Genomic DNA, 115,343 nt, shown 5'->3' on the forward strand with positions numbered 1-115,343 from the left:
TCGATTTGAAGCAGATGAAGTAAAGCACCATTCCGGCAATCGCCAGCACAATTGTCCAGAAATGATATACCGACACCATCTCTTCCGGGCTGGAGTTCTTAATGCTCGGTCCTATCAGAAATGCCAGGCAGACAAAGGTCAATGAAGCGGCAATCCCGCGAGCCGCGCCCAGACGGGCGCGGGATTGTGGTTGTTGGGTCATCGCGGTAGCAAGTGAACCATAAGGAATATTCACCAGGCTGTAGCAAAGCCCGAGTCCCATGTAGGTCAAATATGCATACACAACTTTGCTGCTATGGCTCCAGTCGGTCGGCACCCAGAATACCAGCACGCTGAAGATCATTAACGGCGCAGTACCGAAGAGTAAAAACGGGCGGAATTTTCCCCATCGGGTATTCACACTGTCCACCACTCGTCCGGCAAAGACATCGGCGAAGGCATCGAATACCCGCACCAGTAACAGCATGGTGCCCGCCGCAGCGGCACCGACGCCAGCGACGTCGGTGTAGTAACTCAACAGGAAGAGCGCCCCCATTGCGAAGGCGAAGTTATTGGCGACGTCACCGAGGCTGTAGCCGACGATGGTGCGCCAGGAGAGTTGTTGATTCATTGTTTGCCTCCCTGCTGCGGTTTTTCACCGAAGTTCATGCCGGTCCAGCGTTTTTGCAGCAGAAAAGCCGCCGACTTCGGTTTGCGGTCGCGGGTGAAGATCCCTTTCTTGTTACCGCCAACGCGCAATATGCCTTGCGAGGTCGCAAAATCGGCGAAATTCCATACCTGCTCACCGACGACAGCGCTGACGCGATCAAAGACGCGGTGATACATATCCAGCCAGGCGCACTGATACTCTTCACTCCACATGTCGGTGTACATTGAGTGCAGGCCGGCTAACGTATCCACGCCGTATTCGGTGATGATAATCGGCTGATGCAGTTTCTCCTGCCAGGCCAGAAGTTCTTTTTCCAGTACCTTCTCTGCCGTTTCCAAATCGCCGCTTTGGACATACCAACCGTAATAACGGTTCAGGCACAGCACATCAAAGAGATCGCTGATGGTATCGGTGTGAGCGTCGCAGAACATTACATTGACGCAGGTGATCGGACGCGTCGGATCGAGTTTACGCGTTGCTTCCGCCAGTGGCGCGAAATATTCCCGTGCACCTTGCGGACGGGTATCCGGTTCGTTGGCAATACTCCACATCACCACGCTTGGGTGGTTTTTGTCACGCGCAATCAGCTCTTTAATCGCCTGTAAGTGCGCCTGCTGGGTTTCCCCGTTGACTGCCTCTTCGCTGTACAGTTCTTTCGGCTTGTTGCCCGCTTCGAAACCAATGCCTAAAGAGAGGTTAAAGCCGACAGCTGCAGTTTCATCAATCACCACGATGCCATGTTCATCTGCCCAGTCGAGCATCTCTTCAGCGTAAGGGTAATGCGAGGTACGGTAGGAGTTGGCCCCAATCCAGTCCATTAGTGCGTGATCGTGCACCATCAGCACGTTATCGAATCCTTTGCCGCGCAAATCCGCATCTTCATGACGACCAAAGCCAGTAAAGTAGAACGGTTTGTGGTTGATCAGGAACTGTTCGCCCTTCACTGCCACTGACCGGATGCCGACGCGCAGCAGGTAGATATCACACTCTGTCTGGCTTTTGGCTGTGACGCACAGTTCATAGAGATAACCTTCACCCGGTTGCCAGAGGTGCGGATTCACCACTTGCAAAGTCCCGCTGGTACCTTGTCCAGTTGCAACCACCTGCTGATCCGCATCACGCAGTTCAACGCTGACATCACCATTTGCTACCACCTGCCAGTCAACAGACGCGTGGTTACAGTCTTGCGCGACATGCGTCACCACGGTGATATCGTCCACCCAGGTGTTCGGCGTGGTGTAGAGCATTACGCTGCGATGGATCCCGGCATAGTTAAAGAAATCATGGAAGTAAGACTGCTTTTTCTTGCCGTTTTCATCGGTAATCACCATTCCCGGCGGGATAGTCTGCCAGTTCAGTTCATTGTTCACACAAACGGTGATACGTACACTTTTCCCGGCAATAACATACGGCGTGACATCGGCTTCAAATGGCGTATAGCCGCCCTGATGCTCCATCACTTCCTGATTATTTACCCACACTTTGCCGTAATGAGTGACCGCATCGAAACGCAGCACGATACGCTGGCCTGCCCAACCTTTCGGTATAAAGACTTCGCGCTGATACCAGACGTTGCCCACATAATTACGAATATCTGCATCGGCGAACTGATCGTTAAAACTGCCCGGCACAGCAATTGCCCGGCTTTCTTGTAACGCGCTTTCCCACCAACGCTGATCAATTCCACAGTTTTCGCGATCCAGACTGAATGCCCACAGGCCGTCGAGTTTTTTGATTTCACGGGTTGGGGTTTCTACAGGACGTAACATAAGGGACTCCTCATTAAGATAAAAATACTGGTCAACCTTTAATCTGATTAGTTAACCAATTCTGCGTTGCACACAGTTATCTGTGAGAACCCCATGGAAGAGAAATGGAAATAAAAAGAACTGACACCGGGATCAAAAAACCAAAAACTGCAATACCCACAGCGTGATATAGATCGCATTAATCTTTAAAACAGCGTTGACATAAGCCATAAAATAAGCAATCGAACGTTCGTTCGAACGTATTGGGAACGATAAACTCTCATGACATATGACTACGGTGAATATTTTGGGGGGGGGAATTCTCCGCTCCCGGGGAGGATGATTTTTGCACAGAGAAATTACGATATGAAACGCGGGCTCAGTTGTCATCAGCCCGCGGAAAGAGAGAGAGAGGATCAGGATGCGGTTAAGATACCGCCAATCATCGCGCGTAATCCCTGAGCAAACGACGCTTCACGTGCCAGATCTTCCGCTTCGATATCGGCCAGTACACCGTAGGTCAGATCCAGCAGTAAACGTGAAGTCATTGCCGTGTTGATGTCTGGGCTTATCTCGCCTTTTTGCTGGGCATCACGCATCCGCTGGGCAACAAATTCCGTGATCGTCATATGCTTATTTTTAAGCATGGCGGCGACCTGTGGGTTACGCATCCCTTCCGCCATAATTTCGACCACCAGCGCCCGTTGTCCAAAGGCTTCATGGGTGAGAGATACAATAGACTCGACCATATAGTCAACGAAATGAATCCCTTCAATCGGTTCCCGGAAACGGGCCAGCGCCCTCTCCTGGTCCTGTAAGATAATCGCCTGAATCAAGGCTTCTTTGGAGATGAAATGGTGATAGAGCGTCCCTGGACTAATGGCGCAAGATTTACAGATGGCTTTCATCGAGGCACTGTGAAATCCATTTTCTGAAAAAATCTCTCTGGCAGCATTGAGGATCCGGGTCCGTGTCGGTTGTGCTTCAGTCTGCATGTTATCCATCATAAAACCATTATAGTTAGCGTGAATAACTAGTTTACCGCGTTGTCAGGTGAGCGCCTATCATTGCTGTTGAATAGTGCGAAGGCACACTCTATTCGTATACTTTTCATCCAGATATTGGTTAACCAATAGCAGTGATTTGGCTGCCAGTTGTTTAGCAGAAACGTTGATGAGTTTATCCCGGTAAACAACACGCACGGTTGTTTACCGGTCCGTTAGTGTATTAATTGAGCTCCTGTACCCCACCACCGGAGACGGTGAGAATTTGTCCGCTTACCCAGCTCGCAGCTGGCGAGCAAAGGAACAGCGCCGCGTTAGCAATATCTTGCGGTTGGCCCAGACGTCTGATCGGCGTGTGCTGTAACATTTTTTGTTCAATTTCTGGTGTAATAACGGATTTCAGGGCATCGGTTAATATTGCCCCCGGCGCAATGCCATTTACCCGAATATTTTTTTCCCCCAGGTCAAACGCCATATTTCTGACCAGATGACTGGCCGCAGCTTTAGATGATGCATAAGAAGTCATGTTTATATTTTTATTTTCTGCCGCCATAGAAGTGATGGTCAGAATAACGCCACCGCCATTTTTTTCCATTTCTGGCGCAACAAGTTGTGACAGATGGAAAAAAGAAAACACATTCAGTTCATAAGCACGGCGAAAATCTGCCATTGGCATATCAAACGGTTTAGGACCACCGCCACCGGCGTTGTTAACCAGGATATCAACTTTACCCAGCTTACTGACGGCAAAGTCTGCCAGTGCAGAGAGTTCCTGTTCGGAAGTAATATCACAACGCCAGGCAAATGCCTGACCACCCAGTTGTTGAATTTCATCTACAACATGGTTAGCTGCGTCGGCGTTAATATCACTGACCACCACAGATGCGCCAGCTGTCGCGAATGTAATGGCAATTTCTTTACCAATACCTGCACCGGCACCTGTGATGATGGCACATTTTCCGTCGAGTCTCAGGTTGTCAGAATTAAACACATAAACCTCCTGTGAACTTCAGTAAAAATAAAAGGCACCGCCTGTGTGCCACATTTTTTATCATTAACCTTGAGGAAAGGACACTACCAGGTATAGCAGATAAAGAGAGGATTATTTCGCCGCAATGAGCCGGGCGGGAATAATAAGATTGCGTGAATGCGTCTCTTCATGGGTGATTTTTTGCATCATGCGATCCGCAAGTGTGGTACCAAGTTCCCGCGCAGGCGTGCTGGCCCAGGTAACAGGTATATCATCAAGTGTGGTTGGCGTTGCATCGGTAAATGCCGCCAACGAAACCTGTTGTTCAAAGTAACGATCGACTCCGCTTTCCCCGCTTTGCCGCCCTGCTTTCAGCAAACCAAACCATGCCCCCATCGCAATAGTTTCGTTATAGCAAACCACAGCACTGATGGTCGGGTTATGACGTAAAAGCGCCGTGATAGCTTCCGCGGCTTGCTTCTGGCTGGAAGAGCACTCCAACACCCAATCGCTGTGAAACGGCAGGCCAAATTTTAGTAGAGTTGCACAATAGCCCCCCACCCGTTCTGCCCGGGTTAATGAGGAACTTTGCCCTCCCAGCCAGGCGATACGCTGATGCCCATTGCGAATGAGATGCTCCGTCAACAACTGTGCAGCCTGCATGTTATCCGGGCGAACCGTATCAACATCATCAAGATAACTGGCACGGGAAGCGAAAATCACCGGGATAGCTTTTTCTTCTGCCATCCGTCGCAGGTCATCGCTGCTTCCTGCAGCCCCGGCAATGACCACACCATCGACCCCCTGATTCAGTAACAGTGAAAACCGCTGTGCCAGCTGCTCGCCGTCTTTACCGCCGTGAAGCAAAAAAACCATCCGTCCCTGCGCTTCCAGAGCTTCCGTCAATCCGGCCGTTAATTCGGCGTAAAACGGCGCAGATAAATCACGGACGATCAAACCAATGACGCCGCTTTGCCCGCCGCGCAGCGCCGACGCCTGACGATTGCGCACAAATCCCAGCTCTTCAATGGCGGCGTTAACGCGTTCTCCTGTGGCGGTAGAGATTCGCCCTTTGCCACTTAGCACCAGCGAAACGGTACTTACCGACACGCCCGCAGCCAGCGCAACATCATGAATGGTTATTTTTTTGGCGGTAGCCATGCAGATGACCTACTCCCTGATTATGTGACAGATAAAACGTTTTACCTTTTATTTATCTTATACCCGCTATTATCGTTGCGTAATGTGATTTATGCCTCACTAAAATTTGATAAAACGTTTTATCTTCTCGCGCAATTTACTGAATCCAGATTGTTCTCTACGAGGAGTCGTTTTATGACGGCGAAAACAGCACCGAAAGTCACGCTGTGGGAGTTCTTCCAGCAGTTAGGCAAAACCTTCATGTTACCCGTGGCATTATTGTCGTTCTGCGGCATTATGCTCGGCATTGGTAGTTCCCTTAGTAGCCACGATGTCATCACCCTAATCCCGGTCCTGGGCAACCCCGTGTTGCAGGCTATCTTTACCTGGATGAGTAAGATTGGCTCGTTTGCTTTTAGTTTCCTGCCAGTCATGTTCTGTATCGCCATCCCGCTGGGCCTGGCACGCGAAAACAAAGGCGTAGCGGCGTTCGCTGGCTTCGTCGGTTATGCGGTAATGAACCTCGCGGTAAACTTCTGGTTAACCAATAAAGGCATTCTGCCAACCACAGACGCCGCCGTTCTGAAAGCCAATAACATACAGAGCATTCTTGGGATCCAGTCGATCGATACCGGGATCCTCGGTGCGGTGATCGCCGGTATTATCGTCTGGATGCTGCATGAGCGATTCCATAATATCCGCCTGCCGGATGCGCTGGCATTCTTCGGCGGTACGCGCTTCGTACCAATCATCTCCTCGCTGGTGATGGGCCTTGTCGGTCTGGTGATTCCATTAGTCTGGCCGATTTTCGCCATGGGTATTAGCGGCTTAGGCCATATGATCAACAGCGCGGGTGATTTCGGACCGATGCTGTTTGGTACCGGTGAACGTCTGCTGTTGCCGTTTGGTCTGCATCACATTCTGGTGGCATTAATTCGCTTTACCGACGCAGGCGGCACGCAGGAAGTCTGCGGTCAAACCGTCAGCGGCGCACTGACCATCTTCCAGGCGCAATTGAGTTGCCCGACCACTCACGGTTTTTCTGAAAGCGCCACGCGTTTCCTTTCGCAAGGTAAAATGCCTGCGTTTCTCGGCGGCCTGCCAGGTGCAGCGTTAGCTATGTATCACTGCGCGCGCCCGGAAAATCGCCATAAAATTAAAGGTCTGCTTATTTCTGGCCTGATCGCCTGTGTCGTTGGCGGCACGACCGAACCGCTGGAATTCCTGTTCCTTTTCGTAGCGCCAGTTCTGTATGTCATCCACGCGCTGTTAACCGGCCTCGGCTTCACCGTCATGTCTGTGCTCGGCGTCACCATCGGTAATACCGACGGCAATATCATCGACTTCGTGGTGTTCGGTATTTTGCATGGTCTGTCAACCAAGTGGTACATGGTGCCAGTGGTGGCGGCAATCTGGTTTGTGGTTTACTACGTCATCTTCCGTTTCGCTATCACCCGCTTCAATCTGAAAACCCCGGGGCGCGATAGCGAAGTTGCCAGCTCAATCGAAAAAGCCGTTGCCGGTGCGCCGGGTAAATCAGGTTACAACGTTCCGGCAATCCTCGAAGCCTTAGGCGGTGCCGACAATATTGTCAGCCTCGATAACTGCATTACCCGTCTGCGTTTGTCTGTGAAAGATATGTCGCTTGTTAATGTGCAGGCACTGAAGGACAATCGGGCAATTGGCGTAGTACAACTTAATCAACATAACCTGCAGGTTGTTATCGGGCCACAAGTTCAGTCAGTAAAAGATGAAATGGCCGGTCTGATGCATACTGTTCAGGCATAAGGATAAGATATGTTCGATTTTTCAAAGGTCGTGGATCGTCATGGCACATGGTGTACGCAGTGGGATTATGTCGCTGACCGTTTCGGCACTGCTGACCTGTTACCGTTCACGATTTCAGACATGGATTTTGCCACTGCCCCCTGCATTATCGAGGCGCTGAATCAGCGCCTGATGCACGGCGTGTTTGGCTACAGCCGCTGGAAAAACGATGAGTTTCTCGCGGCTATTGCCCACTGGTTTTCCACCCAGCATTACACCGCCATTGATACGCAGTCGGTGGTGTATGGCCCTTCTGTTATCTATATGGTTTCAGAACTGATTCGTCAGTGGTCTGAAACAGGTGAAGGCGTGGTGATCCACACACCCGCCTATGACGCATTTTACAAGGCCATTGAAGGTAACCAGCGCACAGTAATGCCCGTTGCTTTAGAGAAGCAGGCTGACGGCTGGTTTTGCGATATGGGCAAGCTGGAAGCCGTGTTGGCGAAACCAGAATGTAAAATTATGCTCCTGTGTAGCCCACAGAATCCTACCGGGAAAGTGTGGACGTGCGATGAGCTGGAGATCATGGCTGACCTGTGCGAGCGTCATGGTGTGCGGGTTATTTCCGATGAAATCCATATGGATATGGTTTGGGGCAAGCAGCCGCATATTCCCTGGAGTAATGTGGCGCGCGGAGACTGGGCATTGCTAACGTCGGGATCGAAAAGTTTCAATATTCCCGCCCTGACCGGTGCTTACGGGATTATAGAAAATAGCAGCAGCCGTGATTCCTATTTATCGGCACTGAAAGGACGTGATGGCCTTTCTTCCCCTTCAGTACTGGCGTTAACTGCCCATATCGCCGCCTATCAGCAAGGCGCGCCGTGGCTGGATGCCTTACGCGTCTATCTGAAAGATAACCTGACGTATATCGCAGATAAAATGAACTCCGCGCTCCCTGAACTCAACTGGCAGATCCCGCAATCCACTTATCTGGCCTGGATTGATCTACGTCCGTTGAATATTGACGACAACGCGTTGCAAAAAGCGCTTATCGAGCAAGAGAAGGTCGCGATCATGCCGGGGTATACCTACGGTGAAGAAGGTCGTGGTTTTGTCCGTCTCAATGCCGGGTGCCCGCGTTCGAAACTGGAAAAAGGTGTTGCTGGATTAATTAACGCCATCCGCGCTGTTCGTTAACCCCAATTGCGCAACGTAAAAAATCGTTGCGCAATCGTGGATTTTTACCCTGCTTTGTTTTTATAATGGTGCGCACTTTTATATCCAGAAAAAGAGTGCGACCATGATTGATACCACCCTGCCATTAACTGATATCCATCGCCACCTTGATGGCAACATTCGTCCCCAGACCATTCTTGAACTTGGCCGCCAGTATAATATCTCGCTTCCTGCACAATCCCTGGAAACACTGATTCCCCACGTTCAGGTCATTGCCAACGAACCCGATCTTGTGAGCTTTCTGACCAAACTTGACTGGGGCGTTAAAGTTCTCGCCTCTCTTGATGCCTGTCGCCGCGTGGCATTTGAAAACATTGAAGATGCAGCCCGTAACGGCCTGCACTATGTCGAGCTGCGTTTTTCACCGGGCTACATGGCAATGGCACATCAGCTGCCTGTAGCGGGTGTTGTCGAAGCGGTGATCGATGGCGTACGTGAGGGTTGCCGCACCTTTGGTGTGCAGGCGAAGCTTATCGGCATTATGAGCCGGACCTTCGGCGAAGCCGCCTGTCAGCAAGAGCTGGAGGCCTTTTTAGCCCACCGTGACCAGATTACCGCACTTGATTTAGCCGGTGATGAACTTGGTTTCCCGGGAAGTCTGTTCCTTTCTCACTTCAACCGCGCGCGTGATGCGGGCTGGCATATTACCGTCCATGCAGGCGAAGCTGCCGGGCCGGAAAGCATCTGGCAGGCGATTCGTGAACTGGGTGCGGAGCGTATTGGACATGGCGTAAAAGCCATTGAAGATCGGGCGCTGATGGATTTTCTCGCCGAGCAACAAATTGGTATTGAATCCTGTCTGACCTCCAATATTCAGACCAGCACCGTGGCAGAGCTGGCGGCACATCCGCTGAAAACGTTCCTTGAGCATGGCATTCGTGCCAGCATTAACACTGACGATCCCGGCGTACAGGGAGTGGATATCATTCACGAATATACCGTTGCCGCGCCGGCTGCTGGGTTATCCCGCGAGCAAATCCGCCAGGCGCAGATTAATGGTCTGGAAATGGCTTTCCTCAGCGCAGAGGAAAAACGCGCACTGCGAGAAAAAGTCGCTGCGAAGTAACAAAAATGGATGGTGCTAATTGCACCATCCTCTTTTCACGCAAGGCACAGCGTCGCGCGATGTTTGGCGGATTCGATGCCCAGCTCAATCAACTCCATTACCTGGATTGCCTGACTTGCCGGAACCGGATTTTCACCATCGCCATTTAACGCATCACGAATAGCCGCATAGTAAGCCGGATAATTCCCTGGTACTGTCAACAGCGTTTCTTCGACACGTTCCTCACCTTCCACGCGGGTAAGTACGCCATCACGCATATCGTAGCCCCAGTCTTCCTGCGGCAGACGCTCGCCATTTTTCAGACGTTCTTCCTGTGGATCGAGGCCATATTTCACATAACTGCCTCGGGATCCATGCACGATATAACGTGCTGACTCAGCGGCTGCCAGCATGGTGCCGTGTAAAATGACTCGCCGCTGCGGATAGGACAAGATGGCGTGGAAATAATCGGTCGACTGCGCTCCGGGCCGTAACTGTGCCAAATCTACCGTCATGCTAACCGGTAAACCAAATAGCGTAATGGCCTGATCAAGAAGGTGCGGTGCTAAATCGTACCAGATACCGCTGCCAGGGCCGCCCTGTTCACGCCAACGATCGCGCACCTGCGGACGGAAGCGGTCAAAATGAGACTCAAAGTAAGCAACTTCACCCAGTACGCCTTCCGCGAGCAAACCTTTTAGCGTCAGGAAATCGCTATCCCAGCGACGGTTATGGAATACAGACAGCACACGCCCCAGGCTTTTTGCCAGCGCTTCCAGCTCTCGCGCTTGTGACAGTGTCACGGTAAAGGGTTTATCAACGACCACATGTTTACCCGCCTCAAGCGCCGCTTTGGCTAACGGGAAATGGGTATCGTTGGGTGTAGGGATGACAATCAGGTCTATGTTGGGATCGTTAAACAGATGCTTCGGCTCAGAGACAACCGTAACCGTTGGCCAGTCGGCTTTTACTTTTGTTTCATCGCTGCTGGAGATTACCGCCAGTTCCAGCCCGGGCGTGCCCGCAATCAGGGGCGCATGGAAGGTTTTGCTCGCATAACCATACCCAATCACCCCAACACGGATGTTGTCGCTCATGTCATTGCCTCTCATTGAAGTATGATGGCTATTTGACACTATCCTTTACCCTCGCTCAACAGTTTAATAACCTGCCAGCAATAAGGGATGTTGTTTAACTTAAGTCAAAAAAATAGCGAATTTTCCAACGACAAAAGCTAAATATCGCAAAAACCTCAGTAAAAATCTTGCTGGAGCTATTATTGCTAAGTAACATTTACCCCCTGAAGTTAATGGATCAATCAACAGAGATGTGGGCTGTAATGAATCGTCTTATTGAATTAACAGGTTGGATCGTTCTTGTCGTTTCAGTCATTCTTCTTGGCGTGGCGAGTCACATTGACAACTATCAGCCACCTGAACAGAGTACTACGGTACAACACAAGTAAGCTCTGCGCTTGTAGAGCGACATGCTGCCCGTCCGGGTGCATCTTTTCACTTGTCGGATATTAAACCAGGAATTTATTATCTTGTTCGATGTTGTTGGTGATTGTCAGAGATAGTAAAGCGCGTTACTCTTTTCAGAGCAGTTTTTCATCCCTGAATATTTGCCATCAGCGCATTCTTATTATTGTAATAACACACGCGTTCACTTTTGGTGAAATTTTATCATCACTAATAATACCTACCCCTTTGGTATTAATTATTTTATGGACCTTTTATGACTGTTCAGGACTACTTATTAAAATTTCGCAAAATCAGTTCACTCGAAAGTTTGGAAAAACTCTACGACCATCTTAATTACACCCTGACGGACGATCAGGAACTGATCAATATGTATCGTGCTGCCGATCACCGTCGCGCAGAGCTGGTTTCTGGCGGGCGTTTGTTTGACCTCGGCCAGGTACCGAAGTCCGTCTGGCACTATGTCCAATAAAGAAAGTAGCGATCGGTTATAAAAGCCTTATAATAACGCCCCTAAAATTAGATTTGCCTGTTTGCGTCGCTATTCTGGAGAACCTATGACCACCACAACGCCACAACGTATTGGAGGCTGGTTGCTTGGCCCATTGGCCTGGCTTTTAGTCGCTCTGTTAAGTACGACGCTGGCGTTGTTGCTGTATACCGCTGCGTTATCTTCTCCGCAAACATTTCAAACGCTCGGCGAACAAGCACTGACGACACAAATCTTATGGGGCGTTTCTTTTATTACCGCTATCGCCATGTGGTATTACACACTGTGGTTGACCATCGCTTTCTTTAAACGTCGGCGTTGTGTTCCTAAACACTATATTATCTGGCTGCTTATTTCCGTCTTACTGGCAGTAAAAGCGTTCGCTTTTTCACCCGTGGAAGATGGCATAGCCGTTCGCCAGTTACTGTTTACTTTGTTGGCAACCGCATTGATCGTCCCCTATTTTAAACGCTCGTCGCGGGTGAAAGCGACGTTTGTGAATCCGTAATAACCTTACAGTTAACCTGTTGTCGCCTGCTCTGGATTAACGGATAATAGGCGGCTTTTTTATTTCAGGCCGAAAAATGACTGACTACCTGTTACTGTTTGTCGGAACTGTACTGGTCAATAACTTTGTACTGGTCAAGTTTCTCGGTCTCTGTCCGTTTATGGGAGTTTCCAAAAAGCTGGAAACCGCGATGGGCATGGGGCTGGCAACAACGTTTGTGATGACGCTGGCGTCTATTTGCGCCTGGCTTATCGATACGTGGATTTTGATCCCGCTTAATCTGATTTACCTGCGCACCCTGGCGTTTATTCTGGTGATTGCTGTGGTTGTGCAGTTCACCGAGATGGTGGTGCGCAAAACCAGCCCGGTGCTTTACCGTCTGCTGGGGATTTTTTTGCCGCTTATCACCACCAACTGTGCAGTGCTCGGCGTGGCGTTGCTGAATATCAATCTCGGGCACAATTTCTTGCAGTCGGCGCTGTACGGTTTTTCCGCCGCTGTCGGTTTCTCGCTGGTGATGGTGCTCTTCGCCGCCATCCGCGAACGCCTTGCTGTGGCTGATGTCCCGGCACCTTTTCGCGGTAATGCCATTGCGTTAATTACCGCAGGTCTTATGTCTCTGGCCTTTATGGGCTTTAGTGGTTTGGTGAAGTTGTAATGAATGCTATCTGGATTGCCGTTGCCGCCGTGAGCCTGCTGGGCCTGGCGTTTGGCGCCATTCTGGGTTATGCCTCCCGCCGTTTTGCGGTGGAAGACGATCCGGTCGTTGAGAAAATTGACGAAATCTTACCGCAGAGCCAGTGTGGTCAGTGCGGTTATCCCGGCTGTCGCCCCTACGCGGAAGCTATCAGCTGTAACGGTGAAAAAATTAACCGCTGCGCCCCAGGGGGCGAAGCTGTGATGCTAAAAATTGCCGAGTTGCTTAATGTCGAGCCACAGCCGCTGGATGGCGAAGCGCAAGAGCTAACACCTGCGCGGATGGTGGCGGTTATTGATGAAAATAACTGTATTGGCTGCACTAAATGTATTCAGGCGTGTCCGGTAGACGCCATCGTTGGCGCTACCCGCGCCATGCATACGGTAATGAGTGATCTCTGTACGGGCTGCAATTTATGCGTTGATCCGTGCCCGACGCACTGCATCTCGTTGCAACCGGTTGCAGAAACACCTGACTCCTGGAAATGGGATCTGAACACCATTCCCGTGCGTATCATTCCCGTGGAACACCATGCTTAAGTTATTCTCTGCATTCAGAAAAAATAAAATCTGGGATTTCAACGGCGGCATCCATCCACCGGAGATGAAAACCCAGTCCAACGGTACACCCCTGCGCCAGATACCCCTGGCGCAGCGTTTTGTCATTCCACTGAAACAGCATATTGGTGCTGAAGGTGAGTTGTGCGTTAGCGTCGGCGATAAAGTATTGCGCGGCCAGCCGCTTACCCGTGGTCGCGGCAAAATGCTGCCTGTTCACGCGCCCACCTCGGGTACCGTTACGGCTATTGCGCCCCACTCTACGGCTCATCCTTCAGCGTTAGCTGAATTAAGCGTGATTATTGATGCCGATGGTGAAGACTGCTGGATCCCGCGAGACGGCTGGGCCGATTATCGCTCTCGCAGTCGCGAAGAGTTAATCGAGCGCATTCATCAGTTTGGTGTTGCCGGGCTGGGCGGTGCGGGATTCCCGACAGGCGTTAAATTGCAGGGTGGCGGAGATAAGATTGAAACGTTGATTATCAACGCTGCTGAGTGCGAGCCGTACATTACCGCCGATGACCGTTTGATGCAGGATTGCGCGGCTCAGGTCGTAGAGGGTATTCGCATTCTTGCGCATATTCTGCAGCCACGCGAAATTCTTATCGGCATTGAAGATAACAAACCGCAGGCGATTTCCATGCTGCGCGCGGTGCTGGCGGACTCTCACGATATTTCTCTGCGGGTGATTCCAACCAAATATCCTTCTGGCGGCGCTAAACAATTAACCTACATTCTGACCGGGAAGCAGGTTCCACATGGCGGGCGTTCATCCGATATCGGCGTATTAATGCAAAACGTCGGCACTGCTTATGCAGTGAAACGTGCCGTTATTGATGGCGAGCCGATTACCGAGCGTGTCGTAACCCTGACTGGCGAAGCAATCGCACGCCCGGGCAACGTCTGGGCACGGCTGGGTACGCCAGTGCGTCATTTATTGAATGATGCCGGATTCTGCCCCTCTGCCGATCAAATGGTGATTATGGGCGGCCCGCTAATGGGCTTTACCTTGCCATGGCTGGATGTCCCGGTCGTAAAGATTACCAACTGTCTGTTGGCTCCCTCTGCCAATGAGCTTGGCGAACCACAGGAAGAACAAAATTGCATCCGTTGTAGTGCCTGTGCTGACGCCTGCCCTGCGGATCTTTTGCCGCAACAGTTGTACTGGTTCAGCAAAGGTCAGCAACACGATAAAGCCACCACGCATAACATTGCCGACTGCATTGAATGTGGGGCTTGCGCGTGGGTTTGCCCGAGCAATATTCCCCTGGTGCAATATTTCCGTCAGGAAAAAGCTGAAATTGCGGCTATTCGTCAGGAAGAAAAGCGCGCCGCAGAAGCCAAAGCGCGTTTCGAAGCGCGCCAGGCTCGTCTGGAACGCGAAAAAGCGGCTCGCCTTGAACGACATAAGAGCGCAGCCGTTCAACCTGCAGCCAAAGATAAAGATGCGATTGCTGCCGCTCTGGCGCGGGTGAAAGAGAAACAGGCCCAGGCTACACAGCCGATTGTGATTAAAGCGGGCGAACGCCCGGATAACAGTGCAATTATTGCAGCACGTGAAGCCCGTAAAGCGCAAGCCAGAGCGAAACAGGCAGAACTGCAGCAAACTAACGACGCAGCAACCGTTGCTGATCCACGTAAAACCGCAGTCGAAGCCGCTATCGCCCGCGCCAAAGCGCGCAAGCTGGAGCAGCAACAGGCTAATGCGGAGCCAGAAGAACAGGTTGACCCGCGCAAAGCCGCCGTCGAAGCCGCTATTGCCCGAGCCAAAGCGCGCAAGCTGGAGCAGCAACAGGCTAATGCCGAGCCAGAACAACAGGTCGATCCGCGCAAAGCCGCCGTCGAAGCCGCTATTGCCCGTGCCAAAGCACGCAAGCTGGAACAGCAACAGGCTAATGCGGAACCAGAAGAACAGGTCGATCCGCGCAAAGCTGCCGTCGAAGCCGCTATTGCCCGCGCCAAAGCACGCAAGCTGGAACAGCAACAGGCTAATGCGGAACCAGAAGAACAGGTCGATCCGCGCAAAGCTGCCGTCGAAGCTGCTATTGCCCGTGCCAAAGCACGCAAGCTGGAACAGCAACAGGCTAATGCGGTACCAGAAGAACAGGTTGATCCGCGCAAAGTCGCCGTCGAAGCGGCTATTGCACGCGCCAAAGCACGCAAGCTGGAACAGCAACAGGCTAACGCAGAACCAGAAGAACAGGTTGATCCGCGCAAAGCGGCAGTTGCCGCGGCTATTGCCCGCGTTCAGGCCAAAAAAGCCGCCCAGCAAAAGGTTGTAAACGAGGACTAAATGGTATTCAGAATAGCTAGCTCCCCTTATACCCATAACCAGCGCCAGACATCGCGCATTATGCTGTTGGTGTTGCTCGCAGCCGTGCCAGGAATCGCAGCGCAACTGTGGTTTTTTGGTTGGGGTACTCTCGTTCAGATCCTGTTGGCGTCGGTCAGTGCTCTGTTAGCCGAAGCTCTCGTACTCAAACTACGCAAGCAGTCGGTAGCCGCAACGTTGAAAGATAACTCAGCATTGCTGACAGGCTTATTGCTGGCGGTAAGTATTCCCCCCCTCGCGCCATGGTGGATGGTCGTGCTGGGTACGGTGTTTGCGGTGATCATCGCTAAACAGTTGTATGGCGGTCTGGGGCAAAACCCGTTTAATCCGGCAATGATTGGTTATGTGGTCTTACTGATCTCCTTCCCGGTGCAGATGACCAGCTGGTTACCGCCACATGGAATTGCGGTCAACATCCCTGGTTTTATCGACGCCATACAGGTTATTTTCAGCGGACATACCGCCAGTGGTGGTGATATGAACACACTACGCTTAGGTATTGATGGCATTAGTCAGGCGACACCGCTGGATACATTTAAAACCTCTGTTCGTGCCGGTCATTCGGTTGAACAGATTATGCAATATCCGATCTACAGCGGTATTCTGGCGGGCGCTGGTTGGCAATGGGTAAATCTCGCCTGGCTGGCTGGCGGCGTGTGGTTGCTATGGCAGAAAGCGATTCGCTGGCATATTCCCCTCAGCTTCTTAGTAACGCTGGCGTTATGCGCAACGTTGGGCTGGTTGTTCTCACCAGAAACACTGGCAGCACCGCAAATTCATCTGCTGTCTGGAGCGACCATGCTCGGCGCATTCTTTATTTTGACTGACCCGGTTACCGCTTCTACGACCAATCGTGGTCGTCTTATTTTCGGCGCGCTGGCGGGCTTATTAGTCTGGTTGATCCGCAGTTTCGGCGGCTATCCTGACGGCGTGGCTTTTGCCGTCCTGCTGGCGAACATCACGGTTCCTCTGATCGATTACTACACGCGTCCGCGCGTCTACGGCCATCGCAAAGGGTAAACCATGCTGAAAACTATCCGAAAACACGGCATTACACTGGCACTATTTGCAGCGGGTTCTACAGGGTTAACTGCGGCCATCAACCAGATGACCAAAACGACAATTGCTGAACAGGCCAGTCTGCAACAAAAGGCGTTATTTGATCAAGTGCTGCCAGCCGAACGCTATAACAATGCGCTGGCACAGAGTTGCTATCTGGTCACTGCGCCAGAGTTAGGTAAAGGTGAGCATCGGGTTTACATCGCCAAACAGGATGACAAACCGGTAGCCGCCGTTCTGGAAACAACCGCGCCAGATGGCTATTCTGGTGCGATTCAGCTGCTGGTGGGAGCCGATTTTAACGGCACGGTACTAGGCACGCGCGTGACAGAGCACCACGAAACGCCAGGGCTTGGCGATAAAATCGAACTGCGCCTTTCTGACTGGATCACCCATTTTGCGGGTAAAAAAATCAGTGGTGCGGATGATGTGCACTGGGCGGTGAAGAAAGATGGTGGTGATTTCGACCAGTTCACCGGCGCGACGATTACTCCGCGCGCGGTGGTAAATGCGGTAAAACGCGCCGGATTGTACGCTCAGACGTTACCGGCACAACTTTCTCAACTTCCTGCCTGTGGAGAATAAAGCGTGAGCGAAATTAAAGACGTTATTGTTCAGGGGTTGTGGAAAAACAACTCTGCGCTGGTCCAGTTGCTCGGCCTTTGTCCGCTACTGGCGGTCACGTCCACTGCCACCAACGCCCTGGGTTTAGGACTTGCGACTACGCTGGTACTGACGCTGACCAACTTGACCATTTCGACGCTGCGTCACTGGACGCCAGCCGAGATCCGCATTCCCATTTACGTGATGATCATCGCCTCGGTGGTCAGCGCTGTACAGATGCTGATCAACGCCTACGCCTTTGGCCTGTATCAATCATTAGGGATTTTTATTCCGCTGATTGTCACTAACTGTATCGTTGTGGGCCGCGCTGAAGCCTTCGCCGCCAAAAAAGGTCCGGCGCTTTCGGCACTGGACGGCTTTTCAATTGGTATGGGCGCAACCTGCGCCATGTTCGTGCTGGGTTCACTACGCGAAATAATAGGCAATGGCACGTTGTTTGACGGTGCAGATGCGCTGTTAGGTAGCTGGGCAAAAGTATTACGCGTGGAGATTTTCCACACCGACTCCCCTTTCCTGCTGGCGATGCTGCCACCAGGTGCATTTATTGGCCTGGGACTGATGCTGGCAGGGAAATACCTGATTGATGAAAGAATGAAAAAGCGCCGTACTGAAGCAGCTGCCGAACGTGCATTGCCAAACGGTGAAACAGGGAATGTCTGATGAACAAAGCAAAACGTCTGGAGATCCTCACTCGCCTGCGTGAGAACAATCCTCATCCCACCACTGAGCTTAATTTCAGTTCACCTTTTGAATTGCTGATTGCCGTACTGCTTTCCGCTCAGGCGACCGATGTCAGTGTTAATAAGGCGACGGCGAAACTCTACCCGGTGGCTAATACACCTCCAGCGATGCTTGAACTGGGCGTCGAAGGGGTGAAAACCTATATCAAAACCATTGGGCTTTATAACAGCAAAGCAGAAAATATCATCAAAACCTGCCGTATCTTACTGGAACAACATAATGGCGAGGTTCCGGAAGATCGTGCTGCGCTTGAAGCCCTGCCTGGCGTAGGTCGTAAAACAGCCAACGTCGTATTAAACACTGCATTCGGCTGGCCGACTATTGCTGTCGATACGCACATTTTCCGCGTTTGTAATCGTACTCAATTTGCGCCGGGGAAAAACGTCGAACAGGTAGAAGAAAAGCTACTGAAAGTGGTTCCGGCAGAGTTTAAAGTCGACTGCCACCATTGGTTGATCCTGCACGGGCGTTATACCTGCATTGCCCGCAAGCCCCGCTGTGGCTCTTGTATTATTGAAGATCTTTGTGAATACAAAGAGAAAGTTGACATCTAATGATAAGGGGTAACACCGATTACCCCATTGATAACCTTTCTTTATCCTCTTTTAAAACATCTTTTTAACGTCAATGATGCCATTGCTTAGCGTTATCATCAGGTAATCCGTTTGCGGATAACCAAAAATGCAGGTTAATTGTTTTTTTAATAGCGAAATTTTCTATTCATTCGTGATCAAAATCACGATGCTGTGGCAATGTAAAAACATTGCAAGAACTAGGTTAAAATCATTTAAATTTACACACGCAACAAATATTGACCTACAAAACATTACACTGGCTATTTTTCAGAAACTGGACTATCTCACTAGGAAAAACGCTAAATAGCAGAACATATCGCCGTTAAGCCATCATCCCCCTCTCAGGGTAGTGAAAAAATCTGCCGTTACGTTTTTTGAAAAATTTAACGCTGGATAACATTTCCCGGAATGGTTGAATTCCCCGCCTCAGTTATATGTAACAGATTATTACAAAGGACTTGTCTGAAAGTGCAAGATAGTGAACATTACCTGCCGTTTCCCCTCCCACTATAACAATTGCGCGTATGTTTTTTAGGCATAACGCGAGAAAGCACCCCCGTTAATATGGGATGTAAAAAAAGAGGTAAAAGTGTCCACTGCAAACCAAAAACCAACTGAAAGCGTCAGTTTGAACGCTTTCAAACAACCGAAGGCGTTCTATCTCATCTTCTCGATTGAGTTATGGGAACGTTTTGGTTATTACGGCCTACAAGGAATTATGGCTGTTTACCTGGTTAAACAACTGGGTATGTCTGAAGCGGATTCAATCACCCTTTTCTCTTCCTTTAGTGCCCTGGTTTATGGTCTGGTCGCTATCGGCGGCTGGTTAGGTGACAAGGTACTGGGTACTAAACGCGTAATTATGCTCGGCGCTATTGTGCTGGCGATTGGTTATGCTCTGGTTGCCTGGTCTGGTCACGACGCCGGTATCGTTTATATGGGTATGGCGGCTATTGCGGTCGGTAACGGCCTGTTTAAAGCTAACCCGTCTTCTCTGCTTTCTACATGCTATGAGAAAAACGACCCGCGTCTGGACGGTGCATTCACCATGTACTACATGTCCGTCAACATCGGCTCTTTCTTCTCTATGATTGCTACGCCGTGGCTGGCCGCGAAATACGGCTGGAGTGTTGCGTTTGCGTTGAGCGTTGTAGGCCTGCTGATCACTATCGTTAACTTCGCCTTCTGCCAACGCTGGGTTAAACAGTACGGTTCAAAACCAGACTTCGAGCCTATCAACTACCGTAACCTGCTGCTGACCATTATTGGTGTTGTGGCACTGATCGCTATCGCCACCTGGCTGCTGCACAATCAGGAAGTTGCGCGTATGGCGCTGGGCGTTGTTGCCTTCGGTATTGTGGTTATCTTCGGTAAAGAAGCTTTCGCGATGAAAGGTGCTGCGCGTCGTAAAATGATCGTTGCCTTCATCCTGATGCTCGAAGCAATCATCTTCTTCGTGCTGTACAGCCAGATGCCAACGTCACTGAACTTCTTTGCGATTCGTAACGTTGAGCACTCCATTCTGGGTCTGGCCGTAGAACCTGAGCAGTATCAGGCACTGAACCCGTTCTGGATCATCATCGGTAGTCCGATTCTGGCCGCTATCTATAACAAGATGGGCGATACCCTGCCGATGCCAACCAAGTTTGCAATCGGCATGGTGATGTGTTCTGGTGCGTTCCTGATTCTGCCGCTGGGTGCGAAATTCGCGTCTGACGCTGGTATCGTGTCTGTAAGCTGGCTGGTCGCGAGCTATGGCCTGCAGAGTATCGGGGAACTGATGATCTCTGGTCTGGGTCTGGCAATGGTCGCACAACTCGTTCCGCAGCGTCTGATGGGCTTCATTATGGGTAGCTGGTTCCTGACCACTGCCGGTGCAAACCTGATTGGTGGTTATGTTGCGGGTATGATGGCTGTGCCGGATAACGTTACCGATCCGCTGATGTCACTGGAAGTCTATGGTCGCGTATTCTTGCAGATTGGTGTCGCTACTGCCGTTATTGCAGTACTGATGCTGCTGACCGCGCCGAAACTGCACCGCATGACGCAGGATGACGCTGCAGACAAAGCGGCGAAAGCTGCTGTAGCGTAAAATTCAGGGAAACTCTTTTACAAGCCGCTAACTTTTCGTTAGCGGCTTTTTTTTTGTTCAGCAACGCACTACCATACTTTAAACCACAGACAAAAGGAGTTACCGATGAAATTGTTCTACAAACCGGGTGCCTGCTCTCTCGCTTCCCATATCACCCTGCGTGAGAGCGGAAAGGATTTTACGCTCGTCAGTGTGGATTTAATGAAAAAACGTCTCGAAAACGGTGACGATTACTTTGCCGTTAACCCTAAGGGACAGGTACCTGCATTGCTGCTGGACGATGGTACTTTGCTGACGGAAGGCGTAGCGATTATGCAGTATCTTGCCGACAGCGTCCCCGACCGCCAGTTGCTGGCACCGGTAAACAGTATTTCCCGCTATAAAACCATCGAATGGCTGAATTACATCGCCACCGAGCTGCATAAAGGTTTCACACCTCTGTTTCGCCCTGATACACCGGAAGAGTACAAATCGACAGTTCGCGCGCAGCTGGAGAAGAAGCTGCAATATGTGAACGAGGCACTGAAGGATGAGCACTGGATCTGCGGGCAACGATTTACAATTGCTGATGCCTATCTGTTTACGGTTCTGCGCTGGGCATACGCGGTGAAACTGAATCTGGAAGGGTTAGAGCACATTGCGGCATTTATGCAACGTATGGCTGAACGTCCGGAAGTACAAGACGCGCTGTCAGCGGAAGGCTTAAAGTAATAGCCATCGGCCCACAGGTCGTTGTGGGCCGAAATGAGATATTTCAGAGCTTTGTTGCGCTGAAATAATGTTCTGGTTTGGCAATACGATCCTGAGCAGCAACCACTTGCAGCTCATATTCCTGCATTGCTTTGGTGGTCACCATGATTTCGTATACTGCAGCGGTCACATGTTCCAGAGCCTCCTGCAGCGTTGCCCCCTGAAGCAGTTTCACCAGCAGTAAACCGCTCGTCACATCACCAACACCTACCGGCTGGCGCATACCAAAATCCACCAGCGGACGGCTGATATGCCAGGCTTCATCGGCGGTAACCAGCAGCATTTCAAAACGGTCACGGCTGTAGCCAGCCCGCGCCAGGTGTTTAACCAACACAATTTGTGGCCCTTGCGCAATGAGTTCACGCGCTGCCAGAACCGCTTCTTCGACGTTATTTACCGCATGCTCACAGAGTATTTCCAGCTCAACCAGATTCGGCGCAATGATATCGCTGGCAGGCAAACCGTGCCGCACATGAAACTCTGCGACACCCGGTGCAACGATACAGCCTTTTTCCGGATGACCCATTACCGGATCGCAAAAATATTTCGCCTGCGGATTCGCTGCTTTCACCTGACGAACGATACCGAGAATATGTTCACCCTGCTCCGCCGAACCCAGATAGCCACTTAATACGGCATCACAGGTGTGTAATTTATCAATGGCGGCAATGCCTTGCACAATTTCGGTTAAATGGCTGGGCGGCATCACGCAGCCAGTCCATTTGCCGTATTGAGTGTGATTAGAAAATTGAACGGTGTTCAGCGGCCAGACGTTCGCGCCCAGGCGGCGCATCGGAAACTCTGCCGCACTGTTACCCGCATGACCATAAACAACGTGAGACTGGATAGCGAGAATATTTTTCATCATGTTCCCTGTATAAAAACCAGGGGGAGTGATTTCTCACTCCCCCTTTCCACTTAATGCATTATTTCCAGCAAATCAGACAGTAATTCTTTTTGCCGCGACGCAATAAGGTAAAACGACCAAACAGACGATCTTCTTCTTTAAAGAAGTATTCAGGATCGGACTGTTTTTCACCGTTAATGGTGATGGCATTGGAGGCGATAGTTTTACGCGCCTGACCACGGGAAGGTTGCAGTTCAGAATCGACCAGCGCCTGCATCAGGTCTGCGCCCTTCTCCATCTCAACCATCGGTACGCCGTCCTGCGCCAGCTGTTCGAAGTCCGCTTCACTCAGCGCACTCAAGGAACCGCTGAACAGGCATTCGGTAATACGTTTTGCCGCCTGCAAACCTTCTTCACCATGCACCAGACGTGTCACCTGTTCTGCAAGCACATACTGGGCGCGCGGTGCTTTACCGCTGTTTTTATCTTCTTCTTCCAGGGCGTTGATCTCTTCAATGCTCATGAAGGTGAAGAACTTCAGGAAGCGGTAAACGTCGGCATCCGCAGTGTTGATCCAGAACTGGTAGAATTTGTACGGGCTGGTTTTCTTCGGATCCAACCAGACTGCGCCGCCTTCAGTTTTACCAAATTTGGTGCCGTCTGCTTTGGTGATCAGCGGAACGGTCAGGCCAAACACCTGATTCTGATGCAGACGACGGGTCAGGTCGATACCAGAAGTGATGTTACCCCACTGGTCAGAACCACCAATTTGCAGCACCACACCGTACTGTTTGTTCAGACAGGCGAAGTCATAACCCTGCAACAGGTTGTAGGAAAACTCAGTGAACGAAATCCCCTGATCTTCACGGTTGAGACGCTGCTTAACCGCTTCTTTGTTGATCATCTGGTTAACAGAGAAGTGTTTGCCAATATCGCGCAGGAAGGTCAGCACATTCATATTGCCGAACCAGTCATAGTTGTTCGCCGCGATAGCAGAGTTTTCTCCACAGTCGAAATCGAGGAACGGGGCAACCTGCTTGCGGATTTTGTCCACCCACTCCTGAACAGTTTCTTCGGTGTTCAGCTTACGCTCAGCAGCTTTGAAGCTCGGGTCGCCAATCAGACCCGTCGCGCCGCCTACCAGCGCAACCGGCTTGTGGCCCGCCTGCTGGAAGCGTTTCAGGCATAACAATGGAACAAGATGCCCCAAATGCAAGCTGTCAGCGGTAGGATCGAAGCCGCAATAGAGCGCGATCGGGCCTTGCGCCAGTCGCTCTGCTAACGCTTCCTCGTCCGTCACCTGGGCTACCAGCCCCCGCTCTTGCAATTGTTTAATCAAGTTACTGCTTGCCATCAAAATCTCCATGTATATAACGACTGCACCTTTGCCGGTACACGACTTTTCGCCAGATGCGAAAGAGACATAGAATAAAGTGCCAGAATCAGGAGTACCAGCGATTAAAGCAAGATTTTTGCATCTTTTCAGGGTGCAAGACGATCAATCTTCCACGCATCATTTTCACGCTGGTACAAAAAGCGGTCATGCAGGCGATGCTCACCGCCCTGCCAGAACTCAATCTGTTCAAGGCTGACGCGAAAACCGCCCCAAAAGCTCGGCAATGGCACTTCGCCCTGTTGAAACTTCTGCTTCAGCTCCAGGAATTTACTTTCAAGGATACCGCGGGCAGAAATGCGACTGGACTGCTTCGAAACCCATGCACCAATCTGGCTATCACGTGGGCGACTATGAAAATATTTCATCACTTCGAGAGTCGAAAGTCGTTCCGCTTTACCGATCACCATCACCTGGCGCTCAAGGGTATGCCACGGGAACAGCAGGCTAACGCGCGGATTATTTTCGATTTGATGTGCTTTACGGCTGCCGAGGTTGGTGTAAAACACCATGCCTTTTTCGTCGTAATGTTTGAGTAAAACGATGCGCTGATAAGGCTGACCATGTTCATCCACGGTAGCGACCACCATCGCGGTAGGGTCCGCCAGTTTGGCGTCACAAGCCTGAGAGAGCCAGCGTTCAAAAAGGGTTAATGGCTCGGCAGGAAGATCGCGGCGGCGTAACCCGCCTTTGGTGTATTCACGGCGCAGATGCGCGATTTGCTGCAATTCGTCGTTATCAGACATGGTTTTCTTTACGGATTGTCAGTGGGTGACGCTATTGTGCGCCGCCCCTGGAAAAATCTCAACGCTGTGGATTTTGTAACTGACAGTTATTCAAGACGATGCGGTCGCGTTTATAGACAGTCGCTTCATCGCCTTTCGACCAGAAAACATAGATTCCGTCAGTGTAACGCGCGCCAGAGGCTGAAATGCCCTGTTTGAGATGCAGTAGTTGATTATCGTAAACAAAACTGACTTCCTGGCGCGGATTATTCAGTTTGACCGTCAACGGTTTTTCATCACACTGGTATTCCAGCGTATCGGTTTGCATGCGCTCAAACAGTTGATTGAACGCGCTACAGCCGGTGAGAAGGACCGGCAAACAGATCAGTAACAGTTTTTTCATAGACATATCCCGAAGACTTTCCTGGTCTGGAGGGCAATACGCCCTCCCTAACGTTCCAAGTGTAACGGCAGACGCGGTAAGAAAAATTCAGTTAACTCTGATATCACGGGTTAGCGGGGAAAATAGCCCCCAGTACCGTCTCCTGGCTTGCGCCAGTGACGGAAGGCAGATTTCCTGGTAATCCCGCCAGCGTTCGCCAGGCAAGCCAGGCGAACGCCAATGCTTCCATGTCATCGCCACTAATGCCAACGGCATCGGTGGTGGTGACTTCTGTGCCTGGCAGTAATGCCGCCAGACGCGCCATGAGTAGCGGATTACGACCACCTCCACCACATACCATCAATCGTTCGCAGCCACCGCTCAACAAAACTTGTTCAGAAATGGTCACGGCGGTGAGTTCTGCCAGTGTGGCCTGCACATCACGGGGATCAACCCCCGGAAAATGGCGCAAATGGCGCTCCAGCCAGCCGTAGTTAAAGTATTCGCGTCCGGTGCTTTTCGGTGCGGGTTGCGAGAAATATGGGTCGCTGAGCATATTTTGCAGCAGTGGGAGAATAACTTTACCCGCCCGTGCCCACTCGGCATCTTTATCGTAAGGTTTACCGGCCTGACGCCAGATCCAGGCATCCATCAGCATGTTACCAGGACCGGTATCGTAGCCCCCAACCGGCTGGCCAGGAATGAGCAGTGACAGATTGGCGATGCCGCCAATATTGAGCACCATTCGTCGCTCGGTTGGGTGAGCCAGCAGCGCATGATGGAACGCAGGTACCAGCGGTGCACCTTGTCCTCCCAAGGCAATATCGCGACGGCGAAAATCACCGACAACCGTAATTCCGGTGCGCGCCACAATTTGATTGTTATCGCCAATCTGTAAAGTGTGTGGTGCCACGCCCGTCGGTTCATGCCAGACGGTTTGACCGTGACAGCCGATCGCAACGATATCTCTCGCCTGCAGGTTTTGTTCCTTAAGCAAGGCATTGACCGCATCAGCAAAAAGTCGCCCGAGTTGAGTATCAAGCTGTCCAAACTGCGAAAGTGTAAGCTGCTGGCCCTGGCAAATATCCAGTACAGCCTGTTTCAGAGACACCGGGATCGGCCAGCTCAAACTTGCCAGCTGTGCGACCCGGTGTTCATCAATTGTCGCCAACACAACATCAACACCATCAAGGCTGGTGCCTGACATAACGCCAATAAAGCGGCCCGATTTCATAGTTCATCCTTTTTCAATCTGACGTTTGCGCACCACTCAAACATAAACTTTTCGTGAATACCATGCGGAATGACCAATTTTTACCGTTGGTAGTAAAACATTATCTTCAAATCAATAATCATCATGAATATTTTGTTTATAATTGGTTGATCCTACTTTCATTATGATTTGCTCATATTTGGTAGAACATGTAACCATGGATTCACATATGCCATATACTTTGACCATGAGGGATGCTTGCGTGGCGTTTCATGGTGAACAGGAGATTTTTCAATGATTAAACGCGTATTGGTTGTTTCAATGGTAGGTCTGTCTCTTGTCGGTTGTGTTAATAACGACACCCTGTCAGGGGATGTTTATACCGCTTCTGAAGCGAAACAAGTACAGAATGTCAGCTATGGCACCATCGTTAATGTACGTCAGGTACAGATTCAGGGCGGTGATGATTCCAACGTTATCGGCGCAATTGGCGGTGCTGTACTTGGTGGTTTCCTGGGAAATACTATTGGTGGCGGAACCGGGCGTTCTCTGGCTACTGCAGCAGGGGCTGTTGCAGGTGGTGTAGCCGGTCAGGGCGTACAGAGTGCAATGAACAAAACGCAGGGTGTCGAGCTGGAAATTCGTAAAGATGATGGCAACACCATCATGGTGGTACAGAAACAAGGGAACACTCATTTCTCTCCAGGCCAACGTGTCGTACTGGCCAGCAATGGCAGTCAGGTGACCGTTTCCCCGCGCTAAATAAGTTTGCGTGTGGTCAGGTTACTGACCACACGCCCCCTTCATTTCACCCTTTGGCCTGTAACTCAATGATATTATGCTCAAGTTTTGCGATGAGCTTAATCAGTTGTTCCAGTTCCTCTGCGGAGATGCCATGTAAAATTTCCGCGCGGGTTTTGTTAATAACAGCTTCCATTTCGCTGATCAGCGGCTCTGCCTTTTCCGTCAGTTTAATACGTTTAGCCCGACGATCGCTGGCACAAGTTTGACGCGAAATTAACCCTTTTTCTTCCAGTTGGTCCAGCGTACGGACCAGTGATGGCTGCTCGATGCCAATCGCTTTTGCCAGTTGAATTTGCGACTGGTCTGGAGGTAACTGATGGATATTGTGTAACGTAACCCAATGGGTTTGTGTTAACTCCAGCGGTTTCAGGCGATGGTCTATCAGAGCACGCCATATGCGCACCAACCGTGCCAGATCAGAACCTAGTGGCGATTCCAATTTCATCTCCTTATAATTAGCTTGCTAAGATATTATGCGGCTTTTAGAATAGTGTGCAGCAATTGTATTGCTAAAACAAATGTATTGCTGCATTTGGTTACCGTCAGACATATTTTTCAGAAATTGCGCGTAAATTTTTCGCACTTAAAGAATATTTATTAATCTAACGCAATATATTCTGTCGTAAAGGAATCTACTTTGTGAAGTTTATGCTCAATGCAACAGGATTGCCCTTACAAGATCTGGTGTTCGGTGCGTCCGTCTACTTTCCTCCGTTTTTCAAAGCCTTCGCATTTGGATTCGTCATCTGGCTTGTCATACACCGCCTGCTTCGAGGCTGGATCTACGCCGGTGACATCTGGCATCCCTTGTTAATGGATTTATCGCTGTTTGCGATTTGCGTTTGCCTTGCTCTGGCAATACTGATTGCGTGGTAACTATGTCAATTAAAACAATTAAGTATTTCTCAACAATCATTGTAGCGGTAGTTGCGGTTCTTGCCGGATGGTGGCTGTGGAATTTTTACATGCAATCTCCGTGGACACGCGACGGGAAAATACGCGCAGAACAGGTTTCTATCACCCCACAGGTGTCGGGACGTATTGTTGAGCTGAATATAAAAGACAACCAGCTGGTTAACGCGGGGGATCTTCTGCTCACGATCGATAAAACGCCCTTTCAGATCGCCGAGCTGAACGCACAGGCTCAGCTGGCGAAAGCGCAATCTGACCTCGCAAAAGCCAATAACGAAGCGAATCGTCGTCGTCATCTCTCACAAAATTTTATTTCTGCCGAAGAACTCGATACCGCTAACCTCAATGTTAAAGCGATGCAGGCCAGCGTTGATGCCGCACAGGCGACGCTAAAACAGGCACAATGGCAACTGGCGCAAACGGAAATTCGCGCCCCGGTGAGTGGATGGGTGACTAATCTCACTACCCGCATCGGCGACTACGCTGACACCGGGAAACCGCTGTTTGCCCTTGTTGACAGCCACTCGTTTTACGTCATTGGTTATTTTGAAGAAACCAAATTGCGCCATATCCGCGAAGGTGCACCAGCACAAATTACCCTCTATAGTGATAACAAAACGTTACAGGGTCACGCGTCCAGTATCGGTCGGGCGATTTATGATCAGAGCGTTGAAAGTGACTCAAGCCTTATTCCGGATGTGAAACCTAACGTCCCCTGGGTTCGCCTCGCCCAACGCGTTCCCGTCCGCTTTACGCTGGATAAAGTCCCAGGCGATGTCACGCTGGTGTCGGGCACCACCTGTAGCATTGCCGTAGGTCAATAATGAACGCATCGTCATGGTCCTTGCGCAATTTGCCCTGGTTCAGGGCCACGCTGGCGCAATGGCGTTATGCGTTACGCAATACCATTGCCATGTGTCTGGCGCTGACGGTTGCCTATTATTTGAATCTTGATGAGCCCTATTGGGCGATGACCTCGGCTGCGGTGGTTAGCTTTCCCACCGTTGGCGGTGTCATCAGCAAAAGCCTCGGACGCATCGCTGGCAGTTTGCTCGGAGCCATTGCGGCACTGCTTCTTGCCGGACATACGCTCAATGAGCCGTGGTTTTTTCTATTGAGCATGTCGGCGTGGCTTGGCTTTTGTACCTGGGCCTGTGCGCACTTCACGAATAACGTCGCGTATGCATTTCAACTGGCGGGCTACACGGCTGCCATCATCGCCTTTCCGATGGTTAATATTACTGAGGCCAGCCAGCTGTGGGATATCGCTCAGGCGCGTGTTTGCGAGGTGATAGTCGGTATTTTGTGCGGCGGCATGATGATGATGATCCTGCCGAGCAGTTCCGATGCTACAGCCCTTTTAACCGCATTGAAAAACATGCACGCCCGATTACTGGAACATGCCAGTTTACTCTGGCGGCCTGAAACAACCGATGCCATTCGTGCAGCACATGAAGGGGTGATTGGGCAGATACTGACCATGAATTTGCTGCGTATCCAGGCTTTCTGGAGCCACTATCGTTTTCGCCAGCAAAACGCGCGTCTTAATGCGCTACTCCACCAGCAATTACGTATGACCAGTGTCATCTCCAGCCTGCGACGTATGTTGCTCAACTGGCCCTCACCGCCAGATGCCACGCGAGAAATTCTCGAACAGCTGCTGACGGCGCTCGCCAGTTCGCAAACAGATGTTTACACCGTCGCACGTATTATCTCCCCGCTACGCCCGACCAACGTCGCCGACTACCGGCACGTCGCCTTCTGGCAGCGACTACGTTATTTTTGCCGCCTTTATCTGCAAAGTAGTCAGGAATTACATCGTCTGCAAAGCGGTGTAGATGATCGTGCCAGACTCCCACGGACATCCGGCCTGGCTCGTCATACCGATAACGCCGAAGCTATGTGGAGCGGGCTGCGTACATTTTGTACGTTGATGATGATTGGCGCATGGAGTATTGCTTCGCAATGGGATGCCGGTGCCAATGCTTTAACGCTGGCAGCAATTAGCTGCGTACTCTACTCCGCCGTCGCGGCACCGTTTAAGTCGTTGTCACTGCTGATGCGCACGCTGGTGTTACTTTCGCTATTCAGCTTTGTGGTCAAATTTGGCCTGATGGTGCAGATTAGCGATCTGTGGCAATTTTTACTGTTTCTCTTTCCACTGCTGGCGACAATGCAGCTTCTTAAATTGCAGATGCCCAAATTTGCCGCACTGTGGGGGCAACTGATTGTTTTTATGGGTTCGTTTATCGCTGTCACTAATCCCCCGGTGTATGATTTTGCTGATTTTCTTAACGATAATCTGGCAAAAATTGTTGGCGTCGCGTTGGCGTGGTTAGCGTTCGCCATTCTGCGTCCAGGATCGGATGCTCGTAAAAGCCGCCGCCATATTCGCGCGCTGCGCCGGGATTTTGTCGATCAACTAAGCCGCCATCCAACACTGAGTGAAAGCGAATTTGAATCGCTCACTTATCATCACGTCAGTCAGTTGAGTAACAGCCAGGATGCGCTGGCTCGCCGTTGGTTATTACGCTGGGGTGTAGTGTTGCTGAACTGTTCTCATGTTGTCTGGCAATTGCGCGACTGGGAATCGCGTTCCGATCCGTTATCGCGAGTACGGGATAACTGTATTTCACTGTTGCGGGGAGTGATGAGTGAGCGTGGCGTTCAGCAAAAATCACTGGCGGCCACACTTGAAGAATTACAGCGAATTTGCGACTGCCTTGCCCGTCATCATCAACCTGCCGCCCGAGAACTGGCGGCAATTGTCTGGCGGCTGTACTGCTCGCTTTCGCAACTTGAGCAAGCACCGCCGCAAGGTACGCTGGCTTCTTAATTACTTAATTACACCACAGGCATAGCGTTCACCGCCACCGCCCAGCGGTTTGGGTTGATCGGACATATTATCGCCGCCAACGTGGACCATCAGCGCTTTGTCTTTGACTTCATCCAGTGATTTCAGACGAGGCGCGATGACGGCATCGGTCGCCTTGCCGTCATTATTGACTACCAGTGCAGGCAGATCGCCTAAATGCCCGGCACCTTCTGGCCCTTCATGTTTACCGGTATTTTGTGGATCAAGATGCCCGCCTGCGGATTCTGCGGCGCTGGCTTTGCCATCTTTGGTGGCTGGCTGGCAGCTTCCTTTGGCATGAATATGGAAGCCATGTTCACCGGGAGGTAATGCTTTCAGATCGGGCGAAAACTCCAGACCTTTATCGGTTTCAGTAATGGTGACGCTACCAATTGACTGCCCAACCCCTTGCGACGTGACGAGGTTCATCTCGACTTTTTCACTGGCAGCTTGTGCGCCGGTCGCAACAACCAGCGCCAGAATGGCCAGACTAAAACGTTTCATAGGACCTCCGTTCATTGTGCATTCCTGAATAAGTGTAAACCAGTGACACATTTTTGAACGGCGGCTATTCCTAAAAGTGCTTACGGTACGTCGTAACCTAGTGCCGCTTTACGGATACGAAACCATTGTTGACGGGTCATTTTCAGTGTTTCTGCTTCGACAGCTGCCCGTACGCGCTCAATTTTACCTGAGCCGATAATTGGCAGCGGCTGCGACGGTAAACGTAATACCCAGGCGTAAACCACCTGTTCAATCGAGCCCGCGTTTAACTCCTCTGCCACCACAGCCAGTTCATCACGCAGCGGCTGGAAATAATCATCATTAAACAGACGACCACCACCAAGGCAGGACCACGCCATCGGACGAACACGCAGTTGTTGCAGTTGGTCGAGCGTGCCATCCAGCAGTAACGGCTGATGTACCGGGGATATTTCCACCTGATTAGTGGCAAGGGTAAACGGCAGGCGTGATTGCAAAAGCGCAAATTGCGCAGGCGTAAAGTTCGATACGCCAAAATGACGCACTTTGCCGCTCTGATGCAGATGTTTAAACGCGTCCGCCACTTCATCGGCATCCATTAACGGGTCTGGTCGGTGGATTAACAGCAGATCCAGATGATCGGTCGCGAGATTAATTAGCGACTGTTCGGCGCTCTTAATGATGTGATCGCGGTCAGTAATGTAATGGCCAATGACGTTTTCTTCACGCGCGGTCGTCGCGATACCGCATTTACTGACGATTTCCATCCGTTCACGCAGGTGAGGTGCCAGTTTCAACGCCTCGCCAAACGCCGCTTCGCACTGATAGCCACCATAAATATCAGCATGGTCCACGGTGGTCACGCCGAGATCCAGATGCTCTTCAATAAAACTGACCAGCTGGCGGGCGGACATATTCCAGTCCATCAATCGCCAGTAGCCCATCACAAAACGGGAAAACTCCGGGCCTTGCGGCGCAATAGTAATACGCTGAACCATAATCGCTTCCTCTTATCAGATATGAGAGGAGTATACGCAAGATTAGGCTCAAAAGAGTGATGGTTGCTCCGGTTCGTCTGATGACGCTGGCTTATTTGCACGTAATTTGCGCATTAACCGCTGCCGACAAAGGCGCAGTACCTCTTGTTTTTCGCCATCGCTCATTTTATTCCAGTTAAAACGCTCATCCCGACTACGAAAACAGCCGCGACAAAACCCGCGTTCGTCAGACTGGCAAATTCCCCGGCACGGGCTCTGGACGGGAAAGAACTCTAATTGCTCCGCCACTTCGCCCTCCTCAAATAAGATTATTACCATTATTGAAGCTGTTAATGCCCAAAGTAGCAACTTTGCTTGCGCTAGACCGACTGGTCTACTACACTCCAACGCATGAACAAACACACCGAACATGATACTCGCGAACATCTCCTGGCGACGGGCGAGCAACTTTGCCTGCAACGTGGGTTCACCGGGATGGGGCTAAGCGAATTACTAAAAACCGCTGAAGTGCCGAAAGGGTCCTTCTATCACTACTTTCGCTCTAAAGAAGCGTTTGGCGTTGCCATGCTTGAGCGCCATTACGCCACATATCACCAGCGACTGACTGAGTTGCTGCAATCCGGCGAAGGTAACTACCGCGACCGCATACTGGCTTATTACCAGCAAACACTGAACCAGTTTTGCCAACATGGAACCATCAGTGGTTGCCTGACAGTAAAACTCTCTGCCGAAGTGTGCGATCTGTCAGAAGATATGCGTAGCGCGATGGATAAAGGCGCTCGCGGCGTGATCGCCCTGCTCTCGCAGGCGCTGGAAAATGGCCGTGATAGCCATTGTTTAACCTTTTGTGGCGAACCGCTGCAACAGGCACAAGTGCTTTACGCACTATGGCTGGGTGCGAATCTGCAGGCCAAAATTTCGCGCAATTCCGAGCCACTGGAAAACGCGCTGGCACATGTAAAAACCATTATTGCGACGCCTGCCGTTTAGCAGGCATTTTTTATCACCAGACGACCGGGAGCCTTTATGTCATCTGAAAAACTGTATTCCCCACTGAAAGTGGGCGCGATCACGGCGGCAAACCGTATTTTTATGGCACCGCTGACGCGTCTGCGCAGTATTGAACCGGGTGACATCCCTACCCCGTTGATGGCGGAATACTATCGCCAACGTGCCAGTGCCGGTTTGATTATTAGCGAAGCCACGCAAATTTCTGCCCAGGCAAAAGGGTATGCTGGTGCACCTGGCATCCATAGTCCGGAACAAATTGCCGCATGGAAAAAAATTACCGCTGGCGTTCATGCTGAAAATGGTCATATGGCCGTACAGCTGTGGCACACCGGACGCATTTCTCACGCCAGCCTGCAACCTGGCGGTCAGGCACCGGTAGCGCCTTCCGCACTTAGCGCGGGAACACGTACTTCTCTGCGCGATGAAAATGGTCAGGCGATCCGTGTTGAAACATCCATGCCGCGTGCGCTTGAACTGGAAGAGATTCCGGGTATCGTCAATGATTTCCGTCAGGCCATTGCTAACGCGCGTGAAGCCGGTTTTGATCTGGTAGAGCTCCACTCTGCTCATGGTTATTTGCTGCATCAGTTCCTTTCTCCTTCTTCAAACCATCGTACCGATCAGTACGGCGGCAGCGTGGAAAATCGCGCACGTCTGGTGCTGAAAGTGGTCGATGCCGGGATTGAAGAATGGGGTGCCGATCGCATTGGCATTCGCGTTTCGCCAATCGGTACTTTCCAGAACACAGATAACGGCCCGAATGAAGAAGCCGATGCACTGTATCTGATAGAACAACTGGGTAAACGCGGCATTGCTTATCTGCATATGTCAGAACCAGATTGGGCGGGGGGTGAACCGTATACTGATGCGTTCCGCGAAAAAGTACGCGCCCGTTTCCACGGTCCGATTATCGGCGCAGGTGCATACACGGTAGAAAAAGCCGAAACGCTGATCGGCAAAGGGTTAATTGATGCGGTGGCATTTGGTCGTGACTGGATTGCGAACCCGGATCTGGTCGCCCGCTTGCAACGCAAAGCTGAGCTTAACCCACAGCGTGCCGAAAGTTTTTACGGTGGCGGCGCGGAAGGCTACACTGATTACCCGACGCTGTAATCCAACATTGCGAGCGGCGCAAAGCCGCCGCTATACTAAAACAACATTTTGAATCTGTTAGCCATTTTGAGGATAAAAAGATGCGTCTTCTTCATACCATGCTGCGCGTTGGCGATCTGCAACGCTCCATCGATTTTTATACCAAAGTGCTGGGCATGAAACTGCTGCGTACCAGCGAAAACCCGGAATACAAATACTCACTGGCGTTTGTTGGCTACGGTCCGGAAACCGAAGAAGCGGTGATTGAACTGACCTACAACTGGGGCGTGGATAAATACGAACTCGGCACTGCTTATGGTCACATCGCGCTTAGCGTAGATAACGCCGCTGAAGCGTGCGAAAAAATCCGTCAAAACGGGGGTAACGTGACCCGTGAAGCGGGTCCGGTAAAAGGCGGTACTACGGTTATCGCGTTTGTGGAAGATCCGGACGGTTACAAAATTGAGTTAATCGAAGAGAAAGACGCCGGTCGCGGTCTGGGCAACTAATCTCCTGCCGGGCGTGAACTCATCGCGCCCGCATCTTTACTGCATCGACAAGTAATATTTGTCATAATGCGCGCTGCAATTTATCCGTATTAAGAGAATCAGATGTCCGATAACGCTCAACTTACCGGTCTGTGCGACCGTTTTCGTGGTTTTTATCCTGTTGTGATCGATGTTGAAACAGCCGGATTTAACGCCAAAACCGATGCGCTGCTTGAGATTGCCGCCATCACCCTGAAAATGGATGAACAAGGCTGGCTGATGCCGGACACCACATTACATTTCCACGTCGAACCATTTGTCGGCGCAAATTTGCAGCCAGAGGCCCTCGCCTTCAACGGCATTGACCCGAACGATCCCGATCGCGGCGCGGTCAGCGAATACGAGGCGCTGCACGAAATTTTTAAAGTTGTACGTAAAGGCATTAAAGCGAGCGGCTGTAACCGCGCCATTATGGTGGCGCACAACGCCAATTTCGATCACAACTTTATGATGGCCGCCGCAGAACGCGCCTCACTGAAACGTAACCCGTTCCACCCTTTCGCCACTTTTGACACTGCTGCACTGGCCGGGCTGGCACTCGGACAAACCGTATTGTCAAAGGCTTGCCAGACCGCTGGCATGGACTTCGACAGCACCCAGGCGCACTCCGCGCTGTACGACACCGAACGCACTGCTGTGCTGTTTTGTGAAATCGTCAACCGCTGGAAACGTCTGGGAGGCTGGCCGCTACCTGCCGCCGAAGAGGTGTAATCGAGTCGATGCCTGATGACATGCAATGATTCAGGCATCTATAGTGAGGCTATTCCACGCATCATGCATGATATTCACGGGGAATAGCGTTAATGGCAGATAATCTAAACCCTTCATCGCCCCTGCCGGACGTGTTTTCACCGGCGACCCGCGACTGGTTTCTTCGCGCCTTTAAACAGCCGACCGCTGTCCAGTCGCAAACCTGGCATGTGGCGGCGCGAGGCGAACATGCGCTGGTGATTGCACCGACTGGCTCCGGGAAAACGCTGGCAGCATTTCTCTACGCCCTCGATCAGCTCTTCCGCGAAGGCGGCGAAGATACCCGCGAGGCGCATAAGCGTAAAACCTCACGCATCCTCTATATTTCACCGATCAAAGCTCTGGGCACCGACGTTCAGCGCAACTTGCAGATCCCGTTACAGGGTATTGCCGATGAACGGCGGCGGCGCGGCGAAACGGAAGTCAATCTTCGCGTGGGGATCCGTACTGGCGATACGCCTGCACAGGAACGCAGCAAACTCACCCGTAATCCGCCGGATATTCTGATCACCACACCCGAATCACTCTATCTGATGCTGACCTCCCGCGCGCGCGAAACGCTACGCGGCGTCGAAACGGTAATTATTGATGAAGTCCACGCGGTAGCGGGCAGTAAACGTGGTGCGCATCTGGCGTTAAGTATGGAGCGGCTCGATACGCTGCTCCACACCTCAGCACAGCGAATTGGCCTTTCTGCCACTGTGCGTTCAGCCAGCGATGTGGCAGCATTTCTTGGTGGCGATCGCCCGGTTACGGTAGTCAACCCGCCCGCAATGCGCCATCCGCAGATACGGATTGTCGTACCGGTCGCCAATATGGATGATGTCTCATCGGTCGCCAGCGGCACCGGCGAAGACAGCCATGCCGGCCGGGAAGGCTCCATCTGGCCATATATTGAAACGGGTATCCTTGATGAAGTTTTGCGCCATCGCTCGACCATTGTCTTTACTAATTCACGCGGGCTGGCGGAAAAACTGACGACACGATTAAATGAGCTTTACGCCGCACGCTTACAGCGTTCCCCATCTATCGCCGTTGATGCGGCCCATTTCGAGTCGACCTCCGGCGCAACCTCTAACCGTGTACAAAGTAGCGACATTTTTATTGCCCGCTCACACCACGGCTCCGTCTCTAAAGAACAACGAGCAATCACCGAACAGGCGTTGAAATCGGGTGAATTACGCTGTGTGGTCGCAACCTCCAGTCTCGAACTGGGGATTGATATGGGCGCGGTGGATCTGGTGATTCAGGTGGCAACGCCGCTTTCTGTTGCCAGTGGGTTACAACGCATTGGTCGCGCCGGACATCAGGTTGGCGGTGTATCTAAAGGGCTTTTTTTCCCCCGAACCAGGCGTGACTTAGTCGATTCCGCAGTCATTGTAGAGTGTATGTTCGCAGGCAGGCTGGAAAACCTGACACCGCCGCATAATCCACTCGACGTCCTTGCGCAGCAAACCGTTGCCGCCGCGGCGATGGATGCATTACAGGTAGACGAATGGTACTCCCGCGTACGCCGTGCCGCACCGTGGAAAGATCTGCCAAGACGTGTTTTTGACGCCACGCTGGATATGCTTTCCGGGCGCTATCCCTCTGGCGATTTTTCTGCTTTTCGCCCCAAACTGGTCTGGAACCGGGAGACCGGGATATTGACCGCCCGACCTGGCGCTCAATTGTTGGCGGTTACCAGCGGCGGCACCATTCCGGATCGTGGCATGTATAGCGTGTTATTACCCGAAGGTGAAGAACAGGCCGGTTCGCGGCGGGTGGGTGAACTGGATGAGGAGATGGTATATGAGTCGCGGGTGAACGACATTATCACTCTCGGCGCTACCTCATGGCGGATCCAGCAAATCACCCGCGATCAGGTGATTGTGACTCCTGCTCCGGGTCGTTCTGCCCGGCTCCCCTTCTGGCGTGGTGAAGGTAACGGACGTCCGGCAGAATTAGGCGAGATGATCGGCGATTTTCTCCATTTACTGGCGGATGGCGCGTTCTTTTCCGGGACTATTCCCCCGTGGTTGGCAGAAGAAAATACGATCGCCAATATTCAGGGGTTGATTGACGAGCAGCGCAACGCGACGGGCATCGTTCCAGGTAGTCGTCATCTTGTCCTCGAACGGTGCCGTGATGAAATTGGTGACTGGCGTATTATTTTGCACTCTCCCTATGGAAGACGGGTGCATGAACCCTGGGCGCTGGCGATTGCCGGGCGAATACATGCACTATGGGGCGCTGACGCGTCTGTGGTTGCCAGTGATGACGGCATTGTTGCGCGCATTCCTGACACCGATGGTAAATTGCCCGATGCCGCGATTTTTTTGTTTGAACCAGAAAAGTTGCTGCAAATTGTCCGCGAGGCGGTAGGCAGCTCGGCACTTTTCGCCGCCCGTTTTCGCGAATGCGCCGCGCGGGCATTATTAATGCCGGGCCGCACGCCGGGCCATCGCCCCCCGCTCTGGCAACAACGGCTGCGCGCCAGTCAGTTGCTGGAAATCGCTCAGGGATATCCAGATTTTCCGGTCATTCTCGAAACCCTACGCGAATGTCTGCAAGATGTTTATGATCTTCCCGCGCTGGAACGTTTGATGCGTCGCCTGAACGGTGGCGAAATTCAAATATCCGATGTAACGACCACTACGCCTTCGCCTTTCGCCGCCAGTTTATTGTTCGGCTATGTCGCGGAATTTATGTACCAGAGCGACGCCCCGCTGGCAGAGCGCCGGGCATCCGTACTGTCGCTGGACAGCGAGTTACTGCGCAATCTACTCGGACAGGTCGATCCGGGGGAATTACTCGACCCGCAGGTCATTCGCCAGGTGGAAGAAGAGTTGCAACGACTGGCTCCTGGCAGAAGAGCGAAAGGTGAAGAAGGATTGTTCGACCTGCTGCACGAACTGGGGCCAATGACCGTTGAAGACCTGGCGCAACGGCATACAGGCAGCAGTGAAGAGATTGCGTCGTATCTGGAAAATCTTCTTGCAGTAAAACGAATCTTCCCGACGATGATTAGCGGGCAGGAGCGTCTTGCCTGTATGGATGATGCCGCCAGGCTGCGCGATGCCCTCGGCGTACGACTACCAGAGTCACTGCCAGAGATTTATTTGCACCGAGTCAGTTACCCGCTTCGCGACCTCTTTCTGCGCTATCTCCGGGCTCATGCTCTGGTCACGTCTGAACAACTGGCTCATGAGTTTAGTCTCGGTATTGCCATTGTCGAAGAGCAACTTCAGCAACTGCGCGAACAGGGGCTGGTGATGAATCTGCAACAAGACATCTGGGTGAGCGATGAAGTATTTCGTCGTCTGCGTTTGCGCTCGCTGCAAGCCGCCAGAGAAGCGACGCGTCCCGTTGCGGCCACGACCTATGCGCGATTGCTGCTGGAACGTCAGGGCGTATTACCCGCCACCGATGGTAGCCCGGCACTCTTTGCCTCAACATCGCCAGGCGTTTATGAGGGCGTGGATGGCGTCATGCAGGTGATCGAACAGCTTGCCGGAGTCGGTTTACCCGCCTCACTCTGGGAAAGCCAGATCCTGCCTGCCCGCGTACGCGACTATTCGCCAGAAATGCTCGATGAATTACTGGCAACCGGTGCGGTTATCTGGTCGGGGCAAAAAAAGCTGGGTGAAGATGACGGTCTGGTGGCACTGCATCTACAGGAATATGCCGCAGAATCGTTCACTCCCGCCGAAGCGAATCAGGCGAATCGTTCGGCGCTGCAGCAAGCGATAGTCACGGTTCTGGCTGACGGAGGAGCCTGGTTTGCACAACAAATCAGCCAACGGATACGCGATAAAATCGGCGAATCGGTTGATCCCTCAGCCATGCAAGAGGCGTTATGGGCGCTGGTCTGGCAAGGCGTCATCACCAGCGACATTTGGGCACCGTTACGCGCCCTCACCCGCAGCAGTACCAACACACGCACCTCAACTCGCCGCAGTCACCGGGCTCGTCGTGGACGTCCTGTCTATGCGCAACCCGTCTCGCCGCTGGTATCTTACAACACACCAAAGCTTGCTGGACGCTGGTCGTTATTGCAGGTGGAGCCACTAAACGATACCGAAAGGATGCTGGCGCTGGCGGAAAATATGCTCGACCGCTACGGCATCATCAGTCGTCAGGCGGTGATAGCCGAAAATATCCCTGGCGGGTTTCCATCGATGCAAACGCTTTGTCGAAGTATGGAAGACTCCGGGCGAATTATGCGAGGTCGTTTTGTAGAAGGTCTGGGTGGCGCGCAATTCGCTGAACGTCTGACTATTGACCGATTGCGCGATCTGGCGACACAAGCCACGCAAACGCGCCACTATACACCAGTGGCGCTCTCTGCCAACGATCCGGCTAATGCATGGGGAAATCTTCTGCCCTGGCCTGCACATCCGGCAACGCTGATACCAACGCGTCGGGCGGGTGCGCTGGTGGTCGTTTCTGGCGGCAAATTGTTACTCTATCTGGCGCAAGGTGGCAAAAAAATGCTGGTCTGGCAGGAAAAAGAGGAATTACTCGCCCCAGAGATTTTCCACGCGCTGACTACCGCACTGCGTCGCGAACCACGGCTGCGCTTTACGCTAACAGAAGTGAATGACCTACCGGTCCGGCAAACGCCGATGTTTACGCTGCTGCGTGAGGCGGGATTTTCAAGTTCGCCACAAGGGCTGGATTGGGGATAGAGAAAGGACTGACGGATGCCCGTTCGCATCCGTCAGTATTGCAGGACGGATTATTCAGCGTCCGGCTCTTCAGACTTGTATTTAGCGGCAGTTTCTTTGATCAGCTGCTGCAGTTCGCCACGCTGATACATTTCGATCACGATATCACAACCGCCGACCAGCTCGCCGTCAACCCACAGTTGCGGGAAGGTCGGCCAGTTAGCATATTTCGGCAGTTCCGCACGAATGTCCGGATTCTGCAGGATATCAACATAGGCAAAACGTTCGCCACATGCGGCAAGCGCCTGGACTGCCTGGGCAGAGAAACCGCAGCTCGGCAGTTTCGGTGAACCTTTCATGTACAGCAGGATCGGGTTTTCAGCAATCTGGCGTTGGATTTTTTCGATAGTGGTGCTCATTGTCTTGCTTCCTCAAACTTCTTTACGGCAGTAATCTGACATTGTAGCGGGTCAGTGCGGCATCGGAAAATAACATTTTCATCACGCTTTTGCTATTTTATCCCTTTGCTCTATTTGTTGCATTTCAAATATTCGTTTCTTCCCTGACGCACGGCAAACTGGCGTATTTATAACCATTTTTAGCTTTCACTGCTGCATTTTTTTGCGCTCGCCAACGAAACGTATTTTTTAACAATAAAAGCTATTAACTTTCTCTTCTTCTATGCATTAGAATCATCAAGTTTTGTAAATCAGACGCAGGCATGATAGACCTGCCTTAACAGAGGGACGCTCAGTGGCGCGGATAAACCTAATTTCGATCACGCTCTGTGCTTTACTTTTTACCACCCTGCCTTTAACGCCTATGGCCCATGCTTCAAAGCAAGCCAGGGAGAGTTCTGCTACTACTCATATCACCAAAAAAGCAGATAAAAAGAAAAGCACGGCAACCACCAAAAAGACCCAGAAAGCCAGCCAGAAAACAGCGAAAAAAGCCGCCAGTAAAAGTACGACCAAAAGCAAAACCGCTTCTTCCGTTAAAAAATCTTCCATTACCGCTTCTAAAAACGCCAAAACTCGCAGCAAACATGCCGTCAATAAAACGGCCTCAGCCAACTTTACCGAAAAGTGTACCAAACGTAAGGGCTATAAATCGCATTGTGTGAAAGTCAAAAATGCCGCGTCAGGAACCCTTGCCGACGCGCACAAAGCGAAGGTGCAAAAAGCCACGAAAGTGGCAATGAATAAACTGATGCAACAAATTGGTAAGCCATATCGTTGGGGCGGCAGCTCACCGCGTACCGGTTTTGATTGCAGCGGCCTGGTTTATTACGCTTATAAAGATTTGGTGAAAATTCGTATTCCGCGTACGGCGAATGAAATGTATCACCTGCGTGATGCAGCACCTATCGAACGTAGTGAACTGAAAAACGGCGACCTGGTCTTCTTCCGTACTCAGGGACGCGGTACAGCCGATCATGTCGGCGTGTATGTCGGCAACGGCAAATTTATTCAGTCACCGCGCACGGGCCAAGAAATTCAAATCACTTCTCTCAGTGAAGACTACTGGCAGCGCCACTATGTTGGCGCTCGTCGGGTAATGACCCCAAAAACACTTCGCTAAAACTTTACCCTGTTGTTACGGCAACAGGGTAAGTTCATCTTTTGTCTCACCTTTTAATTTGCTACCCTATCCATACGCACAATAAGGCTATTGTACGTATGCAAATTAATAATAAAGGAGAGTAGCAATGTCATTCGAATTACCTGCACTACCATATGCTAAAGATGCTCTGGCACCGCACATTTCTGCGGAAACCATCGAGTATCACTATGGCAAGCATCATCAGACTTATGTCACTAACCTGAACAACCTGATTAAAGGTACCGCGTTTGAAGGTAAATCACTGGAAGAGATTATTCGCAGCTCTGAAGGTGGCGTATTCAACAACGCAGCTCAGGTCTGGAACCATACTTTCTACTGGAACTGCCTGGCACCGAACGCGGGTGGCGAACCGACTGGAAAAGTCGCTGAAGCTATCGCCGCATCTTTTGGCAGCTTTGCCGATTTCAAAGCACAGTTTACTGATGCAGCAATCAAAAACTTTGGTTCTGGCTGGACCTGGCTGGTGAAAAACAGCGATGGCAAACTGGCTATCGTTTCAACCTCTAACGCGGGTACTCCGCTGACCACCGATGCGACTCCGCTGCTGACCGTTGATGTCTGGGAACACGCTTATTACATCGACTATCGCAATGCACGTCCTGGCTATCTGGAGCACTTCTGGGCGCTGGTGAACTGGGAATTCGTAGCGAAAAATCTCGCTGCATAATAACTGATGGCAAATGCAACATTGCCTGATGCACTTCGCTTACCATGCCAACTCGGATGAAGCGTTAACACCGCATCCGGCAAGATAAATCGCACGTTGCCAGCAACTGTAACGCAGAAGGTTATCCTTCTGCGTTTTTGTGTAATTAGCTGTTGGCAACGCAAACTGCCTCAGGTTGTTTTCTGGCTGACATAAACACCAGCAATAATGCCAGTCCCGCGACAATCGCCCCCATCACCGGCACAAAGCTGTATCCCAGCCCAGCGGAAATTACCGCACCACCAGCAGCAGCTCCCAGCGCATTTCCAAGATTAAAGGCACCAATATTGACTGATGAAGACAGACCAGGCGCTTCACTGGCGACACGCATCACGCGCATCTGTAACGGCGGTACGACCGCAAAGGTTGCAGCTCCCCACACCACCATGCTAATAGCTGCGCCGAACTCATTGCGGGCCAGGAACGGGATTGCTAGCATAATCACCATCAGCAGCAACAAAAAGCCTTTCAACGTGCCGTTAACTGAACGATCTGCCAGTTTGCCGCCGAGATAGTTACCGATAGAGAATCCGACACCAATCAGCACCAGCATTGCCGTAACGAACACCGGCGTTGCGTGGGTAATACTTTGCAGTACCGGAGAGATATAGGTGTAGAGGGTAAACATTGCACCAGCTCCCAGTACCGTCGTCAGCAATGCAGACAGCACCTGCGGACGCATTAATACCGCCAGCTCTTTTTTCACTTCAGGTCGCGCCCCTGCGCCACCTTTAGGTAATGAGAAGAACAGACTTACCATTGAAATCACGCCCAGCCCCGCCGTTGCCAGAAATGACATCCGCCAGCCGATGGTTTCGCCCAACCAGGTCGCTGCCGGAACGCCACCGATATTTGCCAGGGTTAACCCCATAAACATAGTGGCAACTGCGCTGGCCTGTTTATGTTTTGGCACCACGCTTGCGGCCACAACTGAACCCAAACCAAAAAATGCTCCGTGATTCAGGCTGGTCAAAATGCGTGAAAGCATCAGCGTCATATAATCCGGCGCGATGGCGGAAAGTACGTTGCCGAGCGTGAAAATCGCCATCAGGAAAATCAACGCACTGCGGCGAGCACGATGAGAAAGTAGAAGCGTCATCAGCGGCGCGCCAACCATTACGCCAACTGCATAGGCACTGATTAACATTCCGGCAGCGGGAATCGAGACATCCACACCGCGCGCAATGACGGGCAATAAGCCCATTGGCGAGAACTCCGTTGTCCCGATACCAAACGCGCCAATCGCCAGCGCCAGCAACGGATAGTTAATTTTCATGCCTTATCTCCACCTCTTCGCGTCATTACGCGATATTCATTAAAGTGGCGAAAGCATGACAGCAATCACAAAAAAATGAAAATAACAAAAAGAGAAAACACTTTTGCCATTTTGCTAACAAACAGGAAGGAGATGCGAGGGAGAACGCGCTCCCTCGAGAGGAAATCAGTGCAGCGCGGCTGTCAAACCCACGGCCACGATCAAACCGAGGACGATAATCGTTGTTACCAGTGAAAATTTAAGGTCGGTGCTCATCAAGTTTTCTCCTTTTTTATTACCACACAAAAAGTGATATTACGCATTTTTACACACTGTGATGAAAAAATCTCCCGTCATTTATAATGATAAGTGTTTTTACCACTTCCCCTTTTCGTCAAGATCGGCCAAAATTCCACGCTTACACTATTTGCGTACTGGCCATTGACCCCTTCCTGACGCTCCGTGTCGTTTTTCCGGCGTACCGCAACACTTTTGTTGTGCGTAAGGTGTGTAAAGGCAAACGTTTACCTTGCGATTTTGCAGGAGCTGAAGTTAGGGTCTGGAGTGAAATGGAATGGCAACAATAAAAGATGTAGCGAAACGAGCAAACGTTTCCACTACAACTGTGTCACACGTGATCAACAAAACACGTTTCGTCGCTGAAGAAACGCGCAACGCCGTGTGGGCAGCGATTAAAGAATTACACTACTCCCCTAGCGCGGTGGCGCGTAGCCTGAAGGTTAACCACACCAAGTCTATCGGTTTGCTGGCGACCAGCAGCGAAGCGGCCTATTTTGCCGAGATCATTGAAGCGGTTGAAAAAAATTGCTTCCAGAAAGGTTACACCCTGATTCTGGGCAATGCGTGGAACAATCTTGAGAAACAGCGGGCTTATCTGTCGATGATGGCGCAAAAACGCGTCGATGGTCTGCTGGTGATGTGTTCTGAGTACCCAGAGCCGTTGCTGGCGATGCTGGAAGAGTATCGCCATATCCCAATGGTGGTGATGGACTGGGGTGAAGCAAAAGCTGACTTCACCGATGCGGTCATTGATAACGCATTCGAAGGCGGCTACATGGCCGGGCGTTATCTGATTGAACGCGGTCATCGCGAAATCGGCGTTATCCCTGGCCCGCTGGAACGTAACACCGGCGCAGGCCGCCTTGCCGGTTTTATGAAGGCGATGGAAGAAGCGATGATCAAAGTGCCGGAAAGCTGGATTGTGCAGGGTGACTTTGAACCTGAATCCGGTTATCGCGCCATGCAGCAAATCCTGTCGCAGCCGCATCGCCCTACTGCCGTCTTCTGTGGTGGCGATATCATGGCAATGGGCGCACTTTGTGCTGCTGATGAAATGGGTCTGCGCGTCCCGCAGGATGTTTCGCTGATCGGTTATGATAACGTGCGCAACGCCCGCTATTTTACGCCGGCGCTGACCACGATCCATCAGCCAAAAGATTCGCTGGGCGAAACAGCGTTCAACATGCTGTTGGATCGTATCGTCAACAAACGTGAAGAACCGCAGTCCATTGAAGTGCATCCGCGGTTGATTGAACGCCGCTCCGTGGCTGACGGCCCGTTCCGCGACTATCGTCGTTAATCACCTGTTGCGGGAGTCTCTTCCGGCTCCCGCAGCCACTCCTTATTCAGCGTCTCACTATCGCCGAGATACTCAAGCAACCAGGTTAACGCAGGCGACATATCATTTTGCTGCCATGTCAGACAACATGCCGAATCCGGGAAGGGGTTTTCCAGTTCTAGTGCTACCCACTTCCCCTCATTAAGCCACGGTTTGGCGAAATGTGTTGGCACCATCCCTATGCATAATCCTGCCGAGATACAGGTTGCCGATGATTCCCAGTCAGGCACGACAAGTCTTTTTTGGTTATCCAGCAACCAGGTAATACGTTTAGGTAGCGTTCGCGAGGTGTCTTCGCGCACCAACGACGGCCAGTTGCGCAACGTATCATCGCTGAACGGGCCATCCATCAACGCCAGCGGGTGGTGGCTGGCAACAACGCAACTCCAGCTTAGCATCCCCATATCGCGGAAGGCATAACGACCGCCTACCGGAATCGCGCGTGTTGCGCCAATCGCCAGTTCCACGCGCCCGTCGGAAAGCGCATCCCAGACACCGTTGAACACTTCCTGAAAGACAAGAAGTTCGACATCATCAAAATGGCGATAAAAATCAACGATCATCTGCCGTGTACGTTCTGGCCTGACAATATTATCCACTGCGATAGCTAACTGACCGCGCCAGCCGTTCGCTATCTGCTGACATTGCTGCCGGGTGATCTGCATTTTTTTGACAACAGAGCGCCCTTCTTTGAGAAACCACGCCCCGGCAGCGGTCAGTTCCACATCACGGTGACGTCGTTCAAACAGCGGCACCGCCAGCCACTCTTCCAGCTGACGCACGGTATAGCTGACCGCAGAAGGAACGCGATGCAACTCCTGTGCCGCAGCGCTAAAACTACCATTACGCGCTACCGCATCAACAACCTCGAGTGAATATTCTGACCACATAGTCTGCCTGCAAAATTTTTGAAACCAGTCATCAAATATTACCGTTTCACAACACTAATTTCACTCCCTACACTTTGCGGCGGTGTTTAATTGAGAGATTTAGAGAATATACATGCAACCTGGGAAAAGATTTTTAGTCTGGCTGGCGGGTTTGAGCGTACTCGGTTTTCTGGCAACCGATATGTATCTGCCTGCTTTCGCCGCCATACAGGCCGACCTGCAAACGCCTGCGTCTGCTGTCAGTGCCAGCCTTAGTCTGTTCCTTGCCGGTTTTGCCGCAGCCCAGCTTCTGTGGGGGCCGCTCTCCGACCGTTATGGTCGTAAACCGGTATTATTAATCGGCCTGACAATTTTTGCGTTAGGTAGTCTGGGGATGCTGTGGGTAGAAAACGCCGCTACGCTGCTGGTATTGCGTTTTGTACAGGCTGTGGGTGTCTGCGCCGCGGCAGTTATCTGGCAAGCGTTAGTGACGGATTATTATCCTTCACAGAAAGTTAACCGTATTTTTGCGACCATCATGCCGCTGGTGGGTCTATCTCCGGCACTGGCTCCTCTGTTAGGAAGCTGGCTGCTGGTCCATTTTTCCTGGCAGGCGATTTTCGCCACCCTGTTTGCCATTACCGTGGTGCTGATTCTGCCTATTTTCTGGCTCAAACCCACGACGAAGGCCCGTAACAATAGTCAGGATGGTCTGACCTTTACCGACCTGCTACGTTCTAAAACCTATCGCGGCAACGTGCTGATATATGCGGCCTGTTCAGCCAGTTTTTTTGCATGGCTGACCGGCTCACCGTTCATCCTTAGTGAAATGGGCTACAGCCCGGCAGTTATTGGTTTAAGTTATGTCCCGCAAACTATCGCGTTTCTGATTGGTGGTTATGGCTGTCGCGCCGCACTGCAGAAATGGCAAGGCAAGCAGTTATTACCGTGGTTGCTGGTACTGTTTGCTGTCAGCGTCATTGCGACCTGGGCTGCGGGCTTCATTAGCCATGTGTCGCTAGTCGAAATCCTGATCCCATTCTGTGTGATGGCGATTGCCAATGGCGCGATCTACCCGATTGTTGTCGCCCAGGCGCTGCGTCCCTTCCCACATGCAACCGGTCGCGCCGCAGCGTTGCAGAACACTCTACAACTGGGTCTGTGCTTCCTCGCAAGTCTGGTAGTTTCCTGGCTGATCAGTATCAGCACGCCATTGCTCACCACCACCAGCGTGATGTTATCAACAGTAGTGCTGGTTGCTCTGGGTTACATGATGCAACGTTGTGAAGAAGTTGACTGCCAGAATCATGGCAATGCCGAAGTCGCTCATAGCGAATCACACTGATCTATATCGATATACTTATACTTAGGCTGCTAACAAAATTTTGTTGTATGATTGAAATTAGCGGCCTATACTAATTTCGAGTTGTTAAAGCTACGATAAATATTATGTTTTTACGGGGACAGGATCGTTCCCGACTCACTATGGATGGTCATTTCGGCAAGGGTTCCTCCTTTCCCTCTGTTCTACGTCGGATTATAGACTCGCGGTTTTTTCTGCGAGATTTCTCACAAAGCCCAAAAAGCGTCTACGCTGTTTTAAGGTTCTGATCACCGACCAGTGATGGAGAAACTATGAGTTCATCGTGTATAGAAGAAGTCAGTGTACCGGATGACAACTGGTACCGTATCGCCAACGAATTACTTAGCCGTGCCGGTATAGCCATTAACGGTTCTGCCCCGGCGGATATTCGTGTGAAAAACCCCGATTTTTTTAAACGCGTTCTGCAGGAAGGATCGTTGGGGTTAGGCGAAAGTTATATGGATGGCTGGTGGGAATGTGACCGACTGGATATGTTTTTTAGCAAAGTCTTACGCGCAGGTCTCGAGAACCAACTCCCCCATCATTTCAAAGACACGCTGCGTATTGCCGGCGCTCGTCTCTTCAATCTGCAGAGTAAAAAACGTGCCTGGATAGTCGGCAAAGAGCATTACGATTTGGGTAATGACTTGTTCAGCCGCATGCTTGATCCCTTCATGCAATATTCCTGCGCTTACTGGAAAGATGCCGATAATCTGGAATCTGCCCAGCAGGCGAAGCTCAAAATGATTTGTGAAAAATTGCAGTTAAAACCAGGGATGCGCGTACTGGATATTGGCTGCGGCTGGGGCGGACTGGCGCACTACATGGCATCTAATTATGACGTAAGCGTGGTTGGCGTCACCATTTCTGCCGAACAGCAAAAAATGGCTCAGGAACGCTGTGAAGGCCTGGATGTCACCATTTTGCTGCAAGATTATCGTGACCTGAACGACCAGTTTGATCGTATTGTTTCTGTGGGGATGTTCGAGCACGTCGGACCGAAAAATTACGATACCTATTTTGCGGTGGTGGATCGTAATTTGAAACCGGAAGGCATATTCCTGCTCCATACTATCGGTTCGAAAAAAACCGATCTGAATGTTGATCCCTGGATTAATAAATATATTTTTCCGAACGGTTGCCTGCCCTCTGTACGCCAGATTGCTCAGTCCAGCGAACCCCACTTTGTGATGGAAGACTGGCATAACTTCGGTGCTGATTACGATACTACGTTGATGGCGTGGTATGAACGATTCCTCGCCGCATGGCCAGAAATTGCGGATAACTACAGTGAACGCTTTAAACGGATGTTTACCTATTATCTGAATGCCTGTGCAGGTGCTTTCCGCGCCCGTGATATTCAGCTCTGGCAGGTGGTGTTCTCACGCGGTGTTGAAAACGGCCTTCGAGTCGCTCGCTAAAGGCTATTCTATCGCCCCCTCTCCGGGGGCGATTTCAGATCAGGCTTCTGTACCTGGTTGATTCATGGCATTTTCTCGTGCTGCCAGCACACGTTCTACGGTATCTACCACTGCCTGAGTTTGTGGATCAATTTCAATGTTGACGCGTGCGCCGAGTTTTTTCTTCCCAAGAGTCGTGCGTTCCAGGGTTTCCGGAATTAAATGGACGCAAAAACGCGTTGGCGTGACTTCGCCGACGGTCAGGCTAATACCGTCGATGCCAATAAATCCTTTGTACAGAATATATTTCATCAACTGACTATCCTGGACTTTAAACCAGATCTGGCGATTATTTTCCGAGGTTAATATTTTCGCCACTTCAGCGGTGGTCATAATATGACCTGACATTAAGTGTCCGCCAATTTCATCACTGAATTTCGCCGCACGCTCAACGTTTACCCAATCCCCCACTTTTAAATCGCCAAGATTGGTAATGCGTAACGTTTCTTTCATCAGGTCAAAACTGACATGGTTGCCGTTAATTTCCGTCACGGTCAGGCAGCAACCGTTATGCGCCACGGACGCACCGGTTTCCAGGCCCTCCAGCATGTGGTCGGGTAACTCCACCACATGCGTACGAAAATTTGGTTTCTCGTCAATCGACACCAGTTTTGCGGTGCCCTGTACAATCCCCGTAAACATACTTACAACTCCTGAAATCAGTTAAGACATTCTGTTCAGCACAATAGCAGGTGGCAAACGCCCTTACCAGTGAAGGGGTAAGAATGACTATTTTTTCACTGGAGAATTAATAAATCCTCGCTACAATAGACTGAATTTCCCCTGCTTCTTCTTTTTGCTGCCCATTCAGGCGGCTTTTTAGTCTCTCATATAACTACAAATAAAAGGTGTTCACGTGCAGAAGTATATCAGTGAAGCGCGTCTGTTATTAGCATTAGCAATCCCGGTGATTCTCGCGCAAATCGCCCAAACTGCGATGGGTTTTGTCGATACCGTGATGGCGGGCGGCTATAGTGCCACCGACATGGCGGCGGTCGCTATCGGTACTTCTATCTGGCTTCCGGCGATCCTCTTTGGTCACGGACTGCTGCTGGCATTAACGCCGGTTATCGCGCAATTAAATGGTTCCGGTCGACGTGAGCGCATTGCGCATCAGGTGCGACAGGGCTTCTGGCTGGCAGGTTTTGTTTCCGTTCTCATTATGCTGGTGCTGTGGAATGCAGGTTACATTATCCGCTCTATGGAAAACATCGATCCGGCTCTGGCGGACAAAGCCGTGGGTTATCTGCGTGCGTTGTTGTGGGGCGCGCCGGGCTATCTGTTCTTCCAGGTTGCCCGTAACCAATGTGAAGGTCTGGCAAAAACCAAGCCGGGTATGGTAATGGGCTTTATCGGCCTGCTGGTGAACATTCCGGTGAACTATATCTTTATTTATGGTCATTTCGGTATGCCTGAGCTCGGTGGCGTTGGTTGTGGCGTGGCTACTGCGGCGGTGTATTGGGTCATGTTCCTTGCCATGGTTTCTTACATTAAACGCGCCCGCTCCATGCGCGATATTCGTAACGAAAAAGGCACCGCTAAGCCCGATCCTGCGGTTATGAAACGACTGATTCAACTCGGTTTGCCGATTGCGCTGGCACTGTTCTTTGAAGTGACACTGTTTGCCGTCGTGGCTCTGTTAGTGTCTCCGCTCGGTATTGTTGATGTCGCAGGACACCAGATTGCCCTGAACTTTAGTTCGCTGATGTTTGTGCTTCCCATGTCGCTGGCGGCAGCGGTAACTATCCGCGTAGGTTATCGTCTGGGTCAGGGCTCAACGCTGGATGCGCAAACCGCTGCGCGGACCGGGCTTATGGTGGGTGTCTGTATGGCAACCCTGACGGCCATTTTCACGGTTTCACTGCGGGAGCAAATCGCCCTGTTGTACAACGACAATCCCGAGGTTGTAACGCTGGCTGCGCATTTGATGTTGCTGGCGGCGGTATATCAGATTTCTGACTCTATCCAGGTGATTGGCAGTGGGATTTTGCGTGGTTATAAAGATACGCGTTCCATTTTCTATATCACCTTTACGGCTTACTGGGTGCTGGGCTTGCCAAGCGGCTATATTCTGGCACTGACCGATCTGGTCGTTGAACCTATGGGGCCAGCAGGCTTCTGGATAGGCTTTATTATTGGCCTGACGTCGGCAGCCATTATGATGATGTTGCGTATGCGGTTCCTGCAACGTCTGCCGTCAGCCATCATTCTGCAACGAGCAGCTCGCTAGTAAAGACAAGGCGCAACCTTCACGGGTTGCGCCTGTGTTTTTACGCAGGCTGGAGCGTTGCGCCAATCCCGTCTTCGTCTGGCTGTAGTTTCAGTGCGTTACACAGAGTTTGCCGACTGGCATCTGTTATCTCAACGTGTATATCACCAGTAACTTCCCCTTTCACATTGATGAAGTCAGGTGAAATTTCTTTCGCACTGGTTTGCAGGCAAATGGCTCCCTCTCCACGCAGGCGTTTCACTTTCAGATGCACCTGCGTTGCCGCATCAGTGATCAGCCACAGTTTTCCGCCATTGAGATTGATGTTACCAACACTGAAAGTGACACTGTCACCTTTTACCGTACTGCCGTCGAGAATCAACACACCGCCCTGCTGTACAGTAATCGTTGATTGTTGCAGATCTGCGCCATAGCCAATAATCATTGAAGCGCCGTCCAGTAATGCAACACTACCGGTCAGTTCAACCGGTGCGCGATCTTCCTCTACTACAAAATTTTCGTCCGCGCTGGTGGGTGACAACAGGATCACTGTCCCACCTTGTATTACCGCATTTTCCAGCGTACCGGCATGCACTTCAGCCCGCCCCCCCACATTAACGGACAGGTTTTGCGTCTTACCGGAACTGTAGAGCTGAAGACCATCCGTACCCAGACGATAGATGGCTCCATTCTCAACAATAGTGTCAGAGTCTTCACCACCGAGATTATTCATGGTGCCACCAGCAAGCAACGTATCATTGGCTTTCCCCGCCAGCATAAAAACGCCGCCCTGATTAATCTCACAATTGCTGGCTTCCCCACCTGGATACACCAACAATTCACCACCTTCATCTACCACGACCGCTGAGGTTGTCCCATTGACCAACAGGCCACCCTCTTGATCGAGAATAATTTTTTCCGCGCGATGTCCTTCCAGTACACGCAGGTTACCGCCATTTTCCAGCAACAAACCGCAGGCATAACCTTTATCAACGCTGAATTCACCTTCGGGATGGCGGCCATTAACCGTAGCGAGCGTAGAGAGACTAATTGCGCCTCCCTCGGACTGAACAATATCTGTGGCAATGGCACCGTCGCTGACCGATAGCGTGCCATTGTTGCCGTACTGTGTGCATTTGGCGATCCCACCGGTTGCCACTTTCAACCAGCCAGCCCCCGTGACCACGGTATTTTCGGCTCTTCCGCCAGCTTCAACAATTAACTCACCTTCAGTAAGTTGCGTCGCGCCAATGACCTCGCCGGTCTTAACAATTTGCACGTTCCCGTCGCTCATCAAGTTTTTCGCATCAGATCCCATGATTTATTCCTTTGCTGCATCTGTGTGCCTTTATTGCTACCTAAGTGTAAAGGCTACGGAGGATTTATCCACGACAGATTTTGAGATGGTGGCAAACAACTCTGTTTAAACTCTGATACACGGATTATTGGGTTGTATCTGATGTAAATGCGATCCTGAATAAAAATCGCCCTTGCAAATCAACAAAATATAGCCAATTTGCTTAAAAGCTCTGCAAACGGTCGAAATAGCGCAGAAAATTACGTTTTGCCTCTTGCCACCTTCCCACTCTGCCGCTAATATTCGTCCCCGTTGTCACCTACAACGTTGCGTTCATAGCTCAGTTGGTTAGAGCACCACCTTGACATGGTGGGGGTCGTTGGTTCGAGTCCAATTGAACGCACCATCCTGCGTCCGTAGCTCAGTTGGTTAGAGCACCACCTTGACATGGTGGGGGTCGGTGGTTCGAGTCCACTCGGACGCACCAGATTTTCTTAATCTGGTCTTCTCCTTTTTCCCTCTGTTTCTTCTCTGTATCCAATACGTTAAAAGATTTACACTGTCTTCGTATGCGTTATCAGAAGGAGAATCGCTATGGCAACTTTGTTACAACTTCATTTTGCTTTTAATGGCCCATTTGGCGACGCAATGGTTGAGCAGCTTGAACCGCTTGCTGAGTCGATTAATCAGGAACCTGGTTTTCTGTGGAAGGTATGGACAGAAAGTGAAAAGAACCACGAAGCCGGTGGGATCTACCTTTTTACTGATGAAAAAAGCGCCCTTGCCTATCTGGAAAAACATACTGCCCGACTGAAAAATCTCGGCGTTGAGGAAGTTGTCGCCAAAGTTTTCGATGTCAATGAGCCACTTAGTCAAATCAATCAGGCAAAACTCGCCTGACAGAATTTAATCAAGGGCGGTTAGCGCCCTTTTCATCCCTGTCTGAAATTTCTCAAATTCTAAAAATCTCAACCAAACTTATCTGATAACACTAAATTCGAAAGAATGCGTACAGGTAAGTAACAATGAAAAAAATTGCTATTGTGGGTGCCGGGCCTACGGGGATCTACACCTTATTCTCGCTTCTACAGCAACAAACTCCACTTTCTATTTCTATCTTCGAGCAGGCTGATGAAGCCGGTGTCGGGATGCCATACAGTGATGAGGAAAACTCAAAAATGATGCTGGCAAATATTGCCAGTATTGAAATACCGCCGATTTATTGTACGTATCTCGAATGGCTACAAAAGCAAGAAGCCAGCCATCTCCAGCGTTATGGCGTTAAAAAAGAAACCTTGCACGATCGTCAGTTTTTACCGCGAATTCTGCTGGGCGAATATTTCCGCGATCAATTTTTACGATTAGTAGACCAGGCACGACAGCAAAAATTTGCAGTGGCTGTTTATGAATCATGCCAGGTTACCGATCTGCAAATTACAAATGCTGGCGTCATGCTCGCTACAAATCAGGATTTACCCAGCGAGACGTTTGATTTAGCGGTGATCGCCACGGGTCACGTCTGGCCTGATGAAGAAGAAGCAACCCGAACGTATTTTCCCAGCCCGTGGTCAGGCCTGATGGAAGCAAAGGTCGATGCGTGTAACGTGGGTATTATGGGAACATCCTTGAGCGGACTGGATGCGGCAATGGCAGTGGCTATTCAGCATGGTTCGTTCATTGAAGATGATAAACAACACGTCGTTTTTCACCGCGATAACGCAAGTGAAAAGCTAAATATTACGTTGATGTCGCGTACGGGTATTTTACCCGAAGCCGATTTCTATTGCCCTATTCCCTACGAGCCCTTACACATCGTCACCGATCAAGCATTAAATGCTGAGATTCAAAAAGGCGAAGTGGGCCTTTTGGATCGGGTATTTAGATTGATAGTAGAGGAAATCAAATTTGCTGATCCAGACTGGAGCCAACGCATAGCCTTAGAAAGCCTGAATGTCGATTCCTTTGCTCAAGCCTGGTTTGCCGAGCGCAAACAACGCGACCCATTCGACTGGGCAGAAAAAAATCTCCAGGAAGTCGAACGCAATAAACGAGAAAAACATACTGTTCCCTGGCGTTATGTCATTCTGCGCCTGCATGAAGCCGTACAGGAAATTGTTCCTCATCTGAATGAACACGACCATAAACGGTTCAGTAAAGGCCTTGCCCGGGTTTTCATCGATAATTATGCGGCAATCCCTTCAGAGTCTATTCGTCGACTACTGGCCTTACGTGAAGCGGGAATCATTCATATTCTCGCCCTCGGTGAAGACTACGAAATGGAAATTAATGAGTCGCGCACCGTCCTGAAAACGGAAGACAATAGCTACTCGTTTGACGTTTTTATTGATGCCCGTGGGCAGCGTCCGCTTAAAGTGAAAGATATTCCTTTCCCTGGACTACGCGAACAATTACAGAAAACAGGGGATGAAATCCCTGATGTTGGCGAAGATTATACGCTACAGCAACCCGAAGAAATTCGTGGGCGCGTAGCGTTCGGCGCGTTGCCCTGGTTGATGCACGACCAGCCATTCGTACAGGGACTTACGGCATGTGCAGAAATTGGTGAGGCGATAGCTCAGGCGGTCGTAAAGCCTGCATCCCGTGCTCGTCGGCGTCTTTCGTTTAATCAAATGTAAAGCTATCAGCACTCAACAAACTGATGCTGTTCATTAAGGCGATAGCGGACTCCGGCTCGAATATTGTTTTCACCTTCAATGGCGACGGCGAAGCGAACTCTTTCGCCGTCATGATATGCCAGTGCGGCGCTTCCCCCTGGCCCGAGAATAATTGAGTCGACCACGCCCGTGCTCACTATTGTTGAATCTTCACCGCTGGCAATGATGTGTACATTGTCGCCGCTGTTGGCAATTCTGGCGTTTGCGCCAAAGCTGGCGATTTGCACCAGGTCACCATTACTGGCGACATGACATCGTTCACCCAATGTACAAACGCGTACTCGCATTCCGGTATTCGCAATCCGACTGCTATCTCCAGCGCTGCTTATCCGCGAAGAATTACCGGTTACAGCAACCCGTGCGCGTTCACCGGAGCTGCCAATGTGACTGTTAAAGCCGACACTTCCAATCCGCACGCTATAACCCATACTGGCAATTTGCGCGGCATACCCAGCGGTTGCGATTCTGGCATTATCCTCACAACAGCCGATGCGAGCATGATCGTCGCTGCGGGCAAACTGACTGCAAAATGCTCTCTCTCCGGGATCTGTGGCCAGTTTTTGCATAGAAGAAACTTCCTGATGCGCGAAGTTTTCATCCGCCAGCCATTTTTTCCACGCATACTCAACCAGACTCTCCGCCCAGTCCGTATATCCTTCCTCAATCAGTGCATGATGAATATCGGCATAACTACCGCCGCGTGGGAAATGGCGCAGAAACCAGCGATACATCACCGCTCCGATACGCCATTCTCGCAGGTCTGCTCGTGTAATGATCATTCGTTAGTGCCGGTGATAGCCATCGACCATGCTTTTAAAGGTTTCGTGTGGCGTACGCCCCGTGGTGCAAAGATAAAGATGACCGAAGATAAAAAAGAGGCTTATAAATGCCAGAGCAAAATGCGCCTGCAATAACCAGTATCTTACGCCAGGAAACACATCTCCCACGGCTTGCGGATAGAGACACAGCAGCCCCGTCAATAGTAACAACGGCAGCAATCCATACATGACACCAACATAGGCAACCTGCTGTAAGGGATTAAATTTAGACTGGGTTGTTGCCGGGAAAGGATGTTCTTCCCCCTGCATAATGCCAAACAAATAGAATCGCGTTTGTTTTGCCGCTCGCTCCAGCCACCCCTGACGACGAATGCGATAGTGGTGACCATTACCCCCAACGGCATTGATCAGAACAAAGCCGAGCCAGCATGCCAGTAACAAAAATCCGCAAACTTCATGCACCGCAACCAGACTTTTAACCGTAGTTGCGCCCACCAGCGCAAAGTGATTTATCAGCCCACTTGCCAGCAACAATACAAAGAGTAACGCATTCGACCAGTGCCATAATCTGACCGCTTTGCTGTAAAGATAAACCTTCTCACCATGGTCGTTGGCTGATTTCTTCACGCCACGAGCACGAAGCAAGGCATGCAGCCCCAGCACCAACCACATCCCTACCAGCAATAGTCCGGCAATGATCAACCACACCGGCCAAAATTGGGGAGTGAACAGTGGCACATAGTTCGCCAACTGGCTCTGAAACTGTTCAGCATGTTGCGACGGGTTCATACATTTTCCTTTTTAATCAAATGTTGACCGAACCGGCGATACAGGTGCGGTTTCCCGGCACCAGGTAGCTGATATTGATAGTATTTATTTTCCTGCAACCACGCCTGAATTTCTGGGCTATCTTCGCGACCAAAGATCAATGCGTGTTCCGGACAGGCGCTGACGCAAATGGGCGGAAAGCCTTTTGCCAGTCGGGACTCAGCGCAGAAATCACATTTATCTGCCACTTTAGTGACAGGGTTAAGGTAGCGAACCTGGTAAGGACAAGCGCCAATGCAATAACTGCAGCCGATGCACTGCGATTTTTCTACCCGCACGATCCCCTGCTCATCACGCCACGACGCCCCTGTCGGGCAAACGTCGATGCAAGGAGCATCTTCACAGTGCTGGCATGACTGGCGAAAAAAGTGATACTGCGTTTCGTTGTCGTTATCGGTGACTGGAATGTGTGCTATCGATAAACGGCTTCCCTGAGCGGGGACGTGGTTAGTTTTACGGCATGCGCGGGCGCAAATATTACAGCCATTGCACCGTGACTCGTCATGAATCATGGCATACCGAACTTTCTTTTCTTGCATCGTGTTCGCTAACAGAGAAGACGCAGAACCAGTAAAAAAGATTACTGTTCCCATCCCCAGAACAAATTTGCGTCGAGTGAAGGACATCTGATTATCCCCTAATGCAGTGGCTGCTACTGTCCACCCTATCCATGACATCTCCCTGAAATTTCAGGGGTTCTGAAACTGCTCTACCTCGAACCATTCGCATAAGCCATACGCCTTGCCATAGGTCATAAATCGCTCGCTAAACAAGTACAACACCGCCGTCGATGACTCCACCTGCCGTATATCAGCATATTCAGGTGCAATATCCATCGCGGCGATCGCGGCTTCGATCTGCGCTTCCTGGAAGTAATATGGCGCTTGCATCAGCATGGCGACTTTGTAAGGACGAGGATACGTCTGGCACTCAAAACGAACGGCGTGTGCAATGGCGCGACAAATGTCCTGCTCCACAACTTGCAAAGACATCGCCGCGTAGTTTTCACTCATGGCCTGCGTTGAGTAATAGTAATCATCCTGGCTTCCCGTCATACACGCGATATCCGCGTGGTCTCCGTTCTGCTTAATGTTTTCCAGCAAAACTGACAGTTCCTCTTCTGCAACCGAATAGGGCGGCGAGAGAAACACGGCGCGCGCCACCAGCTGCCCAGCCGCAGAATGCTGACGAATGAACTCTGCCAGGATTTCAGCAGGTTCTGGTTCGGTTACCGTATCAACGGGGTGACGCATCCCCTGCAACCATTGCCGCTTCGCCTCATCAACTTCGCTGACTTTCGCTAACGGCAATTCATCCTGATGGTTCATCTCACCCATTCCTTACGCAGGCAGTAGATTGTGTGCTGCCAGATCGGCGGCAATATCTTCCAGCCCCAGACGCTGCAATGTTTTGCGGGTCGGACAACCAAGCTGTGGGTCCCAGCCCATTTCTTTGTAGAACATCGTGAGCGAAGCATGCATATCGTCACGGTCCATTTTGTCTGTACCTTCAGTAAAGACCGGGATCTGCGGATCCTTGTCGAATACCCAGGAACAGATAAGATCGTGTTCATTACGCATATCTTTAGTTTGCATCAGTTTTACCGTGTAGGCGCGATGCAACGTAAAGATACGCTCTGCAGCTAAATCTAATTTTTCCTGAGTCATATCTTCGCCAGTGATCGCTTTGAAGAATTTGGCTTCAAGCGCCAGATCGCCCCGATAATTACGGCTTTTCAGCGGCGAAACGGTCATTGGCCAGACCCAGTTGCACAGGGTGACGGCGTTATGCAAACAGACCCGCAACAGCGACCACTTAGCATATTTAATTTTTGCGTCATTGATTGGCGTGTAGTTTTTGGTTTCATCGTAAGCATCTTCAGAACCAAAAAGTTCTTTCGCCACTTCACGTTGCAGTTTCAATGGCAAGCCGGAACCAATAAAATTGATATGGGTATGCGTCATGCAGTCACGGTTGAACATACAGTTAACAATGGAACCGACTTGCGCTGACGCTTCATTGGCATGGTGAACCGGATAGCCAAACGGCGACCAGAGTTTATTTTTCGCGTAGCCCCAGTACTCTTCACCCAAATTCCAGCGTTCTGCGATGGCATATGAACCATCAGCCAGGTGACTCAACTCACCCACGCGATGCGCCAGACGGTAGTAAAAATCTTTAATAAAGTTAACGTCACCCGCTTCCAGTTGATCCCAGCGAATTTCCGCATACTCTTCAGCAGGCAGAACACGCTTGAACACACCTTTGCTGTAACAATAAGTAAAGTCGCGATGCAACTGCCCGTAGTTACACCATAGGCCGTAGTCATCGAACAAATTCAGACCAACCAGGTTACCAATCACACGACCATCGTCTTTATCTTCAAAATCTTTCGGCCCGTTCGGGAAGATGGTGGTATGGACAAAGTTTGCTACACAAGTGTTACCACCTGTGCTGGGCACGCCAAACTCTTTCACCCGAGGAATATTCATTTGGGTCATACAACGGATCGGGCAAGAGTGGCAGCCACTCATTTTTACTGTGTATTTCTCTGCCGCCGGACCTAAGTCAAAAACGGATTTATAGGTACGAAAGCCGACCGTGTTCTGATTGCCTGGCGGAATTTCCCCCGTTTCAATCGGACCACCTTCAGCCGCGCCCCAAAACAGCCCTTTACGTGCTGTCCAACGTGACTTGGGATCTGAATACTCTGCCCACGATTGCGGCGTACTTGGCACGACATGGTTGTTATTCGCACCGATAAGTTCAGTCATCATGTAATCGTTGAGACGCTTCATCTCCTGACGATCGGCAATGTTGACCCCTTTCGTCCCTTCAACCGCAATCGCTTTCAGGTTTTTCGAACCCATTATTGCGCCAGTTCCCGCACCGCCGCTGTGGTTACGGCTATTCAACATGCCAGAGAGAGGAACAAGGTTTTCCCCAGCCTGACCAATAGCCGCCACACAGGTTTCAGGGCTGGTCAATCGACAAATCTCTTCCGTCGTTGCGCGCGTCCCTTTTCCCCATAATAAATCGGCTTTTTCCAGGCTAACTTTGTCATCTTTAATATTCAGCCATACCGGTGATTTCGCTTTCCCTTCGATAATAATGACGTCGTATCCAGCGAATTTCATTTGCGCTGCAAAAAAGCCCCCCATATGGGCATCGACGACTAAATTTCCTTTGGTAAAAGTAGAAAGTGAGGTGATATTTACGCGAGAACTACAGGGGGCACCAGATCCAGTTAATGGGCCGGTAGCAAAGACTAATTTATTCGCTTCATCGAAAGGTTTCGTGCCTGGCGGTACTTCGTCATACATAATTTTGTAGCCGAAGCCCATGCCACCGACAAAACTTTTAAACTTACTGGAATCTTCGAGGGTAATATTTCCTGTCGTGAGATTGACTCTTAATATATTACCTGTCCAACCGTTAGCCATGATTTTTTCCTTTGCAAGATTCACACAGTAATATCTTTCCACTCGATAATTTTTAACGCCCCTGTTGGGCAGGCGTTTGCGCATTCACCGCATAACACACATTTCGAGGATTTTTTACTTTCGGTATTTACGGTGGCCATCATCCACGGGCATGCCGTAGTACAGGCGCTACAGCCAATACAACGTTTATGATCGACGGTAATACAGCCTTCTTTCTGCTGCCAGGTAATCGCACCAATCGGGCAGACGTTCATGCATTGCGGCTCTTTGCATTGACGGCAGGTATCCGCGGTATAGTTGAGATCGCCATACAGGCCACCGCCAGAGCCAACCCCGTTGTCGCCAAAGAAATAATTGCGATGGATTTTGATACGGGAGAAGAATGTCCCTACTGAGCCATCGTTCAAGTTGGTACAAGAGATTTCACAGCGGTGGCAACCCGTGCATCGCGCACGTTGGGTCACCAGCACCCCTTTGGGTGTATTTATCAACCCTACTGTGCCGCTATCAATATCTTCCTGTTTGCAACCCAAAAGTGACAGTAAAGCAGGGGCAATTGTTAAACCAGCAAGGCCTTTTCCTGATATACGCAAGAATTCTAATCGCGTTAAGCCAATATTTAATAGTGGACGATCAACCGGGGTCATTTATTTCGCATCCTCTTCGCAAACACAGTGCTGACAATTCAGCAGCCTGATATTAGGCACTCAACTAATACGCTGCTGACGCTGTCCTCAACACCAGATATTTTCCCTAACCCGATAGTGTATGAGAAAAGATTTAACGCTGATAAACTAATCCTTTATGGTTAGGAGAAAAAATAATGTGATTATTCTGGGCTCTTAACATTGATCGTTATCAATTAAAATCACAAAGCAAGAAATTATAAGTGAACTGATATTTATTATCATTTGAAATAAATTTAACTTAACCGACAATTATTTGTGAAGTTCATCGCAGAAAATAAAAATAACTTTATCGCTATAAATTAAAATATACACCGAAATTCGTATAATTTCAGCAGTTGTTATTTAGAATGATTAACTGGACCGCAACTGAACTAACAATATCAGGATGAAGCTTACCGCCTCATCCTGAATGGTCATTTTACCAGTGCGTTAATGACTGTTTCCATCGCCTGCTTTTCCAGCTCACTGCGCTGAATGCGTTTATTGGCTAATGCTGTACGTAATACGCCTGCGATAACAATATGCTTTGGTTCCTGCCCCAGATCGCGCATTTCCAGCACAACTTTACCGACAACTCTGCACATTTCTCGGTACAGTTCATCCTCTTTTGTCCGGTTTCCCATTCTTTATACCTATTTATCATGCCAACTATCAGCATATATCAATCTAACCAATTAAACAAAAATCAAACAAAATCAGACAAATAACGTGATAAATTATTTTAACTGTAGCAATTGAGCGATGATGTATTTATACACCGGATGAACTTTCACTTATCCTCACACTGACAACCCCGGCACCAGACGTTGCGCAAACAGTGAAGTTTTTGCGTAACCTTTTCCCTGGAACGTTAAATCTTTGATAACAATTTATTGTCTAACAAGTTGTATATTTTTTGAAACGCTGTTTTTGTTTTCCTTTTGGATTAATTTCAGCGTATAATGCGCGCCAATTGACTCTTGAATGGTTTCAGCACTTTGGACTGTAGAACTCAACGACTCAAAAACAGGCACTCACGTTGGGCTGAGACACAAGCACACATTCCTCTGCACGCTTTTTCGATGTCACCTATCCTTAGAGCGAGGCACCACCACTTTCGTAATACCGGATTCGCTTTCCGGCAGTGCGCCCAGAAAGCAAGTTTCTCCCATCCTTCTCAACTTAAAGACTAAGACTGTCATGAAAAAGACCAAAATTGTTTGCACCATCGGACCGAAAACCGAATCTGAAGAGATGTTAGCTAAAATGCTGGACGCTGGCATGAACGTTATGCGTCTGAACTTCTCTCATGGTGACTATGCAGAACACGGTCAGCGCATTCAGAATCTGCGCAACGTGATGAGCAAAACTGGTAAAACCGCCGCTATCCTGCTTGATACCAAAGGTCCGGAAATCCGCACCATGAAACTGGAAGGCGGTAACGACGTTTCTCTGAAAGCGGGTCAGACCTTTACTTTCACTACTGATAAATCTGTTATCGGCAACAGCGAAATGGTTGCGGTAACGTATGAAGGTTTCACTACTGACCTGTCTGTTGGCAACACCGTACTGGTTGACGACGGTCTGATCGGTATGGAAGTTACCGCTATTGAAGGTAACAAAGTTATCTGTAAAGTGCTGAACAACGGCGACCTGGGCGAAAACAAAGGTGTGAACCTGCCTGGCGTTTCCATTGCCCTGCCAGCACTGGCTGAAAAAGACAAACAGGACCTGATCTTTGGTTGCGAACAAGGCGTAGACTTTGTTGCTGCTTCCTTTATTCGTAAGCGTTCTGACGTTATCGAAATCCGTGAGCACCTGAAAGCGCACGGCGGCGAAAACATCCACATCATCTCCAAAATCGAAAACCAGGAAGGCCTCAACAACTTCGACGAAATCCTCGAAGCCTCTGACGGCATCATGGTTGCGCGTGGCGACCTGGGTGTAGAAATCCCGGTAGAAGAAGTTATCTTCGCCCAGAAGATGATGATCGAAAAATGTATCCGTGCACGTAAAGTTGTTATCACTGCGACCCAGATGCTGGATTCCATGATCAAAAACCCACGCCCGACTCGCGCAGAAGCCGGTGACGTTGCAAACGCCATCCTCGACGGTACTGACGCAGTGATGCTGTCTGGTGAATCCGCAAAAGGTAAATACCCGCTGGAAGCGGTTTCTATCATGGCGACCATCTGCGAACGTACAGACCGCGTGATGAACAGCCGTCTCGAGTTCAACAATGACAACCGTAAACTGCGTATTACCGAAGCGGTATGCCGTGGTGCCGTTGAAACTGCTGAAAAACTGGATGCTCCACTGATCGTGGTTGCTACTCAGGGCGGTAAATCTGCTCGCGCAGTACGTAAATACTTCCCGGATGCCACCATCCTGGCACTGACCACCAACGAAAAAACAGCTCACCAGTTAGTACTGAGCAAAGGCGTTGTGCCGCAGCTGGTTAAAGAGATCACTTCTACTGATGACTTCTACCGTCTGGGTAAAGAACTGGCTCTGCAGAGCGGTCTGGCACACAAAGGTGATGTCGTAGTTATGGTTTCTGGTGCACTGGTACCGAGCGGCACTACTAACACCGCATCTGTTCACGTCCTGTAATATTGCTTTTGTGAATTAATTTGTATATCGAAGCGCCCTGATGGGCGCTTTTTTTATTTAATCGATAACCAGAAGCAATAAAAAATCAAATCGGATTTCACTATATAATCTCACTTTATCTAAGATGAATCCGATGGAAGCATCCTGTTTTCTCTCAATTTTTTTATCTAAAACCCAGCGTTCGATGCTTCTTTGAGCGAACGATCAAAAATAAGTGCCTTCCCATCAAAAAAATATTCTCAACATAAAAAACTTTGTGTAATACTTGTAACGCTACATGGAGATTAACTCAATCTAGAGGGTATTAATAATGAAAGCTACTAAACTGGTACTGGGCGCGGTAATCCTGGGTTCTACTCTGCTGGCAGGTTGCTCCAGCAACGCTAAAATCGATCAGCTGTCTTCTGACGTTCAGACTCTGAACGCTAAAGTTGACCAGCTGAGCAACGACGTGAACGCAATGCGTTCCGACGTTCAGGCTGCTAAAGATGACGCAGCTCGTGCTAACCAGCGTCTGGACAACATGGCTACTAAATACCGCAAGTAATAGTACCTGTGAAGTGAAAAATGGCGCACATTGTGCGCCATTTTTTTGCCTGCTATTTACCGCTACTGCGTCGCGCGTAACACATTCCCTTGCTCTGGTTCCCCATTCTGCGCTGACTCTACTGAAGGCGCATTGCTGGCTGCGGGAGTTGCTCCACTGCTCACCGCAACCGGATACCCTGCCCGACGATACAACGCTTTATCGACTAACTTCTGATCTACAGCCTTATTGTCTTTAAATTGCGTAAAGCCTGCTGGCAGCGTGTACGGCATTGTCTGAACGTTCTGCTGTTCTTCTGCCGATAGTGGTCGATGTACTTCAACATAACGCATCCCGTTAGGTTCCACGGAATATTTCACCGGTTCGTTGATCACTTTCACCGGTGTTCCCGTCCGCACGCTGGAGAATAAAGCTTTAATATCCGGTGCATTCATGCGAATACAGCCCGAACTGACGCGCAAACCGACGCTGTCCGGCGCACTGGTGCCATGAATGAGGTATTCGCCATTACCATGCGCGAGGCGCAGTGCGTAACGTCCTAGTGGGTTATTGGGCCCGGCAGGAACGACTGGTGGTAATTTAATGCCACGCTCCAGCGAACGTTGACGAATGCCCGCCGTAGGCGTCCAGGTTGGGTTAGGGATTTTCTGCCCCACACGCGTTTCCATCACCGGCGTTTCCAGCCCCTGCAAACCAATACCTATCGGATAAACCTGCACGATATTTTCTCCCGGCGGATAATAATAAAGGCGCAGCTCTGCAAGGTTTACAATAATCCCCTGACGCGGCGCATCAGGTAATAATAGTTGTGAAGGAATAGTTATCGTCGTACCGGGTTTTGGCACCGGGGCGATAGTGTTATTGGCTTCAAGGATCAACATTGCCGCAGTATCAAAACGTCGGGCGATGGCCTGAAGGTTTTTATCCCCTTCTTGCACCGTATACGTTTGATTTTGCCCAACCAGTCGACTGCCGGTTGGTGGTAGCGGATAATCAACCGCCCAGGCAGCCTGGATGGCGCTAAAAGCGCCGATAAGCGTGAGTGTAAGCAAAGACGCGCGTTTCATTGTAAACCTCCTGTATTTGCCGGAGACTCACGCTGAAACGTCGGATGGCGCTTATGTTCACCTGAAACCAAAACACTCCTGTGCAGGCCAGTGTAAACATTGACCACCCGGCAATGTGAGCCAACCGGATGAAAGCTGTCCCTTTAGTTTAGCTAAGTGCAGCGGCTTTGGCGCGAATTGCGCGAATCATCGCTTCCAGACCTTGTGAGCGTGATGGGGTGAGATGTTGGGTGAGCGCCATTTTTTCAAACCACGGGCGCACATCGAAATTGACAATATCCTGCGGCGTCATTTGATCGTAAAGAATAAAGACGACCGCAATAAGCCCTTTCACAATCGCCGCATCGCTGTCGCCCTGTAATTCAATAATTCCCTGGGCATTCTGACGCATCACAATCCACACCTGACTTTGGCAACCCTGAATGCTATTTTGTGGGCTTCGGTCTTCGTCGCGTAATTCTGGCAGACGCTGGCCCAGCTCAATAATGTAGAGATATTTCTCTTCCCAGTTGGCGCAGCGTAAAAAATTACGCAGCAATTTTTCTTTATCCGGCAATAAAGCCATAGTGCCTCCCTGTTATCCCAGCAGACGGTGAATACGTTGCAGGCCGGTCACCAGACGATCCACTTCTTCATGGGTGTTATACATGGCCAGCGATGCCCGACACATCGCAGGGACGTTGTAATAGGCCATTAATGGCATTGCGCAGTGATGTCCGGTACGCACAGCAATGCCGTAATTATCGAGAAAACTGCCAACATCATAGGCGTGGTGTTTACCGAGATTAAAAGCAATAACGCCAAGCCTGTTTTGTGGGCCATAGAGAGTGAGATCCGGTACAGATTCCAACTGTGATAACGCGTAATGCATCAGATTCTGTTCATACTCGGCTATGTTATTAAGCCCCAGCGCCGAAACATACTCCAGCGCCGCGCCAAGACCAATGATGCCTCCGGTATTGGGTGTACCGGCTTCAAACCGCCATGGTGCTTTGGTCCAGGTAGTGCCTTCACTCAGGCTGACGGTGGCGATCATAGAACCGCCCCCTTCCCACGGCGGCATCTCCTGCAACAAGGCTTCTTTGACATAAAGAATGCCAATTCCGGTAGGGCCATACAGTTTATGCCCGGAGAACACGTAAAAATCGCAATCCAGCGCCTGAACATCCACCGGATGATGCATCACCGCCTGAGCGCCATCCACCAGCACTTTTGCGCCATGTTGATGCGCAAGTGTGATCATCTCCGCCAGCGGATTTTCTGTCCCAAGCACGTTGGAGACATGAGTAATTGCCAGCAGACGAGTTTTCTCATCAAACAGCGTAGGCAGCGTCTCCAGTTGCAGAGTACCGTCGGGGTTGAGCGGGATCACACGCAGCTCTGCGCCAACGCGTGCGCAAAGCATCTGCCAGGGGACAATGTTAGCGTGGTGCTCCATCTGACTGATGATGATGTTATCGCCCGCCCGCACATTGCTGTTACCCCAGCTATTGGCGACCAGATTGATCCCTTCCGTCGTGCCGCGGACGAACACCAGCTCTTCCGCCGAACGGGCATTAATAAACAGCGATGCCCGCTTGCGCACGTTCTCCATTTTCTCGGTCGCCTGGGCGCTTAAGGTATGAATACCGCGATGCACCGCCGCGTAGCCATGACGATAAAACTCGGCCTCGGCGTCAATCACCTGGCTCGGTTTCTGTGCACTGGCGGCGCTGTCGAGATAAGCCAGCGGCAAACCGTTTACCTCACGAGAAAGCACCGGAAAGTCGGCCCGCACTTTGTCGACGGAAAAAGTCATCTTGCACCTCCTGGCAGTCGTTGACCGATTCGGGCCAGCACCTGCTGTTTAAGCCCCTCATCACGCAGTGCTTCCGTCAGTTCAGCAGCAAAGGCGTAAATGATCATCTGCTGGGCATCTTGCTGATTGATCCCGCGCGAGCGCAGATAAAACATCTGTTCGTCATCAATACGCCCCACCGTCGCGCCGTGGCTGCATTTCACATCATCTGCATAGATTTCCAGCTGCGGTTTCGTATCCACTTCCGCCAGTTTGCCCATCAGCAGATTATTGTTGGTCATCTGACCATCCGTTTTGATGGCGTGCTGCGCGACGTTGATCAAACCGTTAAATACCGCGCGGCCTTTGTCGCTGACGATAGTTTTGTGCAACTGTCGGCTGTTACAAAAACCTTTATTGTGTTCCAACCAGGTACGAGTATCACACACCTCGTTTTTCACCGGCATCGCCAGGCTATTGATCCGCAGCGTGCTGTTTTCGCCATTGAGTTGCGTACTGGTGTTGTGTCGTAATACTGCGCCACCCAGCAGGAAACTGTGGCTAAATGCGGTGGCATCGTCAGCCAGCAACAAATCGTTATGAGCAAAGTGGTGACTGAGCGGGTTTTCAAACGCCAGCTTGATATGCTGCAAATGGGCGTTCGCTGCGACGTTGATAGTGAACCGTGCGCCGGTGAAGTGACGAGCATCATTAAGGCTGACAAAATGTTCGATCACCGTTGCTTCGGCACCTTCCGCCAGATCCAGATGATGCCGGTAATGGGCAGTATTCACCTCTTCACCTGCCACGCCCTGGGTGATATGCATTAACAGCAATGGCTTTGCCGGCCGTTGACCGCGCTTCACGGCGATATGCGTCACGCTTTGTGCCAGGCTTTCCGTCAAATGCAGAAACACTTCCGCCTGAATAGCATCGGGTAACCCCTGACGGTCGTCGTTAATGCTCACTTCATATCCGCTGCCTTCAGTTGCATCGCTCAGTGCGGGCACGTAACGTCCATCGACAAACACCAGCCGCACGGCGTCTAATGTTAACGCTAAGGCATCACGCTGCTGTGGGGATATCTCCCCCGCAATGCTGACAAACTGGCTATTGGTCAGCCCGTCCAGCGGCGTATATTTCCAGTTTTCATGTTTACGTGTCGGCAGTCCGGTACGCAGCAATTGTTGTAAATGCTGCTGTGCTTGCGGGGAGCGTTTCGCCCCTTCAGCTTCAAACAAATGATGCCACTGTTGCAGTGCGTTACTGCTGTTCGGTAAGCCAGCCATAACCCTGCTCCTCCAGTTGTTTGACCAACGTGAAATCGCCGGATTTCACAATTCGTCCCTGATACAGCACATGGACGTAATCAGGCTTGATGTAGTCGAGAATGCGTTGGTAGTGCGTAACAATGATGAATGAACGCTTGCCGTCACGCAGCGAGTTCACGCCATCGGCAACCACTTTTAATGCGTCAATATCCAGCCCGGAGTCTGACTCATCAAGAATGCATAACTCCGGTTCCAGCACCGCCATTTGCAAAATATCGTTGCGCTTTTTCTCGCCGCCGGAAAAACCAACGTTTACCGAACGGGTTAATAAATCTTCCGGCATCTTCAGGAGAGCGATTTTCTCTTCCATCAAATCCTGAAAATCAAAGCGGTCGAGCGTTTCCTGGCCGCGATAGCTGCGCACCGCATTAAGTGCCGTTTGCAGGAAAAACTGGTTACTGACGCCGGGAATTTCCACCGGATACTGGAAGGCCATAAAGATGCCTTCACCTGCACGATCTTCCGGCGACAGCGCAAGCAAATCTTTGCCTTTAAACTCAACCGTGCCGCTCGTCACTTCATAATCTTCTCGCCCGGCAAGCGTTGCCGATAAGGTACTTTTGCCCGAACCATTGGGCCCCATAATGGCGTGAACTTCGCCGGGACGAACGTCGAGGCTTAATCCACGCAGGATAGCTTTATCTTCCACGCTGACGTGTAAATCTTTAATACTTAACATGTTTATTCCTTATCCGACGCTGTGTTCAAGACTGATGGCGAGGAGTTTTTGTGCTTCAACGGCAAATTCCAGCGGCAGTTCCGAGAACACGTCTTTGCAAAAACCGTTAACAATCATCGAGATGGCATCTTCTTCGCTGATCCCGCGTTGCAGGCAGTAAAACAGTTGATCTTCACCAATACGTGATGTCGTTGCCTCGTGCTCCAGCTGAGCGCTGTTATTGCGACATTCGACATACGGGAAGGTATGCGCCCCACAATTAGCGCCAATCAGCATTGAATCGCACTGAGTGAAATTGCGCGCATTGGTTGCCGTCGGCATGATTTTCACTAAGCCGCGATAACTGTTCTGACTATGTCCGGCAGAGATCCCTTTCGAGATAATGGTCGATTTGGTGTTTTTACCGATGTGGATCATCTTGGTGCCGGTATCCGCTTGCTGATGACCGCTGGTCAGCGCCACTGAGTAAAACTCACCAATGGAGTTATCGCCGCGCAAAATGCAGCTGGGATATTTCCACGTAATCGCTGACCCGGTTTCTGATTGCGTCCATGACATTTTGCTGTTTTCGCCTTCGCACAAAGCACGCTTGGTGACGAAGTTGAGAATACCGCCGGTGTTGTTATCGCCAGGGAACCAGTTTTGTACCGTGGAATATTTCACCTCGGCGTTTTTATGGATGATGACTTCCACCACCGCCGCGTGTAACTGATAGCTGTCACGCACCGGAGCGGAACAGCCTTCAATGTAGCTGACATAGCTGTCTTCGTCGGCCACCAGAATGGTGCGCTCAAACTGCCCGGTTTTTTCCGCGTTAATGCGAAAATAGGTGGAAAGTTCCATCGGGCAACGCACGCCTTTAGGCACATAAATAAACGTACCGTCAGAGGCTACCGCCGCATTAAGTGCGGCAAAGAAGTTGTCATTCCCCGGCACCACGGTGCCGAGATATTTACGCACCAGTTCCGGGTGATCGTGGATCGCCTCGCCAAAGGAACAAAAAATAATTCCCTGCTCCGCCAGTTTTTCGCGATAAGTAGTGGCAACCGAAACAGAGTCGAAAATGGCATCCACTGCCACCTCTTTGCCTTCCCGCACGGGAACGCCCAACTGCTCAAACGCCGCCTCCACCTCTTTACTTAAAAAGGCGTTCGCGCCAGTTTGCTGCACCGCGCCGGGTTCAGACGCGCAGTTGTCGTCACAATTACCGCACGATGGTGCCGAGTAGTAGCTGTAATCCTGATAATTCAGCTTGTCGTAGTGCGCTTTCAACCAGTGCGGTTCTTCCATCTCCAGCCATGCGTGATAGGCGTTGAGACGAAACTCCAGCATCCACTCCGGCTCATTACGCTTCGCCGAAATTGCGCGCACCACCTCTTCGTTTATCCCCTTTGCCAGCTCATCGGTGGCTAACTGGGTGAAGAATCCTTCTTTATAATTCAGCGGGCCGCCGGTCCAGGTTTTGACATCGTCAGTTGCTTCAGTATTACGAGACATAGTACCGCCTATACCCCAAAGCTTTCGCCACAGCCACATTCATTCTGGGCTTTAGGGTTGTGAAATTTGAATATCTGATTAAGTCCTTCACGAACGAAATCGACTTCCGTGCCATCAATAAACGGCATCGCTTGCAGCGGGACAAACAGCTTCGCGCCGTCGTGTTCAAACAGCAGATCGTCTTTGTCCGGCTCGCTAACACTGTCGAGCACATAGCCAAAGCCCGCGCAGCCCGTTTGCTTCACGCCTAAGCGCACGCCGACCATACCCGGCTGCTTTGCCACCAGCTCGCGGATGTGGACAGCGGCTGCGGGTGTCAGCGTTAAGCCCTGCCAGGCGAAATCCTGTGGATTAAAGGTTCCTGAATGCATGTCCATCGATTTACCTCACTTCATCGCTTTCAGCGTAAAACAGCATGTTAGTGATAATGATTATCAGTTCAACCCAGCAAACGCAGGGGCTTTACCGTAAAACATGCTTTTTTCCTGCTTTTAATAAGCATAGACCCTGATGTGTGGGTTAACAGGCACGCTAAGAATTAGGTATCTCATTGTTAGATAATGATTATTATCTAAGGAGCATTAAGGCTGTGATGAAAAAGAAAAAGTTGTATTGAAAATGACTATTTAAGAGATAGGTAAAAAAGTGCAGCGTTCAGAAATAAGAAAACCCTTAAGTCTGTGCGACACAGCCTTAAGGGTTTCTACCCCATCCGGCGCTTATCTCCGGCACTCTCAGTGGCTTAGCTCTTGAAGGGGCGATAAGAATAATCTCATAAAGCTAACCCGCCGTTTTAACACAAACTGCGATTAGTATTATTTTTGAACAATATCAGGCGGATAGATAAGCAGTATTAAGAAGGTCATCGAACCTGGACGGAGGTTAATCCAGGTCGATTTGGCAAAATTGCGGCATTAAGTCAGGATCAATGCACGCCCAGACGCCAGGCAAAGTAGATTTCTTCTTTTAATTCAGCAGAAGAGAGAGTAAGCAGGTCAGCAAATTCAAGTTCTAGTTGTTTCAGACGTTTGAGATATTGGGCAGGTGAAAGATTGCTCTGGTCACGGCGTAAAAATTCAATGGCCAGCTGGGTGGGATCAAGTTGAGTAGACATAGCATCCTCGCTTTTAGACAAGACCTGCACAGTATACCACCGTTTACTGTGCAGATAATGACCAAAAGCAATATGCGTCACACTTTTCTGGTGACAACGTCACAAAATGGCGGTCGTTAATCGTGACGAACAGCACAAACGCCCTTTCTCATCGAAGATTTCAATCTGCCAGACCTGGTGACGCGAACCGAGATGCAACGGTTTGCATACGCCGCGCACCCGCCCTTCTCGTGCCGAGCGGACGTGGTTAGCATTGATTTCCAGACCAACCACCTTTTGCTCACCTTCGGTACATAAATAACCGGCAACGGAACCGATACTTTCGGCCAGTACCACGGATGCCCCTCCATGCAGCAACCCGAAAGGCTGCTTTGTCCGCGAGTCTACTGGCATTGTCGCTTCAAGGGTGTCATCACCAATATGTTCAAAGCGAATATCCAGCAACCCCACCATGTTTCCTTCACCCATGGCATTCAGTGCTTCCAGGGTGATTTTTCGTTTCCATATCATTTAATAATCTCCAGTAAAGCCTGCACAGGATGGCGTACCCCCGTGCCTTCGACCCGTTTTACCTGGCTACGGCAGGAATATCCGGTCGCCAGACAGCGATTACGCGGCAGTCGCTGCATCGCCTGATGCCAGGATAACTCATAGATCCCGAGCGAATTTTTATGGTTTTTCGCTTCATGTCCGTAAGTCCCTGCCATGCCGCAGCACCCCACGCTGACATTTTCCAGTTTCGCGCCAAAACGGGCAAATATCGCAGCCCATTGTGCTGGCGCGCCCGGCAAAGCGGTAACTTCGGTACAGTGACCAAAGAAATACCATGATTCACCGCTGACTGTAGCCACTGGCTGTGAGTCAAGTGCGCTTGCCAGCCATTCATTCGCCAGTAAGACGTTAAACTCGCCACGCTCCTCGCCCAGAGCCAGTTTATATTCATCGCGATAACAAAGTACCAGCGCCGGATCGACGCCCACCATTGGCATCCCCAGCTTCGCCACACGGTTGAGGAAATCCGCCGTCTTTTTCGCCGTCTTCGCAAAACGATTAAGAAAGCCTTTGATATGCTGGGCTTTGCCATTTGGCGAAAATGGCAGTAGCACAGGCTGGAAACCTAATTTTTCGACCAGACGGACAAAATCCGCCACCACTTGCGCATCGTAATAGCTGGTAAAGGGGTCTTGCACCACCAACACCGTGCGCGCTTTCTGCTCTGCATTGAGAGCTTCAAGCTGTTCCAGCGTCATATTCGCCGAGCGATGCCCCACCATTTGTTGTTGTAGCGAGGGGACTGACAGCAGTGGCAAATCAACCATGCCGATATGTTTTTCCGAGAGTTTGCGCACCAGCGGCTGGTTAATGAAGAAGTTAAAGGTTTTCGGCGCGCGTGCCATCAGCGGTGCGTAGCTCTCGACCGTAGCAACGAGGTGGTCGCGAAGCGGGCGTAAATAACGGGTGTGATAGAGCTGCAGAAAACGAGAGCGAAACTCCGGCACATCAATTTTGATGGGGCACTGGGTCGAACACGCTTTACAGGCCAGACAGCCCGACATCGCCTCTTTGACTTCGTGTGAGAAGTCATATTCGCCTTTATTCGCATGCCAGCTATTGCGCGTGCGGGCAATTAACGTCCGCAAACTGACGCCGGATTCAGGCAGTTCTTGTTCCAGTTTGAGTGGGTCAACGCCGCGATCTGCCAACAAACGCAGCCACTCACGCACCAGCGTTGCGCGTCCTTTCGGTGAATGAATCCGGTTCTGGGTAATCTTCATCGACGGGCACATCGGACTGCGGGCATCAAAGTTGAAGCATAAACCGTTACCGTTACACTCCATCGCACCGCGCCACTGCTGGCGTACCGCAATGGGGATCTGCCGGTCGAATGTACCGCGCTTCACCGCGTCCACTTTCATCATCGGTGCATCGAGACCTTCTGGCGGGCAAATCTTCCCTGGGTTGAGTCGGTTATGCGGGTCAAATGCCGCTTTCACTTTACGCAGTTCTGCAAAAAGTTCCTCACCGAAAAACGCCGGGCTGTATTCGGCACGAAAACCTTTGCCGTGTTCGCCCCACAACAAACCACCGTATTTCGCGGTAAGCGCCACTACATCATCAGAGATTTGCTTCATCAAAATCTCTTGTTGCGGATCGCACATATCCAGTGCCGGACGGACGTGCAAGACACCTGCATCGACGTGACCAAACATACCGTAGCTTAAGCCGTGGCTGTCGAGCAGCGCGCGAAATTCAGCAATATAATCGGCCAGATGTTCCGGCGGTACGCAGGTATCCTCAGCAAACGGAATTGGCTTAGCGGCACCTTTGGCATTGCCAAGCAGGCCGACAGCTTTTTTGCGCATCGCATAAATACGCTCAACACCTGCCAGCTCACTGCATACCTGCCAGCCGATCACACCTGCTTGCTGACTGGCGATAAGTTCATCCAGCCGCGCACAGAGTGCATTTACTCGCTCATCAATCAGCGTCTCATCATCACCAGCAAATTCCACAATGTTCAGCCCGAGCATCTCTTTGTCTGGCACATCGGTAATCAACTCGCTGACGGAATGCCAGACAATATCTTCCCGCGCCAGATTCAGCACTTTTGAGTCCACCGTCTCTACCGAAAGCGCCCGCGCCTCAACCATAAACGGCGCGTTACGCAGTGCGGAGTCAAAAGAGTCATATTTGACGTTCACCAGACGGCGCACTTTAGGCAAGCGCGTAATATCCAGTCGCGCTTCGGTAATAAAGGCCAGCGTCCCTTCTGAACCCGTCAGAATGCGCGTCAGGTCGAACTCGGTCATCTCATCGTTAAAGACATGACGCAGATCGTAACCGGTAAGAAAGCGGTTAAGCTTGGGGAAGTTGTCGATGATTAACTGGCGTTGCTGACGGCAACGTTGATAAACCGTGTTATAAATTCGCCCGATTGTGGTATTGGATTTACCCAGCGTTTCCGCCAGTTCGACGGGTAAAGGTTGCGTATCGAGAATATCGCCCCCCAACAACACCGCGCGTACGCCAAGTACGTGATCTGACGTTTTGCCATAGACCAGCGATCCCTGACCGGATGCATCGGTATTGATCATCCCACCGAGCGTTGCCCGGTTGCTGGTCGAAAGTTCCGGCGCAAAAAAGTAGCCGAACGGTTTCAGGTACTGATTGAGTTGATCTTTTATCACCCCGGCCTCAACGCGCACCCAGCCCTCTTCAGGGTTAATTTCGATGATGCGGTTCATATGGCGGGACATATCAACAATAATCCCCTGGTTGAGCGCCTGACCGTTAGTGCCGGTGCCGCCGCCGCGGGGGGTAAAGATCAGCGATGAATAGCGTTCCTGCGCGGCAAGACGGGCTATAAGCGCCACATCTGCGGTTGAACGCGGAAATACCACCGCATCGGGGAGAAGTTGGTAAATACTGTTGTCGGTCGACATTGTCAGACGATCGGCATAACTTGTCGCCGTATCGCCGGTAAAACCTTGTTGCTCCAGCTCTTGCAAAAAATTAAGCACCAGTTGAACGACGCCGGGTGCCTGGGAAATCTGTGGAATCATTATATTGACCCTTTCCTGCGGTCTGTGATGTAGGTCGATACACTGTTCTTTCAGGCGGCTGCAATAGCGCACTGAAAGGTGATGTTTGTTTACTCTATGGATTTCGTGTTGCAGGAAGGCGGCAAGCGAGTGAACTCCAGGAGCTTACAACAGTAAGTAACTGGGGTGAACGAACGTAGCCGCAGCATATGCAACTTGAAATACGACGAGTAAATCGTTTGCGTGTTGCCTGAGTTGTTGTACCACATTTTTTTCTAACACGCCCATCAGAATTAAGGGCAGAATCGGCCTGTTAAAAACCGCTGAAATTGCTCATCATTATGCAGGTGAGTTTCGCGTGTTCACGTCGCGTCGACGATTTGACGCACAAAAAAGGTGAAAAGTAGTTATGGTAAATGTTCGTCAGCCCAGGGATGTCGCACAAATTCTGCTTTCGGTGCTGTTTTTAGCCATCATGATTGTGGCATGTCTGTGGATTGTACAACCCTTTATTCTCGGCTTTGCATGGGCCGGTACAGTGGTTATCGCCACCTGGCCGGTATTGTTACGTTTGCAAAAGATCATGTTTGGTCGCCGCTCTCTCGCCGTTCTGGTGATGACGCTGTTATTAGTGATGGTGTTTATCATCCCTATTGCTTTGCTGGTTAACAGTATCGTCGACGGCAGCGGCCCGCTAATTAAAGCCATTTCCAGTGGTGACATGACGTTACCCGATCTGGCGTGGCTTAATACCATTCCGGTGATTGGCGCGAAGCTATATGCAGGCTGGCACAATTTGCTGGATATGGGGGGGACGGCGATCATGGCGAAAGTCCGTCCTTATATTGGCACCACCACCACCTGGTTCGTTGGGCAGGCGGCGCATATCGGGCGCTTTATGGTGCATTGTGCGCTGATGCTTCTCTTCAGCGCCCTGCTGTACTGGCGCGGTGAACAGGTGGCACAAGGCATTCGCCATTTTGCAACCCGTCTGGCAGGCGTTCGCGGAGATGCCGCCGTACTGCTGGCGGCACAGGCTATCCGCGCGGTGGCGCTGGGTGTGGTGGTGACGGCGTTAGTACAGGCTGTGCTTGGCGGTATCGGCCTCGCCGTATCCGGCGTACCTTATGCAACGTTGCTCACGGTGTTAATGATCCTCTCCTGCCTTGTCCAGCTTGGCCCATTGCCGGTACTGATTCCGGCGATTATCTGGCTCTACTGGACCGGCGATACCACCTGGGGAACGGTATTGTTAGTGTGGAGCGGTGTGGTTGGCACGCTGGATAACGTCATCCGCCCAATGTTAATTCGCATGGGTGCCGATTTACCGCTGATCCTGATCCTCTCTGGCGTTATTGGTGGTTTGATTGCTTTCGGGATGATCGGTCTGTTTATTGGTCCGGTTCTGTTAGCCGTTTCCTGGCGTCTGTTTGCCGCGTGGGTGGAAGAAGTCCCGCCGCCGACGGACCAACCGGAAGAAATTCTCGAAGAACTTGGCGAAATCGAGAAACCGAATAAGTAATTTCTCATCAGGCGGCTCTGCCGCCTGATTGTTAACCCCTGCTAATTGATATTTGCTTGCTCTTCCCCATATTTTCCTGCTTACCGCCATTCAGCTGGTAGTACCTGTCGCAAATTCTTTACAGTTTTTAAACTAATGAGACGAATCTGATCGACGCAAAAAGTCCGTATGCCTACTATTAGCTCACGGTTATAAATCAACATATTGATTTATAAGCATGGAAATCCCCTGAGTGAAACAACGAATTGCTGTGTGTAGTCTTTGCCCATCTCCCACGATGGGCTTTTTTTTAACATTTTTCCGCTTCGCTACCTCGCCCCTCACGCTTTCCAATAATGTTGCACAAGATACTGTGACTCTCTTCAAGCCGTCAGCAGGCTGATAATGTTATTTATATTTTATTGTTTATTTCATGCAGCCATTACACGATGAACGCTTATGAACTCCAGGCACTCCGCCATATTTTTGCCATGACTATTGATGAATGCGCGACCTGGATTGCCCAGACCGGTGACAGTGAAAGCTGGCGTCAATGGGAAAATGGCAAATACGCCATTCCTGATCGTGTAGTCGAGCAACTGTTGGCTATGCGTCAGCAAAGAAAAAAACATCTTCATGCCATCATAGAGAAAATAAATAACCGCATCGGCAACAACACCATGCGTTTTTTCCCCGACTTAACCGCGTTTCAACAAGTCTACCCTGATGGCAATTTTATTGACTGGAAGATCTATCAATCGGTAGCCGCTGAATTATATGCACACGATCTGGAGCGGCTTTGTTAATTTCTCCACAGAAAGGAATTGTCTTTGTTACAACAATAATGAACGGATACTGACACAACATCGCTACACTTTTTAAAGCACCTTTGCTAAGTAGAACCTATGAAAAATCCCTATTACCCTACCGCACTGGGGTTGTATTTTAATTACCTGGTGCATGGTATGGGCGTCATTTTGATGAGCCTGAATATGGCCTCGCTGGAGACGCTTTGGCAGACTAATGCCGCGGGCGTCTCGATAGTTATCTCATCACTGGGCATTGGTCGATTAAGTGTCTTGCTTTTTGCAGGATTATTATCCGATCGCTTTGGTCGCCGCCCTTTTATCATGCTCGGGATGTGCTGCTATATGGCCTTCTTTTTTGGCATCCTGCACACCAATAACATCATTATCGCTTATGTTTTTGGCTTTCTGGCGGGAATGGCAAACAGTTTTCTCGATGCAGGCACCTATCCCAGTTTGATGGAAGCTTTTCCACGCTCACCTGGGACAGCCAATATTTTAATTAAAGCATTTGTTTCCAGCGGACAATTTTTATTACCGCTAATAATTAGCCTGTTAGTGTGGGCTGAACTGTGGTTCGGTTGGTCCTTTATGATTGCCGCAGGCATTATGTTTATTAACGCTCTGTTTTTATGCCGTTGTACGTTCCCACCCCATCCGGGTCGTCGCTTACCTGTCATAAAGAAAACCACCAGCTCTACGGAACATCGCTGTTCAATTATCGATTTAGCCAGTTATTCCCTATATGGCTATATCTCAATGGCAACGTTTTATCTGGTTAGCCAGTGGCTGGCACAATACGGACAATTTGTTGCTGGCATGTCATACACTATGTCGATCAAACTACTCAGTATCTACACCGTGGGTTCGCTGCTTTGTGTATTTATTACCGCTCCACTCATTCGTAATACCGTTCGCCCAACAACATTACTGATGCTGTACACCTTTATCTCATTTATTGCTCTGTTTACCGTCTGCCTGCATCCCACATTTTATGTGGTGATAATATTTGCTTTTGTCATTGGTTTTACCTCTGCTGGAGGTGTTGTGCAAATTGGCCTGACATTAATGGCTGAACGTTTCCCCTACGCTAAAGGTAAAGCTACAGGGATCTATTACAGTGCGGGCAGTATTGCGACCTTTACTATTCCGTTGATTACGGCTCATCTGTCCCAAAGAAGTATTGCCGATATTATGTGGTTCGATACCGCCATCGCTGCCATCGGCTTTTTACTGGCGCTGTTTATCGGCTTACGCAGCCGCAAAGAAACGCGGCATCACTCGCTAAAGGAAAATGTCGCTCCGGGTGGGTAATGCAATATTCTTTTCAGGTCATGCAAGATCTTACGGATAAATAACTCTTTCTGCGCTAACTAAGGAAAATCGCGATCAAAAACAAACTATGACATGCAATATTCCTGGAAACATAAACTTTATGCCATGTACCCAGGGAAAATCATCTTCAGTATAGTAATTATGTAAACCGTCGGAGAACAATACGTACGGTAACGAAATTATCTTTCAGCAAGGAGCTGTGAAAATGTCTCAAAATAAGGCTTTCAGCACGCCATTTATCCTGGCTGTTCTTTGTATTTACTTCAGCTATTTCCTGCACGGCATTAGTGTTATTACGCTTGCCCAAAACATGACATCTTTGGCAGAAAAGTTTTCCACTGACAACGCGGGCATTGCCTATTTAATTTCCGGTATCGGTTTGGGGCGATTGATCAGTATTTTATTCTTCGGTGTGATCTCCGATAAGTTTGGTCGTCGGGCGGTGATATTAATGGCAGTAATAATGTATCTGCTATTCTTCTTTGGTATTCCTGCTTGCCCGAATTTAACTCTCGCCTACTGTCTGGCAGTGTGCGTAGGTATCGCTAATTCAGCGCTGGATACGGGTGGCTACCCCGCGCTCATGGAATGCTTTCCGAAAGCCACTGGTTCGGCGGTCATACTGGTTAAAGCGATGGTGTCATTCGGGCAAATGTTCTACCCAATGCTGGTGAGCTATATGTTGCTCAATAACATCTGGTACGGCTATGGGCTGATTATTCCGGGTATTCTGTTTGTACTGATCACGCTGATGCTGTTGAAAAGCAAATTCCCCAGCCAGTTGGTGGACGCCAGCGTAGCTAATGAATTACCGCAAATGAACAGCAAACCGTTAGTCTGGCTGGAAGGTGTTTCATCGGTACTGTTCGGTGTAGCCGCATTCGCGACCTTTTATGTGATTGTGGTGTGGATGCCCAAATATGCGATGGCTTTTGCTGGTATGTCAGAAGCTGAAGCATTAAAAACCATCTCTTATTACAGTATGGGCTCGTTGGTCTGTGTCTTTATTTTTGCCGCACTACTGAAAAAAATGGTCCGGCCCATCTGGGCTAATGTATTTAACTCTGCACTGGCAACAATAACAGCAGCCATTATCTACCTGTACCCTTCTCCACTGGTGTGTAATGCCGGAGCCTTTGTTATCGGTTTCTCAGCAGCTGGCGGCATTTTACAGCTCGGCGTTTCGGTCATGTCAGAGTTTTTCCCCAAAAGCAAAGCCAAAGTCACCAGTATTTATATGATGATGGGTGGACTGGCTAACTTTGTTATTCCGCTGATTACCGGTTATCTGTCGAACATCGGCCTGCAATATATCATCGCTCTCGATTTTACTTTCGCGCTGCTGGCCCTGATTACCGCAATTATTGTTTTTATCCGCTATTATCGCGTTTTCATTATTCCTGAAAATGATGTGCGGTTTGGCGAGCATAAATTTAGCACCCGGTTAAACACAATTAAGCATAGAGGTTAAAGGAGTTAATTATGGATGTTACCGCAAAATACGAATTGATTGGGTTGATGGCCTATCCCATCCGCCACAGTTTATCGCCCGAAATGCAGAATAAAGCCTTAGAAAAAGCGGGATTGCCATTTACCTATATGGCCTTTGAAGTGGATAACGATAGTTTTCCCGGAGCAATTGAAGGATTAAAAGCCCTCAAAATGCGCGGAACTGGTGTGTCGATGCCGAACAAACAACTGGCGTGTGAATATGTTGATGAATTAACGCCAGCGGCCAAACTGGTGGGTGCCATCAACACCATCGTTAATGATGATGGCTATCTGCGTGGCTATAACACCGACGGCACGGGTCATATTCGCGCCATTAAAGAGAGCGGTTTTGATATCAAAGGCAAAACGATGGTGCTATTAGGGGCCGGTGGTGCCTCAACGGCAATTGGCGCGCAGGGGGCAATTGAAGGTTTAAAAGAAATTAAACTCTTTAACCGTCGGGATGAGTTCTTCGATAAAGCCCTCGCCTTCGCGCAGCGGGTTAACGAAAACACCGATTGTGTCGTCACGGTTACCGATCTCGCCGATCAGCAAGCCTTTGCTGAAGCCCTGGCGTCCGCCGACATTTTAACCAATGGCACAAAAGTGGGCATGAAACCCCTTGAGAATGAATCATTGGTTAATGATATCAGTCTGTTACATCCGGGACTTCTGGTCACTGAATGCGTGTATAACCCGCATATGACGAAGTTATTGCAGCAGGCGCAACAAGCTGGTTGCAAAACGATTGATGGATACGGCATGTTGTTGTGGCAAGGGGCTGAACAGTTCACGTTATGGACTGGCAAAGATTTCCCTCTGGAATATGTTAAACAGGTCATGGGGTTCGGTGCCTGACAGGCTGACCGCGTGCAGAAAGGGTAAAAAATGAAAACCGTAACTGTAAAAGATCTCGTCATTGGTACGGGCGCACCTAAAATCATCGTCTCGCTGATGGCGAAAGATATCGCCAGCGTGAAATCCGAAGCTCTCGCCTATCGTGAAGCGGACTTTGATATTCTGGAATGGCGTGTGGACCACTATGCCGATCTCTCCAATGTGGAGTCTGTCATAGCGGCAGCAAAAATTCTCCGTGAAACCATGCCAGAAAAACCGCTGCTGTTTACCTTCCGCAGTGCCAAAGAAGGCGGCGAGCAGGCGATTTCCACCGAGGCTTATATTGCACTCAATCGTGCAGCCATCGACAGCGGCCTGGTTGATATGATCGATCTGGAGTTATTTACCGGCGATGATCAGGTTAAAGAAACCGTCGCCTACGCCCACGCGCATGATGTGAAAGTTGTCATGTCCAACCATGACTTCCATAAAACGCCGGAAGCCGAAGAAATCATTGCCCGTCTGCGCAAAATGCAATCCTTCGACGCCGATATTCCTAAGATTGCGCTGATGCCGCAAAGTACCAGCGATGTGCTGACGTTGCTTGCCGCGACCCTGGAGATGCAGGAGCAGTATGCCGATCGTCCAATCATCACGATGTCGATGGCAAAAACTGGCGTAATTTCTCGTCTGGCTGGTGAAGTATTTGGCTCGGCGGCAACTTTTGGTGCGGTAAAAAAAGCCTCTGCACCAGGGCAAATCTCGGTAAATGATTTGCGCACAGTATTAACTATTTTACATCAGGCATAAGCAATAATATTTCGGCGGGAATATCCTCCCCCGCCGAACTAAAAAAATATATTTAACCGTATTTAATAAAAATATTTTGTGAGTCTCTGTGCGCTAATTCTCCATCTGGCGTAGGGAAAATCACACCTGAATCAGGAATTAACAATGAAACCTGTAAAACCACCTCGCATTAATGGACGAGTGCCGGTCCTGTCGGCACAGGAAGCGGTGAATTATATTCCCGACGAAGCAACACTTTGTGTGTTAGGCGCTGGCGGCGGTATTCTGGAAGCCACCACGTTAATTACTGCTCTTGCTGATAAATATAAACAGACTCAAACACCACGTAATTTATCGATTATTAGTCCAACAGGGCTTGGCGATCGCGCCGACCGTGGTATTAGTCCGCTGGCGCAAGAAGGCCTGGTGAAATGGGCATTATGCGGTCACTGGGGACAATCGCCGCGTATTTCTGATCTCGCAGAACAAAATAAAATTATTGCTTATAACTATCCACAAGGTGTACTTACACAAACCTTACGCGCCGCCGCAGCCCACCAGCCTGGTATTATTAGTGATATTGGCATCGGAACATTTGTCGATCCACGCCAGCAAGGCGGCAAACTGAATGAAGTCACTAAAGAAGACCTGATTAAACTGGTCGAGTTTGATAACCAAGAATATCTCTATTACAAAGCGATAGCGCCAGATATCGCCTTCATTCGCGCTACCACCTGCGACAGCGAAGGCTACGCCACTTTTGAAGATGAGGTGATGTATCTCGACGCATTGGTTATTGCTCAGGCGGTGCACAATAACGGCGGTATTGTGATGATGCAGGTGCAGAAAATGGTTAAGAAAGCCACGCTGCATCCTAAATCTGTCCGTATTCCGGGTTATCTGGTGGATATTGTGGTGGTCGATCCGGATCAAACCCAACTGTATGGCGGAGCGCCGGTTAACCGCTTTATTTCTGGTGACTTCACCCTTGATGACAGCACCAAACTTAGCCTGCCCCTAAACCAACGTAAATTAGTTGCACGGCGTGCATTATTCGAAATGCGCAAAGGCGCAGTGGGGAATGTCGGCGTCGGTATTGCTGACGGCATTGGCCTGGTCGCCCGGGAAGAAGGTTGTGCTGATGACTTTATTCTGACGGTAGAAACAGGTCCGATTGGCGGTATTACTTCACAGGGGATCGCCTTTGGCGCGAACGTGAATACCCGCGCCATTCTGGATATGACGTCCCAGTTTGATTTTTATCACGGTGGTGGTCTGGATGTTTGTTATTTGAGTTTTGCTGAAGTCGACCAGCACGGTAACGTCGGCGTGCATAAATTCAATGGTAAAATCATGGGCACCGGTGGATTTATTGATATCAGTGCCACTTCGAAGAAAATCGTTTTCTGCGGCACATTAACTGCGGGCAGTTTAAAAACAGAAATTACCGACGGCAAATTAAATATCGTCCAGGAAGGACGGGTGAAGAAATTTATTCGGGAACTACCAGAAATTACTTTTAGCGGAAAAATCGCGCTCGAGCGAGGGCTGGATGTTCGTTATATCACTGAGCGCGCCGTATTCACGCTGAAAGAAGACGGCCTGCATTTAATCGAAATCGCTCCTGGCGTCGATTTACAAAAAGATATTCTCGACAAAATGGATTTCACCCCAGTGATTTCGCCAGAACTCAAACTGATGGACGAAAGATTATTTATCGATGCGGCGATGGGTTTTGTCCTGCCTGAAGCGGCTCATTAACAGGAGTATAATGATGGATTTTTCTTTAACTGAAGAACAAGAACTGCTGCTGGCCAGTATTCGCGAACTGATTACGACTAACTTTCCGGAAGAGTATTTCCGCACCTGCGATCAAAACGGGACATACCCGCGTGAATTTATGCGGGCACTGGCGGATAACGGTATTTCCATGCTTGGCGTGCCGGAAGAATTTGGTGGTATCCCTGCGGATTACGTCACCCAAATGCTGGCGCTGATGGAAGTGTCAAAATGCGGTGCCCCGGCATTTTTGATCACCAACGGTCAATGTATTCACAGTATGCGCCGTTTCGGTTCTGCAGAGCAGCTACGTAAAACGGCGGAAAGCACCCTGGAAACGGGTGATCCCGCCTATGCCCTGGCATTGACGGAACCAGGCGCAGGCTCAGATAACAACAGCGCCACCACCACTTACACGCGTAAAAACGGCAAGGTTTACATCAACGGCCAGAAAACCTTTATTACCGGTGCGAAAGAGTACCCGTATATGCTGGTGCTGGCGCGCGATCCAGAACCGAAAGATCCGAAAAAGGCCTTCACCCTGTGGTGGGTCGACTCCAGTAAGCCCGGCATTAAGATTAACCCGCTGCATAAAATCGGCTGGCATATGCTCAGCACCTGCGAAGTCTATCTCGACAACGTGGAAGTTGAAGAGAGCGACATGGTGGGCGAAGAAGGAATGGGTTTCCTCAATGTGATGTACAACTTTGAGATGGAGCGCCTGATCAACGCCGCGCGCAGCACCGGCTTTGCCGAATGCGCATTCGAAGATGCCGCCCGCTATGCCAACCAGCGTATCGCTTTTGGTAAGCCCATTGGTCATAACCAGATGATCCAGGAAAAACTGGCGCTGATGGCGATTAAGATCGACAACATGCGCAACATGGTGTTGAAAGTGGCATGGCAAGCCGATCAGCATCAGTCACTGCGCACCAGCGCGGCGCTGGCAAAACTGTACTGCGCACGTACCGCAATGGAAGTCATTGATGATGCGATTCAAATCATGGGCGGTCTGGGCTATACCGATGAGGCGCGCGTCTCCCGCTTCTGGCGTGATGTCCGTTGTGAACGTATCGGCGGCGGTACAGACGAAATTATGATTTACGTAGCAGGTCGGCAGATCCTGAAAGATTATCAGAACAAATAATCTGCAGGCGGCGCAGCTTCTTAACAAACTGCGCCGCCAGATTTATCCGGCAAGACTTACTGGTTGAGGAAATTCAGATAGGATTTCTTGTTCCGCAAAACAGTTTTTAAATTGCCTGCGGTAATCGCTGGGCGAACAGCCGACATGGCGCAAAAACAGTTTGGCAAAGTGATCGACATTTTCATAACCCACACGCCAGGAGATCTCTGCCTGTGATAATTCAGTATTAGTGAGTGACCATTTCGCTTCCGTCATACGCCGTTGAATAACATAGTTAATAGGGGAAATGCGATACTCTTTGGTAAATTCATGGCAAATATAACTGACGCTGGCACGAAACTTTTTCGATAACTGCTCTAAAGTGATTTTTTCGCGATAATTATTATTCAGATAGAAAAGAATATCTTTTATCAGAACATCTTTTTTAATATACCCCTGCTCCGAACGATAAGCATTTTTAAAGTTTTCATAGTAAAGAATTGCTAACGTATAGGCAAATGCGTCCCATAACGAAGATGTTTGGCTATTTTTACTTTGCGGCAAAATCACACTTAGCTCATTAAATAAGGTTTTAATGACTTCTTTTCCCTGCCCTGCGGCAATTACCGGGCAAGAATGCGGTTGCAGTAGCTGATTTTCCTCAGCCCCCTGAAACTGAAAGCCGTACAGCGCACAGGTACACGTCGTTGCTGGATCGTTAACGTCAGAGGCCACCGCATGCAACCTGCCACGTTCTATCACCACAATGTCATCGGCATGCGCGACATATAACGAAGAATCGATGGTAAACCTTGCTACCCCTTTCTTGACGTAAATCAACTCGGTTTCATTGTCATGAACGTGATGTCCGGACTCCCATTTTGGATCATCGCTAAATGCAAAACGTGAAAGCCGTGGCGTTTTACCGGCGACAAACAGCGTTTCGCTGGCGTTATCAAAACAGCGTTGATACATGACAACCTCCCTATTCCATGAGCAAGCAAAAACAATATATGCCGGATAAAATACGGCGTGTATTGCGGTTATACAACCGCGTTTAGCGAGAGCTAAACAAGATTATTTACACTGAATGCAAGATTGTACGGTCATGGAATAACAACATTGCCGCAAATTGCACTTTTGTTTTAGCGATCGCATTTTTTTTGCAAGATTGTTGGCAAGGAAAACAGCTTGCTCCGTCGAAAACCCCGCACCGCTATCGCACACTATTTTCAGGCCATTTTTACCTTCCATCGGAGATGGTTCCGTATGCGACTCACAGGAGAAATCATGAAAATAATAACCTGCTTTAAGCTGGTGCCTGAAGAACAGGACATTGTTGTCACTCCAGAATATACCCTGAATTTCGACAATGCCGACGCCAAAATCAGCCAGTTCGATCTCAATGCCATTGAAGCTGCAAGCCAGCTTGCAACAGATGACGATGAGATAGCCGCGCTGACCGTCGGCGGCTCTTTGTTGCAGAACTCGAAAGTGCGCAAAGACGTGCTATCCCGCGGGCCGCACAGCCTGTATATGGTGCAGGATGCACAACTTGAGCATGCACTGCCTCTCGATACCGCAAAGGCGCTGGCGACAGCAGTTGAAAAGATCGGCTTCGATTTACTGATCTTTGGTGAAGGTTCCGGCGACCTTTATGCCCAGCAGGTTGGCTTGCTGGTCGGAGAAATTCTGCAACTTCCGGTGATTAATGCAGTGAGTGCCATTCAGCGTCAGGGCAATACACTGGTGATTGAACGCACGCTTGAAGATGATGTTGAAGTTATTGAACTCTCTGTTCCAGCCGTGCTCTGCGTCACCTCCGATATTAACGTACCACGTATTCCTTCGATGAAAGCCATCCTCGGCGCGGGTAAAAAACCGGTAAATCAGTGGCAGGCAAGTGATATTGGCTGGAGCCAGAGCGCACCACTTGCTGAACTGACCGGCATTCGCGTACCGCCGCAAACAGAACGTAAGCACATCATTCTCGATAACGATTCGCCGGAGGCCATTGCCGAGCTGGCGGAACATCTGAAGAAAGCCCTGAACTGAAGCCTACGGAGAAGAAACGATGAGTCAATTAAACAGCGTCTGGGTCTTTAGCGATAATCCTGAACGTTATGCTGAACTGTTTGGCGGCGCTCAGCAATGGGGCCAACAGGTGTATGCCATTGTACAAAATACCGACCAGGCGCAGACAGTTATGCCTTATGGGCCAAAATGCATTTATGTTCTTGCGCAAAACGACGCGCTGCAACGTACTGAAAATTACGCCGAAAGCATTGCTGCCCTGCTGAAAGATAAACACCCTTCTATGTTGCTGCTGGCCGCGACGAAACGCGGTAAAGCTCTGGCTGCACGGTTAAGTGTGCAACTGAATGCGGCGCTGGTGAACGATGCCACTGCGGTGGATATTGTCGATGGTCACATTTGCGCCGAACACCGGATGTATGGCGGGTTAGCGTTCGCACAGGAAAAGATCAATAGCCCGCTGGCGATCATTACCCTTGCGCCCGGTGTTCAGGAACCGTGCACCAGTGATACCTCTAATCAGTGTCCGACAGAAACGGTACCTTATGTTGCCCCGCGTCATGAAATTCTCTGTCGCGAACGCCGTGCGAAAGCGGCAAGCAGCGTGGACCTGAGCAAAGCAAAACGTGTGGTTGGCGTCGGTCGTGGTCTGGCAGCGCAGGATGACCTGAAAATGGTCCACGAACTGGCGGCGGTGCTGAATGCTGAAGTCGGCTGTTCACGTCCAATTGCCGAAGGCGAGAACTGGATGGAGCGTGAACGTTATATCGGTGTCTCCGGCGTGTTGCTGAAATCCGATCTCTACCTGACGCTGGGGATCTCCGGGCAGATCCAGCATATGGTTGGCGGCAACGGCGCAAAAGTGATTGTCGCCATTAATAAAGATAAAAATGCGCCAATCTTCAACTATGCCGACTACGGTCTGGTGGGCGATATCTACAAAGTCGTCCCTGCCCTGATTAGCCAGTTGAGTCGCTGATTCCCTTTCAACCACATCTCCCGCTGTAAACGCAGCGGGAAGGGAGCATAACGCATGTCGGATGACAAATTTGATGCCATTGTGGTCGGTGCGGGCGTTGCCGGTAGCGTTGCCGCACTGGTCATGGCGCGAGCCGGGCTGGATGTCCTGGTGATAGAACGCGGCGACAGTGCCGGATGTAAAAACATGACCGGCGGGCGTCTTTATGCCCACACACTTGACGCAATTATTCCAGGCTTTGCAGCATCAGCGCCGGTAGAACGCAAGGTCACACGCGAGAAAATCTCCTTCTTAACCGAAGAAAGCGCCGTTACCCTCGATTTTCACCGCGAGCAACCAGATGTTCCGCAACACGCGTCTTATACCGTATTGCGTAATCGTCTGGACCCGTGGTTGATGGAACAAGCCGAGCAGGCGGGCGCGCAGTTTATCCCGGGCGTACGCGTCGATGCACTGGTTCGTGAAGGAAACAAGGTCACTGGCGTCCAGGCCGGGGATGATATTCTCGAAGCGAATGTGGTGATTCTGGCTGATGGCGTTAACTCGATGCTTGGCCGCTCGCTGGGAATGGTTTCCGCTTCCGATCCGCATCATTACGCTGTTGGTGTTAAAGAGGTTATAGGCCTGACACCAGAACAGATCAACGATCGCTTTAATGTTACGGGCGAGGAAGGTGCCGCCTGGCTGTTTGCCGGTTCCCCTTCTGACGGCCTGATGGGCGGCGGATTCCTCTATACCAACAAAGATTCCGTATCGTTGGGGCTGGTTTGTGGATTGGGTGATATCGCCCATGCGCAAAAAAGTGTGCCGCAAATGCTGGAAGATTTTAAACAACACCCCGCCATTCGCCCGCTGATTAGCGGCGGCAAACTGCTTGAATACTCCGCGCATATGGTGCCGGAGGGCGGTCTGGCAATGGTGCCGCAGCTGGTTAACGATGGCGTGATGATCGTTGGTGACGCCGCAGGCTTCTGCCTGAATTTGGGTTTTACGGTCCGCGGCATGGATTTAGCCATTGCATCGGCTCAGGCTGCCGCCACAACAGTGATCGCCGCCAAAGAACGCGCGGATTTCTCCGCCAGCAGTCTTGCGCAATACAAACGTGAGCTGGAACAAAGCTGCGTCATGCGTGATATGCAGCATTTTCGCAAGATCCCGGCGCTGATGGAAAACCCGCGCCTGTTTAGCCAATACCCACGAATGGTCGCCGACATCATGAACGAGATGTTCACCATCGACGGCAAACCTAACCAACCGGTACGCAAAATGATCATGGGACACGCGAAGAAAATTGGACTGATCAACTTGCTGAAAGATGGCATTAAGGGAGCAACCGCGCTATGAGCCAGAACGCTACGGTTAACGTCGACATCAAATTAGGCGTAAATAAATTCCATGTTGATGAGGGCCACCCGCATATCATTCTGGCGGCAAATCCCGATATCAATGAATTCCGTAAATTAATGAAAGCCTGCCCTGCCGGACTTTATAAGCAGGATGACGCAGGAAACATTCATTTCGATTCCGCCGGTTGTCTGGAGTGCGGCACCTGTCGGGTGCTGTGCGGCAACACTATTCTCGAACAGTGGCAATATCCCGCAGGCACCTTCGGTATTGAATTTCGCTACGGCTAATCATGCATCCCACAGGCCCGCATCTCGGGCCTGATGTTCTGTTTCGAGAGTCCAAAATGAAAGTGACATTAACGTTCAACGAACAACGTCGTGCGGCGTATCGTCAGCAAGGGTTATGGGGCGATGCTTCACTGGCCGATTACTGGCAGCAGACCGCTCGTGCGATGCCAGACAAAATTGCCGTGGTCGACAATCATGGTGCAACGTACACTTATAGCGCGCTCGATCACGCCGCGAGCTGTCTGGCAAACTGGATGTTAGCGAAGGGTATTGAATCAGGCGATCGCATCGCATTTCAACTGCCAGGCTGGTGTGAATTTACCGTTATCTATCTTGCCTGCCTGAAAACCGGTGCGGTTTCCGTGCCGCTGTTGCCTTCCTGGCGAGAAGCAGAACTGGTGTGGGTGCTCAATAAGTGTCAGGCAAAAATGTTCTTTGCACCGACGTTGTTTAAACAAACGCGTCCGGTAGATTTAATCCTGCCGCTGCAAAATCAGCTTCCACAACTACAACAAATTGTCGGCGTGGACAAACTGGCTCCCGCCACCTCTGCTCTCTCATTAAGTCAGATTATCGCCGACAATACTCCTCTGACCACGGCGATAACGGTCCACGGCGATGAATTAGCCGCGGTGCTGTTTACCTCCGGAACCGAGGGTCTGCCAAAGGGCGTGATGCTAACGCATAACAATATTCTCGCCAGTGAGCGGGCTTATTGCGCGCGGCTAAATCTGACCTGGCAGGATGTCTTTATGATGCCTGCGCCACTTGGTCACGCAACGGGCTTTCTGCATGGCGTAACAGCACCTTTTTTGATTGGTGCTCGCAGCGTGTTGTTAGATATTTTCACTCCTGCTGCGTGTCTCGCGCTGCTTGAGCAGCAGCGTTGCACCTGTATGCTCGGCGCAACGCCGTTTGTCTATGATCTTTTGAATTTACTGGAGAAACAGCCCGCAGACCTTTCAGCGCTGCGTTTCTTTCTTTGCGGCGGTACCACAATCCCCAAAAAAGTGGCGCGTGAATGCCAGCAGCGCGGCATTAAATTATTAAGTGTTTATGGTTCCACAGAAAGTTCGCCGCATGCGGTGGTGAATCTCGATGATCCTTTGTCGCGCTTTATACACACCGATGGTTACGCTGCCGCAGGTGTAGAGATTAAAGTGGTCGATGACGCACGCAAGACTTTACCGCCAGGTTGCGAAGGTGAAGAAGCCTCGCGTGGCCCCAATGTGTTTATGGGGTATTTTGATGAACCTGAATTAACCGCCCGTGCGCTGGATGAAGAAGGCTGGTATTACAGCGGCGATCTCTGCCGCATGGATGAGGCTGGCTATATAAAAATAACCGGGCGCAAGAAAGATATTATTGTCCGCGGCGGCGAAAATATTAGCAGCCGTGAAGTAGAAGATATTTTATTGCAGCATCCTAAAATTCACGATGCTTGTGTGGTTGCAATGCCCGATGAACGCTTAGGTGAACGTTCATGCGCTTATGTCGTGCTGAAAGCACCGCATCATTCATTATCGCTGGAAGATGTAGTGGCATTTTTTAGCCGTAAACGGGTCGCGAAATATAAATATCCTGAACATATCGTGGTAATCGAAAAACTACCGCGCACAGCCTCAGGTAAAATACAAAAGTTTTTGTTAAGGAAAGATATTATGCGGCGATTAACTCAGGATGTCTGTGAAGAGATTGAATAAGTTTCATCTTCGGGGATCACATAAACCCGGCGACAAAACGCCGCCGGGGATTTATTTTATTTCTTCAGTTCAGCCAGGCTTAACCAGGTTTGCACCACGGTATCCGGGTTCAGAGACAGGCTATCGATCCCCTCTTCCATCAACCATGCGGCAAAGTCTTCGTGGTCGGACGGACCCTGACCGCAAATCCCGACATATTTGCCCTGTTTCTTCGCGGCACGAATCGCCATCGACAGCAGTGCTTTCACCGCATCGTTGCGCTCATCGAACAGTTCAGACACCACTCCGGAGTCACGGTCCAGACCGAGCGCCAGCTGTGTCATGTCGTTTGAGCCAATTGAGAAGCCGTCGAAATATTCGAGGAACTGCTCTGCCAGCAAGGCGTTGGACGGAATTTCACACATCATGATGATTTTCAGCCCGTTCTCACCACGTTTCAGCCCCTGACGCGCCAGTTCCTCAACCACCGCTTTCGCCTGATCTACGGTACGCACGAACGGGATCATGATCTCAACGTTGGTCAGCCCCATGTCGTTGCGCACACGTTTCACTGCTTCACACTCCAGCGCGAAGCAGTCGCGGAAGCTGTCGGAAACATAGCGGCCCGCGCCACGGAAGCCGAGCATCGGGTTCTCTTCATCTGGCTCGTAACGCTCACCACCGACCAGGTTGGCATATTCGTTCGATTTAAAATCAGAGAGACGGACAATGACGCGCTTCGGATAAAACGCGGCACCCAGCGTCGCGATCCCTTCAGTCAGACGCCCAACGTAAAATTCACGCGGAGAATCAAAACCTTTCATCATCTCGCGGATTTCGTTTTGCAACTGCGGTTCCTGATCGTCAAACTCAAGCAGTGCGCGTGGGTGGACGCCAATCATACGGTTGATGATAAATTCCAGACGCGCAAGGCCGACGCCTTCGTTCGGCAGGCAGGCGAAGTCGAAAGCACGGTCCGGGTTACCGACGTTCATCATCACCTTCAACGGCAGATCAGGCATCGTTTCTACGCTGGAGCTTTTCACGCTAAATTCCAGCAACTCCGCATAGACGTAACCGGTATCACCTTCGGCACAAGAAACAGTGACGTTCTCACCGTCTTTCATCCGTTCTGTTGCATCACCACAGCCCACTACCGCCGGAATGCCGAGTTCACGAGCGATGATCGCCGCGTGACAGGTACGACCGCCACGGTTGGTGACGATGGCAGATGCTTTCTTCATGATCGGTTCCCAGTCCGGGTCGGTCATGTCAGTGACCAGCACGTCTCCAGGTTCGATGCGGTTCATTTCGCTGATGTCATGGATGACTTTCACCGGACCCGCACCGATGCGATGACCGATAGCACGGCCTTCGGCGATAATCTTACCCTGTGAATGCAGCGTATAACGCTCCATGACCTGACCGCGTGAGCGCACGGTTTCCGGACGCGCCTGCACAATGAACAGTTTACCGGTGTGGCCATCTTTCGCCCACTCAATATCCATTGGGCGACCGTAGTGTTTCTCAATTTGTACGGCCTGTTTTGCCAGTTCCTGCACTTCTTCGTTGGTCAGCGAGAAGATGTCACGCTGTTCTTGCGGTACGTCCTCGATTTTAACCTGCTTGCCGTGCTCCTGGGTCGGCGCGTAAACCATGCGGATTTTTTTCGACCCCATGGTGCGGCGCACGATAGCCGGGCGATTCGCCGCCAGTGTCGGTTTGTGCACGTAAAACTCATCCGGGTTAACCGCACCCTGCACGACCATTTCACCAAGGCCCCATGCGGAAGTGATAAACACCACCTGGTCAAAGCCGGATTCGGTATCAATGGAGAACATCACGCCAGAAGATGCGAGGTCGGAGCGCACCATCCGCTGAACACCGGCGGACAGCGCCACGCCACGGTGATCGTAACCCTGGTGCACACGATAAGAGATGGCGCGATCGTTAAACAGAGAAGCAAATACATGTTTCACAGCCACGAGAACGGCGTCAAAACCCTGAACGTTGAGGAAAGTTTCCTGCTGACCGGCAAAAGAAGCGTCCGGCATATCTTCTGCAGTAGCGGAGGAACGCACCGCAAACGAGGCGTTTTCGTCATCGGCGGAAAGCTGTGCATAGGCTTCGCGGATGGCGTTTTCCAGCTCAGGCTGGAAGGGAGTGTCGATAATCCACTGGCGGATTTGCGCGCCCGCTTTCGCAAGCTGGGTAACATCGTCAATATCCGTTTTATCCAGCAGTTCATAAATGCGCTGGTTTACGCCGCTTTGGTCCAGAAACTGGTTAAACGCGTCGGCGGTTGTGGCGAAACCATTCGGAACGGAAACACCCATTCCGGAAAGGTTAGTAATCATTTCACCCAGGGAGGCATTTTTGCCCCCAACCCTGTCTACATCATTCATGCCGAGTTGGTTATACCAAAGCACCAGCGGTGACGAGCCATTGTTGGACATCGAACAATCCTTTTGTGATAAATGAACGGTTTGAGAAACACATTTCTGCGCATTTATCTTTGCATATTTAACCGGATGAAAAAAACGGTGAATCGTTCAAGCAAATATATTTTTTTACTTTTTAAGACTGATCCCAGCGTTGCGCAAATCTGCTCTCTTCGACAATTTCCACATAAACCATCGGTATAAACGAAACCGTAAAAATGAAATGCTGTTTTCATAAAAAATAAAATTGAAGGTTCATTTTATAAACCAGACATAACGTTCTACGCTTCTGTGCGTTTTTAATTTATGCTTTCATAGAATTATGTCTGCATCACGGGAAGAACAAAATGGATAATGCTGTTGATCGCCACGTTTTTTATATTTCTGATGGTACGGCAATAACTGCGGAGGTATTAGGACACGCAGTAATGTCACAATTTCCCGTCACTATCAGCAGCATTACGCTGCCGTTTGTCGAAAATGAGAGCCGTGCACGGGCAGTGAAGGATCAGATTGACGCAATTTATCACCAGACAGGTGTGCGCCCGCTGGTCTTCTACTCCATCGTGTTGCCGGAGATTCGCGCCATCATCTTGCAAAGTGAGGGCTTTTGCCAGGATATCGTTCAGGCGCTGGTTGCCCCGCTACAACAAGAGATGAAACTGGATCCAACGCCGATTGCTCATCGTACCCATGGCCTTAACCCTAATAATCTCAATAAATATGATGCGCGCATTGCTGCGATTGATTACACCCTCGCCCACGATGATGGCATTTCGTTACGCAATCTGGACCAGGCTCAGGTGATCCTGCTCGGCGTTTCTCGCTGTGGTAAAACCCCCACCAGTCTGTATCTGGCAATGCAGTTTGGTATCCGCGCGGCAAACTACCCCTTTATTGCCGACGATATGGATAATCTTGTGCTACCCGCGTCGCTCAAACCGCTTCAGCATAAATTGTTCGGCCTGACTATCGACCCGGAACGTCTGGCGGCGATTCGCGAGGAACGTCGGGAGAACAGTCGCTATGCCTCGCTTCGTCAGTGCAGGATGGAAGTCGCGGAAGTGGAAGCGTTGTACCGTAAAAATCAGATCCCGTGGATTAACAGTACCAATTATTCGGTAGAAGAGATTGCCACCAAGATCCTCGATATCATGGGCCTTAGCCGTCGAATGTACTAGAGAACTAGTGCATTAGCTTGTTTTTTTGTTATCATGCTAACCACCCGGCGAGGTGTGACACACCTCGCACTTGAAATCAGCTGCGATTGGTTTATCGTGATGCGCATCACTTCCCGGTAGTCCTGCCGTAGAAGCAACAAATTTCTGAGACTTGTAATGAACAGAACTGACGAACTCCGTACTGCGCGTATTGAGAGCCTGGTAACGCCCGCCGAACTCGCGCTACGGTATCCCGTAACGCCTGGCGTCGCCACCCATGTCACCGACTCCCGCCGCAGAATTGAAAAAATACTGAATGGTGAAGATAAGCGACTGTTGGTCATTATTGGCCCCTGCTCGATCCACGATCTCACCGCTGCAATGGAGTACGCCACCCGTCTGCAGTCGCTGCGCAACCAGTACCAGTCACGGCTGGAAATCGTAATGCGCACCTATTTTGAAAAACCACGAACTGTTGTCGGCTGGAAAGGGCTAATCTCCGATCCAGATTTAAACGGCAGCTATCGGGTAAATCACGGTCTGGAGCTGGCGCGCAAATTACTTTTACAGGTAAATGAGCTGGGCGTCCCTACCGCGACTGAGTTCCTCGATATGGTGACCGGTCAGTTTATTGCTGATTTAATCAGTTGGGGCGCGATTGGCGCACGTACTACCGAAAGTCAGATCCACCGTGAAATGGCTTCGGCACTCTCCTGTCCGGTAGGTTTTAAAAATGGTACCGATGGCAACACGCGGATTGCCGTGGATGCTATCCGCGCAGCCCGCGCCAGCCATATGTTCCTCTCGCCAGACAAAAATGGTCAGATGACCATCTATCAGACCAGCGGCAACCCGTATGGCCACATTATTATGCGTGGCGGCAAAAAACCGAATTATCATGCCGATGATATCGCCGCAGCCTGCGATACGCTGCACGAGTTTGATTTACCTGAACATCTGGTGGTGGATTTCAGCCACGGTAACTGCCAGAAGCAGCACCGACGCCAGTTAGAAGTTTGTGAGGATATTTGTCAGCAAATCCGCAATGGATCTACGGCGATTGCTGGAATTATGGCGGAAAGTTTCCTGCGCGAAGGAACGCAAAAAATCGTCGGCGGTCAGCCGCTCACTTACGGTCAATCCATTACCGACCCGTGTCTGGGCTGGGAAGATACCGAACGCCTGGTCGAAAAACTCGCCTCTGCGGTAGATACTCGCTTCTGAATGCGTGCCCATTCCTGACGGGATGGGCATTTCTGCGCAACTTGTTGTCTTCTCAACAAATTACTGCTTGCTCTGGCCCGCCATAATATTGATAATAAGAATCATTGTTATATAAATTATTATTAATTTTTATGCGTTATACGGATAGCAGAAAACTCACGCCTGAAACGGATGCCAATCACAAGACCGCTTCCCCGCAGCCCATCCGGCGAATTACCAGCCAGACACTGTTAGGTCCGGATGGCAAACTGATTATCGATCATGACGGGCAAGAATATCTGCTCCGTAAAACTCAGGCTGGCAAGCTGCTGTTGACCAAGTAGCCTTTAACTCGAGCAGCTGACTTCCAGCCGTTTACCCCAGTCAGGTGGACGACTGACATAGTCATCATCTCTGTCGCTGAAAGGATTTCGCAACGCCTCATGCAGGCGGTGCAATTCCGTCATATCACCCTTTTCTGCCGCTTCAATCGCCCGTTGCGCCAACCAGTTGCGCAACACCAGAGCTGGGTTAACACTTTGCATCAGCTGCTGACGCTCACTATCGCTAACCTCGTCTTGTTGCAAACGTACCCGATAACGGGCAAACCAGTCATCAAATGCCGCACGATCAATAAACTCATCACGTAGCGGTGACGCCGCGCTGTGCTGCTCGGTCAGACTCAGCATGCGGAATGTGCGGGTATAATCGCTGCGCTCTCGCGCCATCAGACTGAATAATTCATTCAGTAGCGCGTTATCCTCTTTTTGCTCCGTCATGAAGCCCAGTTTCTGCCGCATCCGTTGTCCATAATGCGTCAACAAAACCTGCTGATAACTGTCCAGGGCCTCATTCAGGGCATCTACGGCGACAAATGGTGACAATGTCTGCGCCAGACGCTGTAAATTCCACAACGCGACAGCAGGTTGATTATCAAAGCTATAACGCCCTTGATGATCCGAGTGATTACAAATAAAACCGGGTTCGTAATCATCAAGAAAACCAAAAGGCCCGTAATCAAGCGTCAGTCCCAGCAGCGACATGTTGTCGGTATTCATCACCCCATGAGCAAAGCCGACCGTCTGCCATTGGGCAATTAGCGATGCGGTACGTGCGACAACATCGCTAAACCAGAGACGGTATTTGTCCTCATCATCTGCAAGATGTGACCAGTAATGACGAATGGCAAAGTCAGCTAACTGACGAACCTTTTCCGGCTCGCGGCGATAGTAAAAATGTTCGAAATGACCAAAGCGCAGATGACTTGGTGCCACACGCATCAGCATCGCGCCTGGCTCCACCGTTTCCCGATACACTGGCGAATCGCTGGTGACGATACTTAACGCGCGGGTCGTCGGAATGCCCAGATAATGCATCGCCTCACTGGCGAGACTTTCTCGTATCGTCGAACGTAAAACCGCCCGTCCATCACCCATTCGCGAATAAGGCGTCAGGCCAGCACCTTTCAGATGCCAGTCCATTGTAGTGCCATCAGCAAGCCGTTGTTCGCCGAGTAAAATGCCGCGCCCATCACCCAGTTGGCCCGCCCAGACGCCGAACTGATGACCACTGTAAACCTGCGCCAGTGGTGACATACCAGGCAGTAGGGTTTCGCCGCCCCAGACACCTGCGCCATTTTTAAACAGCGACGATGGAATACTCAGCGTGTTAGCGAGTTCGGTATTATGCCAAATCAGCCGGGCATTATTTAAAGGCGTAGGGGAAAGTGCTGTATAGGTTTCTGGCAATTCATCGCGCCAGCGGGTAACAAAAGACAGGGTCATAGATCCTCCTGTTTGATAGTGTAGACGGTTACTCTCGTCTTAAACACCAGCAAACAGGAGGGTTATCGCTGAACCAACGTCGTTATCTGATTTATGGGAACGGCAGGCCACAGACATCCCTGGAGAGCATGGAAATCGAAGGGGGTAATCTGTGCTAATATTTCTGGCGTATCAATGCCCCCCGCGATGATGCAATTGCAACAAGGGGAAATTTGCGCCTGAATCGCACGAATAAACGGTTCGAAGGAGCGATGCGTGATTTGTTGCTGAATAAAACTTTTATCCAGCATTACGCGGGTGAAAAGACCATCAAAAACCGCTTTCATTGTGCTATTGCCTGCGCCCAAATTACCTAACACAAGGGGATACATTTGCGATAAGGAAAAAAGATCGCGATTATCTTTTCCTTCATCGAGATGCGGGTAATTCTCATTAATCAACAGTTCAATAAACGGATATTTTAATAGTTCGCCTGCGTAATTATCCCTGTCTAATAATAAAGTAGCCACTTGTGGGGTTAAATTAAGCCAGGCAAAGAGTTTATGTTGAATAAAAAAGTGTTGGCATGATTTTAGTAATTCCAACTGCTCTGAAAATAATTGCCAATGTTGCTCCTCGGTAAGTTGCGCTATAACCCGACTCGTCGGGATACGAACCGTACCATCTTCACTGGAGAAATGGGTAATTAACTCAACGCCGACAAGGTCTTGCTGGTTATCTCTTATCGGCAGGAAATAGCAATCAGAATGATAAAGATTCTCCAAAAAAATCTTCATGGTAACCGTCCCTCTCGAAGGATGTTTTTCAGTATCCGGCTAAAAGGGATGAGGCCATAAGACATAACAATTACAGAAGGAGTAACTTTCATTTGTTCCATGTTAACCACTTTTTCAGGGGTCCTTTTTTTAGATTATCCTGATTATAAACGAATAATCCATTTACGGAATTTTTGTCTGCAAAATACTACCGTATTCTGGAGTAAATTGACGGCGATGTATCATCGCCGTCAATTTTTCGACATACTAGATTCGTCTCGCCTGCCAGAAATTTTTCTGCCAATAGACATTATCAAGTGAGGAACGCATCACTCCCTTGCTGGTAGAGGCGTGGATAAATTGGTTGTTGGTATCGTAAATACCTACATGCAAACCATTTTGTCCGGAGCCCGTTTTGAAAAAGACCAGGTCACCTGGCAGCAACTCGTCTTTATCAATTTGCGTGCCGATAGAGGCTTGTTGTTTGGTTTCACGGGGCAGCTGCAAATCGAAACGATCGCGCATCGTCACAACCACAAATCCCGAACAGTCCACACCGCGCCGCGTCATTCCACCATAACGATACGGCGTGCCATGCCAGCTTTGTAGCTGGTCGTTCAAACCGGCAATAACGGTAATCGAATCAGAAAGTCTGGCATTTGGCGGCGGTGCTTTATGGTGGCTACACCCGGCCAGAAACAGTGCTGTGATCAAAATAAGGCAGAAACGCATTCCGTACGGTTCCTCTGTTTTTTATTCTTGCATTAATTTAGCGTCGTAATTACCCGATTTTCAAGATACTAATGAAATCAGATGGTCGAAATCAGCATTCTGTGACCTTCGATATCCAGACGGCGAAAATTCATCCCATAGGCCTGCGCCAGATTTGGCGGCGTGAGCACCTCTTCCCTGCGTCCACTGGCCAGCATTTTTCCACCTTTTAGCAACCACGCCCGATGCGCATGACGCAATGTATGGTTGAGATCGTGACTGCTCATCACAATCGCCAGTCCTTGCTGACACAGCGCGCTCAGAATTTTGTCTAATGCACTTTGTTGCGCAACATCAAGACTGTTCATCGGCTCATCAAGAAGCAGCAATTGGCCTGCGGGATTGGCTTGTGGTGTGATTTGCAGCACCACCGCAGCAAGACGTACGCGTTGCCATTCGCCGCCGGAAAGTTGATTGGTGCTACGTCCGAGTTTGTCATCAAGAGCCAGCGCCCCTGCGACATCATTCAGTAGTTCGGTACGCGTTTTATCGTGCTGATGCAGTGTCAGGTAGTGCCAGACCGGCATTGCAAACGGTGGCGTCTGTTGTTGTGAAAGATAGGCGCGATGCAGCGCGAGTTTTGTTGCGGACCATGCTTCCAGTGGTTGCCCCGCGAACTGAATGCTTCCCTTACCGCTGGTCATTCCGGCCATTCGCGCCAGTAAGGTACTCTTACCCGCGCCATTCGGCCCCACCAGGTGCAGGATCTCCCCAGCCCGAACCTCGCCAGAAAGCGGCCCCAGGCGGGTAGACTCCGCAACATCCTGTAACTGCATCACAATAGACATTATTTTGCCAACGCCAGTTTAATGCTTTCCATCACAATGGGATCTTCCGGCGTCATATCCGGGGAAAAACGCTGGATGACCAATCCGTCCCTGCCAACTAAAAATTTCTCAAAATTCCATAAGATATCATCAGGGTACAGCGGTGCACGACCTTTGCTGACCATACGGGCATAGAATCCGCTCTCTTCCGGCGCGACTGCGGTCGGCGCTGCGGCAATCAATTTTTGATACAGCGGATGGCGTCCTTCACCATTAACTTCAATCTTACTGAACATCGGGAACGTCACCCCCCATGTAGTGGTGCAGTAAGTTTTAATCTCTTCATCGCTGCCCGGTTCTTGCTCCAGAAACTGGTTGCACGGGAATCCCAGCACCACAAAACCACGATCGGCCCAGGCTTTCTGAATATTCTCCAACTGCTCATATTGCGGCGTTAAGCCACACTTTGAGGCGACATTGACAATCAACAGCACATTACCGGCGTACTTCTCCAGCGTGGTCACTTCACCGTCGATATCTTTCACTACGGTCGTCAGAATGGAATCTTGCATCGTTTCTCCTGGGTGTGGTCAGTAAAAATCTTAGCTTTTAATCATAGACCGTCTTTTTGCGGCTAACGTCCTGCTTTTAACAATAACCAGATAAACACCGGCGCACCCAACGTTGCGGTGACCACGCCAATAGGCAGCTCTGCGGCAGCTAATGCCAGGCGCGCTACAACATCAGCCAGCAGCAATGCGCTCGCCCCTGCCAGCGCGCAGCCGGGAAGTAATACGCGATGATCGGTTAAACCACATAACCGGAGAATATGGGGGATCACCAGACCAATAAAGCCGATAGCACCCGCCAGCGCCACACTGACGCCAACCATCCAGCCGGTCGCTGCCACCAGCACATTGCGCCAGAACCACAGGGGTAAACCCAGTTGCCGCGCCGAGATCTCGCCAAGTGCTAACATATTCATCGGCCTGGACTGACAACAGATCCACAACAACACGGGGATCAATGCCAGCATCAGCCAGCTTTGCCGCCAGTCTACGCCGCCAAAACCGCCCATCATCCAGTACATCAGCTGACGTAAATCAACAGAGGTGGAAAAGTAGATAGCCCACGTCATTAGTGCGCTACAGATAATCCCTAATGCAACGCCAGCCAGCAATAACCGACTGGTCGAAAGATGACGACGGGCGAAACGTAAGAGTATTAAAGTGATGATAAGCGCGCCAGCAATCGCACACAGCCCCAGCGCCCAGTTGGGGAGTTGCCCTTGCCCAAGCAATACCGCGGCGATAAGCCCCACGCCTGCGCCATTAGAGACGCCAAGTAGTCCAGGTTCTGCCAGAGGATTTTCAAATAACGCCTGCATTACAGCGCCGGATATAGCCAACGCCGCACCAACCAGCAATACAGCCAGCGTACGTGGCAGGCGAATCTGCCAGACGAACAGTTCGCCTCGAGGAGAAAACCAGTCACCTGGCGAGATCCATTGTTCACCGGCGCAAAGGCTTAAGAGAAGCGCCAGCAGCATCAAAACTGACAGGCATAATAACCAGCGAATATTTTGTCGCTGTTGTTGGCGGGCAAGTGTCAGCATGGTATCCGTTCTGCTGAAGTGTCATGGCGTTGATTTTACGGTGACTCTTCGACAGTGAAAAGAAAAAAGGCCGCAGAGCGGCCTTTTTAGTTAGATCAGATTACTCGTCTTTGGGCGAAGCGTTTTCGACCCGGCTTTTTAACTTCTGCCCGGGTCTGAAAGTCACCACACGCCGTGCTGTAATGGGAATATCTTCGCCCGTTTTCGGGTTACGTCCCGGGCGTTGATTCTTATCACGCAGATCGAAGTTACCAAAACCAGAGAGTTTCACCTGCTCGCCGTTTTCCAGAGCGCGACGGATCTCTTCGAAAAACAGTTCAACCAGTTCTTTGGCATCCCGCTTGCTAAGCCCAAGCTTATCAAACAGATATTCTGACATTTCAGCTTTTGTAAGCGCCATAGGTTCAATCCCTCAATGATGCCTGGAATCGCTCTTTTAATGCCTCTACACATTTGGCGACGGTAGCGGCAATCTCCTCTTCTTCGAGTGTACGGCTGGTATCTTGCAGGATCAGGCTTATGGCGAGGCTCTTATACCCCTCCGCAACACCCTTACCGCGGTACACGTCAAATAAGTTTACGCCAACTACCTGATTTACGCCAACTTTCTTACATTCGGATAAAATATCCGCTGCGGGAACGTTTTCTGCGACCACCACCGCGATGTCACGACGGTTCGCCGGGAAGCGAGAAATCTCGCGCGCCTGAGGCACCACGCGGTCTGCGAGCTTGTTCCACTCCAGTTCGAACACCAGAGTGCGACCGTTAAGATCCAGTTTACGTTCCAGTTCAGGATGAACAACCCCAACAAAACCAATACGTTCACCTTTCAGATAAATCGCTGCGGATTGCCCCGGATGCAGTGCCGGATTCGCTTCTGCACGGAACTCAACCTCATTCAGTTTACCGGTCAGGTCGAGAACGGATTCAAGATCGCCTTTCAAATCATAGAAATCAACGGTCTCTTTTGCCAGGTTCCAGTGCTCTTCGTAACGGTTACCGCAAATCACACCGGCTAACATCAGATCCTGACGAATGCCCAACGGTGCCTGAGTATCTGGCACGAAACGCAGACCGCTTTCGAAAATGCGTACACGGTTCTGCTGACGGTTCTGGTTGTACACCACAGTTGCCAGCAGGCCGGTCCACAGAGAAAGACGCATTGCTGACATTTCAACGGAAATCGGGCTTGGCAGCAGTAAGGCTTCAACGCCTGGATGGATCATCTGCTGCACTTTCGGATCAACGAAGCTATAGGTGATCACTTCCTGATAGCCTTTGTCGTTGAGCAGCGTTTTCACGCGCTTGAGCGACAGGTCAGCTTCACGGTGAGTACCCATAATCAGGCTTGCCTGTACCGGCTCATCCGGGATGTTGTTGTAGCCGTAAACACGCGCGACTTCTTCGACCAGATCTTCTTCAATCTCCATGTCGAAACGCCAGCTCGGCGCAACTGCCTGCCACTCGTCTTTGCCTTCGGTCACTTCGCAGCCGAGACGACGCAGAATGTCAGTGACCTGCTCATCGGCAATATGATGGCCAATCAGGCGATCCAGTTTGCTGCGACGCAAAGTGATGGTTGCACGCTTCGGCAGCGTTGCTTCGTTGGTGATATCAATTACCGGACCAGCCTCACCACCGCAGATGTCGATCAGCAGACGGGTCGCACGTTCCATCGCTTTGTGCTGCAGTGCCGGATCAACGCCACGCTCATAACGGTGAGACGCATCAGTATGCAGGCCATGACGACGAGCACGACCGGTGATAGACAGAGGGCTGAAGAAAGCGCATTCCAGCAGAACGTTTTGTGTTTCGTCATTCACGCCAGAGTGTTCGCCACCAAAGATGCCGCCCATCGCCAGCGCCTTGTTGTGGTCGGCGATGACCAGAGTGTCAGCGTTCAGCATCGCTTCGGTACCGTCGAGCAATACCAGCGTTTCGCCCTCTTTCGCCATCCGCACCACAATGCCGCCTTCAATGCGATCTTTGTCGAAGGCGTGCATCGGCTGGCCCAGTTCAAGCAGTACATAGTTGGTGACGTCAACAACTGCATCGATAGAACGGATCCCGCAACGACGCAGTTTTTCTTTCATCCACAGCGGAGTTGGCGCTTTAACGTTAATGCCTTTTACCACACGGCCAAGATAGCGCGGGCAGGCTTCCGGCGCTTCGACTGCAATCGGCAGCGTGTCGTCGATGGTCGCACCAACCGGAACGATTTCCGGTTCAACCAGCGGCAGCTGGTTCAGCACGGCAACATCACGCGCCACGCCGATAATGCCTAAGCAATCGGCACGGTTTGGCGTTACGCTGATTTCGATGGTGTTGTCATCGAGTTTCAGGTATTCGCGGATGTCGGTGCCAATCGGCGCATCCGCAGGCAGTTCGATAATGCCGCTGTGATCGTCAGAAATTCCCAGCTCAGAAAAGGAGCACAGCATCCCTTCAGACGGTTCGCCACGCAGTTTCGCCGCTTTAATTTTGAAATCGCCCGGCAGAACAGCACCAATGGTCGCTACCGCCACACGCAGGCCCTGACGGCAGTTTGGCGCACCGCAGACGATATCCAGCAGGCGATCGCCGCCGACATTCACTTTTGTCACACGCAGTTTGTCAGCGTTCGGATGCTGCGCACACTCAACCACTTCACCAACAACCACGCCGTGGAAGCTACCGGCAACCGGTTCTACACCGTCAACTTCCAGGCCCGCCATAGTGATTTGATTTGCCAGCGCGTCGCTATCAATCGCCGGGTTCACCCATTCGCGTAACCACAGTTCACTGAATTTCATAATCTATTCCTGCCTTATTTAAACTGTTTGAGGAAACGCAGATCGTTTTCAAAGAATGAACGCAGGTCGGTGACGCCGTAACGCAACATAGTCAGACGCTCCATCCCCATCCCGAAGGCGAAACCAGAGTAAACTTCCGGGTCGATGCCAACGTTACGCAACACGTTCGGATGCACCATCCCGCAGCCCAGTACTTCCAGCCATTTACCGTTTTTACCCATGACGTCCACTTCTGCAGAAGGTTCGGTAAACGGGAAGTAGGAAGGACGGAAGCGGATCTGCAAATCTTCCTCAAAGAAGTTACGCAGGAAGTCGTGCAGCGTGCCTTTCAGGTTGGTAAAGCTGATGTTGGTATCAACAATCAGACCTTCCATCTGATGGAACATCGGCGTGTGAGTCTGGTCGTAGTCGTTACGATAAACGCGGCCAGGCGCGATGATACGAATCGGTGGCTGCTGGGCTTTCATGGTGCGGATCTGTACGCCAGAGGTCTGGGTACGCAGCAGGCGGGTAGCGTCAAACCAGAAAGTGTCGTGGTCAGCGCGCGCCGGGTGGTGACCAGGAATGTTCAGAGCATCGAAGTTATGATAATCGTCTTCGATTTCCGGCCCGGTTGCCACGGTAAAGCCAAGCTCACCGAAGAAACTTTCGATACGGTCGATGGTACGGGTCACCGGATGCAGCCCGCCGTTTTCAATGCGACGACCCGGCAGGGAGACATCAATCGTTTCCGCCGCCAGACGCGCATTCAGTGCAGCGCTTTCCAGTTCCGCTTTACGCGCATTCAGCGCCTGCTGAACCTGCTCTTTCGCTTCGTTGATAACCGCACCAGCTGCCGGACGCTCTTCTGGCGGCAGCTCACGCAGGGTCGTCATCTGAAGGGTTAAGTGCCCTTTTTTACCCAAATATTCGACGCGCACATTATCTAACGCGGCAACATCTGACGCCTGGCTAATGGCCGCCTTCGCACTGGCAACCAGTTCTGCGAGATGTGACATGTTTTTCCTCATTGTGTCAGTGGTGACACTGGTTCGTTGGACTTAGAGCCCATCCCATCAGGCTATTTTACTTGCCATTTTGGTCCCGGGCAGTGCTCGAAATCCTCACGTACTTAAGTACGCTCCGGTTTCTCCGCGCTGGCCGTGTCCAGACTGGCTGCGACAATTACGCCTGATGAGACAGGCTTTTTATTTTTCAAAACGCGCATACAAAAAAAGCCTCCACTGGGAGGCTTTCAGGCGCTGTTTTCCGTTTCTCTTCTCACGCGCTAGCCTCCTGGAGTCAGGTGCTAAAGTAAAAAAAGAAGCGGAAAATAGCAGCATTCATTGCTTGCGTTACCTTTTGGTACTCTTCAAAAGACCTTTATTGAAAAGGCTACGGCGATAAAAGTCAATGTTTTGATGGCGTTGAAACGAAAAGAGGGAGACTAGCTCCCTCTTTCAACTGGCTTATGCCAGAGCTGCTTTCGCTTTTTCAACCAGAGCGGTGAACGCTACTTTGTCGAATACTGCGATATCAGCCAGGATCTTACGGTCGATTTCAACAGAGGCTTTTTTCAGGCCATTGATGAATTTGCTGTAAGAAATACCGTTCTGACGTGCTGCTGCGTTGATACGCGCAATCCACAGTTGACGGAACTGACGCTTACGTTGACGACGGTCGCGGTAAGCATACTGACCAGCTTTGATAACAGCCTGGAAGGCAACGCGGTATACGCGAGAACGCGCACCGTAGTAGCCTTTAGCTTGTTTCAAAATTTTCTTGTGACGTGCGCGTGCAATAACACCACGTTTTACGCGAGCCATATGTGCTCTCCTGTATCTATATTCTAATTAAAAAGTTAAAAAACGTTAACGGCTTATGCGTACGGCAGGCACGCGATTACCAGGCCCAGATCGCCTTTGGAAACCATGGCTTTCGGACGCAGGTGACGTTTACGTTTGGTCGCTTTTTTGGTCAGAATGTGACGCAGGTTAGCGTGCTTGTGCTTAAAACCACCTTTACCGGTTTTTTTGAAGCGCTTAGCAGCACCGCGTACGGTCTTAATTTTTGGCATTTTAATAACTTCCACTTCGCATTGTTAATAAACAGAAACAAAGGCGAACAAAGTCTGCGAAGCCCGAAGGCTCCACAGACAGTGCTACTTGAAGGCCTTACTGTTTCTTCTTAGGAGCGAGCACCATGATCATCTGGCGGCCTTCGATCTTCGTTGGGAAGGATTCGACTACTGCCAGTTCTTGCAAATCGTCTTTCACGCGATTAAGCACTTCCATACCGATTTGCTGGTGCGCCATCTCACGACCGCGGAAACGCAGCGTGATTTTGGCTTTATCACCCTCTTCGAGAAAGCGAATCAGGCTGCGGAGTTTTACCTGATAGTCGCCTTCATCTGTACCAGGACGGAATTTAATTTCCTTAACCTGGATAACTTTTTGCTTTTTCTTCTGTTCCTTAGAAGACTTGCTCTTTTCATAGAGGAATTTGCCGTAATCCATTATACGACAAACCGGCGGCTCGGCGTTAGGGCTGATCTCGACTAAGTCTACTCCGGCTTCTTCTGCTTTCTCCAGAGCTTCTCTCAGACTCACAATACCAAGCTGCTCGCCTTCCAGACCTGTTAAGCGAACTTCCTGGGCGCGAATTTCGCCATTGATACGGTTAGGGCGCGCCGTTTGAACTCGTTTTCCGCCTTTAATACCTTATTCCTCCAATTGTTTAAGACTGCGGCTGCGAATCTCTTGTTGCAGCTTCTCGATCACTTCATTTACGTCCATGCTTCCCAGGTCTTTACCACGGCGGGTGCGAACGGCAACTTTGCCAGATTCCACCTCTTTATCACCACAGACCAGCATATATGGGACGCGACGCAAAGTGTGCTCGCGGATTTTAAAGCCAATCTTCTCATTTCTCAAGTCTGCTTTAACACGAATGCCCGCATTTGATAGTTTTTGCGTCAATTCGTTAACGTATTCAGACTGAGAATCGGTAATGTTCATGATAACAACCTGAACTGGCGCAAGCCAGGTCGGGAAGAAACCAGCAAACTCTTCGGTCAGGATACCGATGAATCGTTCCATCGACCCCAGAATTGCGCGGTGAATCATTACCGGTACCTTACGCTCGTTGTCTTCGCCCACATAGGAGGCGCTCAGACGAGACGGCAAGGAGAAGTCCAGCTGTACTGTACCGCACTGCCATGCACGATCGAGGCAGTCATACAGGGTAAATTCAATTTTCGGACCGTAGAAAGCGCCTTCACCCAGTTGATATTCAAACGGGATGTTGTTTTCTTCCAGCGCAACCGCCAGGTCCGCCTCAGCACGATCCCACATTTCGTCACTGCCAATACGTTTTTCAGGACGAGTGGAGAGTTTGACGACGATCTTCTCGAAGCCAAAAGTGCTGTACATATCATAGACTAAACGGATACATCCGTTAACTTCATCGCGAATTTGTTCTTCAGTACAGAAGATATGTGCGTCATCCTGGGTAAAACCACGCACACGCATCAGGCCATGCAGCGAACCTGACGGCTCATTACGATGGCAGCTGCCGAACTCGGCCATACGCAGCGGCAGGTCGCGATAAGACTTCAGCCCCTGGTTGAAAATCTGCACGTGACCCGGACAGTTCATTGGCTTAATGCAATACTCACGGTTCTCAGAAGAGGTGGTGAACATCGCATCTTTGTAGTTTTCCCAGTGACCGGTTTTTTCCCACAGGACACGGTCCATCATAAACGGACCTTTAACTTCCTGATACTGGTACTCTTTCAGTTTGGTACGAACGAACACTTCCAGTTCACGGAAGATTGTCCAGCCGTCGTTATGCCAGAACACCATTCCTGGCGCCTCTTCCTGCATATGGTACAGGTCGAGCTGTTTACCGATTTTACGGTGGTCGCGTTTAGCGGCTTCTTCCAGACGCTGCAGGTAAGCGTTGAGGGCTTTTTTATCTGCCCATGCAGTACCATAAATACGTTGCAACATTTTGTTGTTGCTGTCGCCGCGCCAGTAGGCCCCTGCCGTTTTCATTAGTTTGAAATGATGGCAGAAACGCATGTTCGGTACGTGCGGACCGCGGCACATATCGACATATTCTTCATGGAAGTACAGACCTGGCTTGTCATCATGGGCGATGTTTTCGTCAAGAATGGAGACTTTGTAGCTCTCCCCACGGTTGGCGAAAGTTTCACGCGCTTCGTGCCAGCTGACTTTCTTCTTAATGACGTCGTAGTTTTTCTCAGCAAGCTCATGCATCCGCTTCTCGAGTGCTTCGACATCTTCCTGGGTTAACGTGCGGTCAAGATCAACGTCGTAATAAAAACCGTTGTCAATAACCGGGCCGATTGCCATTTTGGTATGCGGCCAAAGTTGTTTAATCGCGTGCCCTAACAGGTGCGCACAGGAGTGACGAATGATCTCCAGACCTTCTTCGTCTTTGGCGGTAATGATCGACAGTTGTGCGTCGTTTTCAATCAGATCGCAAGCATCAACCAGTTCACCATTAACGCGCCCTGCGATACAGGCTTTCGCCAGACCTGGACCAATGTCCAGCGCAACATCCATGGGGCTTACAGCGTGGTCGTAATGGCGTTGGCTGCCATCAGGAAGAGTTATAACAGGCATTTTATATCCTTATTTGCAGTGGTGACCCACACGAAAGATCACATACAAAGAAAAATTTGTTTATTAACAGTTCATTGCGAAACCATCTAGCCAACAAATGCTAAATTGGTTCGCAATCAGGTACACAAATGAAAGACATTAACCTCTCACCTTCCACCCGGTTGAGCGATGTTAACACTAAAAAAAGGGAGATTGTACCTTTCCGTTTCACATTGATTCGATTCGCAATTCGTTTGTAGTGAGTACACCAGCAAAACGCTTAAAGAACCACTGATAACATCACGGAGCGTCTGAAAGGTTTACTGCGAGCGGATTTACAGCAGCATAAACTGAATCCAGCAAAGTTCGTTGCATGATTTGGCGGTAGTATTTAAACGATCATGAGATTAATGACGAACTGGTCATATCACAATGATAAAAGTGACACAATTCTTATAGCAATTTTTCGTGCACATTTCGTTCTGGCGATAATAATTAATCATCATCCTCAAAACCTCCAGACATATATAAGGCGAATAGATTATGAGTCAAAACGACATTATTATCAGAACTCATTATAAGTCTCCTCATAGAATGCACATCGATAGCGACATACCAACGCCTTCATCAGAGCCTATTAATCAATTTGCGCGCCAACTCATCACCCTACTTGATACCTCTGACTTAAGTTCGATGCTGTCATACTGTGTTACTCAGGAATTTACCGCAAACTGTCGAAAAATATCACAAAATTGTTATTCCACTGCCCTTTTTACCATTAACTTTGCCACTTCACCCATCCATGCAGAAAATATACTCATTACATTACACTATAAAAAAGAAATCATTTCCTTATTACTGGAAACCACGCCTATTAAAGCTAACCATTTGCGAAGCATACTGGATTATATTGAACAGGAACAGTTAACTGCCGAAAATCGTAACCATTGTATGAAACTGTCTAAAAAAATCCATAGAGAAAAAACTATACAACCAACAGTAAATCTCAATGGTAGTGCATTTTTTTCGCAATCTCCTTCTGACGCTATTTTTTGTCGCCATCTGTCATTGCAATACGCACTTGATTCACTGAGAAATGGAAAAGGCAAAGTCAATCTGATTAAACATTACTCCTCCGTTGAATCCATACAGCAGCATGTTCCCTTAGTCCGGGACGCGGAGTTCAGATCATTACTTCGCCATCCTCCTGCAGGGAGTCGCGTTATCGCGAGTAAGGATTTTGGCTTCGCTTTAGATATTTTCTTCTGTCGAATGATGGCAAACAATGTCAGTCATATGTCCGCGATTTTATATATAGACAATCATACTTTGTCAGTAAGGCTACGAATAAAGCAGTCAGCGTATGGGCAATTAAATTATGTTGTGTCCGTTTACGACCCGAACGATACCAACGTTGCCGTCAGAGGCACCCACAGGACAGCACGGGGCTTTCTCTCGCTCGATAAATTCATCAGTTCAGGTCCCGATGCTCAGACCTGGGCTGATAGGTATGTTCGCAACTGTGCAATTGCTTTTCTGCCCCTATTACCTGAGGGAGTTCCAGGGGCTATTTTCGCGGGTATTGCATCACGAATGCCATTTGCCCCTATACATCCATCGGCAATGTTGTTAATAATGGCCACAGGCCAGACTCAACAGCTTATTGCATTATTCAAACAGTTACCCATACTCCCTGAAAAAGAAATCATTGAAATAATAACTGCGCAGAATAGCGTTGGTACACCTGCTTTATTTCTGGCTATGATGAACGGACATACTGACAACGTAAAAATATTTATGCAAGAAATTCAGTCACTGGTAGATAATCATATCATTCATGAAGATAATCTGGTTAAATTACTGCAAACTAAAAGTGCTAACGAAACACCTGGACTCTATATCTCCATGTTGTATGGATTCGATGAAATAATCGATATCTTTCTGAATGCATTAACCACTCCAATAACACAAGAGCTTTTAAGCAAAAAAATGGTGATGGATATTTTAGCAATGAAAACACGTGATGGTGAGCCAGGATTATATGCCGCAATGGAAAATAATCACCCTTTGTGTGTCACACGGTTCCTCTCTAAAGTTTATGGAATCGCTGTTAAATATAACCTCAGCAAAATTAACATCATGGATTTATTAAAAGGCGCAACAGCATATGGAACCCCTGCTTTATACATCGCCATGAGCAAGGGTAATAAAGACGTCGTGTTATCTTATATATCAACGCTGGGTACTTTTGCAAAAAAAATATTCTTTTAGTCAATGTCAGTTATTCACATTGTTGGCCGCTAAAAATCATGACAATATGTCAGCTGTTCATATAGCCATTCATCATAATCATTATAAAACTGTAGAAACATATTATGCTGCTATAAACGTAATCAGCCAAAGCCTGAGTTTTAGTGCTGATGAACTAAAGACGTATTTATAACCAGATATTTATATATCGATACATAATTTTATTTTTTTCATAAACCGCAAAAACAGTGATCAGGTGTACAACGCCACCCGACGGCTGTAATAACAAAAAATCCCTTGATGCCTGTCCCTTTTGTTACACTCCGTTATCACGCACAAGAGATATGCAGGACACTGGTATGCCGACTAAACGCTTTGATAAAAAACACTGGAAGATGGTGGTGGTGCTACTGGCAATCTGTGGCGCTATGTTGTTGCTACGTTGGGCAGCAATGATTTGGGGCTGAGCAGTGACAAACGAAGACAGCCAGACCGCATAACACGGTCCGGCAGATAATTTTACATGCTGTAGCCCAGCGATAAGGTTGTCCGACGATCGGTATGTTCCGGTGCAGACTCTGGAGGTTCAGAGTTCCATGTGACGTTGTAAGCCACCTTCAGTCCAAAATGTTCATTAATAGCAACATTTAATGCGCTTTCGGAGTTCAGCGTTGTGTCTTCCGCGCCAAAGACGGAAACACCCTGCGTAAATTTAGCGTTGTCAGTCAACTGCCATGCATAAGCCCCGGAGGCATAACCCAGCGGCTGGGTTTCACTGGCATTATCGGTATATTTGTCGTAACGCACACCTGGACCAAATTCAAAGCGGAAACTGTGTACCGGGCCATTCAAAAACTGGCGACCATAACCCGCGGTCAACACATCGCGCTCTCGATAGCCGTTATAACGGTCTGTCAGCCAGCTTGCCTGCCCAAATAAATAGTCATAATCAGTTAAATTAAAACGGCTACGCCCGCCCGCCGCATATTTTTCTGAAGAACGCTCATCATTAGAAGAAGTATTACTGGCGTTCCCCCACAGCGACCAGGCAGTGGTTTGTCCATACCAGGTCATGGTGGTGTCAGCCGTAAGTGAGGAGCTTTTCGTATTGCCTGATTGTGCAAGATATCCTGCGTTCAGATTACCTTCGAAAGGTTTTTTAGCGCTGGCAGGATCGTCCATGACAGTAAAAACGGAATCATCGGCAGCTGCATTCAGTGACGCAAACATGCCCCCCGCCAACATAACGATGGCAGGAACTGTCTTCAAAAGCTTCATTTATCAAGAGTCCGTACAACAAAAAAAGAGACCTTCGCGGTCCCGGAAACTTTCTTAAGGATCAAAGATTAGCGTCCCTGGAAAGGTAACGAATTATAAAAAGGCGCGAATAACTTAGCAATGTATTCTTATTTCATTTTTTGAATAAGCATGTGGCGAAAACAGATTTTTATTTATATATATTTATCTGCAAAATTTTAAATAAAGCTCCAATAAATCATATTGTTAATTTCTTCACTTTCCGCTGATTCGGTGCCAGACTGAAATCAGCCTATAGGAGGAAATGATGGTACGTATCTATACGTTGACACTTGCGCCCTCTCTCGATAGCGCAACAATTACCCCGCAAATTTATCCCGAAGGAAAGCTGCGCTGTACCGCACCGGTATTCGAACCCGGAGGCGGCGGCATCAACGTCGCCCGCGCCATTGCCCATCTTGGAGGCAGTGCCACAGCGATCTTCCCGGCGGGTGGTGCGACCGGCGAACATCTGGTTTCACTGTTGGCAGATGAAAATGTCCCCGTCGCTACTGTAAACGCCAAAGACTGGACCCGGCAGAATTTACACGTACATGTGGAAGCAAGCGGTGAGCAGTATCGTTTTGTTATGCCAGGCGCGGCATTAAATGAAGATGAGTTTCGCCAGCTTGAAGAGCAAGTTCTGGAAATTGAATCCGGGGCCATCCTGGTCATAAGCGGAAGCCTGCCGCCAGGTGTGAAGCTGGAAAAATTAACCCAACTGATTTCCGCTGCGCAAAACCAAGGGATCCGCTGTATCGTCGACAGTTCTGGCGAAGCGTTAAGTGCAGCACTGGCGATTGGTAACATCGAGTTGGTTAAGCCTAACCAAAAAGAACTCAGTGCGCTGGTGAATCGCGAACTCACCCAGCCAGACGATGTCCGCAAAGCCGCGCAGGAAATCGTTAATAGCGGCAAGGCCAAACGAGTTGTCGTTTCCCTGGGTCCACAAGGGGCGCTGGGCGTTGATAGTGAAAACTGCATTCAGGTTGTGCCACCACCGGTGAAAAGCCAGAGCACCGTTGGCGCTGGTGACAGCATGGTCGGCGCGATGACACTGAAACTGGCAGAAAATGCCTCTCTTGAAGAGATGGTCCGTTTTGGCGTAGCTGCGGGGAGTGCAGCCACACTCAATCAGGGAACACGCCTGTGCTCCCATGACGATACACAAAAAATTTACGCTTACCTTTCCCGCTAACTGAAACATTCCCCCAGCATTGGGGGAATCACCACCAACCTGTCGGCAACGCGTTTCTCCGACTATGCTCAAAAGTCATGTGATAACAAAGGGGTGAACTATGGCCAGTGGCGATCTTGTCCGTTATGTCATAACCGTCATGTTGCATGAGGATACATTGACTGAAATTAACGAGTTGAATAATTACCTGACTCGCGACGGTTTTTTGCTAACCATGACGGATGATGATGGAAATATCCATGAGCTGGGGACTAATACTTTTGGACTTATCAGTACCCAAAGTGAAGAAGAAATTAGAGAACTTGTTTCGGGGCTTACCCAAAGTGCAACCGGTAAAGATCCTGAAATAGCCATCACGACCTGGGAGGAATGGAATAGCAACAGAAAATAAATGGTTTTTGGGCAATAATCAGTCTGTGGTGTGCGTTAGCTCGTGTTTTTACACCGCATTCTTGCGCTAACCTTATGATCTGGCAGACAACATGGGAGAGACATCATGTGGCAGGCAATCAGTCGTCTTTTGAGCGAGCAGTTAGGTGAAGGCGAAATCGAACTGCGTAATGAACTGCCTGGCGGAGAAGTCCATGCCGCATGGCATTTGCGCTATGCAGGACATGACTTTTTCGTCAAATGTGATGAAAGGGAACTGCTTCCCGGTTTTACCGCCGAAGCCGACCAACTGGAGTTACTGTCGCGTAGTAAAACCGTCACCGTGCCTAAGGTTTGGGCAGTTGGCGCTGACCGTGACTACAGTTTTCTGGTGATGGATTATCTCCCACCTCGCCCGCTGGATGCGCATAGCGCATTTATTCTTGGTCAGCAAATTGCACGTTTACATCAATGGAGCGACCAACCGCAATTTGGCCTCGATTTCGATAACGCGCTCTCCACAACTCCCCAGCCCAACACCTGGCAACGTCGCTGGTCAACTTTTTTTGCTGAACAACGGATTGGCTGGCAGCTGGAACTGGCGGCAGAAAAAGGGATCGCTTTCGGCAATATCGATGCCATCGTCGAGCATATTCAGCAGCGTCTGGCCTCGCATCAACCGCAGCCTTCTCTGTTGCACGGCGATTTATGGTCCGGCAACTGTGCGCTGGGTCCGGATGGCCCGTACATTTTCGACCCGGCCTGCTACTGGGGTGACCGAGAGTGCGACCTGGCGATGTTACCGCTGCATACTGAACAGCCGCCACAAATCTATGACGGCTATCAGTCAGTATCCCCGCTACCTGCCGATTTCCTTGAACGTCAACCGGTTTACCAACTCTACACGCTGTTAAATCGTGCAAGGTTATTTGGCGGTCAGCATTTGGTTATTGCTCAGCAGTCACTGGATAGATTATTAGCAGCATAATATGGGGTGAGGATAATGGCCGCTCCGTGCGGCCTTTTGATTAAATAAACCCCAGCAGAGAAAAGAACACATAACCTGCAGCAATACAAATAACCGGCAGGATATACAGCGAGAAAAACTGCAGGAAAATAGTATGGTGCGGCACAACAATACGTGACTCAATTTGTTCACGCGTTAGCCCCTCTTCCCCTTTGGCTTTTTCCAGAATGAGTTGATCTTCAACACCTTCCCGCAAGAAGCG

At 50.2% G+C, this 115,343-nt stretch carries 111 protein-coding genes, 2 tRNA genes, 1 other RNA gene, 1 pseudogene and 1 other annotated feature (2 of these 116 only partly in view); of the genes and pseudogenes, 59 read left to right on the forward strand and 56 right to left on the reverse strand.

Features of this window, described 5'->3' with window-relative positions; translation table 11 throughout:
• The 5 genes from uidB to malI all read right to left on the reverse strand — a co-directional run.
• Nucleotides 1-610, reverse strand: partial view of a glucuronide transporter gene (gene uidB, locus ACJHWT_RS05775; protein WP_001075887.1) — the 5' portion only. 764 nt of this gene lie to the left of the window's left edge; the window shows 610 of its 1,374 coding nt (coding positions 1-610); the start codon lies at nucleotides 608-610; its stop codon lies beyond the left edge, outside the window.
• Nucleotides 607-2,418, reverse strand: coding sequence for a beta-glucuronidase (gene uidA, locus ACJHWT_RS05780; protein WP_000945910.1), 1,812 nt, complete (start codon nucleotides 2,416-2,418; stop codon nucleotides 607-609). Before uidA ends, uidB begins: the two co-directional genes overlap by 4 nt.
• A 395-nt stretch (nucleotides 2,419-2,813) precedes the next feature.
• The gene (gene uidR / locus ACJHWT_RS05785) at nucleotides 2,814-3,404 is read right to left on the reverse strand and encodes a DNA-binding transcriptional regulator UidR (protein WP_000969092.1); all 591 of its coding nucleotides are present in this window, start codon (nucleotides 3,402-3,404) and stop codon (nucleotides 2,814-2,816) included.
• A 220-nt stretch (nucleotides 3,405-3,624) separates the two neighbouring features.
• Nucleotides 3,625-4,392 carry a 7-alpha-hydroxysteroid dehydrogenase gene (gene hdhA / locus ACJHWT_RS05790; protein ID WP_000483371.1) on the reverse strand — a complete coding sequence of 256 codons (768 nt, stop codon included), beginning with the start codon at nucleotides 4,390-4,392 and terminating at the stop codon, nucleotides 3,625-3,627.
• A 111-nt stretch (nucleotides 4,393-4,503) separates the two neighbouring features.
• Entirely contained in the window at nucleotides 4,504-5,532 is a 1,029-nt protein-coding gene (malI, locus tag ACJHWT_RS05795) for a mal regulon transcriptional regulator MalI (protein WP_000179508.1), read from the reverse strand.
• Nucleotides 5,533-5,706: 174 nt separating this feature from the next.
• Here malI and malX point away from each other — a divergent pair, with 174 nt between their 5' ends.
• The 3 genes from malX to add all read left to right on the forward strand — a co-directional run bounded on the left by malX (nucleotide 5,707) and on the right by add (nucleotide 9,586).
• Entirely contained in the window at nucleotides 5,707-7,299 is a 1,593-nt protein-coding gene (gene malX / locus ACJHWT_RS05800; protein ID WP_000125609.1) for a PTS maltose transporter subunit IICB, read from the forward strand.
• A 9-nt stretch (nucleotides 7,300-7,308) separates the two neighbouring features.
• The gene (malY, locus tag ACJHWT_RS05805) at nucleotides 7,309-8,481 is read left to right on the forward strand and encodes a bifunctional maltose regulon transcriptional repressor/cystathionine beta-lyase MalY (RefSeq protein ID WP_000459395.1); all 1,173 of its coding nucleotides are present in this window, start codon (nucleotides 7,309-7,311) and stop codon (nucleotides 8,479-8,481) included.
• Between the two features lie 103 nt (nucleotides 8,482-8,584).
• On the forward strand, nucleotides 8,585-9,586 hold the full coding sequence (gene add, locus ACJHWT_RS05810) for an adenosine deaminase (RefSeq protein WP_000567513.1): 1,002 nt from the start codon (nucleotides 8,585-8,587) through the stop codon (nucleotides 9,584-9,586).
• A 35-nt stretch (nucleotides 9,587-9,621) separates the two neighbouring features.
• Here the strand turns inward: add and ACJHWT_RS05815 are convergent, their stop codons facing one another.
• On the reverse strand, nucleotides 9,622-10,662 hold the full coding sequence (locus tag ACJHWT_RS05815; RefSeq protein ID WP_410232317.1) for an oxidoreductase: 1,041 nt from the start codon (nucleotides 10,660-10,662) through the stop codon (nucleotides 9,622-9,624).
• A 242-nt stretch (nucleotides 10,663-10,904) separates the two neighbouring features.
• Here ACJHWT_RS05815 and blr point away from each other — a divergent pair, with 242 nt between their 5' ends.
• From blr to gstA, 12 genes are all read left to right on the forward strand, one after another.
• The gene (blr, locus tag ACJHWT_RS05820) at nucleotides 10,905-11,030 is read left to right on the forward strand and encodes a division septum protein Blr (RefSeq protein ID WP_001296096.1); all 126 of its coding nucleotides are present in this window, start codon (nucleotides 10,905-10,907) and stop codon (nucleotides 11,028-11,030) included.
• 272 nt (nucleotides 11,031-11,302) lie between these two features.
• Nucleotides 11,303-11,518, forward strand: coding sequence for a transcription modulator YdgT (ydgT, locus tag ACJHWT_RS05825; protein ID WP_000217950.1), 216 nt, complete (start codon nucleotides 11,303-11,305; stop codon nucleotides 11,516-11,518).
• Between the two features lie 85 nt (nucleotides 11,519-11,603).
• Nucleotides 11,604-12,044 carry a DUF2569 domain-containing protein gene (locus ACJHWT_RS05830; RefSeq protein ID WP_001306099.1) on the forward strand — a complete coding sequence of 147 codons (441 nt, stop codon included), beginning with the start codon at nucleotides 11,604-11,606 and terminating at the stop codon, nucleotides 12,042-12,044.
• A gap of 76 nt (nucleotides 12,045-12,120) precedes the next feature.
• On the forward strand, nucleotides 12,121-12,702 hold the full coding sequence (gene rsxA, locus ACJHWT_RS05835) for an electron transport complex subunit RsxA (RefSeq protein WP_000133193.1): 582 nt from the start codon (nucleotides 12,121-12,123) through the stop codon (nucleotides 12,700-12,702).
• Entirely contained in the window at nucleotides 12,702-13,280 is a 579-nt protein-coding gene (gene rsxB, locus ACJHWT_RS05840) for an electron transport complex subunit RsxB (protein WP_000991809.1), read from the forward strand. Before rsxA ends, rsxB begins: the two co-directional genes overlap by 1 nt.
• Nucleotides 13,273-15,591 (forward strand): electron transport complex subunit RsxC, encoded by a 2,319-nt coding sequence (rsxC, locus tag ACJHWT_RS05845; protein ID WP_032252134.1) that lies wholly within the window; start codon nucleotides 13,273-13,275, stop codon nucleotides 15,589-15,591. The genes rsxB and rsxC overlap by 8 nt, the downstream gene beginning before the upstream one ends.
• Entirely contained in the window at nucleotides 15,592-16,650 is a 1,059-nt protein-coding gene (rsxD, locus tag ACJHWT_RS05850) for an electron transport complex subunit RsxD (RefSeq protein ID WP_000231947.1), read from the forward strand. It begins immediately after the preceding gene.
• Nucleotides 16,651-16,653: 3 nt separating this feature from the next.
• A complete protein-coding gene (rsxG, locus tag ACJHWT_RS05855) occupies nucleotides 16,654-17,274 on the forward strand; it encodes an electron transport complex subunit RsxG (protein ID WP_000920800.1) in 621 nt (206 codons plus the stop codon).
• Between the two features lie 3 nt (nucleotides 17,275-17,277).
• Nucleotides 17,278-17,973, forward strand: a complete 696-nt coding sequence (gene rsxE, locus ACJHWT_RS05860) for an electron transport complex subunit RsxE (RefSeq protein ID WP_001289657.1) — start codon at nucleotides 17,278-17,280, stop codon at nucleotides 17,971-17,973.
• Nucleotides 17,973-18,608 carry an endonuclease III gene (nth, locus tag ACJHWT_RS05865; RefSeq protein WP_001030352.1) on the forward strand — a complete coding sequence of 212 codons (636 nt, stop codon included), beginning with the start codon at nucleotides 17,973-17,975 and terminating at the stop codon, nucleotides 18,606-18,608. Before rsxE ends, nth begins: the two co-directional genes overlap by 1 nt.
• Before the next feature lie 610 nt (nucleotides 18,609-19,218).
• Entirely contained in the window at nucleotides 19,219-20,721 is a 1,503-nt protein-coding gene (gene dtpA, locus ACJHWT_RS05870; RefSeq protein WP_000100932.1) for a dipeptide/tripeptide permease DtpA, read from the forward strand.
• Between the two features lie 105 nt (nucleotides 20,722-20,826).
• Entirely contained in the window at nucleotides 20,827-21,432 is a 606-nt protein-coding gene (gene gstA, locus ACJHWT_RS05875; protein WP_000765756.1) for a glutathione transferase GstA, read from the forward strand.
• A 43-nt stretch (nucleotides 21,433-21,475) separates the two neighbouring features.
• On the opposite strand, the gene pdxY is transcribed toward gstA, so the two are convergent.
• The 5 genes from pdxY to anmK all read right to left on the reverse strand — a co-directional run bounded on the left by pdxY (nucleotide 21,476) and on the right by anmK (nucleotide 26,052).
• Nucleotides 21,476-22,339: a pyridoxal kinase gene (gene pdxY, locus ACJHWT_RS05880; RefSeq protein ID WP_001307229.1), complete on the reverse strand. Its 864-nt coding sequence runs from the start codon at nucleotides 22,337-22,339 to the stop codon at nucleotides 21,476-21,478.
• Nucleotides 22,340-22,397: 58 nt separating this feature from the next.
• Nucleotides 22,398-23,672, reverse strand: a complete 1,275-nt coding sequence (gene tyrS / locus ACJHWT_RS05885; protein ID WP_001295400.1) for a tyrosine--tRNA ligase — start codon at nucleotides 23,670-23,672, stop codon at nucleotides 22,398-22,400.
• 128 nt (nucleotides 23,673-23,800) lie between these two features.
• Nucleotides 23,801-24,457 carry a pyridoxamine 5'-phosphate oxidase gene (gene pdxH / locus ACJHWT_RS05890; protein WP_001282325.1) on the reverse strand — a complete coding sequence of 219 codons (657 nt, stop codon included), beginning with the start codon at nucleotides 24,455-24,457 and terminating at the stop codon, nucleotides 23,801-23,803.
• A 58-nt stretch (nucleotides 24,458-24,515) separates the two neighbouring features.
• Complete coding sequence (mliC, locus tag ACJHWT_RS05895; RefSeq protein WP_000061966.1) at nucleotides 24,516-24,845, reverse strand: C-type lysozyme inhibitor; 330 nt, start codon at nucleotides 24,843-24,845, stop codon at nucleotides 24,516-24,518.
• A 97-nt stretch (nucleotides 24,846-24,942) separates the two neighbouring features.
• A complete protein-coding gene (gene anmK, locus ACJHWT_RS05900; protein WP_000835069.1) occupies nucleotides 24,943-26,052 on the reverse strand; it encodes an anhydro-N-acetylmuramic acid kinase in 1,110 nt (369 codons plus the stop codon).
• A 273-nt stretch (nucleotides 26,053-26,325) separates the two neighbouring features.
• Here anmK and slyB point away from each other — a divergent pair, with 273 nt between their 5' ends.
• Entirely contained in the window at nucleotides 26,326-26,793 is a 468-nt protein-coding gene (gene slyB / locus ACJHWT_RS05905; protein WP_000597201.1) for an outer membrane lipoprotein SlyB, read from the forward strand.
• A 46-nt stretch (nucleotides 26,794-26,839) separates the two neighbouring features.
• Here the strand turns inward: slyB and slyA are convergent, their stop codons facing one another.
• On the reverse strand, nucleotides 26,840-27,274 hold the full coding sequence (slyA, locus tag ACJHWT_RS05910) for a transcriptional regulator SlyA (protein ID WP_000445640.1): 435 nt from the start codon (nucleotides 27,272-27,274) through the stop codon (nucleotides 26,840-26,842).
• Between the two features lie 200 nt (nucleotides 27,275-27,474).
• On the opposite strand from slyA, the gene ACJHWT_RS05915 reads away from it, so the two are divergent.
• The 3 genes from ACJHWT_RS05915 to ACJHWT_RS05925 are packed head-to-tail and all read left to right on the forward strand — an operon-like array spanning nucleotide 27,475 to nucleotide 30,583.
• Nucleotides 27,475-27,711: a DUF1656 domain-containing protein gene (locus ACJHWT_RS05915; protein WP_000670994.1), complete on the forward strand. Its 237-nt coding sequence runs from the start codon at nucleotides 27,475-27,477 to the stop codon at nucleotides 27,709-27,711.
• A gap of 2 nt (nucleotides 27,712-27,713) precedes the next feature.
• Entirely contained in the window at nucleotides 27,714-28,571 is an 858-nt protein-coding gene (locus ACJHWT_RS05920) for an HlyD family secretion protein (protein ID WP_001317859.1), read from the forward strand.
• Nucleotides 28,571-30,583: an FUSC family protein gene (locus ACJHWT_RS05925; RefSeq protein ID WP_000994339.1), complete on the forward strand. Its 2,013-nt coding sequence runs from the start codon at nucleotides 28,571-28,573 to the stop codon at nucleotides 30,581-30,583. The genes ACJHWT_RS05920 and ACJHWT_RS05925 overlap by 1 nt, the downstream gene beginning before the upstream one ends.
• On the opposite strand, the gene sodC is transcribed toward ACJHWT_RS05925, so the two are convergent.
• From sodC to ACJHWT_RS05940, 3 genes are all read right to left on the reverse strand, one after another.
• Nucleotides 30,584-31,105 carry a superoxide dismutase [Cu-Zn] SodC gene (sodC, locus tag ACJHWT_RS05930; RefSeq protein ID WP_001298528.1) on the reverse strand — a complete coding sequence of 174 codons (522 nt, stop codon included), beginning with the start codon at nucleotides 31,103-31,105 and terminating at the stop codon, nucleotides 30,584-30,586.
• An 80-nt stretch (nucleotides 31,106-31,185) separates the two neighbouring features.
• Nucleotides 31,186-32,082 carry an aldo/keto reductase family oxidoreductase gene (locus ACJHWT_RS05935; RefSeq protein WP_000250656.1) on the reverse strand — a complete coding sequence of 299 codons (897 nt, stop codon included), beginning with the start codon at nucleotides 32,080-32,082 and terminating at the stop codon, nucleotides 31,186-31,188.
• Between the two features lie 48 nt (nucleotides 32,083-32,130).
• Nucleotides 32,131-32,370 (reverse strand): DUF1289 domain-containing protein, encoded by a 240-nt coding sequence (locus ACJHWT_RS05940; protein WP_000840481.1) that lies wholly within the window; start codon nucleotides 32,368-32,370, stop codon nucleotides 32,131-32,133.
• 102 nt (nucleotides 32,371-32,472) lie between these two features.
• Between ACJHWT_RS05940 and nemR the strand changes: the two genes are divergently transcribed.
• The 5 genes from nemR (at nucleotide 32,473) to ACJHWT_RS05965 (ending at nucleotide 40,153) form a co-directional block, all read left to right on the forward strand.
• Nucleotides 32,473-33,072 carry a DNA-binding transcriptional regulator NemR gene (gene nemR / locus ACJHWT_RS05945; protein WP_001032947.1) on the forward strand — a complete coding sequence of 200 codons (600 nt, stop codon included), beginning with the start codon at nucleotides 32,473-32,475 and terminating at the stop codon, nucleotides 33,070-33,072.
• A 36-nt stretch (nucleotides 33,073-33,108) separates the two neighbouring features.
• Complete coding sequence (nemA, locus tag ACJHWT_RS05950; protein ID WP_000093595.1) at nucleotides 33,109-34,206, forward strand: N-ethylmaleimide reductase; 1,098 nt, start codon at nucleotides 33,109-33,111, stop codon at nucleotides 34,204-34,206.
• An 80-nt stretch (nucleotides 34,207-34,286) separates the two neighbouring features.
• Nucleotides 34,287-34,694, forward strand: coding sequence for a lactoylglutathione lyase (gene gloA / locus ACJHWT_RS05955; protein ID WP_001237796.1), 408 nt, complete (start codon nucleotides 34,287-34,289; stop codon nucleotides 34,692-34,694).
• 102 nt (nucleotides 34,695-34,796) lie between these two features.
• Nucleotides 34,797-35,444 carry a ribonuclease T gene (rnt, locus tag ACJHWT_RS05960; RefSeq protein WP_001282278.1) on the forward strand — a complete coding sequence of 216 codons (648 nt, stop codon included), beginning with the start codon at nucleotides 34,797-34,799 and terminating at the stop codon, nucleotides 35,442-35,444.
• Between the two features lie 92 nt (nucleotides 35,445-35,536).
• Nucleotides 35,537-40,153: an ATP-dependent helicase gene (locus tag ACJHWT_RS05965; RefSeq protein ID WP_001695792.1), complete on the forward strand. Its 4,617-nt coding sequence runs from the start codon at nucleotides 35,537-35,539 to the stop codon at nucleotides 40,151-40,153.
• A gap of 50 nt (nucleotides 40,154-40,203) precedes the next feature.
• On the opposite strand, the gene grxD is transcribed toward ACJHWT_RS05965, so the two are convergent.
• Nucleotides 40,204-40,551 carry a monothiol glutaredoxin 4 gene (gene grxD / locus ACJHWT_RS05970; protein ID WP_000108172.1) on the reverse strand — a complete coding sequence of 116 codons (348 nt, stop codon included), beginning with the start codon at nucleotides 40,549-40,551 and terminating at the stop codon, nucleotides 40,204-40,206.
• Nucleotides 40,552-40,885: 334 nt separating this feature from the next.
• Here grxD and mepH point away from each other — a divergent pair, with 334 nt between their 5' ends.
• Together mepH and sodB are read left to right on the forward strand one after the other, a co-directional pair.
• Nucleotides 40,886-41,713 carry a peptidoglycan DD-endopeptidase MepH gene (mepH, locus tag ACJHWT_RS05975; RefSeq protein WP_000101156.1) on the forward strand — a complete coding sequence of 276 codons (828 nt, stop codon included), beginning with the start codon at nucleotides 40,886-40,888 and terminating at the stop codon, nucleotides 41,711-41,713.
• Between the two features lie 127 nt (nucleotides 41,714-41,840).
• Nucleotides 41,841-42,422, forward strand: a complete 582-nt coding sequence (gene sodB, locus ACJHWT_RS05980) for a superoxide dismutase [Fe] (RefSeq protein WP_000007283.1) — start codon at nucleotides 41,841-41,843, stop codon at nucleotides 42,420-42,422.
• A 145-nt stretch (nucleotides 42,423-42,567) separates the two neighbouring features.
• On the opposite strand, the gene ACJHWT_RS05985 is transcribed toward sodB, so the two are convergent.
• Entirely contained in the window at nucleotides 42,568-43,737 is a 1,170-nt protein-coding gene (locus ACJHWT_RS05985; RefSeq protein WP_000701039.1) for an MFS transporter, read from the reverse strand.
• Between the two features lie 165 nt (nucleotides 43,738-43,902).
• The gene (cydH, locus tag ACJHWT_RS05990) at nucleotides 43,903-43,992 is read right to left on the reverse strand and encodes a cytochrome bd-I accessory subunit CydH (protein WP_000102278.1); all 90 of its coding nucleotides are present in this window, start codon (nucleotides 43,990-43,992) and stop codon (nucleotides 43,903-43,905) included.
• 298 nt (nucleotides 43,993-44,290) lie between these two features.
• On the opposite strand from cydH, the gene purR reads away from it, so the two are divergent.
• Nucleotides 44,291-45,316: an HTH-type transcriptional repressor PurR gene (gene purR / locus ACJHWT_RS05995; protein WP_000190982.1), complete on the forward strand. Its 1,026-nt coding sequence runs from the start codon at nucleotides 44,291-44,293 to the stop codon at nucleotides 45,314-45,316.
• Here purR and punR read toward each other — a convergent pair.
• Entirely contained in the window at nucleotides 45,313-46,245 is a 933-nt protein-coding gene (gene punR, locus ACJHWT_RS06000; protein WP_000269493.1) for a DNA-binding transcriptional activator PunR, read from the reverse strand. The two genes, purR and punR, sit on opposite strands and share 4 nt — an antisense overlap.
• Nucleotides 46,246-46,357: 112 nt before the next feature.
• Between punR and punC the strand changes: the two genes are divergently transcribed.
• Entirely contained in the window at nucleotides 46,358-47,569 is a 1,212-nt protein-coding gene (gene punC / locus ACJHWT_RS06005; protein ID WP_001182362.1) for a purine nucleoside transporter PunC, read from the forward strand.
• Between the two features lie 290 nt (nucleotides 47,570-47,859).
• Nucleotides 47,860-49,008, forward strand: a complete 1,149-nt coding sequence (gene cfa / locus ACJHWT_RS06010) for a cyclopropane fatty acyl phospholipid synthase (RefSeq protein ID WP_000098896.1) — start codon at nucleotides 47,860-47,862, stop codon at nucleotides 49,006-49,008.
• A 39-nt stretch (nucleotides 49,009-49,047) separates the two neighbouring features.
• Here cfa and ribE read toward each other — a convergent pair whose 3' ends face one another.
• On the reverse strand, nucleotides 49,048-49,689 hold the full coding sequence (ribE, locus tag ACJHWT_RS06015; protein ID WP_000493956.1) for a riboflavin synthase: 642 nt from the start codon (nucleotides 49,687-49,689) through the stop codon (nucleotides 49,048-49,050).
• Nucleotides 49,690-49,903: 214 nt separating this feature from the next.
• On the opposite strand from ribE, the gene mdtK reads away from it, so the two are divergent.
• Nucleotides 49,904-51,277, forward strand: a complete 1,374-nt coding sequence (gene mdtK / locus ACJHWT_RS06020; RefSeq protein ID WP_001174939.1) for a multidrug efflux MATE transporter MdtK — start codon at nucleotides 49,904-49,906, stop codon at nucleotides 51,275-51,277.
• Between the two features lie 40 nt (nucleotides 51,278-51,317).
• On the opposite strand, the gene ACJHWT_RS06025 is transcribed toward mdtK, so the two are convergent.
• On the reverse strand, nucleotides 51,318-52,574 hold the full coding sequence (locus ACJHWT_RS06025; protein ID WP_000534265.1) for an AIDA repeat-containing protein: 1,257 nt from the start codon (nucleotides 52,572-52,574) through the stop codon (nucleotides 51,318-51,320).
• Between the two features lie 308 nt (nucleotides 52,575-52,882).
• Here ACJHWT_RS06025 and ACJHWT_RS06030 point away from each other — a divergent pair.
• From ACJHWT_RS06030 to ACJHWT_RS06045, 4 genes are all read left to right on the forward strand, one after another.
• Nucleotides 52,883-52,959, forward strand: a tRNA-Val gene (locus ACJHWT_RS06030).
• A 4-nt stretch (nucleotides 52,960-52,963) separates the two neighbouring features.
• Nucleotides 52,964-53,040, forward strand: a tRNA-Val gene (locus ACJHWT_RS06035).
• Between the two features lie 107 nt (nucleotides 53,041-53,147).
• On the forward strand, nucleotides 53,148-53,453 hold the full coding sequence (locus ACJHWT_RS06040; protein ID WP_000212668.1) for a monooxygenase: 306 nt from the start codon (nucleotides 53,148-53,150) through the stop codon (nucleotides 53,451-53,453).
• A 125-nt stretch (nucleotides 53,454-53,578) separates the two neighbouring features.
• A complete protein-coding gene (locus tag ACJHWT_RS06045) occupies nucleotides 53,579-55,189 on the forward strand; it encodes an FAD-NAD(P)-binding protein (RefSeq protein WP_000716945.1) in 1,611 nt (536 codons plus the stop codon).
• A 5-nt stretch (nucleotides 55,190-55,194) separates the two neighbouring features.
• On the opposite strand, the gene ydhT is transcribed toward ACJHWT_RS06045, so the two are convergent.
• The 7 genes from ydhT to fumD form a co-directional block, all read right to left on the reverse strand.
• A complete protein-coding gene (ydhT, locus tag ACJHWT_RS06050) occupies nucleotides 55,195-56,007 on the reverse strand; it encodes a protein YdhT (protein ID WP_000587571.1) in 813 nt (270 codons plus the stop codon).
• 3 nt (nucleotides 56,008-56,010) lie between these two features.
• Complete coding sequence (gene phsC / locus ACJHWT_RS06055; protein WP_001069962.1) at nucleotides 56,011-56,796, reverse strand: thiosulfate reductase cytochrome B subunit; 786 nt, start codon at nucleotides 56,794-56,796, stop codon at nucleotides 56,011-56,013.
• Nucleotides 56,793-57,461 (reverse strand): 4Fe-4S dicluster domain-containing protein, encoded by a 669-nt coding sequence (locus ACJHWT_RS06060; protein WP_001317862.1) that lies wholly within the window; start codon nucleotides 57,459-57,461, stop codon nucleotides 56,793-56,795. Before ACJHWT_RS06060 ends, phsC begins: the two co-directional genes overlap by 4 nt.
• Nucleotides 57,462-57,524: 63 nt before the next feature.
• Complete coding sequence (locus tag ACJHWT_RS06065) at nucleotides 57,525-58,163, reverse strand: YdhW family putative oxidoreductase system protein (protein ID WP_001563425.1); 639 nt, start codon at nucleotides 58,161-58,163, stop codon at nucleotides 57,525-57,527.
• A 12-nt stretch (nucleotides 58,164-58,175) separates the two neighbouring features.
• Nucleotides 58,176-60,278, reverse strand: coding sequence for an aldehyde ferredoxin oxidoreductase (locus ACJHWT_RS06070; RefSeq protein ID WP_001273564.1), 2,103 nt, complete (start codon nucleotides 60,276-60,278; stop codon nucleotides 58,176-58,178).
• 20 nt (nucleotides 60,279-60,298) lie between these two features.
• Nucleotides 60,299-60,925 (reverse strand): ferredoxin-like protein, encoded by a 627-nt coding sequence (locus ACJHWT_RS06075; RefSeq protein ID WP_001695795.1) that lies wholly within the window; start codon nucleotides 60,923-60,925, stop codon nucleotides 60,299-60,301.
• A 455-nt stretch (nucleotides 60,926-61,380) separates the two neighbouring features.
• A complete protein-coding gene (fumD, locus tag ACJHWT_RS06080) occupies nucleotides 61,381-61,590 on the reverse strand; it encodes a fumarate hydratase FumD (RefSeq protein WP_000528342.1) in 210 nt (69 codons plus the stop codon).
• Between the two features lie 354 nt (nucleotides 61,591-61,944).
• Between fumD and ACJHWT_RS06085 the strand changes: the two genes are divergently transcribed.
• The 3 genes from ACJHWT_RS06085 (at nucleotide 61,945) to lpp (ending at nucleotide 64,106) form a co-directional block, all read left to right on the forward strand.
• On the forward strand, nucleotides 61,945-62,139 hold the full coding sequence (locus tag ACJHWT_RS06085; RefSeq protein WP_240806354.1) for a protein YnhH: 195 nt from the start codon (nucleotides 61,945-61,947) through the stop codon (nucleotides 62,137-62,139).
• A gap of 7 nt (nucleotides 62,140-62,146) precedes the next feature.
• Nucleotides 62,147-63,559, forward strand: a complete 1,413-nt coding sequence (pykF, locus tag ACJHWT_RS06090) for a pyruvate kinase PykF (RefSeq protein WP_001295403.1) — start codon at nucleotides 62,147-62,149, stop codon at nucleotides 63,557-63,559.
• 310 nt (nucleotides 63,560-63,869) lie between these two features.
• Nucleotides 63,870-64,106 (forward strand): murein lipoprotein Lpp, encoded by a 237-nt coding sequence (gene lpp, locus ACJHWT_RS06095; RefSeq protein ID WP_000648420.1) that lies wholly within the window; start codon nucleotides 63,870-63,872, stop codon nucleotides 64,104-64,106.
• Between the two features lie 62 nt (nucleotides 64,107-64,168).
• On the opposite strand, the gene ldtE is transcribed toward lpp, so the two are convergent.
• The 10 genes from ldtE to ACJHWT_RS06145 form a co-directional block, all read right to left on the reverse strand.
• On the reverse strand, nucleotides 64,169-65,173 hold the full coding sequence (gene ldtE / locus ACJHWT_RS06100) for a L,D-transpeptidase LdtE (protein WP_000817096.1): 1,005 nt from the start codon (nucleotides 65,171-65,173) through the stop codon (nucleotides 64,169-64,171).
• A gap of 148 nt (nucleotides 65,174-65,321) precedes the next feature.
• Nucleotides 65,322-65,738, reverse strand: a complete 417-nt coding sequence (gene sufE / locus ACJHWT_RS06105) for a cysteine desulfuration protein SufE (RefSeq protein ID WP_001196530.1) — start codon at nucleotides 65,736-65,738, stop codon at nucleotides 65,322-65,324.
• A gap of 12 nt (nucleotides 65,739-65,750) precedes the next feature.
• Nucleotides 65,751-66,971 carry a cysteine desulfurase SufS gene (gene sufS / locus ACJHWT_RS06110; RefSeq protein ID WP_000144575.1) on the reverse strand — a complete coding sequence of 407 codons (1,221 nt, stop codon included), beginning with the start codon at nucleotides 66,969-66,971 and terminating at the stop codon, nucleotides 65,751-65,753.
• Nucleotides 66,968-68,239, reverse strand: coding sequence for a Fe-S cluster assembly protein SufD (sufD, locus tag ACJHWT_RS06115; RefSeq protein ID WP_000907963.1), 1,272 nt, complete (start codon nucleotides 68,237-68,239; stop codon nucleotides 66,968-66,970). The genes sufS and sufD overlap by 4 nt, the downstream gene beginning before the upstream one ends.
• Nucleotides 68,214-68,960, reverse strand: coding sequence for a Fe-S cluster assembly ATPase SufC (gene sufC / locus ACJHWT_RS06120; RefSeq protein WP_000948882.1), 747 nt, complete (start codon nucleotides 68,958-68,960; stop codon nucleotides 68,214-68,216). Before sufC ends, sufD begins: the two co-directional genes overlap by 26 nt.
• Before the next feature lie 9 nt (nucleotides 68,961-68,969).
• The gene (sufB, locus tag ACJHWT_RS06125) at nucleotides 68,970-70,457 is read right to left on the reverse strand and encodes a Fe-S cluster assembly protein SufB (protein ID WP_001304330.1); all 1,488 of its coding nucleotides are present in this window, start codon (nucleotides 70,455-70,457) and stop codon (nucleotides 68,970-68,972) included.
• An 8-nt stretch (nucleotides 70,458-70,465) separates the two neighbouring features.
• Nucleotides 70,466-70,834, reverse strand: a complete 369-nt coding sequence (sufA, locus tag ACJHWT_RS06130) for a Fe-S cluster assembly scaffold SufA (protein ID WP_000367171.1) — start codon at nucleotides 70,832-70,834, stop codon at nucleotides 70,466-70,468.
• Between the two features lie 548 nt (nucleotides 70,835-71,382).
• Nucleotides 71,383-71,571, reverse strand: a complete 189-nt coding sequence (locus ACJHWT_RS06135; protein WP_001296104.1) for a YdiH family protein — start codon at nucleotides 71,569-71,571, stop codon at nucleotides 71,383-71,385.
• A gap of 99 nt (nucleotides 71,572-71,670) precedes the next feature.
• Nucleotides 71,671-72,081, reverse strand: a complete 411-nt coding sequence (menI, locus tag ACJHWT_RS06140; RefSeq protein WP_000637986.1) for a 1,4-dihydroxy-2-naphthoyl-CoA hydrolase — start codon at nucleotides 72,079-72,081, stop codon at nucleotides 71,671-71,673.
• Nucleotides 72,078-75,134 carry an FAD-binding and (Fe-S)-binding domain-containing protein gene (locus ACJHWT_RS06145; RefSeq protein ID WP_000613002.1) on the reverse strand — a complete coding sequence of 1,019 codons (3,057 nt, stop codon included), beginning with the start codon at nucleotides 75,132-75,134 and terminating at the stop codon, nucleotides 72,078-72,080. The genes menI and ACJHWT_RS06145 overlap by 4 nt, the downstream gene beginning before the upstream one ends.
• A gap of 388 nt (nucleotides 75,135-75,522) precedes the next feature.
• On the opposite strand from ACJHWT_RS06145, the gene ydiK reads away from it, so the two are divergent.
• From ydiK to ACJHWT_RS06190, 9 genes are all read left to right on the forward strand, one after another.
• Nucleotides 75,523-76,635, forward strand: coding sequence for an AI-2E family transporter YdiK (gene ydiK / locus ACJHWT_RS06150; protein ID WP_000248636.1), 1,113 nt, complete (start codon nucleotides 75,523-75,525; stop codon nucleotides 76,633-76,635).
• 185 nt (nucleotides 76,636-76,820) lie between these two features.
• Nucleotides 76,821-76,928, forward strand: an RNA gene (gene rprA, locus ACJHWT_RS06155) — antisense sRNA RprA.
• Nucleotides 76,929-77,063: 135 nt separating this feature from the next.
• Nucleotides 77,064-77,420 carry a YdiL family protein gene (locus ACJHWT_RS06160; RefSeq protein ID WP_001308680.1) on the forward strand — a complete coding sequence of 119 codons (357 nt, stop codon included), beginning with the start codon at nucleotides 77,064-77,066 and terminating at the stop codon, nucleotides 77,418-77,420.
• Between the two features lie 99 nt (nucleotides 77,421-77,519).
• A complete protein-coding gene (locus ACJHWT_RS06165; protein ID WP_000795561.1) occupies nucleotides 77,520-78,734 on the forward strand; it encodes an MFS transporter in 1,215 nt (404 codons plus the stop codon).
• Between the two features lie 226 nt (nucleotides 78,735-78,960).
• Nucleotides 78,961-80,226, forward strand: coding sequence for an MFS transporter (locus ACJHWT_RS06170; protein ID WP_001317864.1), 1,266 nt, complete (start codon nucleotides 78,961-78,963; stop codon nucleotides 80,224-80,226).
• Between the two features lie 11 nt (nucleotides 80,227-80,237).
• Nucleotides 80,238-81,104, forward strand: a complete 867-nt coding sequence (gene ydiB / locus ACJHWT_RS06175; RefSeq protein WP_000383469.1) for a quinate/shikimate dehydrogenase — start codon at nucleotides 80,238-80,240, stop codon at nucleotides 81,102-81,104.
• 30 nt (nucleotides 81,105-81,134) lie between these two features.
• Nucleotides 81,135-81,893 (forward strand): type I 3-dehydroquinate dehydratase, encoded by a 759-nt coding sequence (gene aroD, locus ACJHWT_RS06180; protein WP_000860194.1) that lies wholly within the window; start codon nucleotides 81,135-81,137, stop codon nucleotides 81,891-81,893.
• Nucleotides 81,894-82,037: 144 nt separating this feature from the next.
• A complete protein-coding gene (locus ACJHWT_RS06185; protein ID WP_000805670.1) occupies nucleotides 82,038-83,633 on the forward strand; it encodes an acyl CoA:acetate/3-ketoacid CoA transferase in 1,596 nt (531 codons plus the stop codon).
• Nucleotides 83,634-83,646: 13 nt separating this feature from the next.
• Nucleotides 83,647-84,798 (forward strand): acyl-CoA dehydrogenase, encoded by a 1,152-nt coding sequence (locus ACJHWT_RS06190; protein WP_000347836.1) that lies wholly within the window; start codon nucleotides 83,647-83,649, stop codon nucleotides 84,796-84,798.
• 42 nt (nucleotides 84,799-84,840) lie between these two features.
• Here the strand turns inward: ACJHWT_RS06190 and ACJHWT_RS06195 are convergent, their stop codons facing one another.
• The gene (locus ACJHWT_RS06195; RefSeq protein WP_000284798.1) at nucleotides 84,841-85,752 is read right to left on the reverse strand and encodes an AraC family transcriptional regulator; all 912 of its coding nucleotides are present in this window, start codon (nucleotides 85,750-85,752) and stop codon (nucleotides 84,841-84,843) included.
• A gap of 315 nt (nucleotides 85,753-86,067) precedes the next feature.
• On the opposite strand from ACJHWT_RS06195, the gene ACJHWT_RS06200 reads away from it, so the two are divergent.
• The 5 genes from ACJHWT_RS06200 to fadK are packed head-to-tail and all read left to right on the forward strand — an operon-like array spanning nucleotide 86,068 to nucleotide 91,127.
• Complete coding sequence (locus ACJHWT_RS06200; RefSeq protein WP_000692157.1) at nucleotides 86,068-86,832, forward strand: electron transfer flavoprotein; 765 nt, start codon at nucleotides 86,068-86,070, stop codon at nucleotides 86,830-86,832.
• 19 nt (nucleotides 86,833-86,851) lie between these two features.
• Complete coding sequence (locus tag ACJHWT_RS06205; RefSeq protein WP_000080724.1) at nucleotides 86,852-87,790, forward strand: electron transfer flavoprotein subunit alpha; 939 nt, start codon at nucleotides 86,852-86,854, stop codon at nucleotides 87,788-87,790.
• A 54-nt stretch (nucleotides 87,791-87,844) separates the two neighbouring features.
• Nucleotides 87,845-89,134 (forward strand): FAD-dependent oxidoreductase, encoded by a 1,290-nt coding sequence (locus ACJHWT_RS06210; protein WP_001278480.1) that lies wholly within the window; start codon nucleotides 87,845-87,847, stop codon nucleotides 89,132-89,134.
• A complete protein-coding gene (locus tag ACJHWT_RS06215) occupies nucleotides 89,131-89,424 on the forward strand; it encodes a ferredoxin family protein (RefSeq protein ID WP_000081072.1) in 294 nt (97 codons plus the stop codon). Before ACJHWT_RS06210 ends, ACJHWT_RS06215 begins: the two co-directional genes overlap by 4 nt.
• Nucleotides 89,425-89,480: 56 nt before the next feature.
• Complete coding sequence (gene fadK / locus ACJHWT_RS06220) at nucleotides 89,481-91,127, forward strand: medium-chain fatty-acid--CoA ligase (RefSeq protein WP_001317865.1); 1,647 nt, start codon at nucleotides 89,481-89,483, stop codon at nucleotides 91,125-91,127.
• Nucleotides 91,128-91,183: 56 nt separating this feature from the next.
• Here fadK and ppsA read toward each other — a convergent pair whose 3' ends face one another.
• Entirely contained in the window at nucleotides 91,184-93,562 is a 2,379-nt protein-coding gene (ppsA, locus tag ACJHWT_RS06225; RefSeq protein WP_000069375.1) for a phosphoenolpyruvate synthase, read from the reverse strand.
• A gap of 332 nt (nucleotides 93,563-93,894) precedes the next feature.
• On the opposite strand from ppsA, the gene ppsR reads away from it, so the two are divergent.
• The 3 genes from ppsR to hemP all read left to right on the forward strand — a co-directional run bounded on the left by ppsR (nucleotide 93,895) and on the right by hemP (nucleotide 96,254).
• Nucleotides 93,895-94,728: a posphoenolpyruvate synthetase regulatory kinase/phosphorylase PpsR gene (gene ppsR, locus ACJHWT_RS06230; protein WP_000368046.1), complete on the forward strand. Its 834-nt coding sequence runs from the start codon at nucleotides 93,895-93,897 to the stop codon at nucleotides 94,726-94,728.
• Nucleotides 94,729-94,884: 156 nt separating this feature from the next.
• Entirely contained in the window at nucleotides 94,885-95,931 is a 1,047-nt protein-coding gene (gene aroH / locus ACJHWT_RS06235; RefSeq protein WP_001082226.1) for a 3-deoxy-7-phosphoheptulonate synthase AroH, read from the forward strand.
• A 131-nt stretch (nucleotides 95,932-96,062) separates the two neighbouring features.
• The gene (gene hemP, locus ACJHWT_RS06240; protein WP_001270810.1) at nucleotides 96,063-96,254 is read left to right on the forward strand and encodes a hemin uptake protein HemP; all 192 of its coding nucleotides are present in this window, start codon (nucleotides 96,063-96,065) and stop codon (nucleotides 96,252-96,254) included.
• Between the two features lie 3 nt (nucleotides 96,255-96,257).
• On the opposite strand, the gene selO is transcribed toward hemP, so the two are convergent.
• The 14 genes from selO to thrS all read right to left on the reverse strand — a co-directional run bounded on the left by selO (nucleotide 96,258) and on the right by thrS (nucleotide 109,022).
• Nucleotides 96,258-97,694, reverse strand: a complete 1,437-nt coding sequence (gene selO / locus ACJHWT_RS06245) for a protein adenylyltransferase SelO (protein ID WP_000175715.1) — start codon at nucleotides 97,692-97,694, stop codon at nucleotides 96,258-96,260.
• Between the two features lie 62 nt (nucleotides 97,695-97,756).
• Entirely contained in the window at nucleotides 97,757-98,470 is a 714-nt protein-coding gene (gene ydiV, locus ACJHWT_RS06250; protein ID WP_001317866.1) for an anti-FlhDC factor, read from the reverse strand.
• Between the two features lie 246 nt (nucleotides 98,471-98,716).
• Nucleotides 98,717-99,181 (reverse strand): C40 family peptidase, encoded by a 465-nt coding sequence (locus ACJHWT_RS06255; RefSeq protein ID WP_001209785.1) that lies wholly within the window; start codon nucleotides 99,179-99,181, stop codon nucleotides 98,717-98,719.
• A gap of 77 nt (nucleotides 99,182-99,258) precedes the next feature.
• Complete coding sequence (btuD, locus tag ACJHWT_RS06260) at nucleotides 99,259-100,008, reverse strand: vitamin B12 ABC transporter ATP-binding protein BtuD (RefSeq protein WP_000029466.1); 750 nt, start codon at nucleotides 100,006-100,008, stop codon at nucleotides 99,259-99,261.
• Nucleotides 100,008-100,559: a bifunctional thioredoxin/glutathione peroxidase gene (btuE, locus tag ACJHWT_RS06265; RefSeq protein WP_001154187.1), complete on the reverse strand. Its 552-nt coding sequence runs from the start codon at nucleotides 100,557-100,559 to the stop codon at nucleotides 100,008-100,010. The genes btuD and btuE overlap by 1 nt, the downstream gene beginning before the upstream one ends.
• 62 nt (nucleotides 100,560-100,621) lie before the next feature.
• On the reverse strand, nucleotides 100,622-101,602 hold the full coding sequence (gene btuC / locus ACJHWT_RS06270; RefSeq protein WP_000956519.1) for a vitamin B12 ABC transporter permease BtuC: 981 nt from the start codon (nucleotides 101,600-101,602) through the stop codon (nucleotides 100,622-100,624).
• A gap of 100 nt (nucleotides 101,603-101,702) precedes the next feature.
• Nucleotides 101,703-102,002, reverse strand: a complete 300-nt coding sequence (ihfA, locus tag ACJHWT_RS06275) for an integration host factor subunit alpha (RefSeq protein WP_001229265.1) — start codon at nucleotides 102,000-102,002, stop codon at nucleotides 101,703-101,705.
• A 4-nt stretch (nucleotides 102,003-102,006) separates the two neighbouring features.
• Nucleotides 102,007-104,394 (reverse strand): phenylalanine--tRNA ligase subunit beta, encoded by a 2,388-nt coding sequence (gene pheT / locus ACJHWT_RS06280; protein WP_000672341.1) that lies wholly within the window; start codon nucleotides 104,392-104,394, stop codon nucleotides 102,007-102,009.
• Nucleotides 104,395-104,408: 14 nt separating this feature from the next.
• Nucleotides 104,409-105,392 (reverse strand): phenylalanine--tRNA ligase subunit alpha, encoded by a 984-nt coding sequence (gene pheS / locus ACJHWT_RS06285; protein ID WP_000018588.1) that lies wholly within the window; start codon nucleotides 105,390-105,392, stop codon nucleotides 104,409-104,411.
• 209 nt (nucleotides 105,393-105,601) lie between these two features.
• Nucleotides 105,602-105,726, reverse strand: a sequence feature (Phe leader region).
• Nucleotides 105,676-105,720 (reverse strand): pheST operon leader peptide PheM, encoded by a 45-nt coding sequence (pheM, locus tag ACJHWT_RS06290; protein ID WP_001386830.1) that lies wholly within the window; start codon nucleotides 105,718-105,720, stop codon nucleotides 105,676-105,678. (Overlaps the previous feature by 45 nt.)
• 116 nt (nucleotides 105,727-105,842) lie before the next feature.
• A complete protein-coding gene (gene rplT / locus ACJHWT_RS06295; RefSeq protein WP_000124850.1) occupies nucleotides 105,843-106,199 on the reverse strand; it encodes a 50S ribosomal protein L20 in 357 nt (118 codons plus the stop codon).
• A 53-nt stretch (nucleotides 106,200-106,252) separates the two neighbouring features.
• Entirely contained in the window at nucleotides 106,253-106,450 is a 198-nt protein-coding gene (gene rpmI / locus ACJHWT_RS06300; protein ID WP_001124225.1) for a 50S ribosomal protein L35, read from the reverse strand.
• A gap of 97 nt (nucleotides 106,451-106,547) precedes the next feature.
• On the reverse strand, nucleotides 106,548-107,090 hold the full coding sequence (gene infC, locus ACJHWT_RS06305) for a translation initiation factor IF-3 (protein WP_001700733.1): 543 nt from the start codon (nucleotides 107,088-107,090) through the stop codon (nucleotides 106,548-106,550).
• A gap of 3 nt (nucleotides 107,091-107,093) precedes the next feature.
• Nucleotides 107,094-109,022, reverse strand: a complete 1,929-nt coding sequence (gene thrS / locus ACJHWT_RS06310; RefSeq protein WP_001144205.1) for a threonine--tRNA ligase — start codon at nucleotides 109,020-109,022, stop codon at nucleotides 107,094-107,096.
• Between the two features lie 522 nt (nucleotides 109,023-109,544).
• Between thrS and espL1 the strand changes: the two are divergent.
• Nucleotides 109,545-111,444, forward strand: a pseudogene (gene espL1 / locus ACJHWT_RS06315) (type III secretion system effector EspL1).
• A 166-nt stretch (nucleotides 111,445-111,610) separates the two neighbouring features.
• Nucleotides 111,611-111,718, forward strand: a complete 108-nt coding sequence (gene yniD / locus ACJHWT_RS06320; RefSeq protein WP_001142445.1) for a small membrane protein YniD — start codon at nucleotides 111,611-111,613, stop codon at nucleotides 111,716-111,718.
• Between the two features lie 52 nt (nucleotides 111,719-111,770).
• On the opposite strand, the gene ACJHWT_RS06325 is transcribed toward yniD, so the two are convergent.
• Nucleotides 111,771-112,529, reverse strand: a complete 759-nt coding sequence (locus ACJHWT_RS06325) for a YdiY family protein (RefSeq protein WP_000771396.1) — start codon at nucleotides 112,527-112,529, stop codon at nucleotides 111,771-111,773.
• 286 nt (nucleotides 112,530-112,815) lie between these two features.
• Between ACJHWT_RS06325 and pfkB the strand changes: the two genes are divergently transcribed.
• From pfkB to ACJHWT_RS06340, 3 genes are all read left to right on the forward strand, one after another.
• Entirely contained in the window at nucleotides 112,816-113,745 is a 930-nt protein-coding gene (gene pfkB / locus ACJHWT_RS06330; RefSeq protein WP_001695808.1) for a 6-phosphofructokinase II, read from the forward strand.
• Nucleotides 113,746-113,845: 100 nt separating this feature from the next.
• A complete protein-coding gene (ghoS, locus tag ACJHWT_RS06335) occupies nucleotides 113,846-114,136 on the forward strand; it encodes a type V toxin-antitoxin system endoribonuclease antitoxin GhoS (RefSeq protein WP_000146147.1) in 291 nt (96 codons plus the stop codon).
• A 105-nt stretch (nucleotides 114,137-114,241) separates the two neighbouring features.
• Entirely contained in the window at nucleotides 114,242-115,102 is an 861-nt protein-coding gene (locus ACJHWT_RS06340; RefSeq protein WP_000267650.1) for a fructosamine kinase family protein, read from the forward strand.
• 40 nt (nucleotides 115,103-115,142) lie between these two features.
• Here the strand turns inward: ACJHWT_RS06340 and ACJHWT_RS06345 are convergent, their stop codons facing one another.
• Nucleotides 115,143-115,343 carry the final stretch of a YniB family protein gene (locus tag ACJHWT_RS06345; protein ID WP_000222166.1) on the reverse strand. The gene runs 336 nt beyond the window's last position, so only the last 201 of its 537 coding nucleotides appear in the window; its start codon lies beyond the right edge, outside the window; it ends in the stop codon at nucleotides 115,143-115,145.

Source organism: Escherichia sp. WS338 (assembly GCF_046486405.1).
In the GTDB taxonomy this organism is placed as follows: Bacteria; Pseudomonadota; Gammaproteobacteria; order Enterobacterales; family Enterobacteriaceae; genus Escherichia; species Escherichia coli.

Bases quoted from the DNA above. Each gene is read 5' to 3' on its own strand.
- uidA (WP_000945910.1), bottom strand. From the start codon at position 2,418: ATGTTACGTCCTGTAGAAACCCCAACCCGTGAAATCAAAAAACTCGAC.
- uidR (WP_000969092.1), bottom strand. From the start codon at position 3,404: ATGATGGATAACATGCAGACTGAAGCACAACCGACACGGACCCGGATC.
- malI (WP_000179508.1), bottom strand. From the start codon at position 5,532: ATGGCTACCGCCAAAAAAATAACCATTCATGATGTTGCGCTGGCTGCG.
- malX (WP_000125609.1), top strand. From the start codon at position 5,707: ATGACGGCGAAAACAGCACCGAAAGTCACGCTGTGGGAGTTCTTCCAG.
- malY (WP_000459395.1), top strand. From the start codon at position 7,309: ATGTTCGATTTTTCAAAGGTCGTGGATCGTCATGGCACATGGTGTACG.
- add (WP_000567513.1), top strand. From the start codon at position 8,585: ATGATTGATACCACCCTGCCATTAACTGATATCCATCGCCACCTTGAT.
- ACJHWT_RS05815 (WP_410232317.1), bottom strand. From the start codon at position 10,662: ATGAGCGACAACATCCGTGTTGGGGTGATTGGGTATGGTTATGCGAGC.
- blr (WP_001296096.1), top strand. From the start codon at position 10,905: ATGAATCGTCTTATTGAATTAACAGGTTGGATCGTTCTTGTCGTTTCA.
- ydgT (WP_000217950.1), top strand. From the start codon at position 11,303: ATGACTGTTCAGGACTACTTATTAAAATTTCGCAAAATCAGTTCACTC.
- ACJHWT_RS05830 (WP_001306099.1), top strand. From the start codon at position 11,604: ATGACCACCACAACGCCACAACGTATTGGAGGCTGGTTGCTTGGCCCA.
- rsxA (WP_000133193.1), top strand. From the start codon at position 12,121: ATGACTGACTACCTGTTACTGTTTGTCGGAACTGTACTGGTCAATAAC.
- rsxB (WP_000991809.1), top strand. From the start codon at position 12,702: ATGAATGCTATCTGGATTGCCGTTGCCGCCGTGAGCCTGCTGGGCCTG.
- rsxC (WP_032252134.1), top strand. From the start codon at position 13,273: ATGCTTAAGTTATTCTCTGCATTCAGAAAAAATAAAATCTGGGATTTC.
- rsxD (WP_000231947.1), top strand. From the start codon at position 15,592: ATGGTATTCAGAATAGCTAGCTCCCCTTATACCCATAACCAGCGCCAG.
- rsxG (WP_000920800.1), top strand. From the start codon at position 16,654: ATGCTGAAAACTATCCGAAAACACGGCATTACACTGGCACTATTTGCA.
- nth (WP_001030352.1), top strand. From the start codon at position 17,973: ATGAACAAAGCAAAACGTCTGGAGATCCTCACTCGCCTGCGTGAGAAC.
- gstA (WP_000765756.1), top strand. From the start codon at position 20,827: ATGAAATTGTTCTACAAACCGGGTGCCTGCTCTCTCGCTTCCCATATC.
- pdxY (WP_001307229.1), bottom strand. From the start codon at position 22,339: ATGATGAAAAATATTCTCGCTATCCAGTCTCACGTTGTTTATGGTCAT.
- tyrS (WP_001295400.1), bottom strand. From the start codon at position 23,672: ATGGCAAGCAGTAACTTGATTAAACAATTGCAAGAGCGGGGGCTGGTA.
- pdxH (WP_001282325.1), bottom strand. From the start codon at position 24,457: ATGTCTGATAACGACGAATTGCAGCAAATCGCGCATCTGCGCCGTGAA.
- mliC (WP_000061966.1), bottom strand. From the start codon at position 24,845: ATGTCTATGAAAAAACTGTTACTGATCTGTTTGCCGGTCCTTCTCACC.
- anmK (WP_000835069.1), bottom strand. From the start codon at position 26,052: ATGAAATCGGGCCGCTTTATTGGCGTTATGTCAGGCACCAGCCTTGAT.
- slyB (WP_000597201.1), top strand. From the start codon at position 26,326: ATGATTAAACGCGTATTGGTTGTTTCAATGGTAGGTCTGTCTCTTGTC.
- ACJHWT_RS05920 (WP_001317859.1), top strand. From the start codon at position 27,714: ATGTCAATTAAAACAATTAAGTATTTCTCAACAATCATTGTAGCGGTA.
- ACJHWT_RS05925 (WP_000994339.1), top strand. From the start codon at position 28,571: ATGAACGCATCGTCATGGTCCTTGCGCAATTTGCCCTGGTTCAGGGCC.
- sodC (WP_001298528.1), bottom strand. From the start codon at position 31,105: ATGAAACGTTTTAGTCTGGCCATTCTGGCGCTGGTTGTTGCGACCGGC.
- ACJHWT_RS05935 (WP_000250656.1), bottom strand. From the start codon at position 32,082: ATGGTTCAGCGTATTACTATTGCGCCGCAAGGCCCGGAGTTTTCCCGT.
- nemR (WP_001032947.1), top strand. From the start codon at position 32,473: ATGAACAAACACACCGAACATGATACTCGCGAACATCTCCTGGCGACG.
- nemA (WP_000093595.1), top strand. From the start codon at position 33,109: ATGTCATCTGAAAAACTGTATTCCCCACTGAAAGTGGGCGCGATCACG.
- gloA (WP_001237796.1), top strand. From the start codon at position 34,287: ATGCGTCTTCTTCATACCATGCTGCGCGTTGGCGATCTGCAACGCTCC.
- rnt (WP_001282278.1), top strand. From the start codon at position 34,797: ATGTCCGATAACGCTCAACTTACCGGTCTGTGCGACCGTTTTCGTGGT.
- ACJHWT_RS05965 (WP_001695792.1), top strand. From the start codon at position 35,537: ATGGCAGATAATCTAAACCCTTCATCGCCCCTGCCGGACGTGTTTTCA.
- grxD (WP_000108172.1), bottom strand. From the start codon at position 40,551: ATGAGCACCACTATCGAAAAAATCCAACGCCAGATTGCTGAAAACCCG.
- sodB (WP_000007283.1), top strand. From the start codon at position 41,841: ATGTCATTCGAATTACCTGCACTACCATATGCTAAAGATGCTCTGGCA.
- ACJHWT_RS05985 (WP_000701039.1), bottom strand. From the start codon at position 43,737: ATGAAAATTAACTATCCGTTGCTGGCGCTGGCGATTGGCGCGTTTGGT.
- cydH (WP_000102278.1), bottom strand. From the start codon at position 43,992: ATGAGCACCGACCTTAAATTTTCACTGGTAACAACGATTATCGTCCTC.
- purR (WP_000190982.1), top strand. From the start codon at position 44,291: ATGGCAACAATAAAAGATGTAGCGAAACGAGCAAACGTTTCCACTACA.
- punR (WP_000269493.1), bottom strand. From the start codon at position 46,245: ATGTGGTCAGAATATTCACTCGAGGTTGTTGATGCGGTAGCGCGTAAT.
- punC (WP_001182362.1), top strand. From the start codon at position 46,358: ATGCAACCTGGGAAAAGATTTTTAGTCTGGCTGGCGGGTTTGAGCGTA.
- cfa (WP_000098896.1), top strand. From the start codon at position 47,860: ATGAGTTCATCGTGTATAGAAGAAGTCAGTGTACCGGATGACAACTGG.
- ribE (WP_000493956.1), bottom strand. From the start codon at position 49,689: ATGTTTACGGGGATTGTACAGGGCACCGCAAAACTGGTGTCGATTGAC.
- ACJHWT_RS06025 (WP_000534265.1), bottom strand. From the start codon at position 52,574: ATGGGATCTGATGCGAAAAACTTGATGAGCGACGGGAACGTGCAAATT.
- ACJHWT_RS06040 (WP_000212668.1), top strand. From the start codon at position 53,148: ATGGCAACTTTGTTACAACTTCATTTTGCTTTTAATGGCCCATTTGGC.
- ACJHWT_RS06045 (WP_000716945.1), top strand. From the start codon at position 53,579: ATGAAAAAAATTGCTATTGTGGGTGCCGGGCCTACGGGGATCTACACC.
- ydhT (WP_000587571.1), bottom strand. From the start codon at position 56,007: ATGATCATTACACGAGCAGACCTGCGAGAATGGCGTATCGGAGCGGTG.
- phsC (WP_001069962.1), bottom strand. From the start codon at position 56,796: ATGAACCCGTCGCAACATGCTGAACAGTTTCAGAGCCAGTTGGCGAAC.
- ACJHWT_RS06060 (WP_001317862.1), bottom strand. From the start codon at position 57,461: ATGTCCTTCACTCGACGCAAATTTGTTCTGGGGATGGGAACAGTAATC.
- ACJHWT_RS06065 (WP_001563425.1), bottom strand. From the start codon at position 58,163: ATGAACCATCAGGATGAATTGCCGTTAGCGAAAGTCAGCGAAGTTGAT.
- ACJHWT_RS06070 (WP_001273564.1), bottom strand. From the start codon at position 60,278: ATGGCTAACGGTTGGACAGGTAATATATTAAGAGTCAATCTCACGACA.
- ACJHWT_RS06075 (WP_001695795.1), bottom strand. From the start codon at position 60,925: ATGACCCCGGTTGATCGTCCACTATTAAATATTGGCTTAACGCGATTA.
- fumD (WP_000528342.1), bottom strand. From the start codon at position 61,590: ATGGGAAACCGGACAAAAGAGGATGAACTGTACCGAGAAATGTGCAGA.
- pykF (WP_001295403.1), top strand. From the start codon at position 62,147: ATGAAAAAGACCAAAATTGTTTGCACCATCGGACCGAAAACCGAATCT.
- lpp (WP_000648420.1), top strand. From the start codon at position 63,870: ATGAAAGCTACTAAACTGGTACTGGGCGCGGTAATCCTGGGTTCTACT.
- ldtE (WP_000817096.1), bottom strand. From the start codon at position 65,173: ATGAAACGCGCGTCTTTGCTTACACTCACGCTTATCGGCGCTTTTAGC.
- sufE (WP_001196530.1), bottom strand. From the start codon at position 65,738: ATGGCTTTATTGCCGGATAAAGAAAAATTGCTGCGTAATTTTTTACGC.
- sufS (WP_000144575.1), bottom strand. From the start codon at position 66,971: ATGACTTTTTCCGTCGACAAAGTGCGGGCCGACTTTCCGGTGCTTTCT.
- sufD (WP_000907963.1), bottom strand. From the start codon at position 68,239: ATGGCTGGCTTACCGAACAGCAGTAACGCACTGCAACAGTGGCATCAT.
- sufC (WP_000948882.1), bottom strand. From the start codon at position 68,960: ATGTTAAGTATTAAAGATTTACACGTCAGCGTGGAAGATAAAGCTATC.
- sufB (WP_001304330.1), bottom strand. From the start codon at position 70,457: ATGTCTCGTAATACTGAAGCAACTGACGATGTCAAAACCTGGACCGGC.
- sufA (WP_000367171.1), bottom strand. From the start codon at position 70,834: ATGGACATGCATTCAGGAACCTTTAATCCACAGGATTTCGCCTGGCAG.
- ACJHWT_RS06135 (WP_001296104.1), bottom strand. From the start codon at position 71,571: ATGTCTACTCAACTTGATCCCACCCAGCTGGCCATTGAATTTTTACGC.
- menI (WP_000637986.1), bottom strand. From the start codon at position 72,081: ATGATATGGAAACGAAAAATCACCCTGGAAGCACTGAATGCCATGGGT.
- ACJHWT_RS06145 (WP_000613002.1), bottom strand. From the start codon at position 75,134: ATGATTCCACAGATTTCCCAGGCACCCGGCGTCGTTCAACTGGTGCTT.
- ydiK (WP_000248636.1), top strand. From the start codon at position 75,523: ATGGTAAATGTTCGTCAGCCCAGGGATGTCGCACAAATTCTGCTTTCG.
- ACJHWT_RS06160 (WP_001308680.1), top strand. From the start codon at position 77,064: ATGAACGCTTATGAACTCCAGGCACTCCGCCATATTTTTGCCATGACT.
- ACJHWT_RS06165 (WP_000795561.1), top strand. From the start codon at position 77,520: ATGAAAAATCCCTATTACCCTACCGCACTGGGGTTGTATTTTAATTAC.
- ACJHWT_RS06170 (WP_001317864.1), top strand. From the start codon at position 78,961: ATGTCTCAAAATAAGGCTTTCAGCACGCCATTTATCCTGGCTGTTCTT.
- ydiB (WP_000383469.1), top strand. From the start codon at position 80,238: ATGGATGTTACCGCAAAATACGAATTGATTGGGTTGATGGCCTATCCC.
- aroD (WP_000860194.1), top strand. From the start codon at position 81,135: ATGAAAACCGTAACTGTAAAAGATCTCGTCATTGGTACGGGCGCACCT.
- ACJHWT_RS06185 (WP_000805670.1), top strand. From the start codon at position 82,038: ATGAAACCTGTAAAACCACCTCGCATTAATGGACGAGTGCCGGTCCTG.
- ACJHWT_RS06190 (WP_000347836.1), top strand. From the start codon at position 83,647: ATGGATTTTTCTTTAACTGAAGAACAAGAACTGCTGCTGGCCAGTATT.
- ACJHWT_RS06195 (WP_000284798.1), bottom strand. From the start codon at position 85,752: ATGTATCAACGCTGTTTTGATAACGCCAGCGAAACGCTGTTTGTCGCC.
- ACJHWT_RS06200 (WP_000692157.1), top strand. From the start codon at position 86,068: ATGAAAATAATAACCTGCTTTAAGCTGGTGCCTGAAGAACAGGACATT.
- ACJHWT_RS06205 (WP_000080724.1), top strand. From the start codon at position 86,852: ATGAGTCAATTAAACAGCGTCTGGGTCTTTAGCGATAATCCTGAACGT.
- ACJHWT_RS06210 (WP_001278480.1), top strand. From the start codon at position 87,845: ATGTCGGATGACAAATTTGATGCCATTGTGGTCGGTGCGGGCGTTGCC.
- ACJHWT_RS06215 (WP_000081072.1), top strand. From the start codon at position 89,131: ATGAGCCAGAACGCTACGGTTAACGTCGACATCAAATTAGGCGTAAAT.
- fadK (WP_001317865.1), top strand. From the start codon at position 89,481: ATGAAAGTGACATTAACGTTCAACGAACAACGTCGTGCGGCGTATCGT.
- ppsA (WP_000069375.1), bottom strand. From the start codon at position 93,562: ATGTCCAACAATGGCTCGTCACCGCTGGTGCTTTGGTATAACCAACTC.
- ppsR (WP_000368046.1), top strand. From the start codon at position 93,895: ATGGATAATGCTGTTGATCGCCACGTTTTTTATATTTCTGATGGTACG.
- aroH (WP_001082226.1), top strand. From the start codon at position 94,885: ATGAACAGAACTGACGAACTCCGTACTGCGCGTATTGAGAGCCTGGTA.
- hemP (WP_001270810.1), top strand. From the start codon at position 96,063: ATGCGTTATACGGATAGCAGAAAACTCACGCCTGAAACGGATGCCAAT.
- selO (WP_000175715.1), bottom strand. From the start codon at position 97,694: ATGACCCTGTCTTTTGTTACCCGCTGGCGCGATGAATTGCCAGAAACC.
- ydiV (WP_001317866.1), bottom strand. From the start codon at position 98,470: ATGAAGATTTTTTTGGAGAATCTTTATCATTCTGATTGCTATTTCCTG.
- ACJHWT_RS06255 (WP_001209785.1), bottom strand. From the start codon at position 99,181: ATGCGTTTCTGCCTTATTTTGATCACAGCACTGTTTCTGGCCGGGTGT.
- btuD (WP_000029466.1), bottom strand. From the start codon at position 100,008: ATGTCTATTGTGATGCAGTTACAGGATGTTGCGGAGTCTACCCGCCTG.
- btuE (WP_001154187.1), bottom strand. From the start codon at position 100,559: ATGCAAGATTCCATTCTGACGACCGTAGTGAAAGATATCGACGGTGAA.
- btuC (WP_000956519.1), bottom strand. From the start codon at position 101,602: ATGCTGACACTTGCCCGCCAACAACAGCGACAAAATATTCGCTGGTTA.
- ihfA (WP_001229265.1), bottom strand. From the start codon at position 102,002: ATGGCGCTTACAAAAGCTGAAATGTCAGAATATCTGTTTGATAAGCTT.
- pheT (WP_000672341.1), bottom strand. From the start codon at position 104,394: ATGAAATTCAGTGAACTGTGGTTACGCGAATGGGTGAACCCGGCGATT.
- pheS (WP_000018588.1), bottom strand. From the start codon at position 105,392: ATGTCACATCTCGCAGAACTGGTTGCCAGTGCGAAGGCGGCCATTAGC.
- rplT (WP_000124850.1), bottom strand. From the start codon at position 106,199: ATGGCTCGCGTAAAACGTGGTGTTATTGCACGCGCACGTCACAAGAAA.
- rpmI (WP_001124225.1), bottom strand. From the start codon at position 106,450: ATGCCAAAAATTAAGACCGTACGCGGTGCTGCTAAGCGCTTCAAAAAA.
- thrS (WP_001144205.1), bottom strand. From the start codon at position 109,022: ATGCCTGTTATAACTCTTCCTGATGGCAGCCAACGCCATTACGACCAC.
- yniD (WP_001142445.1), top strand. From the start codon at position 111,611: ATGCCGACTAAACGCTTTGATAAAAAACACTGGAAGATGGTGGTGGTG.
- ACJHWT_RS06325 (WP_000771396.1), bottom strand. From the start codon at position 112,529: ATGAAGCTTTTGAAGACAGTTCCTGCCATCGTTATGTTGGCGGGGGGC.
- pfkB (WP_001695808.1), top strand. From the start codon at position 112,816: ATGGTACGTATCTATACGTTGACACTTGCGCCCTCTCTCGATAGCGCA.
- ghoS (WP_000146147.1), top strand. From the start codon at position 113,846: ATGGCCAGTGGCGATCTTGTCCGTTATGTCATAACCGTCATGTTGCAT.
- ACJHWT_RS06340 (WP_000267650.1), top strand. From the start codon at position 114,242: ATGTGGCAGGCAATCAGTCGTCTTTTGAGCGAGCAGTTAGGTGAAGGC.